Genomic DNA, 115,343 nt, shown 5'->3' with positions numbered 1-115,343 from the left:
TTCACGTGAGGTGAGGGAGGCGCCGTGTCCGTCGGTCCGACCCACGACGAACCACTTCCTCCGGGCGCTCTCGTCGGGCGTCACCGCATCGAGCGCCTCCTGCGCAGACGCGTCGCCGGCGCCGACTACCTGGCGACGGCCCCATATCCGGGGGCGCCCGCCGAGCGCGTGCTGCTCACCGTCGTGGACCGGGCCGCCTCGATCACTCCCGCGTACGGCAACTGGTTCCGGGATGCGATCGAAAAGGCTTCCGCGATGGCGCATCCCGGGATCGCGCGCATCACCGGACACGGCATCGTCGACGGACGCGCCTGGGTTGCGGTGGCTCCCGTGCCCGCCTCCGACGCCGCCCTGCTGATCCGGCGCCACCCCGACGGCATCGACATCGATCTGGCGGTGCGCGTCGTCACCGTCGTCGGCGAGGCGCTCGACGCGGCCCATCGCCGGCGCCTGGTCCACGGCAACGTCTCCCCCGCCGACATCCTGCTCAACGGCTCCGCAGACCCGACCGTCGCCGGGGCGTCGGTGCCCGGTGCCGTCACGCTCACCGGTTTCGGCCTCACCGCACCGATAGCGGGCGACGAGATGCCGCACCCGGCAGCCGATGTCGCCTCGTTGGGACGTACCCTCGTCGAAATGCTCACCGGCGCCGGGAGCGACGCGAGCGGGCCGAATGTGACCGGCACAAGCTCGGTCGCTCGGCACCGGGTGTCGGGTGCAGTGTCGCCGGCGTTCTACGCCGTGCTGGCACGGGCGCTCGACGCCGATTCAGAACACCGATACCGCACCTGCGCGGAATTCGTCCGAGCGGCCGAGCTCGCCCTGCACCTCACCCACTCCGACGGCGAACCGCCGACCGAGATCATCCCCGCCAGCCACCCTGAATCCGAGTATGAGTCCGCCGCAACCGATTCCGACACGACGGAGGTCGTGGACGCGGGGCCGGCCGCCGGCGTCCCGCGCGTGTTCCAGCCCGCCGGTCATCCGGATCGGCCGACCGAGGTCGTCACCGACCGGCCGCGGGGGGCCGGGCCGGTGAACCGGCCGCCGACACCCCCACCGTTGGCGCCCCCGCCGACGGCCTCCCCGTCGATGCGTCGACGACGGCTGATCGCGCCGTTCTTCGTCGCCACGGCGATCGTCGCGGTCGTCGTCGGAACGGTGATGCTGCTCGGCGCGCGCACCACACCGCCGCCGTGGCCGGCGGGCGTCGCCCCTATCGCCGCCGCCTTCCCGCAACTCCTGCCGGAGACGCCCGAGGCGCCGGGGTGGGGAGATGCCGACTGTGAGCCCGTCGTCCGCGACGGCATCGACGGGATCTCGTGCACCGACGTCGCGAACGTCGGATTCGTGGTGTGGCACACGCCGACATCACCATCACGCGCTGCCGTCACCACCGGCCTCAAGGGCTACCCCGGGAATGAGATCAGCTGGCGCAACGGTCCGGCGTCGGCGAGCCGGGACAGCGTCGTCGACGGTTGGGTCGTCACCAACTTCAGCGGGCCAGCGCATGCGCAGTACACGCTGGTGACGACGTGGCCCGGACACACCGGCCGCGACATCCTCGACGACTGGTGGCGCACGGCGCCCCTCGGCTGACGACCGTGACCGAGACGAAGGCCGACCCTTCGTGACGCAGGGAGCAGGGGGCGCGAACCGCCCGATGACGTCTGTCGTCAGCGCCCGCGCAGCCCGTCGATCCGGACGGCGACCTCCATCGCGGTCGAGGGACGGGAGCCGGCGAGGGCGAGACAGTTGGCGATGAGGGTGCGCTCGTCGCGGTCCAGGTTCTCCGAGAGGGCCGGCGGCGTCGACAGCGCCGCCCGGATCGCCAGCAGCGGCTGGGTGTCCGGCACCTCCCCGTACACCCCGTCGCCGGTGAGGGCACGGTGCAGACACGCCCCGAGCGACCAGATGTCGGTCGCCCGCGACGGCACATCGCCGGCCAACAATGCGGGGTCCATGTACTGCACCGCCCCGGGCTGGGCGAAGCTCGTGATGGGCTCGTCGGCCGCCAGCACCCGGGCCAGACCGAGATCGGAGATCTTGCCGCCGGTCTCGGTGACCATGATGCTCGACGGCGTGACGTTGGCGTGCGCGATACCGGCTTCGTGCAAGGCGTCCACGCCGCGCGCCGCGTCCGCGATCGCCGCCAGCTTCTCGTCTCGACTGAGCTCGCGCGCCGGACTACCCAGCGAGCCGAGCGGGAAATACTCCATCGCATACATGAACTGGCCCTGCAGCACGGCGTCGTAGAGCCCGGCGAGGTAGGGCGACACGACGGCGGCGAACGCCCGCAATTCGCGTACCCCGCGGCGGTAGGCGTCGTCGCTGCAGACGCCGCCGAAGACCTTCACCACGACGCGGTCGGTGGCCAGGCCCAGTCGCGCGGGGGGTACGGCGAGATAGAACGTGCCGTTGCCCCCCATGCCGAGCTTCTCGAGCACCGTGAAATCCGCCAGCTGCTGCGGGATCTCGACTTCTGGCATGTCAGTGCCTCTCCGATGATGAACCGATGTTCGGACTGGACCGGTCGTCGGCCGCCCTCGTGGGTGCGGATGGTGCGGCCGGAGACGGGTAGAGCATCGCGACGCGGTCGCCCAGCGATTCCTCGCTCGTCTCGGTGTTGTCGACGACGGTGACCGGAACGGGTACGGCCGGATCGCCTTCGTCCGATCCGGCCACGGTGAACGACACGGCGTTGTCGCGGTGTCGGCGGGGATCCTGCACCGACACCGAAACCCCCTGTTCGGCAACAGCGTTGAGGTCGGCCAGCCACCGACGCCGAGAGCCGGATGCGACGACGGTCAGCGACCGCGACCCGAAGAGCGCCAGACCCGCGGCCATCAACGCAGCGGTCCGCCCGCTGCGATCGTCCGCGGCGATACACGTGATGGTGCTACGACTCGGTGCCACGGTGTCATCGGCGGTCTCGTCGACGACGGCCACCGGAGCCGACCGCAGCGACTCCCCCAAGAGCCGGTCGCCACTGTCCACGAGGACGAGGTCGGCATTGGCGTTCTCCGACATGGCCTCGAGGTCGGCTGCGGGATCGGCGCTGAACCGGCACAGCACCGACACCGCACCGGCGCCGGTCAGCGACGAGCCCAGCTCGTTGAGGCGCTCGACGGCCGATGCGATCGCCGCGAAGTCCGGCACGACCGGAATCCCGACCTCGAGCGGGCGCACGGACCGGTCCGGGGCGGTGAGCAACCCGGCCAGGACGACGTCGAATCCGGTGGTGCAGTCCAGCATTCGCCGATGCCGCGCCCGCAGGTCGGCGGTCGTCCCGACGGGATCGCGCATCAGCACCAGAACCCGCGGGGCGGTGGCGGTGGCCAGGGCGCGACGTTCGGCGGCGGCGATGTCGTTGGCCACCACCTTGTCCGGATACACCACGCGCAGCAGGGGTTCGGTCAGGATCGTGGTCACGAGCGCCATCACCACGAGCATCGCGAACAGTTCGTCACTCAGCACACCGAGTTCGCGCCCCGCGGCCAGGATCACCAGCTCGGTGAGTCCCCGCGTGTTCATGAGCACCGCGATGGCCGCGCTCTGTCTGGTGGGGATGGCGCTCGCCCGCGCGCCCGCATAGGCGCCGAGGAACTTGCCCGCGATCGCGACGAGCAGGACCAGCAGCAGCTGCCCCATGCCCGCGACGCCGATCTGGGTGAGGTCGACGTTGAGGCCGGTGACGACGAAGAACATCGGCAGCAGGAGCAGCACGCTCGCCTGCTCGAGCCGTTCGAGGATCTCCCGGTGCAGCTGTTCGGCTCCCACCTTCGGCATCACCGCGCCGAACACGAAGGCGCCGAAGATCTGATGGATGCCGATGACGTCGGTGGCCGTCGCCGAGAGGAAGAGTCCGATCAGGATGACCGCCAGGATGTCCGGCGTGAGCCGGCCGGCGCTGTCGCGCCAGGCGATCAGCTTCGCCAGCAGTGGACGGACGACACCGAACATCACCGCGGCGTAGACGAGTGTGAGTCCGACGATCTTGGCGACCTCGAGCGGACTGCCGCCCTGGATGATGGCGATGATGAACGCCAGCAGCGTCCAGGCGAGGATGTCGTCGATGGCGGCCGCGGCCAGGCTGAACACCCCGGGAATCGTTCTCATCATCCCGCGGTCGGTGAGGATCCGCGCCAGCACCGGGAAGGCGGTGATGGACATCGCGACACCCATGAACAGCACCATCCCCAGCCGCTCGATCTCCATTCCCCCGACCATGTCGTGCGAGGGATAGAGCAGCAGGCCGAGGGCTGCGCCGAGGGCGAACGGCAGCGCGATCGAGAATGCCGAGATGCTGGCCGCCGCGCGTTCACGCCCTTTGGTCAGCCGCATGTCCAGTTCGAGGCCGACGATGAACATGAACAGCACGAGGCCGATCTGGGCCAGTGCTCCCAGCAGCGGCCGGACGTCGTCGGGGAAGAGCCACTGGTCGGGATTGCCGGGCAGGAGCCCGAGCAGGCTGGGACCCAACGCGATCCCGGCGGCGATCTCGCCCACCACGGCCGGCTGACGGCAGGCACGCGCGATCATCCCACCCACCCGGGCGGCGGCGATGACGATCGCGACGTCGAGCAGCAGGAAGGCGACCGTGTGTTTGTCCATGACCTCGGATCCGTTCTCAGATACGGGCGTGGTGTGACTCGAAGATGAAGTGGCGCCCGCCGATCCGGACATGCGACCCCGGCACCAGCACGTGGGCACGATGCGGGAGCAGCCGGGTCTCCCGGTTGCCGCTGCTCGGATCGGTGACGAAGGTGCCGTTCGCCGACCCGAGGTCGACCAGCTGCACCGTCCACTCCACCAGCCGGATCTCCACGTGGCGGCGCGAGAGCTGACCTGTCTCGTCCTGCACGCGAATCGGTTTGGGCGAACCCGCCGGTCCACCGCCGGCCGATCCCGGTTCCCGGCCGATCACCAGGTCCTCGTCGAGGAGGAAGGTGAACCCGTTGTCGAGCAGCAACCAGCCCAGCGGCGGCCGCTCCCCCTCGACGAGGAACGTCGTCAACTGGTCCATCCGGATTCCGCAGACCCCGCACAGCCACGACTGCGGATGGTTCAGATGGCCTCGCGAACAACGGATGCCGTGCACCATGGCCCGCGACGCCTCGATCTTGACGACCTCGGTCGCGGGTTTCTGATGCTCCTCCTTGGGCAGCGGCGCGCGCGGTTCGAGCGGTTCGGCGAACGGATTCGGCGCGGGAGCCGGCTCGACGCGAGGCCGGCCGCTCGGCGGGTTGGCGTCCCGCGGCGGCCGCTCAGGTGGGTGGGAAACGTTCGGGGACAACGGTTCCGACCCGAACGGACCGCCCAGCGGAGTCGAGGTGAACGGCAACGGATCGGGTGCCGGCAGGTCGGCACCACCATCGGCGCCGGGCGCCATCCGCTCGGTCGTGCCCATCGGGTCCGGCTCCGGCGGCAAGTCGTCGAAGGGCGACCGTTTCCGGATGGGCTCGGGCGCCGGGGGCTCCGGCGCCCCGGGTGCCGGCTTGTCGAGATCGTCCAGGGCCTCGGTCGGTGGACCCGCGTCCGGGTCGGGTCGGGACGGTTCGACGGCCGGTTCCGGCCGCGCCGCCGCCGGTTCCGGCCGCGCCGCCGCCGGTTCCGGCCGCGGTTGCGCCGGTCGCTCCGCCAGGGAGTGGAATTCGGTGCCGCGCAACCCCAGCGGGGTGTGCAGCAGCGCGCCCGCGGCAGGCACCGTGCCCTGGACCAGGTCGAAGCGCTCGTCACCGACCTCCGCGGGCTTCGTGCCGGCGAGGTAGAGCCCGAGACCCTCGAACGGCCACGGCACGGCGCGGTCATAGGAATCGCCCGCGGGCGGCTCGATCCGCTTGCCGTCGGTCTCCCCGTACACCCGGCCCGAGAGGAAGATCGCGATGCCGGCATTGTCGGGAGCCGCGAAGGCGATGTCGACCGGGTCGTCGGCGGTGGCCACCAGCTGAGCCAGCGCCCGTACCAGGTGCCGGCCCCGCCGCGGTGCCGAATCCGGCACGACCACCGCAGATTCGATGTCGAGCAGATCGGTGAGGAAGGACACGGGCACCGCGTCGTTCGTCAGGCACAGGAACGCCGGGGTACGGATCACGATCCCCGCACCGGGGATCAGCGTCACCGTCGGCGTGACGCTCGGGATGTCGCCCGGACCGGTCACAGGAACCGTCCTCCCTGGAATCGCCAGTGGGGGAAGACGGCGCGTAGTGGACCGTTGACCGCCACCCACACCAGCAACCAGGTGGTGACGAACTGGACGGTGAACACGACGGGCGACGGTTGCAGCGACTCCGGGATCAGTCCGGTGCCGTCGATCACGATCCACACCAGGATGCCCTCGTTGATCGCCGTGAGGAGCCCGAAAAGGGTCGGCCAGTCCTTCTCCCAGCGGAACTGCTGCAGGAAGTGGTACAGGAATTCCCACAGCACCCCGAGGACGATGACGGTGACGAGCACGGTGAAGGCGACCCGGTAGACGTCGAGGATCGACGGGTCCCCCGAGGAGATGAGCCACAGGAACGGGACGAGCACGATGGTCCACAGGCCGCCGAGGATGCCGAGCACCAGCACGCGGGTCTGGATTCGCCCCCACAGGGTGGGCAACATGTCAGTCGACTCCCTTGTTGTTCATCCAGCGCCACCACTGGGCGGTCGATCGCCAGGGCGTCAGTCGTCGACAGAACCCCTGGCGGGCAAGGTCGTCGACGATCTCGAGGGCGGCGATCTGCAGACCGAGGAAGGTGTCGACGCCGGGAAAGTAACCGCCGAGCGTCGCGCTGCCCGAGGCGTACAGCTTGCCGTTTCCGCTGCGCGTCCCCTTCAGCTCGAAGTCGCGTTCGACGTCCATGCGGCCGACCGGGTTGATGCCGGCGCCGGTGTGGTCCAGCAGATCACGCAGCAGGCGGTGCTCGCGGACGTCGGCTTCGAGTCCGGTGCAGTCGATCACGTAGTCGGCGTAGATCTCGAAGGTGCCGTCGGGCCGGTGGTCCTGCCGGATCGGTGCATGCGGGTCGACCCGCACGGTGGTCACCACCCCCTGCCCGCCCGCAGCCGGCAGCAGACTCTCCGCCTTGCCGACGGCGACGCGGTACCAGCCCTCGCGCCGCCCACGGGCCAACTGCTCCTGCCAGTCGTCGCGGACAGGGGTGTTCGTCCCGCCCATCTGCTTGTACGCCTCCGCGCGCTCGTGTCCCTCGAGCTTGCGCATGCGGGCCTTGAGCTGCCCGCCCCAGACCGACTTCGGATAGTTGAAGCCCTGGTAGGCCCAACCGTCTTTGCCCTTGCGCCGCATGAAGATGTGTGGGCCGTGGGGTTTGTCGTAGTACGTGCGGAAGAGGTGCACGATCTGCGTCTGGAGCCCGTACGCGTCGCGATCGTCGATGAGCCGCTGCAGGACCCGCGACGCGACGATCCCCGCACCGCGGATCACCACGGTGCCGGGTTTGCGTTGCAGCGACTGGTAGATGTGCTCGTGCGACTCGTAGGCGTTGACGACCTTGCTGGCGTCGCGGTAGGTCTCGCGGAACGCCTGGAGATCGGGCAGGAGCTTGATCCCCGGGTATCCGATCGCGACATGGACCCACTGGCTGCGGAAGGCCACCCGCTTGGTGGGCGAAGTCCCCTGCGGCGGTGTGAGAATCGTGAAGTAGCCACCGGCGGCGCGGCGTCGGATCATCCGGACCTGACCACGGTGCAGGCACTTGAGGTAGCCGATCCGTTCGCATTCCTTCTGCATCGACTCGAACGCCTGCCCGGCCCTCGGCGTGTAGAAGTTCGCGAAGACGGGCTCCACCAGCACATTCCACAGCGGCTTGAGCTTCTTGTCCGCCCATGCCTCCCGCACCGCGTACGACGGGAAACCCCAGATGTTGTCCGGGGTCGACGCCGAATCCGAACGCAGGCGCTCCGTGCGCGGGATCTGCGACACCCGGGTCAGGTACTCGTAGCTGTGCCAGGGCACGTCCTGGGGGCCGAGCACCGCGATCCGGTCGAGCGGCACCCCGCAGATGCGCAGATAGTCGACGGTCACGAATGACCCGATGCCCGAGCCGACCGTGACGAACGGGACGTCGACGATCGGGATGCCCGCGGCCTCGACCATCGCATCGGTCCAGATGTCGGTGTCGACCAGCCCCCGTGTCAGATCGCCGACGGCGCCCGCGGGCCCGGGAGCGCCTCGTCCGGGCGCCGGAACAGGCCCAGGGCCCGGCCGCGGCGCGGGGGGCGCCTGGCCGGGCATCGGTCCGGGACGAGGCGGAACGGGCGGTGGGGGTCCCGGGCGACGCGGGGCGGGCCCCGGTGGCCGCGGACCCGGTGCGCCCGGCAGGGGCCCGCCGGGGTCGGGGACGACACGCGTCGGACCGTGCGGCGGCTGGGTCACGACCGGACCCGGGTGCGTGGTACCGCCGGCAGGCCGCGTCGACCGACGCGGGCGGCATGCGTCGCGCCCCGAGAACGCCGGGACGCGTGCGGAACACGACGGGACATCGCTCCTCCAGGTGAGCAGACGCGGGCACGGATGGTGCGGTAACTCTAACCCGCGGCGATGCTCGCGACGGGGTTATATAACCCGAACGAATTACACCCGTCGCACCAGGTCAGCCCCTGAACTGCACGGAGTCGGGCAGGCCTGCCGGTGAACGCACCGGTGCATTGTGCCGGTATCGAACGTGACATCGAGTGTTGACAAATAGCGGCCCGTCGAAATACGCTCGAGTCATCCGCTGTGGTCTGTTTCACCGGCCGAGCCGCCCACCCCGAAGGATGCGACGATGACGAAAGCACTGACCCCGACCGACCGGGAGCACGAGGCCCCCGCCCGCTACGTGCCGCAGCACGACAAGTCCGGCAGCGACCACGATTACGACCAGGTCCTCGACGACCTGTCCGCGGCATCGGTCCATCGCAACTTCGACCCGTACGTCGACATCGACTGGGACGCGCCGGACATGGCGATCGTCGAGAACGATCCGCGGTGGATTCTGTCCTACGAGGTCGACCCGATCGGCCGCCACCCGTGGTACCAGCAGTTGCCGCAGGAGAAGCAGATCGAGATCGGCATGTGGCGCCAGGCCAATGTCGCCAAGGTCGGCCTACAGTTCGAGTCGGTCCTGATCCGCGGCCTGATGCAGTACAGCTTCAAACTCCCCAACGGTGCCCGCGAATTCCGCTACACCACGCACGAATCCAAGGAGGAGTGCAACCACACCCTGATGTTCCAGGAGTTCGTCAACCGAACCGGCATGGACGTTCCCGGGGCCAAGCTGGGCTATCGCCTCATCTCTCCTCTCGTTCCGCTGGTCTCGACGGTCTTCCCCAGCGTCTTCTTCTTCGGTGTGCTCGGCGGCGAGGAGCCGATCGACCACATCCAGAAGGACTTCCTGCGCACCCGCGCGAGCCTGCACCCGACGATGGCCGCGGTGATGCAGCTGCACGTCGCCGAGGAGGCACGCCACATCTCCTTCGCCCACCACCTGATCCGCGAGCAGGTGCCGCAGCGCGGACGCGTCCAGCGTTTCCTGTTGTCGCTGATGCTCCCGCTGACCATGCGCATCCTCTGCGGCGCCATCGTGGTGCCCCCGCGGAGCTTCGCCAAGCGGTTCGACGTGCCCGACGCGGTCATGAAGGACATCTTCTGGCGGTCGCCGGAGTCGAAGCGGTTCCTGCGCAACGTCTTCGGTGACGTCCGCATGCTCGGCGAGCAGAGCGGACTGATGAACCCGGTCTCGCGCCTGCTGTGGCGCGCGCTCGGCATCAGCGGCCGCCCGTCGCGGTTCCGCAGCGAGCCCACCTACACCGCGGCCTGAACCCGAACCCCGAACGCAGGTAGAACCCGAGACCATGCCCCACGTCGTCACCCAGGCGTGCTGCGGCGACGCGTCGTGCGTGTACGCATGTCCCGTCAACTGCATCCACCCCACGCCTGAAGAGCCCGATTTCGGCATCGCCGAGATGCTGTACATCGATCCCGCGACCTGCGTCGACTGCGGCGCATGTGTCAGTGCGTGCCCGGTCGGCGCCATCGTCCCGGGACATCGCCTGCCGGCTGGGCAGGAACGGTTCGTCGAGGTCAACGCGACCCAGTACCACGATCCGGCCGACGGAGCCGCGCGCTTCCCCGTCGACCCGGCCCGTCGGCTACCCCTCGCGCCCATCGATCGTCCGCGGCAGCTGGCCGTCGACACCTCGATCTCGATCGGCATCGTGGGTTCGGGCCCGTCGGCGATGTACGCGGCCGACGAGCTGCTGCGGCAGCCACAGGTCTCGGTCACCATGTACGAACGTCTCGACCGGCCGTTCGGGCTGGCACGGTTCGGCGTCGCGCCCGATCATCTGCACACCCGCAAGGTGATGGAGCTGTTCGACGACATCGCGCGCAACCCCCGACTGGAGATCCTGCTGAACACCGAGGTCGGGCGGGACCTCACCCTGGCCGACCTGCGCGCCCGTCACCAGGGCGTGATCTGGGCGGGCGGGGCACCCACCGACCGGCAACTCGCGCTGCCGGGTTTCGATCTCCCCGGAGTGTCCAGCGCGACATCCTTCGTGGGTTGGTACAACGGCCATCCCGACTTCGCCGACCTCGACGTCGATCTCGACACCGAGCGCGTCGTGGTCGTGGGCAACGGCAACGTCGCCCTCGACGTCGCACGCATCCTCGTCGCCGACCCGGGCACCCTCGCCGCCACCGACATCTCCCGTCCGGCACTGGCGAAGCTGCGGTCCTCATCGGTCCGCGAGGTGGTGGTGATGGGCCGCCGCGGACCCGCGCACGCGGCCTTCACCCTGCCCGAACTCATCGGACTGGTCGATTCGGGGGTCCCGGTCACCGTCGACGCCGCCGACCTCGAAGCGCTGCCCGCACCCGCCGACCTGGACACCACGACTCGTGCCAAGCTCGATCTCCTGGCCGAGTGCGCCGCCCGCCCCGAACCCGAGGGCCGTCGAATCCGATTGGCGTTCTTCGCCTCTCCGATGGAGGTGACCGCCGGTGCGGACGGCCGCGCGCGCACGTTGACCGCCGGCCGCAACCGTCCGGTCGTCGACGACTCCGGAGCCGCGGTCGGCATCGAACCCACCGGCGAGACGGTGGGGCTCGACACCGGGCTCGTCCTCACCTCGGTCGGTTACCGCGGTGTCGCGGTCCCGGGTCTCCCGTTCGACGACGCGGCCGGGATCATCCCGCACCTCGACGGCCGCGTGCTCGACGGGACCGAGCCCGTACCCGGGATGTATGTGACCGGTTGGATCAAGCGCGGTCCGTCGGGCTTCATCGGCACCAACAAGACCGACTCGGCGCAGACCGTCGCCTCATTGCTCGACGACCTCGAGTCGAACGCGACCGAGGCCTCGGCACCGCGTCGCCGTCGGTTGCTCGGCCGACGCCTCGGCGTCGCGTCGTCCGTCGCCGGCCTCGATTGACGGACTGCTGCGCTAGATTTCAGCCATGGGGCTCCCCGCGTACCAGCGCACCACCGTGCGCGCCGATCTGTCCGATCTACCCGCCGACGTCGCCGCCACGCTGCGCGACCATGCCGACTCGACACAGCTCACCGTCACCGACGACCTGCCGGCGTGGATCACCCGGAGCATCAACCCACCGTCGACCACGTTCTTCGGCAAGCTCTTCGGACGACGCAGCAACCCCGTCGACCCCGATTCCGAGCACCAGACGCTCATCGTGCTGCATCCGACCCACCTGATCGTCGTGGTGTCCGGGGCCGAACGTGGGGTGTCGGCGCTGTCGTGTCCGCTCGCCGCCGCGTCGATGTCGTCGACCCCGTATGTTCCGGAATCCGACGGATTCTCGGTGACCGGCTTTGCCGGTCATGAAGGACGTCCGGGCAGCTTCTACCTCGGAACGGGTGAGCCGACGGGCACGGAATGCCGGGAGGCCGTTCGCTCGGCCATCGTCGCCGCCAAGAATCCGTGAGGACCGCGGACCACACTGCGCCGCTCTCGCGACCCGCGCTGGGTCTCACACTCGCGCTGATCTCGTCGGCCTGTTTCGGCATCTCGGGGGTGCTCGCCCGGGCCATGATCGAGTCGGGATGGACGGCCGGTGCGACCGTCACCGTCCGCATCGCACTAGGCGGTCTGGTCCTGGCCATTCCCGGCTTCCTCGCCTTTCGCGACCGTCGGCAGCCGCTGCCCGAGCAGCCGGGCCGACGGTCCTGGACGGTGCTCGTCGCCTACGGACTCCTCGCGGTGGCCGGCTGTCAGCTGGCCTACTTCTATGCCGTGACCTACCTGCAGGTCGGCGTCGCGCTGCTCATCGAATACACCGCCCCGGTCGCCGTGCTGGTGTGGATGTGGCTGCGCCACGGTCAGCGTCCGGGTCGCGTCACCGTGCTCGGCGCGGCACTCGCGATCGGGGGACTCGCGCTCGTCCTCGACCTCACCGGCGACGTCCCGATCAGCGCGATCGGGGTGCTGTGGGCGCTCGCCGCGATGGTCGGGGCCGCCGCCTACTTCGTGATCTCCGCCGACGACCGCACGGGCTGGCCGCCCCTGAGCCTGGCCGCGGGTGGCCTGCTCATCGGCGCACTGGCCCTCGTCGTCGCGGGGCTGACCGGGATCCTGCCGATGACCATGACCACGGACCCGGTCGAGGTCGGTGCGCTCGAGGTGGCCTGGTGGATCCCGCTCGTGCTGCTGGGTGTGGTCTCGGCCGCCATGGCCTACGGCTTCGGCATCGCAGGCGGCCGGCTGCTCGGGGCCCGGGTGATGTCCTTCGTGGCGTTGTCCGAGGTGCTGTTCGCGGTGGTCTTCGCCTGGCTCGTGCTCGACGAACTGCCGGCACCGATTCAACTCGCCGGCGGCCTGCTCATCGTGCTCGGCGTCGTCTGCGTACGGCTCGGCGAAGCCGCCCCGGCGGTGTCACGTGACTGAGAATCATCGTGCGCGTTTGTGAATAATGTTGCGCACCTTGCACATCTGTCCACAGGTTCGACGTGTTGGCACGGAATGTGTCGCACGTCGCAACGGGCCGGGGTAATCTCGTACGCCATGTGGGGGGAGGAACCACGCGCGACGGGGATGTTCTCGAGGTTTGACTACATCGACGCCGCGCTCACGACTGCGGATCGGTTCACCGATCTCGTGCTCGGTGTCGGCGACCCCGACACCCGGCTCCCCGACACCCCCGCCTGGACGTTGACCGATTGTGTCGGCCATGTCGCGATGGCGCCGTCGCGCTTTCTCGAACTCGCGCGCGGCGAAGGTGAGTGGTGCTGTTCGGCGGTCGACGTACCCGACTTCAATGCCAAACAGATCGCCAACTTGCCGACGCGCGACGTGACAGTGCTCTGCCGACGATTGACCGACGACCTCCGCGAACTCGTCGACGAGGTGTCGCATTTCCACGCGCAGGTCCCGAAGATGCACTTCGACGGCGACCGCGTCATCCGGGCCGACGCCGCTCTCGGCCTGCTGATCGGCGAGTTCGTGGTGCACGCCCGCGACATCGCACGCGCTGTCGGGGCCCGCTGGTGGGTCGAACCGGACGTGGTGCTGATGATCATCCGGGCACGCCAACACATCCTGCCCAGTTGGGTCGATCCGCTGCACGCCGCCGGGCACTCCGGCACCTACGACATCCGGCTCCGCGGGTGCGGCGAACGGCACGTCTACGAATTCACCGACGGCGAGCTGCACATCGATCCGCCGGAGCCACGCCGGCCCGACGTCCACATCAGCGTGGACCCCGCGACCGCTCTCCTCGCCGGTTACGGTCGCCTGTCCCCGGGGTGGGTCGGCCTCACCGGGAAGGGCATCGCCTGGGGTGCCCGGCCGTGGCTCGCTCCTCGCCTCCAGCACAAATTCCTGCCCGCCTGAGCGGGCGCCGCGGCGCAGGGGCGCGGGTGACGACAGCACGCCGCGCTCCAGGAAAAACTCGCATGCGACATCATTCCGTTGACGCGACCTCGATCGAGGTCGCGCCGCCGGATTGATGTCGCATGCGACGTCAATGGTGTGCGGGCGGTGACACCCGCGCCGTGCTCGGCTCAGCGACCGGTCGGCGAGCCAGCGGGACGGCTCGCCCGGCGTCCCTGCCCGCGGGCGCCCGCCCGCTGCTGGTCGCCGCCGCGCGACTGCCCGGCGCCGCGTCCCTGGCCTCCGGTTCGTGCGTCCGACGAGCGCGAACCGCCCGCGCGCGAGTCGCTCCGAGCCGGACGGCCGCGGCCCTCGCCGCGAGTACCGCGCGAGTCACCGCCGGTGGCGTTCCGGCCGCCGCCGGTTCCGGCGCTCCGGCTCTCGCCACGAGCGCCGCCCTGGCCTCGACCACGACCGCCGCGTCGACTCCCCTGCGAGCGACCGCCCTGCGAACGACCGCCCTGCGGACGACCTCCCTGGGACCGGCCGCCCTGTGCACCGCCACCACGAGCGGCCTCGGCGGCTGCGCGTGCCGCCGCGGACACGCGGGGGGCGCGCTCGCCGACGAGCTCGTCGACGGCTGCCGACGATGCGTCGACAGCGATGGGTGTCACCTTGATCTTGGCCTTGCGCAGTAGTTGTGCGACCTCACGACGCTGCTCGTGCAGGCAGACGGTCACGACGTCGCCGGCCGACCCGGCGCGGGCGGTGCGGCCCGAGCGGTGCAGATACGCCTTGTGCTCGGCCGGCGGATCGACATGCACGACGAGTTCGATGCCGTCGACGTGCACGCCACGGGCGGCGACGTCGGTGGCGACGAGGACACGGACCTCACCCTCACCGAAGGCGGCCAGGTTGCGGTCGCGCTGAGCCTGACTGAGATTGCCGTGGAGGTCGACAGCGGGGATCCCGGCCTCGGTCAGCTTCTTGGCGAGCTTCTTGGCCTGGTGCTTGGTGCGCATGAACAGGATTCGACGACCGGTGCCGGAGGCCAACTCGGCCACGAGGTCCTGCTTGCCCGCCGAGGAGACCTCGAAGACATGATGGGTCATCGCGGCGACCGGCGACTCCGCCGAATCCACCGAATGTTGCACCGGATTGTCGAGGAAGCGCTTGGCGAGCTTGTCGACGCCGTTGTCCAGCGTGGCCGAGAACAGCATCCGCTGACCGTCGGCGGGGGTCGCGGCGAGGATCTTGGTCACGACGGGCAGGAAGCCGAGGTCGGCCATGTGGTCGGCCTCGTCGATCACGGTGATCTCGACTTCGTCGAGCCGGACGATGCCCTGACGCATCAGGTCCTCGAGACGTCCGGGGCACGCGACGACGATGTCGACTCCGCGCCGGAACGCCTGCTCCTGGCGGGTCTGTTTGACGCCGCCGAACACGGTGGTGACGGTGAGTCCCACGGAGGCGGCGAGCGGCTCGACGACCGCGGCGATCTGGGTCGCGAGTTCGCGGGTCGGCGCCAGGATCAGTCCCGTGGGTGCGCCCACGTAGCGCTTGACCTGCATCTCGGCCAGGCCGGCGACGAGCGGGATGGAGAAGGCGAGGGTCTTGCCCGAGCCGGTCTTGCCGCGGCCCAGGACGTCCTTGCCGTCGAGGGTGTCAGGGAGGGTGTCCTTCTGGATCGGGAAGGCGTCGGTCTTGCCCTGAGAGACGAGAACCTTGACGAGTTCGGTTGGGACACCGAGGGATTCGAACGACACACCGGGCGCCGACGCAGCAGCATCGGTGGAGGTGGCCGGGTTTTCGAGGACAGCAGTCATGTGGTGTGCAGGCTTCTTCCTGTGCTTGGCACGCGAACAGCACGACTGACGTGCAAGGGCGGTGCCGGTGGCGAACACGCGGGTGCGCGAGCTCGTTCGCCGTATGAAGTCAATGGCAGGTGGCCGACCGGTGTCGGAATGTCCGGACCTGCGAGAGAGGCGTTCTACGACGCTAGACGCGGCCTGTACGGGCGCATCACTTCTGGCAACAGTACGCGTCGGTGATCGATACCGCGAATCGCTGTGATGCACGTCGCGTTTCGCCCACACCGGCAGGGTCGTCGGAAATCCGACCGAAGACCGCCCAGGACAGTGCTCACGACGGCATGCGGTCGACGCCGCGCCTCTCGAGGGCGGTTTTCACCGGCGCTTCCCAGGCCTGTCCGGACTTGAAAGGTTTTGTCCCGCAACCTCAGAACGCCTCGCTGAGCATCACCGCGACGGTGCCCGGCTCGAGCGCGTCGAAGACGTGCTCGACATCACCGGGATACGAGATGTAGTCACCGGCCGACAGCACCTCGGTGGCATCGGTGGGCCCGAGACGCGCTCGGCCGCAACTGATCACGACATGCTCGACGATCCCGCGCGCATGCGGGGCGGAGACCCTGGGCTTACCCGGCTCGGCCCGGATCACGTACATGTCGCGCCGGGAACCCGGCGACGCGGTGGACAGCAGCGTGGCCGAGTAATCGGCGTCCGCGGCCGGGATCACCGGTCCCTCACCGAACCGGATGACCTCGACCGTGGGCGTAGGCGAATCCAGAAGCGCCGAGAACTGCACCCCCAGAGCCGTGGACAGGGCCCACAGCGTCTCCACACTGGGGTTCCCCTCCCCCGATTCGAGCTGGGACAGCGTCGACTTGCCGATACCGGCGCGCCGGGCGAGTTCGGTCAGCGACAGACCGGCTCGTGCGCGTTCTCGCTTCAATGACGCGGCGACGAGCTCTTTCGGATTCACCGAGCGCGCTTCGTTCATCAAACCGTCCGATCGTCCATCTTGACGAACACTCCTCCACTGTTCACTATGATAGTCATGCGTTCGGCTTGGAGAACACTCGACTCGGCAACCCTGCGCGCTGTCGTGGTGATGTCGCTGTCGGTGCTCGTGATCGGGACGTCGTACGGGGTCGCCGCGCACGGCGCGGGCCTCACTCTCTGGCAGATCGTCCTGATCGCCACTATCGTGCTCGCCGGATCGTCGGAGTTCGTCTTCGTCGGGATTCTCGCCGCGGGCGGGGTGCCGATCCTGGCCGCGCTGGCCGGCCTGCTGGTCAACACCCGGAACTTCGGATACGGCCTCGCCGTCGGAAAGCACCTGCGCGGCACGCCCGAGATCCTGCTCGGCTCCCACCTCATCAACGACGAGACGGCAGCCCTGGCGACGGCCGAGACCGATCCCCGGCGCGCACGCGCCGCGTTCCTGTTGTGCGGGCTGGGAGTTCTCATCTCCTGGCCCGTCGGCGCCGCCCTGGGTGCCGCCCTCGGGGGCGTGGTCGCCGACCCCGCGAGCCTCGGCCTCGACGCCGCCTTCCCCGCCCTTCTCGCCGCGCTGGCCATCCCCGCCCTTCGCGACGGCGCCACCTGGGCGGCGGTGACCGTCGGCGCGGCGGTGGCCGTCTCCTCGACGCCGTTCCTACCGGCCGGGTTGCCGATCATGGGTGCACTCGGCGGTTTCGCCGCCCTCGAGGTGGTCCGCCGCCTTCGGTCGGCATCCGCGGAGGCACCGGATCTGCCCCGCACGAGGACCGGCGCCGACGCCCGGAACGCCGAGCCGAATGACACGCTCGAGCACGACACCGTTCGGACATCGCGATGAGCGCCGGCGTCTCCCTGGCCATCGGGATCACACTCCTCGCAGTCGGCACCTACGCAATGCGCGCTGCCGGACCTGTTCTGCGGAAACGTATCTCGGTGTCCGCCGCGGCCGAGAAGCTGATGGATCGGGCCACCGTCGTCCTTCTCGTCGCGGTCGCCCTCACCGGCGCGTTCTTCGTCGACCACGAGCAGTGGGATATATTTCGCCGCGAACGTCCGTCCACGGCTGCCGACGAGATCGTTCGCTGGGCAACCCCGGTCAATTGTTTTCAGCGAACAGCTACGCAGGATACCGAACTCAACGGCACGCGCATCAGCGAGGGCCAACGCGTAGGCCTCTTCTATGGGTCAGCCAACTACGACAACACTGTCTTCCGAGATCCATTCACCTTCGACATCACACGAAACCCCAACCCGCATCTCGGGTTCGGAGGCAGTGGGGCGCACTACTGCATCGGCGCCAACCTCGCCAAGATGGAAATCGACATCATGATGAACGCCGTCGCGGACATCATCCCCGACCTCACCAAAACCGGCGAGCCGATTCGAGTCAGGTCCGGCTGGCTCAACGGCATCAAGGAGATGCCAGTTCGCTATCACTGATTCGTTCATCGATACTAGATTTCGAGCTGTTCATTGCAACGTCCTGATCATGGCAAGGCAATCTGTCGGCCACCATGCAATATCGATCTGCCACACCGTGGGTTCGACAAAACACTTCGGGTTCGTCGGTTGTCAGGCGAATAACACTCCATCAACCAAGAATTTACTTTCATCATGGCCTACTCAGTTCGCGAGGCCCATGTTTCTACCGTAATGTATTGACGGCAAGGCACTCATCCATCAAGAAATCGGGGTCACAGATGGCAAGCATCATTCAAGGCGCAATCACCGACGCGATCGTCGAACTCGTCACGGGCGCGATTGAATCAGGATCGGACGATACGGCAACGTAGCAGGTCGACTGCGACGGTCAGAGATCCGCGTCCGGGGTACCGCCCCGGGCGCGGATCTGTCTGCACCCTCGCCGAGCGACAATCGCGGAGGAACTACTGCGGACACGCGACGAGCACGTCGGTGTCGGGACCCTCGGTCACCCTCCACTGATTGTCGACGCTGTGGACCCGGTGGTGGCACCCCCCGTCCCGGGAATTGCCGAGCGTACTGACACGTTGCTCAGGCGTGGAAAACTCGTTCGCCCCCGCCTGTTACGTCGTCGACTGCCATCGCCGGGCCACCCACTGGGAGATGGTGACGCCTGCCGGGATATCTCCCGAGATGTCGGTGCCGCTGTGCGGCGATCACGCCGCCTCCCACTTCACTCCCTGCGCTTCCTGATCTCGGAACGAGGCCGGTCTGCTAGATGCGGAACGGCCCCGCCCGGGTTCCGGGCGGAGCCGTCTGAGCTGCCGTTTTCGGTGGAGCTATGGGGAATCGAACCCCAGACCTACTCGATGCGAACGAGTCGCGCTACCAACTGCGCCATAGCCCCTGGAGGTCTTGCGACCATCCGCGAGCTACTTTATCAGCCCGGGGTCGTCGACTCCCAAACGGCCGGCCCACCACTAGGCTGGGCGGGTGCCTCGGATGTCAGATCAACAGTTGGCCGGCGTTCTCGACAACGTGGTCGGGGTGATCAACCCCGTCCTCGACGCACTCGCCGAGCGGGACCCGCTCGGCCTGAAGGGCCACACCTTCCACGACGACGACCACCCCGACTCGCGCCTGCGGCAGGCCCAGCACGCCGCGTCGAAGCTGCTCGACGCCGCCGAATGGCCAGGTACCAAGGGCTGGTCCGAGCGGTCCATGCACAAGCGCGCCAGCTGGTGGGTGACCCGCATCGGCACCTTGAACACGGGCGCCGTGGCGTTCCCGGGGGTCTTCGGCGTGTGGGCGAAGCGGTTGCCGATCACCCCGTACCTCGGGTTCGCCAACCAGGCGATGGTGCTGGTCGCGATCGCCCGCGAGTACGAGGTCACCGATCGCAAACGACAGGTGCAGCTGCTCGCGTCGGTGCTCTGCAAACGTGATCTCACGAACCCGGATGTCACCGCCAAGTCCGGGAAGTCGCTGCCGTCCGAACCCGAGGAGCGGGAGAGGTCGCTCTTCGCCGCCATCTGGGATGCGGCGAAGCTGCTCCGTGCCGTCGACGACGAGTTCGACAAACGACCGCAGCCGATGGCGCCGTTCCGCATGCTCGCGTATGTCCCCGTCGTCGGGGCGCCCGCGACCTATCTCGGCGAGCGCATCGCGCTGTCGAAGGCGGCGAAAGCCGGTCAGGCGTGGCTGGATTCGCACGGCAAGCCGGCTGTGACGAAGTAGCCGGGAAACAGTTCAGCAGTAGGTCTCGCTGAGCGACACCTACTGCTGAACGGGTGTGGAGATCAGCCGACGCGGCGGTACTGCAGGTCTTCGCGGTCCATGCGGCGACGCTGGAACGGCGGAAGGTGGTCGAACACCGGGTCCTCGTCGTCGATCTCGAGAACCGTTGCGCCACCGGGCCGCCGAAGTCGCGGCGGCGGGGGTGCGGCGGCGAACTCCGGGACCGCGGCGGCTTGTCGACGACGCTCCTCCTCGGCACGCGCCGACCGCTTGGCGCGCGCAAGGCGCTGTGCCCGGATCTGCTGCTCGGTCTTCACCGCACGACGCAGGTACGCGAGGTAGCCCACCAGGAGCAGACCGAGCACGCCGGTGGCCACCCAACCGGGCGTCCCGACGACGAAGCCGGCCGCGATCGCCAGCAAGACCAGCACGAACAACCCCAGCGTGACGCGCTGACGCTCCCGGTACTTGAGCTCGCGTTCCTTCTCGGAGGAATAGACACTGCGTCCGGACCGTCGACTGCTCGACGAATGCGCCGCCGGGCGGCTGTCCTCGACCTCGTCGGGATCGGTTACATAGGCCTCGGCGTCGTCCGCCTCGTCCTCGTCGACCGACTCGGCTCGATCACTGCGCCGCGACGCGCGGGCGTAGTCGTCGTACTCGTCCTCGTCGAGTTCGTCTGTGGCGTCCTCGTATTCGGCGTCCTCGTATTCGGCGTCCTCGTCCTCGAGGTCGTCGTCGTACTCGCCGTCCTCGTATTCGCTGTCGACGTCCTCGAAGTCGTCGTCGTATTCGGCTTCCTCGGACGTGGTGTCCGACTCGTCGTCTGCGGTCTCGTCGCGTTCGACGTCGACCTCGATGTCGTCATCGGTTTCCGCGACGGCGTCGTTGTCACTCTCGCTGTGGCTGTCCACGGACTCGTCATCGGTGTCCCCGAGTGCGGTGTCGACCGAATCATCGTCGTCGTCCACGGATTCTGCCGTCGGCTTCTCGACCTTCGCACTGCCGGAACGACGCACTCGGGTCGAGGACTCACTCTTCGCGACGTCGGCGTCGTCCTCGGTGTCGACGTCGCTGTCGGCCTCGAGCGTCGCGGTGGCGCTGCGACGCGAGGACTTCCACGACGGATCGTGCGGATGACGGGCCGACGACCGGCGTCGACTTCCCGAGGCCGTCGCGGTGCGCGACCCACCGCGGTGCAGCAGTCGCGTCTTGCGCGCGGCGTCGGTCGACTTCAGGATCTGCGGACGTCCCTTGATGACCATCGGGACCAGCACGAAGAGCCAGACCGCGACGAGACAGACCCACAGTACGGAGTTGGGCATGCGACTCTCCCTTCATTCACTCTGGTCACACGAAGCCACTCCACAATCTAGGACGACGACAGGTCGGCCCCGGGTAGACGCGCCGTGTCACAGGCGAATCGGCGCGGGTTTCACACGCGCCTCTCAGCATCACCGTTGCCGTGGGGGTTCACTGCGCCCGAAACCGGGCGTCCACCGCGACGGCGATCTCGATGTCGTCGGTGCGCAGTTCCAGCGACGGTGAGGCCGGCGGACCGGCGGCGACCGCCATCGGCATGGCCCGTCGCCTCGCCGTCGGCACATTCGAGGCCAGGTCCGGATCGGACAGGAGCACCGGCGTCACCGGTCCCCGACCCACCGCATCGGAATAGGCCTGGGCCTTGAGAATCGCGTCCTCGACAGCGTCCCGACGCAACTCCCGCTCGCGTTCGCGCCGCGTCTGCTCGTGGAGATCCCAGTCGATGTCACCGACCTCGACGGCATCGACCGACGCCCAGAGGTCGATGAACTCTGACAACCCCTCGAAGTCGACGAACTCGGCTTCGATGCGAATGCGGGTGTTGTACACCAGTTCTCGACGCTCGCCTGTCTCCGAATACGGACGATAGGAATAGACCCGCACCGAGTCGGCCGTCCATCGGGTCACTGCCCCCGCCGACTCGAGTCCCGTCAGCGCACGGGTCAGATCGGTGTGCACCTCGACCGCGCGCGTGTAGACCGCCGGTTTGTCCGCACCCTCCACGCGCACCACGAGGTGGATGATTCCGCGCTCGGGCCGATACCGACCGCGTGCCTGGCCGCGGACCACGATCTCCAGTTCGTCACTGTGTTCGGTCATTCCGAGAGCCTATGCGTCGACTGAGGCGGGTTATCGTAAAAATCGGACATGAGGCACGGAGGGACGGCATGGTGCGGATGAAGAGACTCGTGGCGGTGGTTGCGACAGCACTGTCCGCGTGCGTGGTCGCCGGGTGCGGGTGGATCGCGGACGTCGTCTCGACGCGCGTCGACGCGGCCGACTACTTCACCGCCCCCACCGTCCGAGTGCTCGACGCAGCCCGACGAGACGATCAGACCGCGATCGAATCCCTGGTCGCCGCGGGCGCCGACCTCGACGAACTCGGCGGCGATCCGGAGACCGACCCGCGGCGCGTGGACATCACGCCACTGCAGTGGGCGGTGGAATTCGGGCCGCCGGCGGCCGTGGGTGCCCTGCTCCGCGCGGGCGCCGACCCGCATCTGCCAGGCGCCGGCAGCTACAACGCCGTCGCCTACAGCGTGCTGCTCGACCGTTTCGACGCCTTCCGCACCATCATCGAGTTCGACGAAGGGCTGGTCGGGGCGTCGGACCGGATCAGCGGCAACGTCGTGCACACCGCTGTCCGCCATCGTCGCGGGGACGCCTTGCGCCTGCTGATCGACCGCGGCGCCGACCTCAACTCGGTGCAACCGCTCGCCGGCCGAACGCCGCTGTTCACCTCGGCAGACGTGCTCAACATCGACCACTGCCTCGTCCTGTTGCGCGCGGGCGCCGATGGCGCGCACCGGGATCAGCGCGGTTCGACGTTCCTGCCCTCGCTGTACACGGCCGACGACTCCATCCGGACGAGTTCCTATCTCCGCACCCGAGCCGCGATCGAATCCGAGATGCGCGCGCGGGACTTCCCCATCGAGACCGGGCGCTGACGTAGGCGCTGAAGAAGCCGGCGACCGCATGGCGATTCGGGCTAGCGGTAGCCGTACTTGTCGAGCAATGCCGTGACCACGAGCCCCGCCCCTTCGGGCCCGGTCGGGGTGTCCGGCGAGGTGTCGGCCGAATACGCCACATCGAACGTGTGGCGGTCCAGGCGCACGATGTAGCGCGCCAGTCCCTCTGACTCATAGAAGATCTCGGCCCGTGTGCCGGCGAGAACCACGGTGTCGTTGAGGTGGTCGGGTTCGGTGGGACCCGACACCCAGTAGTACATACTCGGGTCCCGGTAGGCACCGATCTCCCAGGCGCACGTCGGTCGGGACACCGCGGCCCGCTGCAAAGGCATGTCCTGTACACCGAGTTCTTCCAGAACATTTCGAGGCACGTCGCAGGGGTCCGTGTCGCTGCCGGTCGCGACCTGCTCGGAGACCGGCACGCCGTTCACGGCGCGTCCGGTCTCGTGGATCGCGCACCCCGTGGCGAAGAACGCGGCCGCCACGGTCAGCGTGAGACGGCGCGAGCCGGTCGTGGTGATCACGCGGTGACCTCGACGCCCCGACTCACTGGAACGACGCCCGGCCCGCCCGGACCAGTGCCTCGGCGGCGCTGCCGACCACTTCCTCGGCCGTGAGCGCGAACAGCATGTGGTCGCGCCAGCGCTTGTTCACGTCCATATAGCGCAGCAGGAGACCCTCTTGCCGAAACCCGATGTTGGTCAACACCTTCCGCGATGCCTCGTTGGTCGGCTGCACCGTCGCGTCGAGCCGGTGCAGGCCCACCGGACCGAAGCAGTGGTCCACCCCGAGCGCCACCGCGGCGGTAGCGATGCCGTTGCCGGCGACGGCCGAGTCGACCCAGTAGCCGATCCACGCGGTCCGCACCGCGCCGCGCTGGATGTTGCCGACCGTCAGCTGCCCGACGTAGCGGCCGTCGAGTTCGATCACGAACGGGAGCAGCGCACCTCGTTTGGCCTCGGACTTCAGCACCGCGAACAGCGGCGGCCACGACCCCGGCTGATGGCGTTCGGCCCAGCTCCCGACACCCGTCGGTTCCCAGGGCAACAGGGCGTTCTGGTTGCGGATCCGCAACTCGCTCCACGTCTTGGCGTCGCGTACCTTGACGGGCCGCAGAGTGACCGTGCCGGTCCGGGTGCGCAGCGGCCCGAGAGTGGCCGGCCATCCCGGACTTCCCTGACTGCCGCTCAACCACCTGAACACGAGAAGAAGTTTATGCGCTGTCATAGTGCCGACGGCGTGAGACCTGGATCTCGCGCCGGGGTGGTGGCTTCGACTCGGCGCCTCGACCTCGACGCGCTCCTTCGTCGCTTGCTCGGCCCGGCGGCTGCGCTCGGTGCCGGCTCAACCAGCGGGGGTGAGCTCACCCGCGTTGCGCGAGGAAGGCCACTTCCACCTCGTCGCCCGTGCCCATCTCCTCGACATCGGGGTCGACCATGATCAGGCAGTTCGCCTCGGCGAGCTCGGCGAGCAGGTGCGACGACCCGGTCGGTGAGGCGCCGAGTACCTGCACCAGGTAGTCCCCCGACCGTTCGTCCCGCATCAGCTGCCCACGCAGGTAACCCTTGCGGCCGCGCACCGACGCGATCGGTCCGATAGTGCGCGCCTTGATGATCCGCCGCATCGGTTGTCGTTTGCCCAGCGCGATCCGGATGAGCGGCCGGACCATCACCTCGAAGGTCACCAGTGCACTCACCGGGTTGGCGGGGAGCAGGAACGTCGGCACCTCGTCGCGTCCGAGGCGCCCGAAGCCCTGGACCGACCCGGGGTGCATCGCCACGCGCACGATCTCCAGGTCGCCGAGGTCGGCGAGCGCGTCGGCGACGGCGGTCGATGCACTTCCCCCGACCGCGCCGCAGATCACCACGATCTCGGAGCGGATGAGCTGCGCCTCGACGACCTCCCGCATCCGCGACGCCTCGCGCTCGGCGATGCCGACGCGGTTCACGTCGGCGCCGGCGTCGCGGGCGGCCGCGGCCAGCGCATAGCTGTTGACGTCGTAGATCTGACCGGGTCCGGGTGTGCGGTCGATGTCGACGAGCTCACTGCCCACCGAGATGACCGACAGACGCGGACGCGGGTGCACCATCACGCGTGCCTGACCGACCGCGGCGAGCAGCCCGACCTGGGCCGGGCCGATGATCGAGCCCGCGCGGACCGCGACATCGCCCGGCTGCACGTCGTCGCCGACCCGCCGGACGTAGTTGCCGCTCTCGACGCCGTGTCCGATCTTGACCTTCTGGTCGCCACCGTCGGTCCAGCGCAACGGGACCACGGCGTCGGCGAGCGTCGGCATCGGGGCCCCGGTCTCGACGCGCACCGCCTGACGCGGTTGCAGCCGCGTCGGTGTCCGAGAGCCCGGCCCGACCTCGCCGACCACCGGCAGGGACACGATCATCGGTTCGCCCGGTTCGAGGTCGACGAGCTCGGCGCCGTTGGCGTCGAAGTCCTCCAGGTCTTCGGGTGCGAGCACCCCGGCCAGACCGACGTCGACCGCACGCACCGCGTAGCCGTCGATGGCCGCCTGGTCGAAGCCGGGCATCGGGTGCTCGGTGACGACCTCCTCGGCGCACATCAGGCCCTGCGCCTCGGAGATCGCGACGCGCACCGGACGCGGCGCCACTGCCGCCGCGGTCACCAGCGTCAGATGATCTTCGACAGACCGCATCTCACCGCTCTTCCCGTCTCAACCGGTCAGTGCACCGGGACCTGCGGCCGACAGCTCGCGGCACGTCGTGCACTCGATACAACACAGGAGAACGTTATCGAGCGCGCCCGCGGCAGCGTGCGAGGCGCGCGGATGCGACCGGTGATCGCCCGTGCGGAATCAGCTGTCGGCGAGACGCTTCTCGAGCCATTCGCGCAGATCGGGACCGTAGTCGTCGCGGTCGAGCGCGAAGTCGACGGCGGCCTTGAGATAGCCGCCGGGGTTGCCGAGATCGTGTCGGGTGCCGTGGTGGACGACGACGTGGACCGGCTCGCCCTCCTCGATGAGGAGCGCGATGGCGTCGGTGAGCTGCAGTTCGCCACCGGCGCCGGGTTCGATACGGCGCAGCGCGTCGAAGATCTTGCGGTCGAGGATGTAGCGACCCGCGGCGGCCAGATTCGACGGCGCATCCTGCGGTTCGGGCTTCTCGACCATGCCCTTGAGGCGCATGACGTTCGGGTTGTTGGCATCGGGAAGCGGCTCGACGTCGAAGACGCCGTAGGCGCTGATGCGCTCCTCGGGGACCTCGATGGCACACAGCACCGAGCCGCCCCGGCGCTGACGGGTGCGCGCCATGACCTCCAGGACACCTCCGGGCAGCACCAGATCGTCGGGCAGCAGAACCGCCACGGCGTCCTCGTCGTCGTCGAGGTAGCTCTCGACGCAACCGACCGCGTGCCCCAGGCCGAGCGGCTTCTCCTGCACGACCGACGCGACCTCGAGCAGGTTGGGCGCCTTGCGCACCTTGGCCAGCATCGACTCCTTGCCACGCGTGGCGAGGGTGTTCTCGAGCACGAGATCCTCGACGAAGTGGGCGACCACGCCGTCCTTGCCCGGAGAGGTGACGATCAGAAGACGATCGGCGCCGGCCGCCTTGGCCTCTTCGGCGACGAGCTCGATGCCGGGGGTGTCGACCACCGGCAGCAACTCCTTGGGCACCGTCTTGGTCGCCGGCAGGAACCTCGTGCCCAACCCGGCTGCCGGGACGACCGCGGTACGCGGGATCGGCGGAGTGTTGGGTACACCTTCGTACTCACTGAAACCAGCTTTATCCGTCGCACTCATGAATCCACCCTAGGACAGGTGCCGGTTCTCGGCCGGACAGACGGCGGTGACCGGGACCTCACCACGCTCGTTCCGACGGTCGGATACAGTGCGGGCGTCCCGGCTGTCCCGGCCGGGGTGCACATGCCACCGGTCTCGAGACGACGCGAAGGACGGTCGGGTCTTGACAACGCTGAAACAGCAACTGCGACAAGAGATCGAGGATCGGCGATCACGTCGGTCCGCCGACGAGCGGGACCGGTCCGCCGCCGCCCTCGCCGAATGGATGTACTCCTGCCCCTTCCGGCTCGAATACGACGTCACGGTCGCCGCGCATGTCCCCGTCGGCAACGAACCCGGCTCGAATTCGATGCTCGACGCGCTCGTCGACCGAGGCGTGTCGGTTCTGGTCCCGGTGGTCCCCGACGGCGATCCCGCACCGATGGACTGGGCGCCGTATACGGGGCCGGACTCGCTGGCTCCCGGACGCTGGGGACTTCTCCAACCGACCACCGACCGCGTCGGGGTGACCGCGATCCGCGCGGCGTCGGTGATCCTGGTCCCGGCGCTCGCGATCGACAAGAGCGGTGTGCGGCTCGGGCGCGGCGCCGGATACTACGACCGGACCCTGCACGGTTTGTCGGCCGACCTCGTCGGCGTGGTCTATGACGACGAGGTCGTCGACTCACTGCCGTCCGGTGACCACGATGTCCCGGTCGGTTGGACTCTCACGCCCGGAGACGGGTTCCGCCGACTCGGCTGACCCGGGGTACGGCGGAACCCGGGCGGTGTCGGGTGACACCGGCCCGGGTTCGGCAAATGACGTTGTCGTCGTGGGACGCCGGTCAGGCGGGAGTCGCGGCCTTGGTCTCGCTCTTGGTCGACGACACCGAGCTCGCGGAGTCCGACTTGGAGCTGCTCGACGAGCTGTCCGACGACGACGAGGAGCTCGACGACGACGAGCTGTCCGACGAGGGCGTCGAGGTGTCCGAGGACGACCCGGGACGCGAGTCCGTGCGGTAGAAACCGCTGCCCTTGAACACGATGCCGACCGAGTTGAACAGCTTGCGCAGGCGGCCAGCGCACTGCGGGCACTCGGTCAGCGAGTCGTCGGAGAAGGACTGGACGATGTCGAACTTGTTGTCGCACTCCGTGCAGGCATACGAGTAGGTGGGCACCGCGAAACCTCCGAATGTCAGTAAACGATGACCAGTGTAACCGACTTTGGCACTCCCTCATTCCGAGTGCTAAGACTTCTGCCGACGGGCGGCCCCCGCATCCGACCCTCGCCGCGCATGGACCCGCGGCGTCGTGCACAGTGTTCCCCAGCCGAAGCCAACGGTTCACCGCATGATGACCGGGAGCGACGCCCTGAGCGGCCGCCCGCACGACGCTGGAGTCCCATGACCGACTTCTTGAACGACCTCAACAGCATCATCTGGAGCAATCCACTGGTGTACCTCTGCCTCGGTGTCGGGGTCTATTTCTCCATCCGTTCGAGGTTCCTCCAGATCCGGCACGTACCGGAGATGATCCGGGTCATGCGTCACGGCGAGAGCTCGCCGGACGGGGTGTCGTCGTTTCAGGCGCTGATGATCTCGCTGGCCGGTCGGGTCGGTACCGGCAACATCGCCGGTGTGGCCACGGCGATCGCCTTCGGCGGTCCCGGCGCCCTGTTCTGGATGTGGGCGATGGCCTTCCTCGGGGCGTCGACGTCGTTCGTCGAGTGCACGCTCGGCCAGATCTACAAGACCCGCGATCCGCTGACCAACGAGTATCGCGGCGGTCCGGCGTACTACTTCAGCAAGGCGCTCGCCCACACCAAGGCGGCACCGTTCTTCAGGGTCTACGGTCTGATGTTCGCCGCGGTGACCGTCCTCGCCTGCGGCCTGCTGCTGCCGAGCGTCCAGTCCAACTCCATGGCCGTCGCGATGAGCCAGGCATGGGGCATCGCGGACTGGGCCGTCGCGGTCGGCGTCGTCATCGTGTTGGCGTTCGTCATCATCGGCGGGGTGAAGCGCATCGCCACCTTCGCGACCATCGTCGTGCCGTTCATGGCCGTCCTGTACATCCTGTTCGCGCTCGTCGTCGTCTTCACCAACGCCTCGCAGATCCCGGATGTCCTCCGGCTCATCTTCGCCAGCGCCTTCGGCATCGATTCCGTGTTCGGTTCGATCGTCGGCGCGGCCGTGATGTGGGGCGTCAAGCGCGGCATCTACTCCAACGAGGCCGGGCAGGGCACCGGACCGCACGCCGCCGCTGCCGCGGAGGTCTCGCATCCGGCCAAGCAGGGCTTCGTGCAGGCCTTCGCCGTCTACGTGGACACCCTGTTCGTCTGTTCGGCGACCGGTTTCCTCATCATCTCGACGGGCGCCTACCGCGTCTTCGAGGGCGAGAGTGCCGACGGTGCAGTGCTTTCCGACGGCGGGATGCTGACCGGCCCCGTCGAGGTCGGTCCGGCCTTCGTCCAGGTCGGCTTCGACAGCATGTGGAGCGGTGCCGGTTCGACGTTCGTGGCGATCTCCCTGGCGTTCTTCTGCCTCACGACGATCATCGCGTACTACTACATGGCCGAGACCAACCTGCGGTTCCTGATGGGCAAGTCCGCCACCCTCTACATCCGCCCCCTGCGCAGCACGCTGGGCGTCAACCTCACACTGCTGCTGCAGGCGCTGATCCTGGTGTCGGTGGCGATCGGCTGCGTCTCCACCGCAAGTGAGGCATGGACGCTCGGCGACATCGGCGTCGGACTCATGGCGTGGCTGAACATCGTGGGCATCCTGATCCTGCAGCAGCCCGCCTTCAAGGCGCTGCGCGACTACGAGAAGCAGAAGAAGCAGGGCAAGGACCCGATCTTCGATCCCGTCGCTCTCGGCATCGTCGGGGCGACGTTCTGGGAGTCCTACGGCCGCGCCGACGAACGCACCGACGAGGTCACGGTCGCGAAGTAGGACCGTCCCACACGAACCGCGGGCCTCGGACCGAGGCCCGCGGATTCATCCCCCGATGACGTCCTTGTCGATGTCGGGGATGTTGTCTCGGTTCATGTCGGGGTCGCGCGCCTGGCGGGCGTCCCACCGCAGCAGAATCGCGGCCAGGATCGCCGACGCGACGGACCCGGCGAGGATGGCCGCCTTCGCCGCGGCGGCATGGTCGTCGGAGCCGGCCTCGAAGCTCAGTTCGGCGATGAGCAGCGCCACGGTGAACCCGACACCGGTGAGCAGCCCGACCGGGAGCAGGTCGCGGAGGCCCACCGCGTCGGGGAGGCGTAGCGGTGTGAACCTGGTCATCAGCCACGTCGAACCCATCACGCCGACGACCTTGCCGAGGACGAGGCCGACGACGATCCCGATGGACACCGGCTGCACGATCGACCCTTCGCCGCCGACGACGCTCACCCCGGCCGCGGCGAATGCGAACACGGGCAGCGCGATCGCGGCGGAGTACGGGCGGACCGCGTCGTCGAGCCTCTCGGTGCGCGGCTGTTTCTCTCCGCGGATCGCAACGGCGGGCACCGTGAAGCCGAGCAGGACGCCGGCAACGGTCGCGTGCACACCGGACGCGTGCATCAGCCCCCAGGCCGCGATGGCGACCGGGATGAGCAGCGGCCACCAGCGCCACGCCCGTCGCACCAGCACAGCGAAGACGGCCACCGCGACGAGCGCGGCCGCCAGCATCACGAAATCGATCTGTTCGGTGTAGAAGGTCGCGATCACGATGATGCCGAGCAGATCGTCGACGACGGCAAGCGTGAGCAGAAACGTCCGGAGGGCCAGCGGCAGCCCGCGCCCGAAGATCGCGAGAACCGCAAGGGCGAACGCGATGTCGGTGGCCGTCGGGATCGCCCAGCCGCGCAGACCCTCAGGATCGCCGATCGCCACGATCACGACGTAGCAGAGAGCCGGGGTGACCATGCCGCCCACTGCGGCCGCAATCGGCACACCGGCGAGTTTGAGATCGCGGAGGCTTCCGGCGACGAACTCGTGTTTGAGTTCGACACCGACCACGAAGAAGAAGATCGCCAGCAGCCCGTCGGAGGCCCAGTGCGCGAGCGACAGGTGTAGATGGAGGGCCTCGGGCCCCACCTCGATGTGGAGCAGCGAGTCGTAGGCCTCCCGCCAGGGCGAGTTGGCCCAGAGCACCGCGACCGCCGCAGCCACGAGCAGCAACGCTCCACTCGTCGTGTCGAGGGCGGCCCATTTCCGCAGGCGGTCTGTCCGTCCGCTCGCCGGTGCCGGGCCGTCGGTGACATCGCCTGGTGTCTGGTCGGTCATCGCGCTCCTCTGGATCGAGTGGACAAGTCATCATCGCGCCACCCGCACGGGCGACGGCCGACCAGACTTCCCGGCACACCGGGGATCGATTCTCCTCCACCGCGTCGCGGCGCACCACCGCACCCCGTCCGCGGCACCGCTGTCCCCAGGGCCGGCCGTGCGGCCCGACTCTGTCCACAGGCGGGGCGGATGGCCGGCGGCCGTCGACCACCGACCTACCGTTCGCGACATGTCTCCGGCGTCGACGCACCGCTACCACGACTCCCTCGCTCCCCGGCTCCGCGACCGGCTGGGCGCCGCACTACGGCCTGGATGGACCCGCAGCCTCCTGGTCCGACGCGTCGTCGCGGCGGCGCTCGTCATCGCGGCTGTCGTCGTCGGGATGACCGGGACACGCGCCGACGGCGATGTCGAGGTCGTGGTGGCCGCACATGAACTGCGGCCGGGTCAGGTGGTCGACGTCGCTGATCTCCAGTCGCGGCGGATTGCGGGAGCCACGGTTCCCGGGGGCGCCCTGACACATGCCGGTCCGGCCATCGGAAAGACCGTGACCGGGCGGGTCCGCAGTGGCGAGATCATGACGGACACGCGCCTGCTGTCATCACGTCTACCCGCCGACCTGACCGGGGACGACGATGCCCGGCTCGTACCGATACGACTGTCGGACGAGGCCGTGACCGCGCTGCTGCGACCCGGCGACGTGGTCGACGTGTTGACCGACGAGGCGGAAGTGCTGGCCCGCCGCGCCGTCGTCGCACTCCATGCAGCCGAAACACAGTCCGGTGGCATCGCTCCCGGCGGGACCGCGGCCGCGCCGGTGCTGCTCGCGATGGACGCCACATCTGCTCATCGGGTCGCGGCGGCGGGACTCGACACAGCACTCGCAGTCGTCATGCACTGACGAATGGGCGGGTCATCGCACGACGACACAACCGGGCCAATCAACTCAAATGGATCGGTTCGTTCACGATCGTGGATAGGGTAGTACGAGCTCGCGCAGCGCATGTCGGATTTGCTCCGATCATGCGCAGAATCACCGGACAAGAGCAGGACATCACCGAAAAGAGGCCGTACACCGTGCTCAAGGGATTCAGGGATTTCATACTCAAGGGCAATGTCGTCGAGTTGGCGACAGCGGTCATCATCGGCGCCGCGTTCACCGCGATCGTCACCGCGTTCACCGAGGGCATCGTCCAGCCGATCATCAATTCGATCCCCGTCGGCTCCGACGCCGCGCAGGGACTCGGCTTCCAGATCACCGACAACCCATCGACATTCGTGGACCTCGGCAGTGTCATCACCGCGGTGATCAACTTCCTGATCATCGCCGCGGTGGTGTACTTCATCATCATCCTGCCGTACAACAAGCTGGCCGAGCTGGGCGGTTTCGGCAAGAAGGCGGAGGTCACCGAGATCGCCCTGCTGTCCGAGATCCGCGATCTGCTGGACCCCGACGGCACCTCGAAGGCCAAGGCGGAGGCCGAGAGTGATCTGCCGGCGCATCTCTCCGATCCGTCCGGTCCGGTCGGTGACTCCTACGGTCCGCCGTCGGGCTCCTTCGCCCCGTACGAAGCACCCGCCGGAGCCGGTACGACGCAACGCATCTCGACTCCGCCGGCACCACAGGGCCCGCCGTCGCACCCCACTCCCCCGCAATCGGTTCCCCCGCAGAACGTTCCGTCCCAGTCCGTCCCGCAGAATCGTCCTCCGCAGGGCCCGCCGCCGGGAAGCCCGTCGGGCCAGCCGTATCCGACGCCGCAGCCGGCACCCGGTAGCTACCCGCCGCCCGGGAACTACCCGGGCCCCGGCAACTACCCGCCTCCCGGCCCCGGAAGCGGTTATCCCGGTGAGCAATACCCGGGCGACTTCCCGGGTGAGGGCCCGGACGCGCCGGGGCGTCACTCGCGCTGACACGCGGGCCCCGTCTCCCAGGAAGCTGACAGCGGGAGCCATCCGAACCCGAAGGTCGGCCCCCTACTTTGGGATTCGTCGCCGGAACGTGCGACCGCACCGGACCTGAAAGACCGGTGCGACCGAACGAGAACAGGATGAACGAATGCCGAACAAGCCCGCACCGAACCGTCAGTCGCAGACCCAGAACCGGCGTCCGGCGCGTCCGCAGCAGCGCACCCAACCGCGTGCGCAGGCCCGCCCCAGGACGTTCCCGTGGTTCTTCGGTAGCTGAATCCTCACCGATCTCGAGCCCCTGTCGCACACCGCGACAGGGGCTCGATTCGTCTCGGCGTCACGCCGGCGGATCGACGCGCTGCACCCACACAGTCGGCCCGTCTGTCAGCGTGAACTGAGCCCGGACCTGCGCGTCCCACCGGCGGGCGTAGAGGGCCGACAGTCGTTCGTCACTCGTGCTGCACGTGACCGGCAGGCCTTCGCGCCGGCCACGCTCGATGACCGGGTCGACCAGCCCGGCGAGGGTGCCGCCTCGGCGATGACCCGGATGAACGAGCGCGAAGATCACCTTGATCGGATTCTCCGCGACCTGCGCCTCCTCCGACTTCCGCTGCAACTCGGTGAAGCGGTCAATGAAGCCGTCGATGACCTGCACCTGATGCTTGGTGCGCGCTTTCATGTCCTCGTCGATCCGCCCGGCCTCGTCACCGGGGGCCGAGACCGCGATCAGCGCAATGAGATCGCCCCGCCCGTCGAAGACTCCGTGCAGGCCTCGCAGGTACTCGACGAACAAGATTTCTCCGTACCAGCGGTACGCCTCGACGGGAGCGTCCGCGCCAATGAGCCAACGGTAGACGGGAACCTCGCGCAGCCCGTTTTCGAGCAGGTCGAGCGCGGACTCCTGATCCGATTCGACCAATTGCCGGGACGTCGTACCGCCTACCTCCACGCGTTGCGTCATCGGTTCATACCAGCACATTCACATCGCAGACGGCCAACCATCGCCTTGCGTCGCCCGCGTAGCTCCATCCTTCAAGTCGGATGAGTTCACCGAGAATTCAACCTTCTCTGGCCAGGACAGCCCTGGAGAGGTGCGGTATGGTCAGCCGCGTTGCCGTCTTCGGACGGAACGACCGTGCTACCCAATGAGATCGTCGACACTTATTAGGAGAATCGCATGTCTGACGCGATCAGCATTTCCTGGATCCGCCTCTACATCGAGGAATTGGTCACCGGTTCCGACGAGGGTGGCGGCTCGGACGGCACCGCTGAGTAGGTTCAAACGTTCCTCGGAAGACGTCTGCGCACTCAACATTGGTTGAGCGTCGATTCCGACGAGGTTGTTAGCCTGAGCATCACCTTCCACCGCGGCAACGACGGGCAGTAGTCCCCGTAGTTTCGCGCTCAAGATCCACCGCGACAAAGGAGAAATAATGGGACAGATTTACGGCGGAACAATCGCGGAAGCTATCGCAAGTTTGCTGACCGGGTCGGATGACGACTACGGCGATCCCGTCGAGGTCGACTAGCTTCCAACCCGCGGACGTTGAAACAACCAGATCGGTTGTTTGTAGTGCGATCTCCGTATTGAAAAGACTCTGCAGGAGCCGACATTCGTCGAACTCCCTGCAACACGACCTAAGGAGTACCCATGGCCACTGGAATCGAGATTAACCTCGGTGAACTCATTCGCGACCTGGACAGTCTTTCGGACGAGGCTTCGACCGAGAACTGATCGCCCGACACGCGGACCGCTCCCGGCCTGAGCTGGGGGCGGTTCGTTGTTTTCGGGGACGCAAGATATTATTCCCGGTCAGCGCACGAAGCATTGCGACGCGGTTCACCGAATGGCCACGGACTGTCGTCGGCCGCGTTGTCGAGTATCGTATTCTCTGCGTCGTGGCGCTCGTTCGAATGCGTTCGGCGCTCACGTTCCGCAGTTCATCTACGACGAAGGAGCTTTCATGGCCGACATCATCCAGGGCGCAATCACCGACGCTATCGTCGAACTGGTGACCGGTTCGATCGAATCGGGCTCCGAAGAAGCTCCCGTGTAGATCTCGATCGAAACAACCGCCCCGGACTTCGGTCCGGGGCTGTTGTGTGTGATGAGCCGGCCGTGGATAACCGCGTGTCGAACCATTCTTTATTGGTGTTTCGATATAGCGCAGGCGCAATTCCCGCCGAGGCGTCCGGCAAGGCTCCGCGAAGAACCGCCACATGTAGACTTCGGAACACTTCACGGCACGCACACGAAACCGATATCGGTGGGAGTTCCGCACCCACGGTAGGCCAGCGTCACGACGACCCGGAGTAGCCTCACCAGATGCCCGTCACCCGCTCGATGAGCAAGGATGAGGTACGCGCGTTGCTCGCGCTCCTGTTCGACGCGCTCCGGACAACCCGTTGGGCCTGCGCCGGTTTCGTCGTCTTCCAGCTCGCCTCGGTGTTCACCACGCTCGCCCAGCCCGCTCTCAACGCGGCGATCATCGACGACGGAATCCTGCGCGGTGACGTGGCGACCATCAAGCGCGTCGGGGTACTCATGGTCGTGGTGGCCGTGGTCAACCTGGTGGTGTCGATCGGTGCCACATTCCTGGCCTCCCATATCTCGGCGACCGCGGCGCGCGACCTCCGCACGCGTGTGCACGGTCGGATCAGCGCCTTCAGCGATCCGCAGGTCCACTCCATCGGCCTCTCGAGCCTGCTGACGCGCTCCACTGGCGATGTGGGCCAGATCCAGGGATTCCTCTTCATCAGCCTGACCGTCGTGGTGACCGCGCCGTTGATGCTGTTCGGCGCGCTGGTGTTGTCGCTGGCGCAGGGCTGGCGGATGGCGCCCGTGCTGGTGGTCGCCGGGGCGGTGCTGGTCGTCGTCGTCGCCGTCCTCGTCCGGCGTCTGGTGCCGTGGGCTGCGCAGTTGCAGCGTCGTCTCGACGTCGTGAACCGGGTGCTCCGCGAGCAGCTGCGTGGGATCGCGATCATCCGCACCTTTCGGCGAGAGGACCGGGAACGCGCCCGGTTCGCGGTGGAGAACGACGAACTCACCCACGTGGCCCTGCGCCTCGGCCGACTGCAGGTCCTGATGCTGCCGTTGGTCACCGTGGTCTCGAACCTCGCCGTGGTCGCGGTGACCGCACTGGGTGCGATCTTCGTCGACCGCGGTGAGATGCAGATCGGCCAGATCACCGCGACGGTCGGCTATCTCGCCCAGATCCTGCTGGCGGTGTCGCTGCTGACCATCATCGCCGGGGTCATCCCGCGTGCGGTGACCAGCGCCGGACGAATCACCGAGGTACTCGACACCGAGCCGCTCGACCCCGGCGACCCCGGTGACGGCCGGGCGCCCTCACCGCCCGCGATCGTCTTCGACGCGGTGTCGGTCGCCTATCCGGGCGCCGAGTCCCCCACCGTCGACCAGGTCTCCCTGTTCTGCGCACCCGGCACGGTGACCGGCGTCCTCGGTGGAACCGGAAGCGGCAAGTCGACGCTGCTGTCCCTACCCCTGCGGTTCGCCGACCCCACGTCGGGCGTGCTCCGATGGGATGCCGCCGACGTGACCGCTCTGGCGCCCGCCTGGGTTCGCGCACGCAGCGCCTTCGTGGGTCAGGGTGCGGAGCTCATCACCGGGACGGTCGCCGACAACCTCCGGATCGCCCGACCGACCGCCACCGACGACGAGCTGTGGGACGCCCTGGAGGTCGCCGCCGCGGCCGACTTCGTCTCGGCTCGCCCCGGCGCTCTCGACGCCACGGTGGCGCAGGACGGACGCAACTTCTCCGGTGGTCAGCGCCAACGGCTCGCACTCGCGCGTGCCGTGCTCCGCCGGCCCGCGCTGTACGTCCTCGACGACCCGTTCAGCGCTCTCGACGTCGACACCGAGGCCCAGATCATCGGACGGTTGCGCCGGACCGATCCGGATGCGACGGTCCTGATCGCCGCGCAGCGTGTGTCGTCGGTCCAGCACGCGGACGTCATCGCGGTGCTCGACGCGGGACGGATCGTCGGCCTCGGAACAGATTCGGAATTGCGGTCCCGCAGCGACATCTATCGGGAGATCGCCTACGCGCAGGCGGTGACCAATGCTTGACCAGAGATCGCAGGCGCCGGCGGTCGGGCCGAGGGGGAAGCAGGCGTCGGCAGACCGACCGACGGCTCGACGGCGCGATGGATCGCTGCGCTGGATCGTCCGGCAACTCGACCTGAGCAGAGGACGCGGGACGGCCATCTCCCTCTTCGCGATCCTCGCCGCGGTCGGCGGCGTCGTCGCGCCGATCCTGTTCGGTGCGGTCACCAACGTGATCGTCGACGGCACGGTCGGCGACGTGACGATGAACTGGGGACTGCTCTGGACGCTGCTGGCGATCCAGGTCGGGGTGTTCGTGGCGGCCGCGGTCTGCAGCCTCGCCCAGGGCCGGTTGCTGACCGTCGCCGTGCAGCGGTCGGTGGCCGGGTTGCGCGCACGCATTGAGGACAAGATCCACCGTCTTCCGTTGCGCTACTTCGAGAACACCACACGCGGCGTGTTGGTGAGCAAGCTGACCGCCCACACCGACAACGCCGCGACGGTGATCGCACCGGTGCTGGTGACCGTTCCGACGAATGCCTTGACGCTTGTCGTCGTCACCGCCGTGCTGTTCGTCATCTCCCCGGTGCTGGCTTGTGTCGCCCTGGTCGCAGCACCCGTGTCGGCGCTGGCCGCGGTCCTGCTCGCCCGCCGGGCACGACCGCACCTCGAGTCCCGCTGGACGACCACGGCCGCCCTCACGGGGCACATCGAAGAGGAACTCAGCGCGCGCCGGATGTTGCAGGCGTACAACGCCGAACCGACCGCCGCGCGCCGCTTCGACGACCTCAACGACAAACTCTTCTCCTCGGTCCGCTCTGCCCAGTGGATCGGCGGTTCCCTGCCCTCGGTCCTCACCGCGCTCAACGCCCTGGTGTTCCTCGTCCTGGCCGTCCTCGGCGGGATCATGGTGGTCGACGGCCATCTGAGTCTCGGCGCGGCCCAGGTCGTGGTCGTGTTCGCGCAACAGCTGACCAGTGCGGTCCGCGAGCTCGCCGGCTTCGTCACCAAGGTCCAGTCCGGAACGGTGTCGGCGAGCAAGGTCCGCGAGGTGCTCGAGGCCCCCGAGGACGCCGGCGCCGACACCGGCCAGCCGGTACCGGTCTCGTCCGGCCGGCACCAGCTCCCACCCGAGATCGTCTTCGACGACGTGGGCTTCGCCTACGAGGAGGACAACCCCGTTCTCGACTCGGTGAGCTTCCGGATGGCACCCGGCACGACCACCGCCGTGGTGGGGACCACCGGGTCGGGCAAGACCACGCTGACCAATCTCCTGCAGGCGTTCTACGCACCCAGCCGGGGCTCGATCACCATCGACGGCGTCGATCTCGTCGAACTCGGACCGCACCGGGCACGGGCGGACATGGCCGTCGTCACCCAGGAACCGTGGCTGTTCACCGGGACAGTCCGCGAGAACATCGCCTTCGGCATCGAGGACGGCCGTGCGGTCGATGCGGCTCTTACGGACAGCCACGTCGCGCAGATCGTCGCAGCACTCCCCGAGGGCATCGACACCGTGATCGGCCAGGAATCCGAAAACCTCAGCGCCGGCGAGAAACAGCTGGTCACCGTCGCGCGCGCGATTGCCGCGTCGCCCAAGATCCTCATTCTCGACGAGGCGACGAGCGCCGCCGACCCCCGCACCGAGTTGCTCGTTCAACGTGCCCTGCACCGACTACGCGCGGGGACCACCACCCTGCTCATCACCCACCGCATGGCGACCGCGGCGTTGGCCGACGAGATCGTCGTCCTCGACGATAGGGTGATTGCCGAGGCAGGGACCCACCAGGAGTTGCTCGCCGCGGGCGGGATCTACGCCCGACGGTGCGGACTCGCGCCGGCGGACGCCACGGCCGGCGACGACGCGAGTGTGAGCGGCAGCAGTCCCAGCGGTCCGGACGCGAGGTCGGACCCGTGACAGAAGGCAGGAGCCAGCGCGAGTCGGACCACCGGCCCGCCGTCTCCCGATCAGGAGGAAACGTGTACAGAGGTTTGCGCAGACTCGGGATGGCAGCGGCGGTCGCCCTCAGTGTCTCGCTCGTCGCTCCGATGACCGGCGGGGCGAGCGCCGCACCACGACTCGTCGACGCCGGATCGCCCGGGCGCGTGACCGACATCGTCGTGCATTCCGACGCCATGAACCGGGATGTCCCGCTGACGGTGATCAAGCCGGCCGACGAGTCCAAGCCGCGGGGCGTGCTCTACCTCCTCAACGGCGCCGGCGGGGGCGAGGATCGCGCCAACTGGCTGGAGAAGACCGACATCGTCGAGTTCACACGCAACAAGAACCTGTACGTGGTCATCCCGAACGCCGGCCAGTACAGCTATTACACCGACTGGCAGAAGCCCGATCCGGTTCTCGGCGTGCACAAGTGGTCGACCTTCCTGGGCAAGGAACTCCCCGCGGTCGTCGATGCCACCTACAACACCTCCGGCCGCAACGCCATCGGCGGGATCTCCTCGTCGGCGACGTCGGTGCTGAATCTCGCCATCGAGCATCCCGATCTCTATCAGGCCGTCGGCTCCTACAGCGGATGTCCGACGACGTCCGACCCGTTCGGTCAGGAGTACATCCGACTCGTCGTGGAGATCCGCGGGGACGGCGACGCCACCAACATGTGGGGTCCGTACGGCGGCTCCGGCTGGCGCGCCCACGATCCCGTGGTCAACGCCGCCAAGCTGCGTGGCCAGAAGCTCTACATCTCGAACGCCGGCGGTCTGCCCGGGCAGTACGACAATCCTCGCTACGTGAAGGACCTGGACACCCTGGCCGACCAGATCGTCGTGGGCGGAGTCATCGAGGGCGCCACCCTGGGCTGCACCGTCCAGCTCCTGAATCGTCTCGGGCAGTTGAACATTCCGGCGACGGTGGACCTTCCGCCGGCGGGAACCCATTCATGGCTGTACTGGCAGGACCAGCTGCACCGTTCGTGGTCGTTCTACGAGCGCGCCCTCGCCTGACCGCGGCGCCACCGGAGCCGCCTCGGCGAACCGTCCGTCGCGCAACTCGACTGTCCGGTCGGCGAGGTCGAGCACACGCGGATCATGGGTGATGAGGATAGTGGTCCGCAGTGACGCGACCCCGGCGAGTGGTTCGAGGATCCCGCTGACGGTCTCGTCGTCGAGGCCCGTGGTCGGTTCGTCGAGGACGAGTACCGGGCGGTTTCGAAGGATCGTGCGCGCCAGCGCAATTCGCTGCTGCTGACCACCGGACAGGTTCTCCCCACGTTCGACGACCTCGGCGTCGAGGCCGCCGTTCATCCGCGAGATGAATTCGGCGGCCCCTGCGGCCCGCGCGGCAGCTGCGATGTCCGCTCTGGTCGCCGTGGTGCAGCCGAAACGGATGTTGTCCGCGATCGTGCCACGCATCAACGCCGGCCGTTGATGCAGCACCGACAGGTGCTCTCTCAGGTCACTCACGTCGAGGTGGCGAATGTCGTTGCCGTTGAGTCGGATCGACCCCGCGTCAGGGTCGTACAGACGCAGCAGCAGACGGGTCAGGGTGCTCTTGCCGGCACCACTCGGACCCGTGACCGCCACTGTCTCACCCGCACGGATCTCCAGGTGGGCATCTTCGAGGACTCGGGACCCGTTGTCCGGGTACGCGAAGGACACCCCGGTCAACGACAGACCCACCGGGGCGGGCGAGACCGGACGACGGGCCGGAATCGGGTCGATGGCCACTGGTTCGGACGAAATCGACTCGGTTGCAATCGGTTCGGCGACACCAGCCGGCGCGTCGAGGACCTCGGCCACCCGTTCGGCGCTCGCGGTCGCGGACGTGACCTCGACGAGCAGACCGCCGAGTGCCTGGATCTGCGGGTAGAGGTACCCGAGATATCCGGTCAGGGCGATGAGCGTGCCCAGTTGCGCATCACCGCCGGCGATGAGCCACGCCCCGAACGCGATGACGACGATCATGCAGAGCACTTCGGCGACCGTGACCGCCTCGGCGAAGGCCGCCCCCGCCCGGGACTCCGACATCCGGGCCTCCCGCCATCGGCGGTTCTGCTCCAGGACCCGGGCTCGGTGGTGCGAGGTCTGGTTGTCGGCCTGCAACGCCACCATGTTGCCGATCCCCTCGGCGACCAGTGCACTGATCCGGCCGGCAGCCTGCCGCTCGCGCCGCGACGCACGTTTGACCACGGCGCCGAATCGACGGGCCGTCACCCAGAGCAGCGGCGCGAGAACGGCGGCGACGAGGGCCAATTGCCAGTTGGTCGCGAAGGCGGCGGCACCGTAGACGAGGAGGCTCACGGTGGCGACGACGCCGGAGACCACACCCGACGACACGAGACTGTCGACCGCCTCGACGTCGGCGGTGGTGCGCGACACCAGGTCGCCGTCACCGAACCGGTCCCGCGTGTGCGGTGCGAGCCGCTGGATGTGAGCGTACAGCTGACCTCGGAGACGCAGCAGCAGTGTCTCGGTCACGCCTGCGGTCAGGATCCCGCCCACATACGACGACACGGCGCCGACCAGCGAGACGGCCACCCAGATCATCATCGGGGTGGACAGCGCGCTCAGATCGCCGGTCACCAGCACGTCGTCGACGATGTGCGCGAAGAGCGCGACGGTGACCACCGTGGTGCCGACCTGCACGAGGTGGCAGATGACAGCCACCGCGAGACGCCATCGCAGTCCGACGACCATGGGCGCGAAACGGCGGACGGTCGCCGACACGGTGAGAGTCGCCGGACGGGACTCCGGCGTCGGGACGCGTGGCCCCACGTCGCACGCGCTCGGATCGTCAACCGGTCGCAGTTCGGTGGCGGTGGACATGTCGATGGCTCCTCACCGGCGGGACGAGATCCGCCGGCACCGAGACTACGACCGAGGACCGATGAGTTTCACTGCCAGACAGCCGAATACAGCAGACTCACAGCGACACCGAACCAACCCCACACCAACGACCGCGGGGCGGGAATCCGTTCGGATTCCCGCCCCGCGGCGTGGTGGAGGAGTCGATCAGCCGAGGCTGAACGGCTTGCCGTTCAGTGCCACGACACCCTTGACGGCATCGGTGCTGACGGTCACCTGGATGAAGGCGCGAGCCGCGGCGTAACCGGCGCAGCTCTCGACCTTGAACTGCTCCTGGCTGTAGACCACGCCACCCTTCTGTCCCTTGAAGGTGTAGGCGTTCACGTTGTAGCCCTTGTACGCGGTGTCATCACCGGAGGTCTCGTTGACCAGCCACTGGCGCTTGACCTCACCGGGGCCGAGCGAGAAGCCGCCGCCGACCTCTTCACCGTCGAGCCCGCCACCGACGGTGACGTTCGAGGGATCGGTGTAGTCCAGCCCACCGGAGACGCCCGGAACGCTGACCTCGCCACCGCCAAAGTTGACCTGGCAACCGACGTCGTAGCCGACCTTGATCGAGCCACCCTCGGCCTTGCCGCCGACGGTCACGCGGACCTTGCCCGACAGCCACACCTCACGGGTGGTGGGCACGTTGCTGATCGGACGCTGCACGTTGACGTACTCGTCGAACAGCTGGACGGTGACGGGGGTTCCGTCGACCAGGGTCTTGGTGATGGTGCCGCCCGCGAGCGGACCGGCGGTGGCGCCACCGGCGCCGAGGCTGGTGAGGCCCATCGCGACGGCACCGGCGAGACCGGCCGCCGCAACCACGCGACGCGTGATGTTCTTCTTCATGATTCCCCTTCGTGGAATATCGATCTGCTCAGGGCAGATAGTCAGGAAAAGCTGGTTATCTGCGCCCGGATCAACCGATGGTGAAGGGCTTGCCGTACAGGGTGGACTGGATGAGGGTGCCCTCGCCGCTCACCTTGCCGTCGTCGGTGCTGTAGCCCTTGGCACCGATGGTCTTGACGGCCGAACGAGCCGAAGCGTAGCCACCGCACTGGTTGAGGTTGAACGACAGCTGCGACAGCTGGACCGCGGCGACACCCTCGTCCGAGAAGTCCTTGTCGGTGATGTCGACGACCGCGACCTGGCCGGGCTTGAGCGGAAGGCCGAGCGAACCGGACAGGGTGGTGGCGGTGAGGCTGATCGCGCCGCTGAGGTCCAGCGTGATACCGCTGACGTCGACCTGGCAGCCGATGATGTACTTGACGGCCAGGTTGCCGCCGACGCCAGCCGACGCCTTGCCGGTGTAGGTGCCGGAGATCACGAAGCCACGCGACGCGGGGTTGTTCGCGACGGTGGGGATCGGGTAGGCGTTCTCACCGGTCCGCCAGGTCTGGATGGACTCGCCGTCGATGCCGGTGGCGTTCTTGTAACCGTTCGGCAGCGGCGCACCTGCCGCTTCGCCGACGCCCATGCCGGCCAGGCCCACGACCGCGGCCGAGGCGATCGCGACCGCGCCCGCGGCGCGGCGCAGCCCAAGCTTGCTGAACTTGCTCATTCGTTCCCTCTCACAGGATTCGGCTGTTACCCCGCGGAATGCACTCACACCCGCAAGTCATGACCCACGACGTTCGATGGGCTTCCACACAGTTACCACCAAGCCAGCTCTTATGCATGCCTTAGCTGTCGTTAAGAATCCATCGAATTCGTGGTCACTGCTGCGTTGTCACTCGCGACAGATCGCAGGACTCCCCCGGTCCCCGACTCTGGGGACCGCGCGTCGTCGAGCCGAACGTTATCGGAGCGGTCTCAACTCGGGCAACAGGAGGACTCGGCCGTGTCACGAAGAGGGCACGCACCAGCGTGAATCTCAGATTCGCCAACGATAGAACGGCGAAAGTTAACGACAGGAAAACACGCTGATGTGACTACGTACGTAAAGAGCGAAATCACCCGTGATGCGGCGGCCGCTGCGCCTCGTACCAATCCTTAGAGCGCCCTGTGTGATGTTCGTCACTCTCGTCTGAAGTCAGTTCAGGAAGGGTGTTTCCGAACACCGCGTCGAGACGACGACGCCGCGCAGCTCGGTGCTGCGCGGCGTCATCATCGCTGCTCATCGGCAATTTCCGGGGTTCTGAAGACTCTGTTCCCACCGGTCGGATATCCCATCGAAAGTGGCCCGTCACCCTGTTAACCAGGAGTTTTCTTTGTATTGCTGAACAGATTTCCGGGCCGCTCGGAGGCCTCGCGGAGCGACCGGGTCAGAACTCGCTGATCGACTCGATCACGTACTTGGCGAGGGGTGCGGCAGTTGCCATGCCGTCGCGCACCGCAGCCCGCGAGTTGGCCAGGTTCACCACGAGTGTCTGTCCGGAGATTCCAGCCAGCCCGCGCGAAAGTCCGCCGTCGGTGGCTCCCGCCGCCAGACCGGAGCTGCGGACGGCCTCTTCTATACCCCGCAGACGCCGATCCAGAAGGGGTTCGGTGGCCTCGGGCGTCACATCCCGGGCGCCGACGCCGACGCCGCCCACCGAGACCACGAGGTCCACTCCGCCGATCACCGCGGTGTTGAGCGCATTGCGGATCTCCACCTCGTCCCCGGAGACGACCACGGCGGCGTCGACGTGGAACCCCGCCTCGGCCAGCAGTTCGCTCACGAGCGGCCCGAGCAGACGCTGGTCCTCACCGTGGGCCGCCTCGTCGTCGACGACGACGACCAGCGCACGACCGATCTCTTCGCCCTGCGGGCGGTGAGCGGCCTGTTCGTGGCGCGCGACGAACTCCCGTGCCGCGGCGTCGGCCGCGACCACGTCGGCGGGGTCGACCGGACCCGGCCCGCCCGCGAGGCGGACGTCCAATGAGTTCTCGTCGAGATCGGTCTCGGCCGAGACGGCGGTGGTACCCGGGTTGCGCGGAGCAGCGTCGGACATGACAGGCCCTTTCTTGATAGGTGGGACCGTCGAAACGGTCGTTCGTGCTGCGCTGTGCCGGCGCCCGCGGTGGGCGCCGGAACAGCCTCCTCGATGCAGTTGTGGTGGTCGGTCAGCCGGCCGCGAGCGTGCCGAGCTTCACCTGGGCGGTCTTGGTGGCGCCGTTGTCCACATAGGTCACGGTGACCGTGTCGCCCGGTGCGTGCGACCGGACCGCGGCGACGAGGGCGTCCCCCGAGGAGATGACGCGGTCGTCGACCTTCGTGATGACCGCGTCCTCGGGGATGCCCGCGTTCGCAGCCGGACCGCCGGGCGTCACCGCGGTGACGACGGCCCCGGGTGCGTCGGACGCGCCGCTCGGCCGTACCGACACACCGATGTTGGCGTGGCTGGCCTTGCCGGTGGACTCGAGTTCCCTGGCCACCCGGATGGCCTGATCGATCGGGATCGCGAACCCGAGTCCGATGCTGCCACCGGCCTGTTGCTCACCCCCACCGAGGGTGGCGATCGCGGTGTTGATCCCGATCAGCGCGCCCCGGGCGTTCACCAGGGCACCGCCGGAGTTGCCCGGGTTGATCGCCGCGTCCGTCTGGACGGCGTCGATGACCGAGGTGGTGTTGGTCCCGGGGTCACGCGAGGTCAGCACGGGACGGTTGAGCGCGCTGATGATGCCGGTGGTGACGGTGCCCGCGAGTCCCAGCGGTGAACCGATCGCGATCACGTCCTGCCCGACGGCCAGGTTGTTCGAGTTGCCCACGGTGATCGGCGTGACGTCGTCGCGGTCGACCTTGATGACCGCGATGTCGGAGATCGGGTCGGCCCCCAGGACACGGGCCTCGGCCCGCGAACCGTCGGCGAAGTTGACCGCGACCCTCGACGCCGGGCCGTCGCCGCCGGCGCTGACGACGTGGTTGTTCGTCATGATGACGCCGTCCTCGCTGAGGACGACGCCCGAGCCGGAACCCATCGCCCCGCCGGACGCGACCTCGATGGAGACCACCGACGGGGTGACCCGGGCCGCGACCTCCTGCACGGAACCGGCCGGCGCGGCGACCGGCGTCGTGTTGTCGTTGCCGGGGTCGCCGCCCAGCGGACCGTTGCTGGTGCTGGAGCCGCCGTCGGAGTCGGCGAGGTTGTATCCGGCGACGCCACCCACGCCGCCCGCGACCAACGCCAGCACGAGTCCGGCCACCCCCAGCGCCACGAGGCGTCCGGCACCCTTCTTCTTGGTGGCGGGTGCGGCCGACGGGCCGTCCGGACCCTGGTTCCCGAAGCCGGGCTGGGAGCCGAACGGCGCCGGGCCCGACTGCCCGTACCCGGGACCCGGACCGAAGTTGCCCTGCGGCGGGAACGGACTCGTCCCGGGCCTGCCGTACGACGACGTCGGCGCGTTGGCGCCCGGGTAGCCCCCGGCGCCCTGGGCGGGGAACGAGCCGGACGGCGGACCGTAGGAACCGCCCTGCCCCGCCGCCTCGTTGCCGGACGCCGCGCGGTGACCCCCACCCGGCTGGCCCCCACCGTGCTGACCACCACCGTGTTGACCACCGCCGTGCTGACCGCCCCCGTAGGAGCCGTCACCGTGCGATCCGCCAGTCGTCATCTTCGTCTCTTCCTCGTCGGCCCGGCGATGCGCCGGTGCTGGTTGTCGTTGGCCGGGCCGGGACCGCAACACCTCGGCAGCGTCGTACCCGAACTGCGCCTTCGGTCAACCCTAATGGTGATCGATGACCAGGTCACACCGTCTGAGTACAAGCCTGTTCGCAGTCTCCGACAGCTGAGTCGCCGGCCCGGCGCCACCCGCTTCTCCTCTACTGACGAATCACCTGCGGGGATGGTTCCGCCGCAGTTGCCCGGCCCGGCAGGGTCATCCGGATCAGCGCTCCCCCGAGCGGCGACGTGTCGGCGACCACGGTGCCGCCGTGTCGTTCGACCACCTGACGCACGATTGCCAGTCCCAGACCCGATCCCGGCATCGACCGCGACTGCGTCGACCGATAGAACCGCTCGAAGACGAGACCTCGGTCCTCCTCGGGGATTCCGGGACCGGCATCGGCGACGTTGAGCTCCGCGGTCGACATCCCGATCTGGGTCAGGCCGACGCGCACCGTGCGGCCGGGAGGACTCCACTTCGCCGCGTTGTCGAGCACGTTCAGCACCGCGCGCGACAGTCCATGTGCCTCGCCGAACACGAACCACGGGGCGAGGTCGACCTCGAACTCGACGTCGTTGCGGCGGCGTCGAACTCGTTCGAGGGCCTGCTCCACGATCTCGGCGAGATCGACCTCCTCGTAGACCACTTCCGGCGCGTCCTCGCGGGCGAGGTCGACGAGATCGCCCACGAGCGTGGACAATTCCTCGATCTGCGCCATCACATCGGCACGGAGATCGACCATGTCCTCCTCCGGCACCGCCCGCGCCCCGGGACGACTCGCGGCGATCAGCAACTCCAGATTGGTCCGCAACGAGGTCAACGGGGTCCGCAGCTCGTGTCCGGCGTCGGCGACCAGACGTGCCTGCCGATCCCGGGACTCGTCGAGGGCGCGCAGCATCGCGTTGAAACTGACCGTGAGCTTGGCGAGTTCGTCGTTGCCGGTCACCGGGATGGGCGTCAGGTCGTTGGTCCGCGCGACCCGCTCCACGGCGCGGTTGAGACGCGAGACCGGCCGCAACCCGGCGCGCGCCACCGTCGTCCCGGCCAGGGCGGCGAGGGCGACCCCGCCGCAACCGACCACGAAGAGCACCCAGGCCAGACGCTTGAGCACCCGGTCGGTCTGGATGAGGCTCTGTGCGAGCACGAGGGTGTTGCCGTCGTCGAGTTTGCGGGTCAGGACACGCTGATTGCGCGTGGTGCGCAGGCTCTGCTGCGTGGAACCGGGCACGGACGGCGACCGGACGATGCCGCGCTCGACGTCGTCGAACGGCACCTGACCGATGAGATACGTCTCGCCGCTGGGGGTCACCAGCGCGATGGAGATGTTGGTGGAGAACACCGTTCCGGCCACCAGCTGCTCGGGTTGCGTACGCAGGACCCCCGCGCGGGCGAGCGCGGCCATCCCGTCGGCGCGACTCTCGAGCTGCTGGTCGACATCGTTGTACATCGCGCGATACACGACGAAATACGCGGCCGCGGCCATCAGACTCACCGAGACCAGCACGACGGTCGCCGACAGGATCGTCACGCGGGTACGCAGCGACACCGCGCGCATCAGCGGCATCGGCGCCCGCATCTCCTTCTCGTCCGACCCGACACCGGTGGTGTGCCCCGTGATCGCCCGGGTGAGGCGGTCGCGGAGGAGATCCCGGGTCTTCGGGTGTCGCGACGTCGAGTTCGACGACTTGCCGATCACTAGGGCGGCGTCTCCCGCAGGACGTACCCGACCCCGCGCACGGTGTGGATCAGTCGCGGTTCGCCGTCGGCCTCGGTCTTACGCCGGAGATAGCCGACGTACACCTCGAGCGCATTACCCGACGTCGGGAAGTCGTAGCCCCAGACCTCTTCGAGGATGCGGCTGCGCGACAACACCCGGCGCGGATTGGCCATGAGCATCTCGAGCAGGGCGAACTCGGTGCGCGTCAGACTGATCGAGCGCTCGCCGCGGGTGACATCGCGGGTGACGGGATCGAGCGACAGATCCGCGAACGTCAGGGTCTCCGAATCCGCGTCCTCGTCCGGCGAGGCACGGCGCAACAGCGCCCGCAACCGGGCGAGGAGTTCCTCGAGGGCGAACGGCTTGGGCAGGTAGTCGTCGGCTCCGGCGTCGAGCCCGGACACCCGCTCGGACACTGAGTCGCGTGCGGTCAGCACCAGGATGGGGAGGTCGTCACCGGCGGAGCGGAGTCGGCGGCACACCTCGAGGCCGTCGAGCCTGGGCATCATCACGTCGAGGATCGCCACGTCGGGCCGGTCGGCCAGGATCTTCTCGAGTGCCTCGATGCCGTCGCCCGCGGTCTCGACGCTGTAGCCGTTGAAGGTGAGCGACCGTCGCAACGACTCCCGGACGGCCCGATCGTCATCGACCACGAGGATGCGCATGGCTACAGTCTTATCCACCCCGGCTGAGATCCGGCTGAGCAACGCCGAAACCCACCCGTTCAAGTGACGGAGTCGGCGTTCACCTGCGGTTCCGGCGGCCTTTCACATCGGGGACCGAGTTCTGTGAGGTCAAGTTGATGGATGCGTAACGCCGGGCTTCGGGTCGCGAAACATCGACCTCCGACGCTGGAACCCGTGACCCTGTCTGCCCCGACTCGATCTGTCGTGTCCCGATCGGTGATGTCGCTGTGCGCCTATTGCGGTGTCGGTTGCGGCATGGAGATGAAGCTCGACGACGATTCCGACCGCGTCACCAAGACGATCGGCCGGCCCGATCATCCGACGAACTTCGGGCGACTGTGCACCAAGGGGTCCACCACCGCGGACATGCTCGCCGCCGGCGGGCGCCTGTCCACCGCGCTGGTCCGAGACGATCGGGGCGGCCAGCTCCGGCCCGCCGAACTCGACGCCGTCGTCACCGACGCCGCGCGACGCCTGCGCGACATCGTCGACGAGCACGGGCCCGACGCGGTGGCCCTGTATGTGTCGGGCCAGATGTCGCTGGAGGCGCAGTACCTGGCGAACAAACTGGCCAAGGGATTCCTGCGCACCAATCAGATCGAGTCGAACTCGCGACTGTGCATGGCGAGCGCCGGGACCGGATACAAACTGTCGCTCGGCTCCGACGGGCCGCCCGGGTCTTATCAGGACTTCGACCACGCCGACGTCTTCCTGGTCATCGGCGCCAACATGGCCGACTGTCACCCGATCCTGTTCCTGCGCATGATGGACCGGGTCAAGGCCGGGGCCAAGCTGATCGTCGTCGATCCTCGACGCACGGCGACGGCCGACAAGGCGGACCTGTTCCTGCAGATCCGGTCCGGGACCGACCTCGCCTTCCTCAACGGCCTGCTGCACCTGCTCATCGAGAACGGCCACACCGACACCGAGTTCATCGAGTCGTTCACCGACGGCTTCGACCAGATCCCCGACTTCGCCGCCCAGTACCCGCCGGATGTCGTCGAATCGATCACCGGGATCGCGGCGTCGGACCTGCGGGCCGCGGCCGAGCTCATCGGCAACGCAGCCAACTGGATGAGTTGCTGGACGATGGGCCTCAACCAGTCCACCCACGGGACCTGGAACACCAACGCGCTCATCAACCTCCACCTCGCCACCGGCGCGATCTGCCGGCTCGGCAGCGGACCGTTCTCACTGACCGGACAGCCGAACGCCATGGGCGGGCGCGAGATGGGTTACATGGGCCCGGGACTGCCCGGCCAGCGCGCTGTCGTGTCCGCGGCGGACCGTGAGTTCGTGGAAGGTGTCTGGGGTGTTCCGGCCGGGACCCTGCGCACCGACGTGGGCGGCGGCACCATCGACATGTTCCGTCGGATGGCCGACGGCGAGATCAAGGCGTGCTGGATCATCTGCACCAATCCCGTTGCCTCGGTGGCGAATCGCAAGACCGTCATCGAGGGACTCGAGCGCGCCGAGCTCGTGATCACCCAGGACACCTTCGTCGACACCGAGACCAACCAGTACGCCGACGTGGTGCTGCCCGCGACGCTGTGGTCGGAGTCGACCGGTGTGATGGTCAACTCCGAACGCAACCTCACCCTGTTCGAACCCGCGCTCGACGCCCCCGGACAGGCGATCCCGGACTGGCAGCTCATCGCGCGCATCGCCGCCGAGATGGGGTACGCCGACGCCTTCGACTATGCGAGCGCCGAGGAGGTGTTCGAGGAGATCAAACGGTTCGCGAACCCGAACACCGGTTACGACCTGCGCGGGGTTACCTACGACCGGCTCCGCCGCACTCCGATGCAATGGCCGTGCCCGCCGGCCGACGACAGCGAGCCCGATCCGGTGGACACCGGTGCCCGCAACCCGATCCGATATCTCAACGACGGTCGCAGTCAGACGCTCCACCGCCTCGACGACGGGTCGATACCGCGCCTCGCGTTCGCCACCCCCAGCCGCCGCGCCCAGTTCCTCGCCCGTCCCCACCTCGACCCGGCCGAGATGCCCGACGACGACTACCCCTTCTTGCTCAACACGGGCCGGTTGCCCCATCAGTGGCACACCATGACCAAGACCGGCCGGGTGGCCAAGCTCAACAAACTCAACCCGGAGCCCTTCGTCGAGATACATCCCGACGATGCCGACCGGTTGGGCGTCACCGCCGCGGACAAGGTCGAGGTGGCGTCCCGTCGCGGCCGGGCGGTGTTGCCCGCGCGGATCTCCGACCGCGTGCGACCCGGCAACTGCTTCGTACCGTTTCACTGGAACGACGTCTTCGGTGAACACCTGGCGATCAATGCCGTCACCTCCGACGCGGTGGATCCGTTGTCGCAGCAACCGGAGCTGAAAGTCTGTGCTGTGACCCTGATCCGGGTGCCCGGCTCGCGCGGTGACGTCGACGATGCGCCGGTCGTCGCCGCGGGCCCGACGAAACTGGCTGAGGCACTGGGAGTGACGGGCGTCGCACCGCCCGCCATGTCGCCGGCGGAGCGCCTGTACCTCGCCGGCCTCGTGGCCGGCGTGGGCGACTCGCCCGCGGGCAGTCCGGTCGTCCCGGCCGATGCGCCGCTGGGTGCCGAGCTCCGCATCTGGGTGTCGGGTGTTCTCGCCGGTCTGTACTCCCGCGCGGCCGCCGCACCCGATCCCGCTGTCCCCCGGTCCGACTCATCGTCGTCGGAACCGGACACCGACACGGTGACGGTGCTCTGGGCCTCGCAGATGGGCAACGCCGAGGAGCTCGCCGCAGAAGCAGCCGAGCGCGTCAAGGCCAGCGGCCTCCGGGTCGACGCCCGGTCGATGGACGATGTCGAGGTCGGCGAACTGAAGGGCACGGCCCTGTTCGTCACCTCGACCACCGGGGACGGCGATCCGCCGGACAACGGTACATCGTTCTGGGATGCGCTGAACTCCGACGACGCACCCGACCTGTCCGGCGTCGACTACGCGGTGCTGGCGCTCGGCGACTCCAACTACGACGACTTCTGCGGCCACGGACGCAAACTCGACACGCGCATCGGCGAACTGGGTGGCCGTCGCCTACTCGAGCGCGTCGACTGCGAACCCGACTTCGAGGAGACGGCGGGCGGCTGGCTGACCGAGGTCATCCGGGCGATCAGCATGTCGAACCGGGCACCCATCTCGGGGGTGACCGGCGACCGGGTGACCGTGGTCAGTGAACCGGCCGACTCCGCGGCGGCACCCTCGGTACGTTCCGCGCCGGCCTATTCGCGGAAGAAGCCGCTGCTCACCTCGCTCGTGCGGAACGTCAAGCTCAACTCCGAGGGGTCCGGTAAGGACGTGCGCAACCTCGGGTTCCACCTGCCCGCGGGCACGATGTCGTACCAGGCCGGGGACGCGCTGGGGGTCTGGCCGCGCAACGACCCAACGCTCGTCGAGGAGTTCCTCGACCGCACCGGCCTCGACGCCGACGCGTCGGTGACCGTGGGCGGCGATGAGGTCGCGTTGCACACCGCCCTGCGCGACCGCATCGAATTCGCGCGCGTGACACCGGATCTCGTCCGTTTCGTCGCCGACCGTACCGGTTCCGCCGACCTCAAGACGCTCATCGCACCCGGGAACAAACAGCAGTTCAACGACTGGGCATGGGGGCGACAGTCGGTCGATGTCCTGGCCGATCATCCCGTCAGCGCCGACGCCGCGGAGTGGATGCAGGTCCTCAAACCGATGGCCCCCCGGTCGTATTCGATCTCATCGAGTCCCCTGGAGAGTCCTGACGAGATCCAATTGACGGTGTCGGCCGTGCGCTACAACCTGTTCGGCACGCCGCGCGGTGGAGTCTGCTCGACCTTCCTGGCCGACCGCGCCGACGAGGAGATCGGCGTGTTCGTCACCTCCACGAGCCACTTCCGGCCGCCGGCCGATCCCGACACCCCGATGATCATGATCGGCCCCGGCACCGGCATCGCCCCGTTCCGCGGTTTCCTCCGCGAACGCGAGGCCCTGGGGCACACCGGGAAGAACTGGCTGTTCTTCGGCGAGCAGTACTCGGCGACCGACTTCTACTATCGCGACGAGTTGACGACCATGCTCGGCGACGGACTGCTCGCCCGCCTCGACGTCGCGTTCTCGCGCGATCAGGATCGCAAGATCTACGTCCAGGACCGGATGCGCGAACACGGTGAAGAGCTCTACCAGTGGCTGCACGACGGCGCTCACGTCTACGTGTGCGGCGACGCGACACGGATGGCCAAGGACGTCGACGCGACACTGAAAGGCATTGTCGCGCAGTACGGTCGCCGCTCCCCCGCGAGCGCGGAGTCGTACGTCAAGGCCCTCGCAGCCGACAAACGCTATGTGCGGGACGTGTACTGATTCCCCATGCTCCCTGAGGTGCGAGGAGCGTAAGCGACGAGCCACGAAGGGCACCGCAAGTCGGAGTACACAGGCGACGCGAGCTGCCGCGAACTCTCCACAGGCAGGGGTACATACGTTCCTCGGGCTGCCAGAATCTTCGACGATACTGCGATGGCATGGGTATACATCCTCGAGTGCGCGGACGGGAAGTACTACGTCGGAAGCACGCGAAACCTCGACAATCGGTTACGCCAACACAGCTCGGCGCAGGTTGGTTTCACTGCTCACCGCCAGCCGGTGAGGCTGGCGTGGTCGGTTGAACTGTCACTGGACGACGCCTACGCGATCGAGCGACGAATTCACGGCTGGTCTCGTGCGAAGAAGAAGGCACTGATCGACGGCGATATCGATCTACTGCGCGCCCGGGCAGGGCGCAGGGGCGGTCGACCACGCTGACATTGACACGAGGCTTTGTGAACAAACGTGCAGGAGGACTTCCAGTGCCGTCACCAGCCCTCCGTGGCTCGTAGCGATCGCTCCTCACAGATCAGGGTCTCCGGCCTGACGGCCGTCGTGGGCCACGAAAGACCACTCCTGGGCGCCTGAACCCATGTTCCTGAGGTGCGAGCGAAGCGAGCCACGAAGGGCTCCGCAACGCGTCTCACCAGGCCCTTCGTGGCTCGTCGCTATCGCTCCTCACACCTCAGGGAGCATTCGTTTGTCACTAACGCCCGCAGGAGCACCCAACCAGACGACGATGTCCCCGTCTCGGTCCTCGACGCGGTAGACGCCGATGGAGTCGATACCGTCCGAGGTGCATCGGCCATCGGCCAGTTCGAAGGCGTACTGGTGCAACGGACAGACGACCTTGCCCAGATCGAACTGGCCGTCGGCGAGCGGTCCCCCGCGGTGCGGGCAGACGGCGTCGGTGGCGCGCAAGGTCCCGTCGGTCAGGCGGAACACCGCGATCTGCCTGTCTTGCATCGCATATGCTCGACTCTCGCCGACCTGCAGGTCGTCCAGTTGCCCCACGACGACGCCGGCGTCCGCCGACACACTGGTCATCGGACCGGCACCCGGGGCAGCGGCAGCAGCGGAAGCGCCGAGGTGAACTGCGCGGGCGATTTGGGTTCGGCGCGGTCCAGCCAGGGATCGACGTAGGCCTCGACCGCGGCGTCGATCCCCTCCTGCAACCCGGCGACCAGTCCGTCACGGTCGTCGACGATGATCGCGCGGAGTTCCTCGATGCCGATGCGCGGTACGAACGCGTACGTCCGCTCCAGCCACTTGCCCTGCTCGCGGTAGTACTGGATGAAGATGCCGCACAACCGGATCACCTCGTCGGCCGAATCCACGGTGGCCAGCAGGTCGCCCTTGCGGATGTGCGCGCCCGCGGCGCCACCGACGTAAATCTCCCACTTGCCGTCACCGATCGCGACCACGCCGAAGTCCTTGCACAGGGCCTCGGCGCAGTTGCGCGGGCACCCGGTCACCGCGAGCTTGAGCTTCGCCGGTGACTCCAGACCCTGGTAGCGCGTCTCGATGTCGATGCCGAGCTGCGTCGAGTCGCCGAGACCGAAACGGCAATAGTCGGTGCCGACACAGGTTTTGACCGTCCGGAAGCTCTTGCCGTACGCGTACCCCGACGGCATGCCGAGATCTTCCCAGACCTTCGGCAGGTCTTCCTTCTTCACGCCGAGCAGATCGAGTCGCTGCCCACCGGTCGCCTTGATCATCGGGATCGAGTACTTCTCCGCGACGTCGGCGATCTTGCGCAACTGCTCGGGTGAGGTCACCCCGCCCTTCATCTGCGGCACCACCGAGAAGGTACCGTCACGCTGGATGTTCGCGTGCACTCGGTCATTGACGAACAGTGCACCGGGTTCGCGCTTCCACGCCGAACCCCAGATGATCCGTAACAGTGAGGCGAGCGGCATCTTCGCCGTCGCGTCCTCGCCGTCGGGTGCGAGTTTGTCGAACACCTCGCTGACCGACCGCAGGTCCTGCCGTCGGATGGCGTCTATCAGTTCGGGTTTCGTCAGCGGGATGGCCGGGACGTACCAATCGGCGGACGCGTCGGCGGTGAGCTCGTCCCCCGCTGCGAGTTCGACGATGTCGGCGACGAGCCCCTTGCAGGAACCACATCCCTTGCCGGCGCGGGTCTTCGCGCACACCTCGCCGACGCTCGTGCACCCCGACGCCACGCAGGCCACGATGTCGCCCTTGGTGACCCCGTTGCAGTTGCACACCTGCACGTCGTCGGCGAGCTCGGCCGCCCCGGTCTCGGCGCTGGGGGTGCCCAGGTCGAACAGCATCGAGATGCGTTCGTCGGGAAGCGGTACCTTGTCGTCGAAGGCCTGCGTGAGGAAGTTGACCTTCGAGATGTCGCCCAGCAGCATCGCTCCGATGAGCTTGTTGTCACGAACCACGACGCTCTTGTAGACGCCGTTGCGTGGTTCGTAGAACTGGACGAATTCGTCGTCCTCGCGTTCCGGTCCCTTGACCCCCATGGCCGCGACGTCGACACCGGCGACCTTCAGCTTCGTGGTCAGCCGTGAACCGTGGTATTCGGCAGCCGGATTCGCGCCGGTGAGGACGTCGGCGAGCACGACCGCCTGCTCCCACAGCGGCGCGACCAGACCGTACACCTCGCTGCGGTGCTGCGCGCACTCCCCGACCGCGTAGATGAAGGCCTCGTCCTCGCAACGCATCTGATCGTCGACGACGATGCCGCGCTCGACGACCAGACCGGCGCCGCGGGCGATCTCGACGTTGGGGCGGATGCCGGCCGTCACCACGATCATGTCGGCGGGCAGCGAATCCCCGTCGGTGAAACCGACTCCCGCGACGGTCCCGTCGTCGTTGCGCAACACCGCCGTCGTCCGCTTGCCGGTGTGGACACCGACCCCCAGCGCCTCGATCTGGTTGCGCAGCACCTTGCCGCCGCGCTCGTCGAGTTGCTGGTTCATCAGGTGCCCGGGCGAGTGCACGACGTCGACGGCCACACCCTGGGTTTGCAGTCCGTAGGCGGCTTCGAGTCCGAGCAACCCGCCGCCGATCACCACCGCGCGCACGTTGTCGCGCGACGCGGCCATCTGCAGCATGCCGTTCGTGTCCTCGATGGTGCGGAAGCCGAACACGCCGCGTGCGAGCCTGCCGTCGGACTCGCGGAGTCCGTCCATGTTGGGGAAGAACGTGTGAGACCCGGTCGCGATGATCAGCACGTCGAACTCGATGATCCGTCCGCTCGCGCAGGTCACCGTCTTGGCGAACCGGTCGATCGACTCGGCGCGATCACCGGAGTGGAGCGTGACGTCGTTCTCCCGGTACCACGCCATCGGGTTGAGCATCAGGTCGTCGTCGTCGGCCGCGGTCTCCCCGGCCAGTACATGGCTGAGCATGATCCGGTTGTAGTTTCCGTACGGCTCGTCGCCGATCATGGTGATGGCGAACTGTTCCCGGCCGCCGCGGGAGATGATCTCCTCCACGGTGCGCGCGCCGGCCATGCCGTTGCCGACCACGACCAGCCGACGCGTGGGAACCGGTGGCGTCAGGTGCTCGTCGCCCATCAGAAGATGACCATCCCGAAGTCGACGACGACCTCACCGCTCGCGCCCTCCGGCGCGGCGAGGAGGAGCTCCAGCGTGGTGTCGGGTTCCACGTCTTCGACGACCCGCAACGGCACGTTGACCGACGACCTCGCGCCCATCGGGAACATCCGCATCGGCGTGCCGTCGCGAACCAGGGTCACGCAGATGAGTTCGTCGGAGCTGTTGCCGCCGCGAAAGTACAACGGCTGAGCCGTCATCCCGGGCGGGACGACGAAGGTCAGCGACGCATCGATCGGCCCCGGCTTCGACAGGCCCGAGCCGGAGAACGCGTAGACACCCTGCAGGAATTGTGGAGTGCTCGACATTCCGCCACTATCCGCGAGGCGCATGAAATGCGACTTGCCTCGGTGTTACGGCGACGTTGTCTGGTTCTCACCGGCCCGGCCCGCCCGCGAGAGCGCCACCGAGCGCGCGGTTCCGCTACCGCGAACCCAGCGCACGCTCCCGGGCGAGTAAGAAGAACGGGATCGCGGTGGCGATGCCGACGCCGAAGGTCAGCACGACCGACGCCAGCCACCACGGCAGGATGCGCAGGCGGCGGGCCTCTGCGAGAGCCCACACATGGAAGCCGATGACGACGAACGTCAGGTCGACCATCGCGAACCGTCCGGGCGTCGTCTTCAGGATGTCCCCCACGAAGAAGTCCTTGACCGACCCCGGCCCGTTCTGTCGTACGTAGGGGATCGCGATGGCGTTCTGCGTGACCAGCGCGGACAGGAAGACGACGAACAACGATCGCTCTCGCCACTTCTGGTAGGAATCGGTGGTCATCAGGCCCTCCTCGACGTGTCGGAACCTCGATGGTGGCACGGCAGAGCGGCACCCCGGCCCGAAACCGGAGCGATGGCCGTCAGGTCCGACGCCACCCCGCGGCGCCCACCATCTCGGCGACCTGGGTGAACTTCACACGGGGCCGGCCCTGTTCGAGGCCGCGACGCCGTTCGCGACGGTCGATGGCCCGCATCCCGCGGTAGCCGATCACCGTCCGGACGCGTGTGCGCACCAACGCACCGAAGGCTCCGGGCTCGCGTTCGGTCCGCGGCAGCCGGCCCGCCGCGGCGTCGGCGATGAAGTCCTCGACGGTGCGCGTCGCGCACATCTTGTTGGCACCGATCCCGCCGCTGGGTCCGCGCTTGGCCCAGCCGAGCACATATCCGCCCGGCACGATCGCACCTGTCTCGTCGACGAGGCGGCCGTCGACGTTGCTGAAGACGCCGCGCGCGTCGTCGAAGGTGAGACCGGGGATCGGGGTGGAGCGATAGCCGATCGAGCGCACCACGAGATCGGTGGCGACGTGGTGACGCCCCTCCCCCGTGCGCACCGTGATCGACTCGACCTGCGAATCACCGGTGATCTCTTCCGGACTGCTGTGGAACAGGAACACGATCCGACGGCGCTTCGGGTCGGCGGGATGACGGAACCGGGCGAGATCGGCACCTTCGGCGTCCTCGATCACCTCGACCTCGACACCCGGGATCTCCGACAGCGCACGGTATTCGGCCGCCGTGTAAGCCGCGGACGCCTGGTCGCGACGGCCCAGCAGCACCACTTCGTGTACGTTCTGCTCGGCGAGCAGTTCGAGCGCACGGTCGGCGATGTCGGTGGTGGCCAACAAATCCGGCGGGGACACGAGGATTCGCGCAACATCGAGGGCCACGTTGCCCGTACCGACCACAACCGCACGACCCGTCGCCGGGTCGTCGGCGGTTCCGCGGCGCAGCGGTGGCCCGGCATCGACACCGGGCACGCCGTTGTACCAGGCGACCAGATCGGTGGCCGACGTCGAACCCGGAAGGTCCTCACCCGGAATTCCCAGGCGCCGTGACTCACTGGCACCGACCGCGTAGAACACCGCGTCGAAATGCTCGGCCAGTTCGGACGGGGTGATCTGGTCGGGCCCGTCCCCGATGGTGACGTTGGTCAGCATCGTGACGCGCGGGTCGCGGTAGAGCAGGTCGAATCCGCGGAGCACGCCCTTGGTGCCCGGGTGGTCCGGGGCGACACCGGCGCGCACCAGCCCACCGGGAGTGGGGAGTTTGTCGATGACGGTGACCTGCGCCTCGGTGCGGTCGAGCAGCGTGCGCAGGGCGTACCCGCCGGAGGGACCCGTCCCTACCAGCGCGACCCGAAGTCCCGCAGGCAGTTTCGGCACCTTGGGATAGGTGATCGACGACGCGGAGTCGTCACCGATGGGCGCCCAGCCCGAGCGAACCTCCGGGTTGGTCTTGTAGTAGTCCGCGTTGATGTCGATGAAGACCTTGTCCCGGGTGCCGAGCTTGTCCGCCGGGTAGATGGCGTCGACGGGACAGGCATCGGCGCATGCGCCGCAATCGATACACGCCTCGGGGTCGATGTGCAGGATGTCGGAGCTGCCGAAGCCGCGCTCCTCCGGTGTCGGATGGATGCAGTTGACCGGGCACACGGCGACGCATGCTGCGTCACTGCAACACGATTGGGTGATGACGAACATCAGAGCATGTGCGCTTTCCGGTAGTACCGCATGGCGGGCTTGGTCAACAGTCCGACCTCGTCGAGGAATTCCATGAGGTGCGCGCAGCTGCTGCGGATCATCGAGTGGAAGTGCGAGTTGGTGCGCATCTCCCGAACCGCGCGGTCGACGTCGAGCCCGGCGTCGGCAAAGGCCTTGGGCTGCACCAGACTCGTCACGATGAAGTAGGCGCCGACGGCGACCGCGAACGCACTGAACTGGCGGCGCGCCCAGCTGACGCCCTCCAGGGAGTCACGCACCTCTTCGCGCGCGAACTTCATGTGGCGCGATTCCTCCAGCACATGGATCTCGTTGACCGTGCGGATGAAGTCGAGCACGCGGTCGTCGCGCATGCAGCCGCGCTGGAAGACGTCCAGGACCTCCTCGGCGACCAGGATGCCGGCGTAGGCGACCTCGTTCTTCGCGGTCTGCATGAAGATCTTGCCGAGGCGCGAGACCTTCTTCGACGGATGGTAGGAGGCGCCGACCATCTTTTCCGACGCCTTGGCGAACATCAACGAGTGTCGGCACTCGTCGGCGACCTCGGTGAGCGCGAACTGGAATTCCGAACCGTGGTAGTCGCCGAGGTACTGGTCGCGGATGACCATCTCCTGCAGGATCATCTCGAACCAGATCCCGATGTTCATGATCGAGGCGAACTCGTGGCGCGTCACCGAGATCCGCTGTTCCTCGGTGAGCTCGTCCCAGTACGCGGTCCCGTACAGCGACGACCATTCCGGACTGCACCCGTACTTGGTGGGGTCCATCGGCTTCGACCAGTCGATCTCGGTCATCGCGTTGCGCGACAGCCGGGCGGCCGACGCCAACAGCCGTGCCGAGACCTCCTCGGTGCCCTGGTCCCGGAGACTGATGACATTCTCGGATCGTTCCATCGCGGCGGTCATGGAGAACTCACTTCCCGGTCGTCGTCGATCGTGACAATGATCGATGTAATGACAATGCGTGTTGTCAAGATAGCACCGCCGTGTGACCGAGTAAACGAATCGACGAATATACTCACCGGTAAGTTCAGCGCCGAGGATCGTCCTCGCAGGTCAGCGGCGTCGAAGCCGTCCGTTCAGTTGCAAGGAGTCCTCCATGCCCTCCATCTTCATCACCGGCGGCGCTGCCGGAATCGGTCTCGCCACCGCGGAGCGTTTCGGCCGCGACGGGTGGACAGTCGGCGTCTACGACGTCGATGCCGACGCGCTGGCGAAGGTGAAGGCCGACCATCCCGACTTCATCACCGGCACCCTCGACGTCCGCGAGCCGGAGCAGTGGGCCGAAGCTCTCGCCGAGTTCACCTCGTACACCGGCGGCACACTCGACGTCCTCGACAACAATGCCGGCATCCTCCACGAGGGCCAGATCGACCACATCACGCCAGACCAGATCAAGCGGCAGATCGACATCGACGCCCTCGGCGTCGCGCTCGGCGCCCAGGCCGCATACCCGTACCTGAAGAAGACGCCGGGCGCGCACCTGGTGAACATCGGATCGGCGTCGGCGATCTACGGCCAGCCCGGCATCGCGGTCTACTCGGCGACCAAGTTCTTCGTCGCGGGCCTGACCGAGGCGCTCGAACTGGAATGGGAGCACGACGACATCCGCGTCGTCAGCATCTGGCCCCCGTGGGCGAAGACCGCCCTCGCCACCGGCGGCGCCAAGTCGACGAAGACCCTGGGCATCCGGATCACTCCCGAACAGGTCGCCGAGAAGATCTGGGAGTCGGTGCACCCGACCCGTCAGGACAAACTGCTGCACCGCACCAGCTACTCCGTCGGCGCGCAGACCCTGTTCCTGCAGAACGCCGCCAAGTTCATCCCGAACTTCCTGAACCGGGCAGTCAACAAGTACATCGCGCAGTAACCCCACCACCCGCAAACCCACCCCTTTTGCGTGAACCCACCACTCTCGAACCAGGTGGGTCTACGGAGAAGGGGTGGGTTTGTCGGAAGGTGGGTCCGGACGGCGCATTCGTGCGTCTGATTCGTATGGACCTACCCACCGACCCGCATGGCCTGATTCTCCGCAAAGAAACCGCCGGCACCCACATCAGTGATGAACAGTTGCAGCACATGGTCGGCAACAAGACCCTCGTGCGGCTCTGGCCGGGCGCGTTGGCCGACTTCACCGCGGTCAGCGAACTCCAGGCAGTCGAGAAGCACCGCTTGACCGTCATTGCTGCGGCAAGGGCTGGACGACCCGGTCGGATCTTCAGTCACACTTCGTCAGCTGCCATGCACAGGCTGCCGATGCTGTGGCCCGACCTGTCGCAGGTCCATGTGACGTCGCCGAAAGTCGGAAAACGGGCCAAGCACATCGTCAGACATCAGGCCACCGTCAAGCCGCAGGACATCGACGTCATCGACGGGGTCACGGTGACATCCATCGAGCGCACGGCATGTGATGTCGCCCGACTGGGAACCAACCGGCAGGCCCTCGCGGTGCTCGACGCCGCGCTTCGACGTGACGCCGATCCGGACCGAATGAGACAGATCCTCGACTCGTGCCGAGGATTCAAGGGGGTCGAGATGCTCCGCCGCGCGCTGGCACACGCGAACGCATCGTCGGAGAGCATCGGCGAATCCCTCAGTCGCGCAGTCATGCTCGAGTTCCCCGACCTGCCGATACCACGACAGCAGGTCAAGATCTTCGACGACCACGGCGTGTTCATCGCTCGCGTCGACTTCCTGCTGGCGAACAGGGTGATAGGCGAATTCGACGGCATGATCAAGTACAGCGGCGGCCTCGGCGACGAGCCCGCGTGGCAGACGGTGGTCGAAGAGAAGGCGCGTGAGGACCGGCTGCGCGCGCAGGGGTACACCGTCGTGCGGTGGACATGGCCGGACCTCGCCGACAAGGCGCGCTTCTACGCGCAGATCAAGAAAGCACTTCGACTCGGCGGCGTCGAGTGATCCGTAAACCCACCCCTTTTCCGTAGATCCACCGCGCTCGGACCGGGTGGGTTCACGGAGAAAGGGTGGGTTTGCGGCAAGGTCAGCGTCGTGCGGTCGGGAGCCGCAGCGCGAACCGAAGGCTCACCAGGCGCAGCGCGGTCGCGAGGACAGATCCGACGACGAGCCAGATCCAGTGCGCCACCGAGGTGTACGTCGCGCCGATCGCGACGATGGCGGCACCGAGTACCGCGGGTACGGCGTAGAGGTCGGCGGGTGTGAGGAGGAGCGGGATCTCGTTCGAGATCATGTCGCGGAGCACGCCGCCACCCACCGCGGTGAGGAGCCCGACGGTCGTCGCGGCGAACGGGCTCGCCCCGACGTCGAGGGCGATGCTCGCACCCGTGGCCGCGAAGAGCCCCATCCCGAATGCGTCGAGCACGAGTATCGACCGGTGCAGTGCCGTGAAGGCGGGATGGAAGAAGAAGACGACGAGGCCGGCGACAGTTGCGGTGACGATGGGACCCCACCCGCTGATCGACGCGGGCGGGGTGATCCCCAGCAGGACGTCGCGCAATACGCCGCCGCCGACCCCGGTGAGCACGCCGACGGTGATGATCCCCCACATGTCGAAGTCCTTGCGGACCCCGAGCATCGCCCCCGACGCCGCGAACACCGCGATACCCGCGAAGTTGAGCACGTCGAACACCACGAGATCACCTCAATATCCAGGGACAGGCCAGTCGGTCAGCACGCGAATGACCGCCCCGGGCGAGCCAGGGGCGGTCATCGGTATGACAGTGCGGCGCCGGTACGGCGACCGAACGAGGCTAGCGACGATCCAGGTCGATGAGACCGGCGCGAGCCGCCTTGACCAGGCGACGCGGAATCCGCACGGGGACGCCGTTCACCTTCTCTTCTTGCAGTGCGGGGTTTTCCGCCTTCCACTGCGAACGACGGCTACGGGTGTTCGCCCGCGACATCCGGCGCTTCGGTACAGCCATGGTTGAGCCCTTCTCCTACTGTGGTCTGCGTGGCCGGTGGTGACGCCTGGCATCACTGGATCGGCCCCATCAGTGCACCCCTCGACCCGGCGCGGCCGCGGCACACAACCCGACCAGACTACCTGGCGAGGACGCCCGATTCCAAAATGGCCGATCCGCACGCGCCCGGGGTCGCCTACTTCAGAGGTAGCCCCACGGCGATCGGAGGTCGGTCAACGCGATGGCCACCCAGTATGCAACCCACACGACGATGATGAACGCCCCGATGATGACCGCGGTGAGCGCCACCCCATCACCGGTCTGCCTGCCACCCGACGCCGCGATCTGTCTCCGCGCGACGATGCCGAGCACCAGCCCGACGATGCCGCCGACCCCGACGCACAGGAGACCCAGCAGTGAGGCCGCCAGGGCGGCCACGGCCAGTTTGTTGGTCGACGGGCCATCGGCGTCGACGGGCCGGCCGCCTGCGGGGCGGGAGTCGGCGGAGGCCGATTCCGCGGATCGGGCATCACCGAGCGTGGCGAACGGTTGCCCGGACCGACCCTGGGGCGGACCCTGCGGAGGCTGACCGTACCCCGGCGGGGGTCCATATCCCGGCCGGCCGGGTCCGGGTTGCCCCTGACCCGGCGGTCCGTAACCCTGCGGCTGTCCGTATCCCTGCTGTCCGTATCCCTGCTGTCCGTATCCCTGCTGCTGACCGAAGCCCGGCCGGGGAGGTGGTGGGGCTTGTCCCGGTGGCGGTCCCGCCGGGGACCGCGTCGAGATCACGCGCGTGGCGTCGTAACCGGACGGGGCCGGGCCACCCGGACCCGGGTCCCCGGGGCCACTGGGCGCGGGTGGCGGCGGAACCGGCTGTGCAGCGGACGGATTCGACGGTCCACCGGTGCGGATGACCCGGGTGACACCGTCGGCCGGACTGTGCGACTCGGGAATCTCCGTGTCATCCGGTCCGGTCCCGGGTGTCGAGGTCACCGGCACCGAGTCCGGCACCTCGTCGGGGACCGCCGCCTTCTGGGTCGGTTCCCACGGCGACGGGTCGGTTGCCGAGGTGTCCGAAGGTGGGCCGGACGGTGGGGATTGCGGTGCCTGGGCCGGATCCGTCGGATCGCTACCCCCGGTCGGAGTGGTCATCGGATGCCTTTCACAAGCTGTGCCGCAGCGGGACAACGCGGGGAGATGCGTGCACGACCAACCGGCCGTGCATCACGCACAGCTTAGTGAGAAAGGGCTCCGAACTGGGCCGGAGTCGATGAACACGACCCCGGATCGGCCCGAAATTCGTTCAGTAGTAGTAGGTGGAGGAGCTCGTGTCGCCGGCGACGATCAGGACGATGAACAGAACGGTCCACACCACGCCACCGACGATGGCGAGCGCGCCGGTGATGATCCCCGCCAGGCCCATCCCCGAACCACTCTGCGTGCCACCGGACTGTTCGATGTCACGTCGCGCCATGAACCCCAGCACGACGGCCGCGATGCCGACCGGTATCGACAGGAAGAACGAGAAGAACAAGCAGGCGATCAGCGAGACGACGCCGACGATGCCACAGATCAAGGCCGCGATCGCCTTGCCGTTGGTCTTCTGCGGCGGCGCGTATCCGTAACCGCCGCCGTAGGGTGCCGCGCCGTAGGGGTTCTGCGACCCGTACGCGCCGCCGTACGCCGGCGCCTGGTAGGGATCGTTGACCTGACCGTAGGACCCACCCGGCGGCTGTGCGTAGGGATCCTGGCTCGGCGTCCCGTAGCCCTGGTTGCCGGCCGGCGATCCGTACGGACTCTGGCCGTACTGCTCCTGACCATACGGGTTCTGCCCGTAGACGTTCTGGCCGTAGGGGTCCGACGACGGACCCGGCTGGTAGGTCTGGCCGTACTCGGTCGGCGCGTACTCGGGTGCGGCACCCTGGCCCTGGTCACCCTTGGAGAGGTTGGGACCCGAGTTGCCCGAGGACCCCGAGCTCGGCACCGTACCCCAGTCGTCCTGGCCCTGGCCCGAGCCCTGTCCCGGTGGATAACTCACGCACAACCCCCATGTAGATCCGACACGATGTGTTCACCAGCCTAACGATTAGACTCAACCGGTGTCTGGCGTCATCTCCGGCTTCACGGTGATCTTCATTGTAGTCGGGGTGGGATATCTCCTCGGGCGCACGCGTGTCATCGGCGACCACGCCCACGAAGTCCTTTCCCGCCTGGTGTTCTTCGTCTTCACACCGGCGCTGCTGTTCCACTCCATGGTCACCTCCGATCTGTCGGTTGTCTTCTCGTCGACGCTGGTGATCGCGGGCGGCAGCGCGTTTCTGATCGGTGCGCTGTACGTCGTCGTCGCCAAACTGTGGTTTCGACGCGCGGTTCCCGAACTCGTGATCGGCGGCCTGTCGTCGTCGTATGTCAACAGCGTCAATCTGGGTCTTCCGATCGCGATCTTCGTTCTCGACGACGCGTCGTTCATCGCGCCGCTGCTGCTGTTCCAGATCCTGATCTACTCACCGATCGCGTTGCTCGCGCTGGATCTCACCGCGCTGGACCGGGATTCGGGAAGATCGCTGCTGCGGGACTCGCTCGTCGCGCCGATCACCAATCCGATCGTCGTCGGCGGACTCGCCGGTCTGTCGGTCTCGCTGATCGGCTGGAGCCCGCCCGCGGCCGTGATGTCCCCGGTGAAGATGCTCGGTGACGCCTCCGTGCCGGCGGCGCTGCTGGCATTCGGCCTGTCGCTCACCGGCGTCGCGGTGTTCAAGAAGGGTGCGAGCCCCCGCCGCGACATCGCACTGGCAAGCGTGCTGAAGATGATCGTCATGCCGCTGGCCGTCTACGCCATCGCCCGTTGGGGATTCGGGCAGACCGGTGAGGCGTTGTTCGCGCAGGTGATCATCGCGGCGTTGCCGACCGCGCAGAATGTCCTGGTGTACGCGACCCGTTACCGGCGCGGCCAGATCCTCGCCCGGGACACGGCACTGATCACGACGCTCACGTCGATACCCACCATCATGATCATCGCCCTGCTGCTCGCCTGAACTTCCTCAGTCGTCGGGCTCCTCCCGGGGCACGTACTTGACGTCGACGCCGCCCATCAGCGCCAGTCCGGTCACCCGTACCACTGGCGCGCCGGGCCGGGACGCCTTTCGCGACCGGCCGCTGAATCCGCCCATGATGCCCAGTCCCCCGATCTCGACGGTCACTCCGTCGGGCATCTTGATCTCGACCCCGCCCATGATCGCCACGCACTGGACCGTCAGCACCGGCGCGGTGAACTCCACCTCGCGAAGGTCCAGTTCGACCCCGCCCATGATGGCGGTGGCGGTGAGTTGATCGGCGACCACCGCCGTCCCGGACAGCTCGCTCCCGGACATGATGGCCAACCGGTGGCGGACGGCCGTGTCCGCGCTGCCGCCCGTCACCCGCGGGCCCGGAGACAGGCTGGCCGCAGGCATCGCGACGCCGAGTTGTGCCACCGGGAGGTCGTCGGTCAGGGCGTCGAGGTCACCAAAGGTCTTCGCGAGGACCGCTTTTCCGGCCCGCTCCTCGTACTCGACCGGGGACAGGCTGCCGTGCGCCATGGCGGCGGAGAGGATCTCGTGGACCAGTTCGCGGTCCGCATCCGCGGCGCGGAGTCGGGCACGCCGGTCGTCGGGCATCGGTGAATCGCCGGGTTGGGTCACGTCTGGAAACCCTAGTTGCCCGAGTCCGGCACGACCACCCTGATCTTTCCCCGGAGACGACCCCGAGGAGTCGTCGGGCCGGTACCTCGCATCGACGACCCCTCTGGCCAACTGCCCGACGAAAGACCCGGCCGAGCGGCATAATTCAACGAGTCCGGGCGGGACGGCCGACCGGCGTACATCGGAGGCGAAGATGAGCCAGCCCTACGATCCCGGGCAGCCCGGCGACGGCCGACCGGGACCGACGCCCTCGGGTTACCAGTCGCCGTACGGCCAATCGCATCCCCAGCAGCCGCCCTACCCGGACAGCGGGTACGCGCCGTCGGGCGGCTTCGGACAACCCGCCGCGTATGGCGGGTATCCACCGCCCCCTCCCCCGCGCAAGGACCGCGCCGGGATGCGACGGTGGGGCAAGATCCTGACCCTGCTCGGTGTGCTGATCCTGGTCCTGTCGGTCACCGTCGGGGTGGTCATGGCGATCGCCGGTATCGGGAACGTGGCCGACAAGGCGTTCGAGGTCAACCCCACCGCCGAGCAGTACTACGACGCCGGTGACGAGTTCCAGTTGTTCAGCAGCAGCAGCACGAACGGCGTACCCGCCTGCGAGATCACCGGTCCCGCTGCGCTGGCGTCGGGTACGAACTCGACGACCGAGTTCACCTTCGACGGTTCCGGGGTCGAATCGTTCGATTCGTTCGAGGTCGTGGAATCCGGCACCTACTCGTTCCAGTGCGATTCGCCGGCCGTCGTCGCATCCATCGACGCGTCCGGCATCCTCCGCGGCGTCGGCGGCGTGCTGCTGGCCGTTGTCGGCGGCGGTTTCGGCGGCCTGCTCGCACTGGTGGGCATCGTGCTCTGGATCATCGCCGGCCGAAAGCCGAAGACCGTCTGACATTCTCGCGCCGACACATTCGCGCCGACGTCGCCGCGGCGCTCATCGACGGGGCGTCGATCAGCCGCGCCGACGCCCCTTCCGGGTCCGCAGATAGTCGCCGACCACGGCGGCACCGAGACCGTCGACGTCCGGCGCCACCACGCGTCCGCCGATCCGGCGGGCGATCTGATCCATGAAGTGGGCCAGCCCGGGATCCTCGCCGAGACGGAAGAACGTGACCTGGGCGCCGATTCGCGCGACATGGTCGAGTTCCCGAACCGTCAGCGCGATGGTCTGCGGGTGCGGCGGATAGAAGAAGAACGGTTCCCCACTCGGATCGAGATGCGCGGTCGGCTCTCCGTCGGTGACCACCAGGACCACCGGCTGCGCATTCGGGAACCGCCGGAGGTGCCGCTGGGCGAGCAACAGTGCGTGATGCAGGTTGGTCCCCTGCTCCATCCGCGGTTGCAGACCGGTGAGCTCGGCGATGTCGATCGACCGCGCGTATCTTCCGAACGCGATGAGGTGGAGTTCGTCGCTGCGGAAGCGCGTGGAGATCAGATGATTCAGGGCGATCGCGGTGCGCTTCATCGGCGTCCACCGGCCCTCCATCTCCATCGAGAAGGACGTGTCCACGAGCAGGACCACCGCTGCCTGCGTACGGCTCTCGGTCTCCGAGACCTCGACGTCGCGGACGTCGATACGCACTCCCGATCGCGCCATCTCCGACGTCGCGAGCGACGGTTCGTGTGTCTCGGACACGGTGCGCAGCACCGCATTCGACACGGTCCGGGTGACGTCCCAGGGGTCGGTGTCGCCGAATTCCCACTCCCGGGAAGCGCCGGTAGGCTCGCCGAGCAGTCCGGTCTGGCGGGTCTGGCGATCGCCCCGGCGGCCCGACAGCTGCTCGGCGATGTCGCGGAAGATCGACTGACCGAGCTGGCGCATCGCTTTCGGACTCAGCCGGAGCTGACCGTCTGCGGTGCGGTCGAAGAAGCCTTGCTCGGACAGCGCCTTCTCGAGCTCGGCCAGCATTCTCGCGTCGACCGCCGCGTCGTCGCCGAGCTGCCGGGCGAGCGCGTCGAGATCGATGTCGTCCATCTGCGCGCCGGCATACTGCTGTGACAGCTGCTCGGAGAGCGCCTCGAGTTCGGAGATGTCGCGTAGTGCCGCGGCCCCCTCGCCCAGTCCCATCGGCTGGTCGCCGGAGAACGACTGCGCGTCGTCCCAGTCCAGACCCGGTCGAGCCGCCCGGAGCTGCGAATCCATCTGCGCCAGTTGGTTCATGAGGTCCGGCGACCCGAACGCCTGCTGCGCCAGCTGGTCGAGCTCGGCGCGCTGCTCAGGGGTCAGCGAGTTGTAGAACTGTTGGGCCGCGGCCGCGCGCTGGGCGAGGGAATCGATGAGTTCCTCGGTGTTGCGCGGGTTCTCCGGGAAGAACTCACCGTGCTTGGCCATGAACTCGTCGAATGCCTCGGTGGTGTCCTCGCCCCGGTTGTGCGCGGCGAGGAGCTCGTTGAGGTCGCCGAGCATCTCCGAGATCCGTTGCCGATCCTGCTCGTTCGCCCCCTCGAGCGCTTCCTTCATGCCGGCGAAGCGCTGGTCGAGCAACTCCCGGCCGAGCAGGTCCTTGATCTTGTCGTAGTCCTCACGCGCCTGCGGACTGCGCCAGTTGTACTCCGACAGCTCTTCGACGGCCTGGGCGGTCGACGGCGGCAGACTTCCGATCTGCATCTCGGCGAAGCGGGCGTCGTCGTCGAGATCGCGGGCGAGTTGCTTGCGCTCCTCGAGTACCGCACGGTCGAGGAGTTCACGGATCTCGGCGAAGGTGCCGTCGAGGTTGCGCTTCTTCAGCAGTTCCTGCCGGCGACGGTTGATCTGCTCGCGCAACTTGTCGAGTCCGCGCATGTTCGGTGTCCCGCGACGCAGCATCTCTCGGAGCGCCCGCTGCGGCGACGCGCCGGCCATGACATCGTCGCCGATCGTCTCCAACGCCTCGCGCAGATCGACCGGCGGCGCGAGCGGATCGGGTCCGCCGCTGTACCGCTGGTAGCGCGAACGGTGGAAGCTCTTGCGCGCCATGTGTTCTCCTCGTTTGTCGCGAACCCTTCGTGGCTCGTCGCTAACGCTCCTCGCACCTCAGGGAGCAAAGGCGGTTCCTGCACTCTCGCTCTCGCAGCGAGCCCCTGCCCCCTGAGGTGCGAGCGAAGCGAGCCACGAAGGGTCACCCGTAGATGGTCTGCCCGGTCTCGTCGGCCTCCTTGCCGATCCGACGGGCGAGGAAGAGTCCCTCGAGCGCGAGCTCGACCGCACTGGCACGCTCCCCGTCCGAGTCCGCTTCGAGGCGCTCGGCGATCTGGTCGAGAACGCCGGACGTGGTGTCCGGCGACGGGATGGAACCCAGCAGGTCGTCGGCACGCACCCGGTCGCCGGTGACCACCGGCTCGCCGTTCTCGAGGGCGGCGACGAGCGGCGCCATGTCGACGCCGCCGAGGTGGGCACGCACCGCGTCGGCGATGGACTTGCGCATCAGGTGCTCGAGGATCTCGAGTTCCCGGCCCTCTTCGCCGGACTCGAACTCGATCTTGCCGCGCAGCACCTCGATCACCGACTCGAGATCGACCACGCGTGCCACCGCCTGGTCCTCGCCCGTCACCGTCGCCCGGTGAAGCGCCGCGGCCGCAACGGTTTCGGCACCGGCGATGGAGAAGCGGGCGGAGACTCCCGATCGCTGGTCGATCGACGGGTGGTCACGGGCGTAGCGGGTGAACCGCGCCAGGATCTCGGTGATGAAGGTCGGGACACTGGCGGTCAGATCCGCCTCCTGCTCGATCACCGACACCTCGTCGTCGAGCTCGAGCGGGTAGTGCGTCCGGATCTCGGCGCCGAAGCGGTCCTTGAGCGGGGTGATGATCCGGCCGCGGTTGGTGTAGTCCTCGGGGTTGGCACTGGCCATCACCAGGACGTCGAGCGGCAGTCGCAGGGTGTACCCGCGGACCTGGATGTCGCGCTCCTCCATCACGTTCAGCATCGACACCTGGATGCGCTCGGCGAGGTCGGGCAGCTCGTTGATGGCCACGATGCCGCGGTGCGAGCGCGGGATGAGCCCGAAGTGGATCGTCTCCGGGTCGCCGAGGCTGCGACCCTCGGCGACCTTCATCGGGTCGATGTCACCGACGAGGTCGGCCACGGAGGTGTCCGGCGTGGCCAGCTTCTCGCTGTAGCGCTGCGAACGGTGACGCCACTCGATCGGCAGATCGTCGAGCAGGTTGGCGGCCTTCCGAATCGACCCGGGGGTGATGGGTTCGTAGGGATGCTCGGCCAGCTCGGAACCCGCGATGACCGGCGTCCACTCGTCGAGGAGCCCGACGAGGGTGCGCAGGATGCGGGTCTTGCCCTGGCCGCGCTCGCCGAGCATGACGACGTCGTGGCCGGCGATCAGGGCCCGTTCCAACTGCGGGATGACCGTCGCCTCGAAGCCCACGATGCCCGGCCAGGGGTCGCGCCCCTCGCGGAGTGCGGACAGGAGGTTGTTGCGGATCTCGTCGCGCACACTGCGCTGCACGTGACCGCTGGCACGCAGTTCACCCAGGGTTCGGGGTGACGGATGCCGGGTTTCGGTCGACTGGGAGCCATGCGTGGTGAAGTTGTCGTCTGGCACCTCATCGAGGCTACTCCGCGTTGTCGAGCGCGTGCTCGTCATCGCTCCTCGTCGCCGGCGTCCACCGCGGGTCCCGGCCGATGAATCCCATGAGGCGACTCACCGGGTCGACATCGGCGTCCACCTCGACCTTCGGACCGTACTGACCCGAACTGCGGAGGATGTCGTCGATGGACGCCATGCCCTCGAGCAGTTGTCCGGCGAATCCGGGGTCGAGGTCGGGGGTGACGCCCTGGGATCGGGCGAGATCCCACGTGTGCATGTACACGTCGGCGGTGTAGAACCGGTCGATTGCCTCGACGAGTCGATGCTCGCCCGCCATCGGGTGGGTGAACGTGTCCTCGGCGGTCGGTCCGTCGAGGAGTGCCTGCACCGAGGCGGCGTGCTGTGACCACGCCCCGGCCGGGTCGTCGGCGACAGCGGGTCCCGCGGGCAGGGCCACCCCACCGGCGGCGAGGAAGCCGGTGAACCAGTCGACGAGGTGGGCCACGACGTCGCGTGCCACCCACCCGTCGACCGGCGTCGGCACCTCCCAGTCGCGGACGTCGGCGATGGCCTCCGCGAAGTCGGAGGCCACCTCTCGGTGACGCGACGATGCATCCAGTTCCGGCAGGGTCACGCCGGACACGATCAGATCTCGCCCTCGGTGAGCATGCGGTCGAGTGCGGCGTATCCCTCGTTCACGCCGACCTCCATGCCCGAGGCGAGCCAACCGTCGCGCGCTTCGAAGCTGTCGCACAGCGATTGGGCGTGGAGCCGCGTCGTGCCGTCGCCCAGATCCTCGAACCACAGGGTCTCCAGCGACACCGCATCGGGCATGCCGAGGAAGGTGAACGTCTGCACGATCTTGTCTTCGCCCACGGTGTGGAAGCACCCGCGGAATCCGAACTCCTGCCCCTCGTGGGTGGAGACATAGCTCCAGCTGCCGCCGTCGCGGACGTCCCACTCGATGACCCGGCTGCTGATCGCGTCCGGCCCGACCCACCGGACGAAGAGTTCGGGGTCGGTGTGGGCCTTCATCAGCTGCGCGGGCGTCCCGCGGAAGTCGCGGGTGATCCGGATCAGCGGCACCTCCTGATCGGCTTCGATGGCGGCCTCGGGATAGCGGGTCTGGGTTGCGGTCATGACACCTTTCCTTCCTTGTGGAGTGGTTGTTCGACCTCGGGGTCCGACACCGTCGGATGCTGGGCCTCGGGGCCGTCGTTCATCTCGGCGAGCAACGCGTCGAGGCGCTGGTAGCGCTCCTCCGCCCGCTTCCGGTACCGCTCGATCCATTTGGTCATGAGGTCGAACACCTCTGCTTCCAGATGGACCGGACGGGTTTGGGCCTCCCGGGTTCGGGTCACCAGGCCGGCGTCCTGCAGCACCTTCAGGTGCTTCGAGACGGCCTGGATGCTGACGTCGTACGGTTCGGCGAGTTGGCTGACCGTCGCATCCGAGACCGCCAGCCGCGCAACCATGTCGCGCCGCGTCGGGTCCGCGAGTGCGGCGAACACCTTGGACAACTCGTCTGCCATCCGACCTCCTCAACCGTTTGGTTGAATACGATGGTGCGCCGGATCGTCGACCTTGTCAACCCCTCGGTTGAATAAGCTGGTCCCGGCTCGTGTACGACGCACTGAGTGGCATACGAGAACTCCCACCGCCGGCCGGGTGGCCGATGGTGGGAGTTCGGGATCGTCGGGACGTCGCGGTCAGGCAGGTCCGATGGGCGCCTCGCCGCGCAGGGTGATCCGGTGCATCACCCGGCGGGCGTCGCCGTAGTCGCGGTTCGCGTAGTGCAGCGTGTTCCGGTTGTCCCAGAGGACGAGATCGCCGAGACGCCAACGGTGCCGGACGATGTGTTCGGGCTTGGTGAGGTGTGCGTAGAGCAGGTCCAGGATGCCGCGGCTCTCCGCCTCGGAGACGCCGTCGATGTGCGACGTGAAACCGGGATTGACGAACAACGACTTCCGGCCCGTCTCGGGATGGATGCGCACCACCGGATGGGTGACCGGCACCAGCTCGGTGACCTCCTCACCGTCCCAGGTGTTGCCGCGGCCGTTGCGTCGTTGCTTGAGGTAGTAACCGAATTCGCGGTTGCCGTCGTGTACCGCGCTGAGTCCGTCGATCATCCGCCGAACCGGTTCCGACAGCGACTGGTACGCGAGCTCGGCGTCCGCCCAGTTGGTGTCACCGCCGTTGCGCGGCAACACAACCGGACGCAGGATCGAGCCCATCGGCGGACGCGGCATGAAGGTGACATCGGTGTGCCACACGTCGGCGAAGCCGTTGTCGGCGCTGTCGAGCGAGTAGACCTCGCCGGGGACGTCGCCGCTGTTCCACACCGGATGCCCGAAGGTCAGGTCTCCCAGCCGGTTTCCGAACCGGATGTGCGCCTCGTCGTCGAGGTGCTGATCGCGCAGGACGATGACCTTGTAGTCGATCAGCGCCCGGCGCAACGCGGACACCTGTGCGTCGGTGGCGGATGCGACATCGACGCCGCGGATCTCGGCACCGAAACTCGGGCCGAACTCGTCGATGTCGAATTCGACTCCGCCGGAGATGGTTCCGGCGTCAGGACGGTGCGTGGTGGCGACGGGGTGAGAGGTGGTGGTCATGAGGATTGTTCTCCAGGTCGATGAAGGCGGGGGTCGGAGCGGGGTGCGCCGGCGGCGAACCGTGGTGCGATCCGTCCGCCCAGTTCATCGAGTGGAGGGTGCCCTGGTGTGCGCTGATCGAGCCGAACGCGCCTCGCGCATTTCCGCTGGTTGAGCCGGCGAGGAGCGGAGCCGCCGGGCCGAGCAAGCGACGAAGGAGCGCGTCGAGGTCGACGAGCCGAGTCGAAGCCACTGCTGTGGCGGACGACGCTGGAACGGAGGACACCCCCACTTTCTAACCGGACGCCGCGCCACCGCACAGGGTTGAGCCCACGCTGAGGAAAAGGCCCGGCCGCTCATGCGACCGCGGCATCCTTCACCTCAGCATCTTTCACGGCGGCCTCCTTCACCGCGGCACCGATCTCGGCGCGCAGGGCGGCGTATTCGGGTGAACCGCGTAGTTCGTCGGGTTCGACGCCGGTGTGCGGCAACGTCGAGGTGAGGTCCAGTGCGACCTGTCCCGGTCGTTTGGTGAGCACGATGATCCGACTTCCCAGGAACGCTGCCTCGTCGGCGCTGTGGGTGACGAAGACGTTGGTGCGTCCGCTGTCCGCGCTCACCGCCCGCACATCCTCCTGCAACCGTTCCCGCGTGAGGGCGTCCAGCGCCGCGAACGGCTCGTCGAGCAGCAGCAACGGCGTATCGGCCGCCAGCGCACGGGCGATGGCCACCCGCTGCTGTTGCCCGCCGGAGATCTCCCAGATGCGCCGGCCGGCGGTGTCGTCCAGACCGACGCGTTCGAGGAGTTCGGCGCGGCGTGCCACCCGTTCGGATTTGGGGACCTTCGCGTACTTGAGCGCGAGATCGACGTTGCCGCCCACCGTCTTCCACGGGAACAGGCGCGGTTGCTGGAAGACGACCCCGGAGGTCACCCCGGGCACCGGGGCGCCTCCCGACACCTCCACCCTCCCCACCGTCGCGGGTTCGAACCCGGCGATGAGTCGCAGGAGGGTGGACTTGCCGCATCCGGACGCACCCACCAGCACCAGGAACTCGCCCGGCGGGACGTCCAGGTCGACCGGGCCGACCGCGGTCACGGCGTCCGCACCTGTCCCGTACCTCTGGGACACGTTGTGCAGACGGATCGAGCCGCGTCGCCCCTCGGGTCGGTCCGGCGGACTACTGCTGTTCGAGGACACCCGGCAATCCCTCTGTGTAGATGGCCTCGCGGAAGGTCTCGATCGGCGGTGCGGCCGGGATCTGCTGCTGCTCGGCGAGGAACACCGCCGCGCTGTGTAGGTTCTCGGAGAGATTGCCCGGGTTGCCCTGGGTACCGAGCCACGTCGGACTGGTCAGCTCCGCGACGGTGAGGAAGGTGCCCTGCTTCAACTGGTTGGCCGCATCCTCCGGGGTCGTGCCCAGCTGTGCGGCGACGGCGTCGGCAGCGGCCTGCGGGTCGTCCTTGATGAGGGTGAGTGCGCGGGCCTGGACCTGCCGCCAGGTGTTCACGACCTCCGGGTTCGCCGTCGCGAATTCACTGGAGACCACACCGAGGTCGAGCGTGGGCTTGCCCGCGGTGGCCAACTGCCGGCTGGCGATGAGAGTCGTTCCGTCCTGGCGCAATTCGTCGAGCGTGGGCAGCCAGGTGTAGACCGCGTCGACGTCGCCGCGCTGCCAGGCCGCCAGCGAGGCCTGCGGCTGCAGATCGATCAGGTTCACGTCCTTCGGGTTCACGCCGGCCTGGTCCAACGCGGCGAGCAGGCTGTAATGGGCGGTGGACGCGAACGCTGTCGCGACCCGCTTGCCCTTGAGATCGGCGACTGTCTCGATGCCGGTTCCGTTGCGCGCGACAAGGGCCTCGTTGTCGCCGGCGACGTCGAGCACGAAGGCCACCTGGTACGGGATGTTCAGCGGCGCGGACAGTCCACGGGCCACCGGGCTGGAGCCGATGGCGGCGAAGTCGACCTCCTTGGCGACGAACGCGGTGTTGATGTCGGCACCGGAGTCGAACTTGGTCCACTTGATGTTGTAGTCCGGCAGCGCTTCTTCGAGCCACCCGTTGTTCTTGACGATCAGGTCGCCGCTCGGGAACGACTGGTAGGCGAGCCGGATCGTCGGCTTGCTGCCGTCCCCGGAGTTGTCGACCGAGCAACCGGCGAGCACCAACGCCACTGCGGCGATCATCCCGAGCACCGCACCGAAGCGCGACCGGCGCAGCCGGTACGAACCGGACCCCTTGCGTGTGATTGTCATGTCTTTCAGGCCTTTCCGCGCCACGGCACCACTCGGTGCTCGACTGTTCGTAGGAGCCCGTCGATGATCAGTCCGGACAGACCGATGGCGATGATGCCGACCAGGACGACGGGGGTGTTGTTGTAGTTGCTGGCGTCCTTGACCACGCCACCGATTCCGGGGATGCCGTTGAACAGCTCGGCCGCGACCACGGAGGAATACGCGATGCCGACCGAAAGCCTTACGCCGGTGAAGGTCTCGGGCAGCGCCGACGGTACGACGACGTCGCGGATCACCTCGGACCGCGAGGCCCCGAGCGCGCGCGCCGCCTCGATGAGACTCACCGGCGCGGCACTGACGGCGGCGGTGGTCGCCACCGCCGCGGGCGGTAGCGCGGCCAATGCCAGCAGCGTGATCTTCGGCGCTTCGTCGATGCCGAGCCAGATGACCAACAGGAAGAAGTAGGCCAGCGGCGGTAGAGCGCGCAGGAACGTGAGCCACGGTTCGAGCAGGCGTCGGAACCACCCCACCGTTCCCATCGCCAGACCGAGCAGCACGCCGAGGATCACGCCGATCGCCACACCTGCGAAGACCCGGCGCAGCGTCATGTATAGGTGTTCCCACCAGTAATAGTCGGCATAGCCGCGGACTCCGTCGTGCGTCGTGGACATGTCGACAAAGGCCTGCCACACGGTGCCCAGGCGCGGCACGAAGGTCTCACTCCAGATCCCGCTGACGGCGACGACCTGCCACACGGCGGCGAACAGCACCACCGAGAGCAACGGGAGTCCCACCCGGGTCAACAGCGATCGCGCGCGAGACGAACCGCCGGGCGACGTGCGCTCCGCCCCACCACCCGCTTCGTCCGGGGTGATGTCCACAAACAAGGTCACCGTGCATGTCTAGACATCGCGAACCCCGGCGACCAGAGTTTTCCTCTCCGAGAGGAAAACTCCTGTCGGATGCATACGGATCCGGCGCGATGTGCATGTGGCGTGGGGTTTCGCTGGTCGCGTCCGTGTGGAAGTTGCCTAGAACACGAACTGCGCGGCCACCTCGGCGACACCGGCCAGCGCGGACTGGACGCGAGCGTGTAGCGCGACTCCGGCGGCTGTCCATCCGGGTTCGTCGTCGAGGTCGGCGTCGTGTGGACGCGCGTTCCACACGTCGTTCCACTCGGTGAGCTCCGCTGCCAGCTCGGGGTCGAGGCCCAGGCGCAATGGGTCGGCGGGGTAGTTCTCGGTGAAGTTCTCCCAGAGTGGTCCGGCGCCCCACTCGGGGAACATGCGGATGAGCCGCAGGCCGTCGGGAAGCACCACCGGTCGTGACTCTGCGGAGCGGGAGGCAAGATATCGCAGTTGCATCTCGGCTCGCCCTGCCCGCTCGACCCGTGTTCGAGCGGGCTCCCGATAGTCGTACCCCGACAGCCACACCAATCGCTCATGGTCGGCTCGATCGTCGACGACGACAGCGAGCGACCACAACTTGCCCTGATCGGTGAAGAAGTAATCGGCGTCCGAGATCACCGTCGTCACATCACATCCGGAGTAGTCGAGGACCTCCGCGCGGTGGCCGGCCCCGTCGTACTCGAAACCGAAGAGTCTCAACGGTGTCTCGTCACCGGCGTCATCGCCACCCGACCGCGCTGTGTTGCTGTTCGTCATCTCTTCACACCCCCGATCGGTGAGCATCTCTCACACATCCAGCCGCCCTAAGCGACAAACCCTTGCGACCGAGGTGCACGACAAGACGCCTGCGCGTCCGAGGTGCGGGAAGCGTACGCATGCTTCCTGATCCGAAAGAACCGCAAACCCCTGGTCCCTGAGGTGCGAGGAGCGCAAGCCGCCGGGCCGAGCAAGCGACGAAGGAGCGCGTCGAGGTCGACGAGCCACGAAGGGCCCTGATGAGGCACCTTGCGAGCCCTTCGTGGCAGTGAGAATGGGTGTGGGTGGTTGACCGGGTTTGGGTCTGACTTACTTCGTGGCTGACGGTGCTGTCATGGGCGAGATGTGTCGGCCCAGAACTTCGGTCGATCACCTGCACCAAGTGACCTTGAGGGCCGGGGCGGGTGTGACCTGATTAGGACCCTGTCTGGCTGGTAGGCCGTGACTCTTCACTGTCCTGTCCACCCGCCCCGGTGAGGTCATCCCACACCGCAGTGAAGGAGACACCGCCAGAATGGCTGAGACAGCAGTGACCACGCAAGTGGTCGTACTCGGAGTCGACACCCATCAACAGACCCATCACGCCGCGATCGTCGCCACCGACGGCCGCCCGCTGGCCGATCGCGAGTTCCCGACCACCACCGCCGGCTACACCCAGTTGTGGCAGTGGGCGTGTGGCTTCGGCCGCGTCGAGGATGCCGCGGTGGAATCGAGCCCCTCCTATGGGGCCGGGTTGACCCGCATGCTCACCGCTGAAGGGGTGCGAGTGATCGAGGTCAACACCCCCGATCTGCCGCGCCGCTACGCCCACGGTAAGACCGATCAACTCGATGCCTACGCCGCGGCGATGGCCGTCATCACCGGCCGCGCCACCGCGGTGGCCAAAGACACCCGCGGCGCGGTCGAATCTGTTCGGATGCTCACCGTGGCAAGGGCTTCGGCCGTCGCAGAGGCCACCCGGATCGGTAACCAGATCCGTGACCTGTGTACCACCGCACCAGCCGAGCACGCCGATCAAGCGCGCCAGGCCCGCACCATCGCCAAGCGGGCAGCATTCATCACAGACTTGCCGGTACCAGCCGAGAAAGCTGGTCTGTCCGCGCCGGCCGCGGCGTTCGTGCGCGCGGCGCGGTCGCTGCTCGACCGACACCGACTCGCCCAACAACAAGCCCGGTCCTTGGCCCGCGAACTCACACGACTGCTGAGCAAGCTGGTACCCACCCTGCTCTCGCGCCCGCAGATCGGGCCGATCACCGCCGCCCGCCTGGTGATCACCGCCGGTGACAACGTCGAGCGGATGGGCACCGAGGCACGGTTCGCCAAACTCGTCGGCGCCGCCCCGTTACCGGCATCCTCAGGCAAAACCAGCCGCCACCGACTCAACCGGGGCGGGGACCGGCAAGCCAACAGCGCTCTGCACATGATCGCGGTCGGACGCATGAAATCCCACGCCCCCACCCGCGCCTACGTCGAACGCCGCTCCGCCGAACACAAAACGAAGAAAGACATCCTCCGCTGCCTCAAGCGATACATCGCCCGCGAAGTGTTCCGCGACCTCACCACCGACCTCGGAGCACTTGACAAGCTATAGGACCCTCTCGCTTCGCTCGCACCTCAGCATGCAGAAGTCTGGACGCTCACGAGTGTTTTTCGTAGTCCACAACGGCCGCCAGGCCGTACCTACTGAGGTGCAAGAAACGAACCCTCCCCCGCTCCCCGAGACGGGAGAAGCGCAAGCACCGACCCCCTCCGTCCCCCGAGGCGCGACGAGCGCAAGCGACGAGCCTCGAAGGGGTCTACACCCCAGGCCGAACTCAAAACCGCTCGCAATCAGGCCGATCGAACGTGAACCGAAATGCGGGACGAGTGTGACTGGAGTACACCTTGTCAACAATCCACGCCCACCCAACGCGAATCGACGCACAGACGACGAAATATGCTGCACAGTCGATGAATTCGTGGTTCTCGGCCTGTGGAATTTTCTCGAAATCGAACGAATGTTCCTGTACCTTGGAGTCATGCCAGAGCTCGCCACTCTCCTCGATCAGCTCATCGAAACCACACCACCCGCCGATGACCCCACGGGCAGAGCGACGTTCGACGCCCTCGAGACGCTGCGTTTGATCCGCAACACCGTCGACCACCAGATCGTCACCCACACAGCGCAACTCGACGACCTCCGTGTCGCCCAGAAAGCGGGCAGCACCACCAAGAAACTGCTGATCGAGTCAGGCCATGCCCCGGTCGCCGCTCTTCGCACCATGCGGAGTGTCGATGCCCTGCCGACGTTGCCGGCCCTGGCGAGTCACGCGGCCGACGGGCGGCTGTCCAGCGAGATCGTCGACGCCATCGTCCGAGGCATGCACCAGATCGACAAGCGTTGTGGTGAGGCGCTTTCCGACGACAAGCGCTCACGGTATGAGCTCGAACTCATCGCCCAAGCACTGTCCGGTGCGACGCCGCCGCAAGTACTCAAGCATGCCCGAGCCATCGTCAACACTCTGGCGGACGCCTCCGACACCAGCGTACCGGCCGCCGACGACCCATCGCTGAACGCGGTCAACGCCCACACCACCGACGACGGCCGCGTCGAAATCCGGGCCGACCTCACCCAGATCGTCGGCGAGAAGTTCCTGGCCATGATCGACGAACGATCGTGTCCACGGCCCGAACCCGACGGAGCCGAAGATCGACGAACCGCCGAGCAGCGCCGTGCCGACGCTTTCGAACTGATCCTCGACCAAGCAGCGATCGGCGCGACCATCGACACCGTCGGAAGCCCACGCACGCAACTGATGCTGACCATCCCCGCCACCGGAGAACTCGCAACGCTGCCGTGGACCGGGACGGTCAGCCATGCCACCGCGAAACAGGTCTCCTGCGACGGATCCCTGATCGAGATCGTCCTCGACAGTGAGGGCGTACCGCTGCAGATGGGCCACACCCGTCGGTTGTATCCGGCACACCTCCGCAAAGCAATCATCGTCCGCGACGCCTGCTGTATCAAATGTGGTGCACCACCGTCATATACCCAGGTCCACCACATCCAGCCATGGGCCGACGGTGGACCCACCGACCTCGACAACGGCTGTTTGCTGTGTCAGCGCTGCCATACGCAAGTCCACCACCACGGCTGGGACATCGTGATGGGTTTCGACCGTCATCCCTGGCTTGTCCCACCCGCGACCATCGATCCGCGGCGCCGACCACTACCCGCCTACAACCGACGCACCATGCGACTCGACGACGCCGCCTGACCGCTGCCGCCACAGACCACCAGACTTTCGCGTAGCAGCCTCGCTCCCGGCGCCCGCCCGGGACCGCATCCGTCCCTTGACAACTCCACAGCGACACTGCAGTCGGCTCCGTTCCTGGTCGGATCGTGGACCGGGAACGGGGCCGTACTGTGAAACCCTCGCCGCTACCCCGCCCTTGCACCTGGACCACATGCGGGCTGACGGCCGCCGTGAACTGCCGAATGGGCTGCCGCCCCGTCAGTGGGCCGCGATACTTCCGACTGCGGCAAATCGATGTCCGGTAGCGCACCCTGTTGGGCAGCTTCACCTGCAGGCCGAAGTTGCTCTTAGACAACTGCGCCCAATGGAAAGACCGGCATCGCTGTATGCCCGTGCCCCCGACATTGAAGCGCTCCTTCGGCCGAACGTGCGCTACTGACAACATACGCAACCGATCCGAGGAAGCGTGGCTGCCCCACCCCCGGCCGCAAGGCTCAACCGAGGAGCGCAGTCGACCTCGACCGGCGGGACTGTCTCGCATACCTGCCCCGACTTGTGACCGACAGACTTCAACTCGACTCCCAGACCTCGATCGAAGTCTGCCGGTCGAGTTGAAGCTTGCCGGTCGCCGGACCCTTCGTGGCTCGTCGCTGCGCTCCTCGCACCTCAGGGAGCAGGGGCTGACGCGCCCTCCGCAAGCTCCGGACGCACCTCAGGGAGCAGGGGCTGACGCGCCCTCCGCAAGCTCCGGACGCACCTCAGGGAGCAGGGGCTGACGCGCCCTCCGCAAGCTCCGGACGCACCTCAGGGAGCAGGGGCTGCCGCGGGCACACCGACGACAACCGCCTGCTCATCACGCCGACGTCAGCTGACCGCGAGCCACGCCGCGAGTCCGAGCCCGCACACCCCGACCACGATCCGGAGCGGCCCGGGCGGCAGCCGTTTCACGACAGGCGGGCCGCACCACCCGCCGGCAAGACAGCCGACGGCCATGGCGAGCGCCGCCCACCAGTCGACGGGACCCCAGATCATGAAGCCGATGGCGGCGATCGTGTTGGCGATGCCGAGGAACAACGACTTGGACAACGCTGCGCGCCACAATGGTTCGCTGGTCACCACGAGCATGAGCGCGAGAATCATGATGCCGGCGCCCGCCCCGAAGTACCCGCCGTACACCGAGATCAGCGTCAGGCCCAGGATGAACACCCAGGGACGCTCGGCGTGCGAGGTGGCCCACCGCCGCAGAACCGGTTGCGCCAACAGGGCGATCGCGGCGATCGCCACCAGGAACGGCACGACGGCCTCGAACGCCTCGGCCGGCGTCGACAACAACAGCACCGCCCCGACCGTGCCGCCGATGAGCGCGGCGATCGCGCCGATGGTCAGCCGCCTGCGGTCACCGTCGAGGAGGGAGCGTCCCGACTGTGCGGTACTGCCCACCCCGACGGCGACCAGCGCGACCGTGTTCGTGACATTGGCCGCGATCGGACTGAGTCCGACGGCGAGCAGTGCGGGATAGCTGACGATCGACGCCAGCCCGGTGATGTAGCCGATCAGGCCGGCGCCGAAACCGGCGACGACCAGTAGAGCGAGCTCAGTGAGCGAAATGACGCGCCCCGGTGAGGTAGAGCGTCACGCCCGCCTCGTCGGCCGCCTCGATCACCTCGTTGTCGCGAATCGAACCGCCCGGCTGCGCAACGGCTTTCACCCCGGCCGACAGCAGTACCTGCAGTCCGTCCGGAAAGGGGAAGAACGCGTCCGACGCCCCGACGCTCCCCGCTGCACGGTCACCGGCGCGTTGCACGGCCAGGTGCGCGGAGTCGACGCGATTGACCTGGCCCATGCCGACGCCGACCGACGCACCGTCGGACGCCAGCAGGATGGCGTTGGACTTGACCGAACGGCACGCACGCCAGGCGAACTCGAGGTCGGCAAGGGTCTGGTTGTCGGCCGGCGGACCCGCCACGAGGTTCCAGTTGGCCGGATTGTCGCCGTCGGCGTCGAGGACGTCGCGCTGCTGCATCAGCAGTCCGCCCGACACCGGCTTCGTCTCGATCCCGGTCGCCGCCGGCGGGGTGGCCACCAGGACGCGGATGTTCTTCTTACGGGTCAGCACCGAGAGCGCACCGTCGGCGAAGCCGGGCGCGACGATCACCTCGGTGAAGATCTCGGCGACCTGCTCGGCCATCGCCACGGTGATCTCACGATTCGCCGCGATCACGCCGCCGTAGGCGCTGACCGGATCGCACGCGTGCGCCTTGCGATGCGCCTCCGCGATGTCGGCGCCGATGGCGATGCCACACGGGTTGGCGTGCTTGATGATCGCGACCGCCGGGGCATCGAAGTCGTAGGCGGCGCGCCACGCGGCATCGGCGTCGGTGTAGTTGTTGTAACTCATCTCCTTGCCGTGGAGCTGCTCGGCGGTCGCAACCCCGCCGGCCCCGGCGTTACCGACATACAGTGCGGCCGGCTGGTGCGGGTTCTCGCCGTAACGCAGCACCGCGGAGCGGGTCCAGGTCGCACCGGCCCACGCCGGGAACTGCGACTCGTCCTCGGGCGCAACCACACTCGACATCCACGACGCGACCGCGACGTCATAGTCCGCGGTGTGCCGGAAAGCCTTTGCCGCAAGCTTCTTCCGGTCGACGAGCGAGAACCCGTCGGCCGTGAGGGCCTCGGTCACCAGCGAGTAGTCATCGGGATCGACCACGACGGCGACCGACGGGTGGTTCTTCGCGGCCCCACGCACCATCGACGGGCCGCCGATGTCGATTTGCTCGATGCACTCGTCCGGAGTCGCACCGGACGCCACCGTCTCGGTGAACGGATAGAGATTGACGACGACGAGATCGAATGCGGCGACGCCCAGTTCGTCGAGCTGAGCCACATGATCGGACTTACGGGTATCGGCGAGGATGCCCGCGTGCACCTTGGGGTGCAGGGTCTTGACGCGGCCGTCGAGGCACTCGGGGAAGCCCGTCAGCGTGGACACCTCCACGACCGGCACGCCCGCGCCGGCGATGGTCTTCGCGGTGGACCCGGTGGACACGATCTCCACTCCGGCCGCGTGTAGTGCCGTCGCGAGGTCGGCGAGACCGCTCTTGTCGTAGACACTCACCAGCGCGCGCCGAATCGGTCGACGAGAGCTGTCAGAGCTGGGTGCGTTCACGGGATGCGGGCCTTTCGTCCATCGATGACTACTCCTCGGGTGACCAGTGCGGTCACCACGTCGGCGAGCAACACACGCTCAACCGTCTTGATGCGTTCGTGCAGGGTGTCGACCGTGTCGTCGTCGTCGACGGTGACCACTCGTTGCGCGAGGATCGGGCCGGTGTCGACGCCTTCGTCGACCAGATGCACCGTCGCGCCCGTGACCTTGACGCCGTAGTCGAGCGCCTCGACGACACCGTGGGCGCCCGGGAACGCGGGTAGCAGCGCTGGATGACTGTTGACGACGCGACCGCCGAACCGGCCGAGAAAAGCCGGGCCGAGGATCTTCATGAAACCGGCGGTCACCACCCACTCCGGCTCGATCGCGGCGACCTCGTCGGTCAGCGCACGATCCCACGTCGCACGGTCGGCGTGGTCGGCGACACGGCAGGTGATGAGCGGGATGTCGTGGCGCTGCGCGACCTCTTGCGCCCGGCACGAGCGGTCGACCACGATCGCCGCGACACGGAACGGGGCATCCTCGTCACCGGCGCGCGCGATCAGCGATTCCAGCAGCGAACCGGTGCCCGACGCCATCACCACCAGCGGGGTGCGACCAGGTGCCGTCGGGGATGTCACGTCGTCGAGACTAATCGCCGCACGTTGGGCCGCCCGCGCCGGGTGGCGCCGCCGGGGCACGCCCGGGAAGCGCGCTGTCAGCGTTGCCGTGAGGCCCCGTGCGAACCGGGATGGAGGTCGTGATCCACGTCGACGGCGAGATCCGCCACGTCGAGATCGTCGTCGTACACGCGGTTCTTCGCCGGCGCGCGCCCGGATGCGGTGTCGAGATCGGAGTCGTCCGGGTCCGACGCGGCGACGTTCTCCGCGTCGTCGTCCGCGAGGTCAGCGTCCCCGAATTCACCGTCGTCGAACTCACCGTCGTCGTAGTCCGAGTCCTCGTACTCGCCGTCCTCGAATTCGCCGTCCTCGACCTCTGAGTACTCGGCGTACTCGTCGTCCTCGTCCAGATCGGTGACGATGACGTATTCGTCCTCGTAACCGAGGTCGAGTGGATCCTCGAAGTACTCCTCGCCGACAGCGAGACGTGCCGCTCGGGTCGACGGCAGGAAGGCGTAGACGAGCACGATGAGCAGGCCGACGACCGCGATCCAACCCAGTGTGAAGACCCCGGCCGCCGACACCGTCACGACGACCTCGCCGAACTCCCCCAGCGTTCCACCCGCCGAGACGGTGAGAACGGCGACCACCGAAGCCGCGACCGCCGCGGCGACACCCACCGAACGCACGTGGGCCATGGGATCGAGGTCGCGGCATCGCCAGCCGACGAACGCGGCGACACCGGCCGGCACGAGCAGTCCGACGAATCCCCATGCCCCGGCACCCGGCCCGTCGGGAAGGACCGCGAGAACCGGGACGGGCGGGACGGCGTCACCGCGGACCGTGAACAGGTCGACCGTCGTCGCACCGATCTGGACGTCGGAACCCACGAGCACCGCCATCGCGGCGACCATCACGTTCGGGAGGTAGAGCATCGACAGCAGGGTGAGTCCCAGGAACCCGTCGAAGTCGTAACCGGTTTCGATCAGTTCACCGATCTGCCCGTGCCTCATCAACATTCGCAGACACACCAGCACGGCTCCGGCCACCAGTAGCAGCAGCGCCGCCACCAGCCCGTACCGGAAACCGCGACGATCGGCGTGGGTCACGCCCCCGCGGACGGCGAAGTCGCGTCGTCGGCTCCACACGACACCGGCGACCGCCGCACCGCCGTGTACGCCGAGGGTGTAGAGGAACGCGAGCAGTGCGTTGGGCGTCTGTACCGGCAGGACCGACCCGCCGTCCATGACGACCGCCAGGGACATCGCGGTGATGAGAACGGGGCCGATCACCGCCGAGAACACGACGGCGCCGAGGTCGAACAGGTCGTGCCGATCGCGTTCGTTCGAGTTCGTGCCACCGGCGACGGCCCGGGCCGTCAGCCAGGCAGTGCCGGCGGCGACCGCCAGCGTCGGCAACAGCGGCAGCACACCTACGGTGACCCCGCTGATCGTGACCGGCATCTGGTGGACGGCCAGCCAGCCCGAGGCGATCGCACTCGGCAGTCCGGTCAGGCCGCTGCCGGCCAGCAGCAGCACCGAGAGCATCACGACGATCAGCGTCACCAGTGCTATCGCGGGAACGGTGAACGCGACAACCGCGAGCTGCCGGGCCGAGCCCTCGGCCGCCGTGCGCTGCGCACGACGTGATCGCCGCAGGTTACGCAGCTGCGACGCCAGATTGTCCGTGGTCGGGTCCGACTTGAGGGAGGGCATCGTCATGAGCCTGACACGGTCCCGGCCGACGCCGTCGTAGACGCGCCGAGCGGCCTGCGAAAGGGAGTCAGCTCACCGCTGGACCGTCCGCACGACGACAGTGCCCCGCCGACCGATGGTCGACGGGGCACTGTGGGGGTTCTGTCAGTTGCCGCTGCCGGTGGGCGGCTCCGGCTTCTGGAAGACCGTGGTCGAGTGGTCTCCGGCCGGGGTGTCGGTGCCCGAGGGGCCAGCGGATCCACCGGGCGCGGCCGGGGATGCGCCCGAGGCGCCGGCCGCGTACTGGCCGGGACGGTAGTCCCCGTAGCCCGACTCGCCGTGACCGGAGGCCGATGCCGACGATTCGCTCGCACCGCCGGAGTAACCGCTCTGACCGGCGGTCGACGCGCCCGACGACTGCGAGTAGGCCGACGGGTCGTAGTTCGCCGACGACTGCTGGCCGTACTGAGCCTGCGCGCTGCCGGTGCCGTAGGCGGTGGTCTGCGCCTCACCGTAGCCACCGGTCTGCTGGTGAGCGCCGGTGTCGGACTGCGCGGCCGACGAGCCGGGGGCTACCGCGGCGGTCGCCGAGCCCACCGCGGGCGCCACCTTGATGACGCCGGCGTCGACGAGCAACCACACGACTGCGAGAACCGCGGACAGGAGGGTGAAGATCAGCAGCACGATCGCCCCGGCACCGTTGTCGTCGATGTTGAGGAACTGGAACAGCGTGATCAGGAACGAGGTGATCGCCAGCGACGCCACGATCGGCGCCGCAGGCACCTTGATGCCCGGGATCAGCGAGATGAGCGCCAGGATCCCGGCAACGCTGATCAGCGTGTACGGCGCGTTGTACTGGGTCTGGAACAGCTTGAGCGCGAAGTCATAGGTCTCGGCGGCGGACAGGAACCCGCTGAAGAGGACGATGAGGCCGAAGGCGCCGATCGCGGCGGCGAGGAGAACCGGGGTGATGGCCGGCAGTCCCTGACTCGGCGCCTTGGTCGGCTGCGGGGAATACCCATACTGGCCGTAGCCCTGCTGGCCCTGCTGGTCCTGGCCGTATCCGGGTTGGCCGTACCCCTGCTGGCCGTATCCCTGCTGGCCATATCCCTGCGCGGGGCTCTGGCCGTAGCCCGGTTGCCCCTGGCCGTAGGACTGTCCGCTCTGACCGTACTGCTGGCCCCCGTACTGCTGGGCCTGACCGTACTGATCGGAACCGGGCGCGGGGCCCGCCTGCGGACCCGTGTTGTGCGCGCCGGACTGGGGATATCCGGATTGATTGCCGTACTGGCCGTAGGACTGGCCGGACTCGGGCTGCTGCTGCCCGTAGCCGCCGGGTGGGTAGGTCATGACGATCTCCTGGTCGGGTCGGTCGGTCAGGATCAGCGGGTCGCGTCGAGGTGACGGCGTCCGGCCGTCGCCCCCCACGAGCGCAGAACTGTCGACCACGCTAGTACACATACCAGCCGGGTCCCATGACCCTTGCACATCGGGGTCGCCCCGCCGGGCCACGAATCCCGCTCACCAGCGATGCGCGCGCCCTTGCTCGGCGTACCAGTTGATCAGCGCGTAGTCGTCGACCGCCTTGGGGTCGATGTTGACCTCGGAACGGCCCGCCAGAATCGCGGTGACCGGAACCTCGAGCTTCTTTCCGGTCCGGGTGTGTGGAATCCCGGGGGCCTCGATGACCTCGTCGGGCACATGGCGTTTGGAGAGGCGGTCGCGGACCGCGCCCGCGATCCGGCCGATCAGCGCGTCGTCGAGCGTCGCGCCGGGGACCAGGGTGACGAACAGCGGCATCCAGTAGGCGCCGTCCGGTCCGTCGACACCGAGCACGAAGGCCTCGGCGATCTCGTCGAGCGCTTCGACGACCTCGTAGATGTCGGCCGATCCCATCCGGATCCCGTGGCGGTTCAACGTCGCGTCGCTGCGGCCGTGGATCACGAGCGACCCACGTTCGGTCACCGTCACCCAGTCGCCGTGCCGCCAGACCGGTTTCTCCGGATTCGACGCACCGCCCTCCCATTCGTGGGCGAAATAAGCCGCGCGGTAGCGCGCACCGTCGGGATCGTCCCAGAAGCTCACGGGCATCGACGGCATCGGCGCGGTGACGACGAGTTCACCCACCTCCCCCACCAGCGGGCGGGCGTCGGGCGACCAACTCTCCAGTGCCACACCGAGGTAGCGCACCGACAGCTCCCCCGGGACGACCGGTACACCGGTGGAGCCGCCGGCGAACGCGGACACGATGTCGGTGCCGCCGCTGATCGACGAGATGGGCAGTCCGGACCCGACGTGGTCGTCGACCCAGGTGAAAAGATCTGCGGCGAGCGATGATCCGGTACTCCCGAGAGTGCGCAACCGACCGAGGTCGTGCCGGCGGCCCGGTTCCAGACCCGCCTTCCGCGAGGCCTGCAGCTGACCGGGACTCGTGCCGAAGTAGGTGACGTGCTCGTCGTCGACGACCTGCCACAGGCGGTCGGCGTCGGGGTACAGGGGCGAACCGCTGTAACAGACGATCCGCGAACCGCAGAGAAGTCCGGCGACCTGATAGTTCCACATCATCCAGCTGAGCGCGGTCTGCCAGAAGAACACGTCGTCTGCGGACAGATCGCCGTGCAGGGCACCGGCTTTCAGGTGCTCCAGCAGGACTCCCCCGTGTCCGTGCACGATGCCTTTGGGGCGTCCGGTGGTGCCGGAACTGAACAGCACCCAGAGCGGATGATCGAAGGGCACCTTGACGGGGTGGAAGTCGCCGGGGTCGCGGGTGACGGCGTCGGCATAGTCGAGGGCCGACGAAGACTCCTCGGTCGCGCCGATCGTGATGTGCGCGACCAGGTCCGGCAGTAGCCCGGCGAGCTCGGCGCTGTCGGCGCGCTTGTCGACGACATTGCCGTTGTAGCGATATCCGGCGGCGGTGAACAGGACCTTGGGTGCGAGTTGGCCGAGTCGGCCGGCTGCCCCCTGCGGGGCATAGTCCTGGCCACATCCGGACCAGATCGCGCCCAGGGATGCGGTGGCCAGGAAGGCAATGACGGCCTCGGGGATGTCGGGGAGGTAGGCGGCCACCACGTCCCCCGACCCCACTCCGCGCGCACGCAGGGTCGCGGCCAGGCCCGCGACCTGCGCCGGCAGTTCCGCCCACGCGATCTCGGAACGGTCACCGGCCTCGTCGATGCCCACGATCGCGGCGCCGGGCAGGGCGGCGTGCCGCAGGATCTGATCGACGTAGTTCAGCCGGATCCCGGGGAACCAGACCGCACCGGGCATCCGGTCGTCGGCGAGCACCGCCTCGTCCCCGGGCCCGAGCGGTTCCGCGGCGAGGGCGTCGAGGTCGAAGAATTCCCAGACGGCACGCCAGAACCGGGACGGGTGTTCCACCGACCACGCCCACAGATCGCCGTAATCGTCTGTGTCGGTCTCGAACCGCCCGGTCTCGAAACGCTCGGCGACGAAGCGGCCGAACCGGTCCATCTGGGTGCTCGTGACCCGCTCCGCAGTCCTCGACGTGCTCATCGCAACTGCTCGAGGATCGAGACCGCCTCGTCGCGCATCGCCACCTTGCGGACCTTCCCGGTGACGGTCATCGGGAACTCCTCGACCACATGGACGTACCGCGGGATCTTGTGTCGAGCGATCTTGCCGGTCGCGAACTCGCGCAGGTCGTCGGCGGTGAATTCGGTTGCGGTGTCGCGCAACCGGACCCAGGCCATCAGCTCCTCGCCGTATTTCACGTCGGGCACCCCGATCACCTGGGCGTCGAGAATGTCGGGATGGGTGTAGAGGAACTCCTCGATCTCGCGCGGGTAGATGTTCTCCCCGCCGCGGATCACCATGTCCTTGATGCGCCCGGTGATCCGGACATAACCGTTCTCGTCCATGTCGGCGAGGTCGCCGGTGTGCATCCAGCCGTCGGCGTCGATGGCCTCGGCCGTCTTCTCCGGGTCGTTCCAGTATCCGGTCATCACCGAGTAACCGCGCGTACACAACTCGCCCGTCTCGCCGCGCGCCGAGGTCTCCCCGGTTCCGGGATCGACGACCTTGATCTCCAGGTGCGGGCCGACCCGCCCGACGGTGGTCACACGCAACTCGAGGGGATCGTCGACCCGCGTCTGCGTCGACACCGGCGACGTCTCGGTCATGCCGTAACAGATCGACACCTCACGCATGTGCATGCGGTCGACGACCTGCCGCATGACGTACTCGGGGCACGGCGACCCCGCCATGATGCCGGTGCGCAGGCTCGACAGGTCGATGTCGAGCCCGTCGTCGAGCAGGCCGAGTTCGGCGATGAACATGGTGGGCACGCCGTAGAGGCTGGTGCAGCGGTACTCCGCGACCGCCTCGAGGGTGGCCCGCGGGTCGAAGGCCGGCGCCGGAATCACCATCGCCGCACCGTGACTCGTCGCCGCAAGGTTACCCATCACCATGCCGAAGCAGTGGTAGAAGGGCACGGGGAGACAGATCCGGTCGTCGGCGGTGTAGTTCAGCAGTTCGCCGACGAGATACCCGTTGTTCCCGATGTTCCGGTGCGACAGCGTCGCACCCTTCGGGAAACCCGTTGTACCCGAGGTGTACTGGATGTTGATCGGGTCGTCGGGTGAGAGCGACGCAGCGATCTCGTCGACGCGTGTGAGCTCGTCGGCGCTCGGCTCGACACACAGCGCATCCCAGCCGGGGGATTCGAACAGGACCACTTCGCGCAGCTCCGGGCACTGTGGCCGGGCCTGGTCGAGCATCGTCGAATAGGCCGAGTCCTTGAAACTCTCGGCGGCCAGGACGACGCTCGTCCCGGACTGCTGCAGCGCGTACTCGATCTCGTTCTGCCGGTACGCGGGATTGAGATTGACCAGCACGGCGCCGATCTCGGCCGCGGCGTACTGGGTCAACACCCATTCGAACCGGTTCGGCGACCACAGCCCGACACGGTCGCCGACCGACACGCCGAGTCGTAGCAGTCCGGCCGCGAGCGCGCGTACGTCACGGTGGAACTCGGTGTATCGCCATTCCCGCCGTGCGGCGGCGTCGATCAACGCGGTTCGCTCGCCGTGGTCCGCGACGGTTCGGGCCAGGGTGGCTCCGATGGTCTCGGTGAGCAGTGCCGGTGTCTCCTCACCGCGCGTGTGTGCAGGCTTCGGGTGCGCCTCGGTGCTCATGTTCTCGCTCCGGTCTGTTCTCGGGGGGTGGATGCCCGGATGGTCGGGGGCTTCGTCAGTTCTCGGGGGCGGGATCGGTACGCGTACCGCTCACACGGGACAGGACGACCTCCGCCTGGCGCAGGACCGGCCCGTCGATCATCTGACCGTCGAGGCTGAATACCCCGCCCGCGTGTTCGGCCGCACCGTCGAGGACCTTGCGCGCCCACTCGACCGCCTCGTCCGACGGGCGGTAACCGTTCCGGATGTGATCGACCTGGGACGGATGGATGCACGCGGTCGCGGTGTAACCCAGGGCCACCGCGTCGCGGACCTCGGCGACGAGTCCGTCGACGTCGGAGATGTCGAGGTGCACCGAGTCGACGGCGAACTTCCCGTACGCGGCGGCCGCGATGCGGACCATCGACCGGACCCAACTCGCGACGTCCCGGTACTCACCCGGCCGGGCTTCACCCGGACCGAACCGGCTCGACGTGCCGCCGAGGCCCGCGACGAGATCCTCTGCCCCCCACATCAGTCCGATGCAGTTGGAGGTGGCGGCGATGTCGCGGGCGCGGGTCGCGCCGAGCGGCGTCTCGATCAGTGCGATCGTCTGGAACGCGGTGTCCAGGATCGAGGACACGTCCTCGGCCTTGGCCTGCATCACCACCCGGTAGTTCGTCTCCGAGACGGCGGCGAGATCGCGCCGGTAGTCGCCGGTACCGGCCGGGTTGATCCGCACGATGGTGCGGTCCGGATCGACCGGATTGGCGACGAGAGCCTCCCGGGCTGCGGCGCGGTTCGTCGGCGACACCGCGTCCTCGAGGTCGAGGATGACGACGTCGGCCCGGTCGAGGGCCTTCTGGTATCGCTCGGGACGGTCCGCCGGGCAGAACAACATCGCCGGCCCGGGCGGCAGCCACGCGTTGGTGAGCTGCCCCGACAGTCCGGAACCCGCGACCGGGCCGCCGGGTGGGTCCTCGAAGAACATCGTCGTCACTCCGTCCGTTGCCTGCGCACCAGCGTTGCTCGTGCGGCGCGGGCGACGACCTCGCCGTGCTGGTTGCGTCCGATGTGGGTCAAGTTCACCACGCCCTCACCCGGACGCGACCGCGATTCGCGTTTACCGGTGCACTCGGTCTCCGCGTACAGGGTGTCGCCGGCGAACAACGGCGCCGGGAAGGCGACCTCGCTGAAGCCCAGGTTCGCCACCAGGGTGCCCTGGGTGAGTTGGGAGACCGACAATCCCACGATCGTCGACAGGGTGAACATGGAGTTGATCAGGCGTTGCCCGCCGAAACCCGGCTGCTCGGCCGACCAGGCGGCGTCGAGGTGGAGCGCCTGCGTGTTCATGGTCAGCGTCGTGAACAGCACGTTGTCGGCCTCGGTGACAGTGCGTCCGGGCCGATGTTCGTAGATGGTGCCCTCCTCGAACTCCTCGAACCACAACCCGCGCTGTACGATTCGACGCCCGCCGGTGGTGTCGCTCATGCGAACCCCAGCTCGCGCGCGATCAGCATGAGCTGCACCTCGGTCGTGCCCTCACCGATCTCGAGGATCTTCGAATCGCGGTAGTGCCGGGCGACGGGATATTCGTTCATGAAGCCGTACCCGCCGTGGATCTGCGTGGCCATCCGGGCGTTGTCCATCGCCGCCTCACTGGCGATCATCTTGGCGATCGACGCCTCCTTCTTGAAGGGCTTGCCCGCCAACATCTTCGCCGCCGCGTCGTAGTAGGCGGTCCGTGCGACGTGGGCGCGCGCCTCCATCCGGGCGATCGCGAAGGACACCGACTGGTACTCACCGATCGCCTTGCCGAAGGATTGTCGCTCCTTGGCGTACTTCACGCTCTCGTCGACGCACCCCTGGGCGACGCCGGTGGCGAGGGCTGCGATGGCGATCCGCCCCTCGTCGAGGATGGACAGGAAGTTGGCGTATCCGCGGCCGCGGACACCGAGCAGGTTCTCCTTGGGAACGCGTACGTCGGTGAAGGTCAGCGGATGGGTATCCGAGGCATTCCACCCGACCTTGTTGTACGCCGGCTCGGCGGTGAAACCCGGCGTGCCGGACGGCACGATGATCGTGGAGATCTCCTTCTTGCCGTTCTCCTTCACCCCGGTCACCGCGGTCACCGTCACCAGTGAGGTGATGTCGGTCCCCGAGTTGGTGATGAACTGCTTGCCGCCGTTGATGATCCACGAGTCACCGTCGTCCCGGGCCGTGGTCGCGGTGGCCCCGGCATCCGAACCCGCCCCGGGTTCGGTCAACCCGAAGCCGGCGAGCGCCGTGCCCGCGGTGAGTTCGGGGAGGTACTGCTCTTTCTGCTCCTCGCTGCCGAATCGATAGATGGGCATGGCGCCCAGACTCACCCCGGCCTCGAGGGTGATGGCGACGGACTGGTCGACCTTGCCGAGTTCCTCCAGCGCGAGCGACAGGGCGAAGTAGTCGCCGCCCATGCCGCCGTACTTCTCGTCGAAGGGAAGCCCGAACAGTCCCATCTTGCCCATCTGGGCGACGACGTCATACGGAAAGCTGTGCTCGGCATCGTGTTTCGCGGCCACCGGCGCCACCACGGTCTGCGCGAAGTCGCGGACCGTCGCGATGAGGTCGGTGTACTCCTGGGTGAGTTCCATGTGAGTCCTTCTACTGGGAGTCGACAGTTGATTCGGGTGCGGTGACGACGGCGAGGATCTGTCCCGCGTCGACCTTGTCCCCCACCTTCACGGAGATGTCGACGGTGCCGTCCACCGGCGCGGTGAGTGCATGTTCCATCTTCATCGCCTCGACGACGACGATCGACTGGCCGGCGGAGACGTCGGCCCCGATCTCGGCGGCGACGGCGACCACGGTGCCCGGCATCGGGCTGGTGATCTCGCCGGCGTGCTCGTCGGCGGCCTCGTCGAGCAGGGGCTTCGCGAGTTCGAGGACCCAGGTGCCCGACGGCCCTCCCACCCACCAGCTCTCTCCGACGCGAACACTCGACCACGACTGCGTCACCCCGTCGACGACCAGGCGGTCCGAACCGCGCCCGTCACCGGGTTGCGCCGGCTGGTAGACCACGTGCCCGGTCCACGACGCCTCGGCGTCGTCGTCGAAGGTGACGGTGGCGGTTCCCGAGACGGACCATTCGTCGGCGGCATCGACCTGGATGGCCACCGTCGAATGTCGTCCGCCGGCGACGAGGCGGGTGCGGACCGGAGCGGATCGACCGACCCGCCATCCGACCGCCGAGGACCAGATGTCGTCGGCATCGCGAGCGCCGATCCGCGCCAGACCCACGAGCACCTGTGCCTCGGGAATGGGCTCCGGCGCAGCGTAATCGGTGACGAGGCGGTCCAACAGTTCGGTGTCGAGGTCGGCGTCCACGACCGCCTGCTGACGCAGGACGAAGCGGCAGAAGTCGATGTTGGTGACCACGCCCAGCACGCGCGTGTGGGCCAATGCCTGGTCGAGACGTTCGAGCGCCTCCTCCCGGTCGGCACCGTAGGCGATGATCTTCGCGAGCATCGGGTCGTAGTCACTGCCGACGCGCAATCCGTCGAGCATGGCCGAGTCGACGCGGATGCCGCCACCGGCCGAGGTGTCGGGATGGACGAGATGCTCGATCGTCCCGCCGGTCGGCAGGAAACCGCGGGCCGGGTCCTCGGCGTACACGCGTGCCTCGATCGCGTGGCCGCTGAGGGTGATCGTGTCCTGCGTCAGACCCAGGACTTCTCCGCGGGCGACGCGGATCTGTTGTTCCACGAGGTCGACTCCGGTGACGAGCTCGGTCACCGGGTGCTCGACCTGCAGGCGGGTGTTCATCTCCATGAAGAAGAACTCGTCGGGCCGGTGCGCCGACACGATGAACTCGACCGTGCCCGCCCCGGTGTAGCCGACACTGCGCGCGGCATCGCACGCGGCCTCACCGATGCGAGCACGGGTCTCGGCGTCGAGCAGCGCCGACGGTGCCTCCTCGATCACCTTCTGGTGCCGCCGCTGCAATGAGCACTCGCGCTCGCCGAGGTGGATGACGTTCCCGTGCTGATCCGCGAGGACCTGCACCTCGATGTGGCGCGGGGTGTCGACGAAATGCTCGAGGAACAGCGCGTCGTCGCCGAACGCGGCGGCGGCCTCGCGGCGGGCCCGCTCCAGCGCGGCCGGCAGCTCCGACGCCTCGGCCACGCGATGCATCCCCTTGCCACCGCCACCCGCACTGGGCTTGATGAGAACCGGGAACCCGATGTCGGGTGCCGCGGCGATGAGGTCGTCGTCGGTCAGGCCGGGGCGCGACAGACCCGGCACCACCGGCACGTCGCGAGCGGTGACGGCGGCCCGGGCCGTGATCTTGTCTCCCATCGTCGCGATCGCCTCCGCGGGCGGCCCGATGAAGACGATGCCCGCCTCCGCCAGAGCGGCCGCGAACTTCTGGTTCTCCGAGAGGAATCCGTAGCCCGGGTGGACGGCGTCGGCACCGGTCTTGCGTGCCGCGTCGACCACTTTTGCGATGTCGAGGTAGCTCTGGGCGGCGGCGGCCGGGCCGATGTGCACGGCGACGTCGGCCTCCCGGACGTGGCGCGCCTGCGCGTCGGCGTCAGAATAGACTGCGATACTGCGGATTCCCATGTGGCGCAGGGTGTCGATCACCCGGCAGGCGATCTCACCACGGTTGGCCACCAGGACACTGCGGATGGGTCTGGCGCCGGGAGCGCAGCGAGCGGGCCGAATGGGTCTGGTACTCACGGTCGTGGTCCTCGGGGTCGGCGGGACGGGGCGGTGGACATCGGGTTCGGACTCGGCGACGTCGGCATCGGCGGTCACATCCGGAAGACGCCGTAGCGCGGATCGGCGAGCGGTGCGTAGCGGGCGGTCTCGAGGGCCAGGCCGAGCAGTGTCCGGGTCTGTGCCGGGTCGACGATGCCGTCGTCCCACAGCCGCGCCGTCGAGTAGTAGGCGTCCGACTGTTGTTCGAACTGTTCGCGGATCGGGGCCTTGAACGCTTCCTCGTCCTCGGTGGACCATTCCGCGCCGGATCGCTCGATCTGGTTGCGTCGCACCGTTCCGAGGGTGTCGGCGGCCTGCGGTCCGCCCATGACCGAGATGCGGGCGTTGGGCCACATCCAGAGGAATCTGGGCGAGTAGGCGCGTCCGCACATCGAGTAGTTGCCCGCTCCGAAGGAGCCGCCGACCATGACGGTGAACTTGGGCACGCGTGCGCACGCCACGGCGTTGACCATCTTGGCCCCGTTCTTGGCGATGCCGCCCTGCTCGTAGGCCTTGCCGACCATGAAGCCGGTGATGTTCTGCAGGAACAGCAACGGGATGCGGCGCTGGTCGCACAGTTCGATGAAATGAGCTCCCTTCAGCGCGGATTCGCTGAACAGGACACCGTTGTTGGCGACGATCCCCACCGGGTGACCGTGCAGGTGCGCGAACGCCGTCACCAGACTGGTGCCGTAGTTCGCCTTGAACTCGTTGTATTCTCCTCCGTCGCACAGGATTTCGATGACCGATCGGACGTCGTACGGAGTTCGCGGGTCGGTGGGCACCACGTCGTAGATGTCGGTCTGCGGCCGCACCGGCTCGCGGACCGGGATCGTCTCCCACTGTGGCGCCTCGCGGGGCCCGAGGGTCGCGACGATCTCGCGGACCTTGGCGAGCGCCTGCTGGTCGTTGTCGACGAGGTGGTCGGTGACACCGGAGACCGATGAGTGCATCGCACCACCGCCCAGGTCCTCGGCGGAGACATCTTCTCCGGTCGCCGCCTTCACCAGTGGCGGGCCCGCGAGGAAGATGGTGCCCTGATTGCGCACGATCACCGTCTCGTCGCTCATCGCCGGGACGTAGGCCCCGCCGGCGGTCGACGACCCGAGCACCGCGGCGATCTGCGGGATGCCGGCGGCGCTCATGGTCGCCTGATTGAAGAAGATCCGTCCGAAGTGATCCCGGTCGGGGAACACCTCGTCCTGCTGGAGCAGCATCGCGCCGCCCGAGTCGACGAGGTAGATGCACGGGAGCCGGTTGGCCGCCGCGATCTCCTGCGCACGCAGATGCTTCTTGACCGTGACCGGGTAGTACGTGCCGCCGGAGACCGTGGCGTCGTTGGCGACGATCATGCACTCTCGACCCGCGACGCGCCCCACGCCGGCGATGACCCCGGCGGCGGGCACCTTGCCGCCGTACATCCCGAAGGCCGCGAGCGGGGCCACCTCGATGAACGGCGACCCGACGTCGAGCAGCCCGTCGACCCGGTCCCGCGGAAGCAACTTTCCGCGAGCGACGTGGCGATCACGAGCCTTCGCGCCGCCGCCGGCGGACACCTCTCGCAGGCGTTCGTCGAGCAGGTCGAGATTGCGCTGGTGTGCGGCCCGGAAGCCGTCGATCGTGCTGGTCACCGTCGACCCTTCAGTTAGTGGCTATTAACTGAAAGTGATCGTACGCGATGAAGTGGCCCATGTCACGCCCCGGTTCATCCACCGCGTCGACATGACCTACGTGACGCGCATCACGTCTTCTCGTACTGTTGTGGCAGGCCCACCACCCCCGGGCCGACACAACCGATGCGCCGACACCCCGGAACCCCGGACCGGCCACCGCACATAGAAGGCCAGGTGACCCCATGACCCTCGCAGACGACCGCGCTCGCTCCGAGCACGTCCCGACCCCCGGCACGCCGCCCGAGACGGCAGCCACCGGGTTCTCGCTCGACGACCGCTACACCCGCGAGTCCGGCGACATCTACCTCACCGGCATCCAGGCCCTGGTACGCATGGTCCGCGACCGCGCTCGCGTCGACCGCCGTTCCGGCCTCCGGACGGCCTCGTTCATCTCCGGCTACGAGGGCTCTCCCCTCGCCGGTTACGATCTCGAACTCGCCCGACGGCACGAGCATCTCGCCCCGTACGACGTCATCCACCGGCCCGGTCTCAACGAAGAGCTCGCCGCGACCTCGGTGATGGGTTCGCAGCTCGCCGCACAGGTCATCGGCGGTGCCGAATTGACGCCGTCCGCGGACGGGCTCCCCCGCGACGGCGTCGTCGGATACTGGTACGGCAAGGCGCCCGGTCTCGATCGCGCGACGGACGCCCTGCGGCACGCGAATCTGATCGGAACCCATTCCACCGGTGGCGCGGTCGCGCTGGTCGGTGACGACCCGGGCGCGAAATCCTCGACGGTCCCGTGCGCATCGGAGATGGCGCTGGCCGACCTCTACATCCCGATCCTCTATCCGGCCGATTCCCAAGACATCTTGGATCTCGGTGTCCATGCGGCGCTCATGAGCCGCACCAGCGGGGTCTGGACCTCGCTCAAGATCTCCGCGCACGTCGCGGACGGCGCGTCGACCGCACGCGTCGACCCGGACCGCATAGTGCCCGTCTACGGCGACCTCGGGACGAGCCCCCACGTGCCCAGCGGGCGCCTACTCGGCGCCCACCTCATGGAACTCGAACAGAATCAGCTGACCACCCGGCTCCCGCGTGCGCAGGAGTACGCACGGCTCAACGGCCTCAACCGGATCGTGGTCTCGAGTCCCGACGACCGCATCGGCATCGTCGCCGCGGGAAAGACCTACCTCGATCTCCGGGAAGCACTGCGTCTGATGCGGATCGACGACGAGGATCTGCGCCGGCTCGGAATCCGCATCCTCAAGCTCGGCATGGTCTACCCGATCGAGCGAGAGATCCTGAATCGCTTCATGTTCGACACCGCCACCGGTGATCTCGACGAGGTCATCGTGGTCGAGGAGAAGCGCGACTTCATCGAGACGATGATGCGCGACATCCTGTTCCGCCACCCGCGGGCCCCGCGCATCGTGGGGAAGGTGCACGAAGACGGATCGACCTTGTTCTCCCGCTTCGGCGAACTCGACGTCGACGCGGTGACCCGAGGACTCGCCGACCGTCTCGCCCGCCACGGGGTCGACGCCGCGCGGATCTGGCTCGACCGCAAAGCCGCTCGCCGCACCCGCATCGAACTCCCGTTGGCGGTGCGCACCCCGTACTTCTGCTCCGGCTGCCCCCACAACAGTTCGACGAAGGTCGCCGAGAACACCCTGGTCGGCGCCGGCATCGGTTGTCACGCGATGGTGTTGCTGATGGATCCCCGGCAGGTCGGCGACATCGCCGGGGTCACCCAGATGGGCGGCGAGGGCGCGCAATGGATGGGCATGGCCCCGTTTGTGTCCGCGGACCACTTCGTGCAGAACATCGGCGACGGAACCTTCTCGCACTCGGGGTCGCTGGCGTTGCGGGCGGCCGTGGCGTCGGGCGCGAACATCACCTACAAGCTGCTCTACAACGGCACCGTCGCGATGACCGGCGGACAGGACCCGGTGGGCGGGATGACCCTGCCGCGGTTGACGTCACTGCTGCTCGACGAAGGTGTCAGCCGGGTCGTGGTCACCTCCGACGACCCGAAACATGTTCGTACGCTGGGACTCCCCGACACCGTCGAGGTCCGCCACCGCGATGACCTGCTCGAGGTACAGACCGAACTCGCGGGCGTCGCGGGCGTCACGGTGCTCGTGCACGATCAGCATTGCGCCGCCGAGAAGCGCCGCAAGCGCAAGCGCGGCGCCATGCCCACCCCCACTCGTCGCGTCGTGATCAACGAACGCATCTGCGAGGGGTGCGGCGACTGCGGCGAGAAGTCGAACTGCCTCTCGGTGCACCCGGTCCAGACCGAGTTCGGACGCAAGACGCGCATCGACCAGAGTTCGTGCAACCTCGACCTCTCCTGTCTCAAGGGCGACTGCCCGTCGTTCGTCACGGTCACCCCGGGCACCGACCGCATCCGCACGCGCGCAGCCGATCTGGCGGACACCGTGTTGCCGATGCCCGCGGTCCCCGCCATCCGCGACACCTTCTCCCTGCGCATCACGGGTATCGGCGGTACCGGCGTGGTGACCGTGTCCCAGGTCCTGGCCACCGCTGCCGTCCTCGACGGCCACTCGGCCCGGACCGTCGACATGACCGGGCTCGCGCAGAAGGGCGGCGCCGTGGTCAGCGACATCAAGGTGGCCCCGTATCCGCTGGAGCAGGCGGCGAAGGTGGCGTCCGAGGACTGCGACCTGTACCTCGTGTGCGATCCGCTGGTCGGCACCGACCCGGTCAACCTCAAGGTCACCGCTCCCGAGAAGACGGTCGCGATCGTCTCGACCACCCAGGTGCCGACCGGGTTGATGGTCATCGACACCTCGGTCGGGTTCCCGGCGGACTCCGCCGTCCACTCCGCGGTCGACTCCCGGGTCGCGCGGACCGTGTACCTCGATTCGGGAGCGGTGTCGACAGCCTTGTTCGGCGACGAGCAGTACGCCAACATGTTGATGGTCGGTGCTGCGTATCAAGCCGGGGCGCTGGCCATCTCGGCGGAATCCATCGAGCGGGCGATCGAGCTCAACGGCGTGGCCGTGGACGCGAACGTCCAGGCGTTCCGGCGCGGCCGGCAGGTCGTGTCCGATCCCGACTCCGTGTCTCGCACCATCGACGGACTGCACGGTCGCGGGGTCGCCGAGATCGAACCGAGCCGCCACGCCCTCGCGGTGGTCAGCGCGCTCGGGGATATCGACGCCGACCTCCGGCGCACCATCGCGATCCGGTACGACGAGCTGACCGCCCACTCCGACGAGAGATACGCGCGAACCTACCTCGACACGGTCGACCGCGTACGACGCGTCGCATCGGACGCCTCGCTCACCGCCGCCGTCGCCCGGAACCTGTTCAAGCTGATGGCCTACAAGGACGAGTACGAGGTCGCCCGGCTCACGCAGGACCCGGCGTTCGCCGCGCGCATCGCCGACGAATTCGGCGCCGACGCCGAGGTCGCGGTACGCCTCCACCCACCGACCCTACGGAGTATGGGGATGCGCGAGAAGCTGGCGCTGGGATCGTGGGCCGACACCCCGCTGAGCGCGCTCGCGAAGATGAAGCGCCTCCGGGGGACCCGCCTGGACCCGTTCGGCCGCAGCGAGATCCGTCGCACCGAACGTGCGTTGATCGTCGAGTACCGGGAGCTCGTCGACGCCGCGCTCGATGCGCTCGCGAGTGGGCGCATCGGCGCGGACCAGGTACCCGCGGTCGTCGACCTCGCGGAACTACCGGACATGGTCCGGGGTTACGAGGGGATCAAGATGGCCAACGTCGCGCGCTACCGGGAAGCAGTCGCACGGCAGCGGGAGGTGCTGGGGATCTAGGGCTGAGCACCGGTCCGTGATTCGAAACACCTGGTTACAACTGCTCCCCAATCCGAAAGAACGACCTGCCCCTGCTCCCTGAGGAGCGCCCGGAGCTTGCGGAGGGCGCGTCACGAAGGGTCTTCACAACCCGGCTCACCATGACCCTTCGTGACGCTCGCAAGCTCGCTCCTCAGGGAGCGGTTAGAAGCGCTTCGCTCACACCTCAGGGAGCAGTTAGAAGCGCTTCGCTCACACCTCTAGGCAGATAGGAGCGCTTCGCTCACACCTCTAGGCAGATAGGAGCGCTTCGCTCACACCGGCCGGCCTCAGCGTGCCCGCCGAAGACGCGCCACAGCGGTCTGGCCATCGTCGCCCGCGACGACCTCGCACTCGTAGTGCGCTCTGGTCGGCGGGGCGACCCCGACCAGGTCGTACTGGGCGGTGTTCATCTCGATCAGCAACTCGCCACCGACGGCGAGCCATCTCCGGGCGTCGGCGATCAAGGCCGTGATGTGGTCGAGGCCGTCCCGGCCGCCGAGCAGCGCGCCGCGCGGTTCGTGATCCCGCGCCTCCGGCGCCAGCAGTCCGAGCGCAGACTCGGGCACGTAGGGAGGTACTGCGGCGATCACGTCCAGACGGCCGCGTAGTGCTGCCGGTAGCGGGACGAGCCCGGCACCGAGGTGAATCCCGGTCCCGCCCGGCAGGTTTCGGCGCGCGAAGCCGAGGGCGGTGTCGTCAGCATCGACGACATGCAGTTCGACGCCGGGCACCGCGGCCGCAACACTCGCGGCGATGGGTGCGACGCCGCAGAACGCCTCGAGTACGGTCGGCGACCGGCACGCATCTGCTGCGGCGATCGCGGTGCGCGCCAACAACAGGGAACGCTGCCGCGGCACGAAGACGCCCGTGCCCACGGACAACCGCAACTCGCCGAACTGCACCCAGCCCACCAGATGCTCAATCGGCACGCCGGCCACGCGTCGGGCACAGAGCGCGTCGAGTTCGGTTGCGTTGGTGGTGTGTTCGCGAAGCACCGCGGCTTCTTCGTCGGCGAAGACACATCCCGCACGACGTAGGAGGCCGACGATCGGATCGTCGGGGCCGTCATCCCCGGTTGGGCGCGTCATCCTTCTTCAGACCGTACAAGAAGGCCGCCGCGATGAGCAGCGTCACCTGCAGGAATCCCAGGATCAGTCCGACGATCGCACCGGCGCCGAGGTCGAGGAACGGCGGCGTGATCAGTGCCGCGGCGAACAGGGCCAGCCACGCGGCGACTCCGACGACCGCGAGGAACGGCAGCGCCTTGCGATAGCTCGGAACCAGCACGAACGTCGCCGCGATGCCGACGACCCCGAGCAGGATGAAGAACTTGCCGGGGTTCAGGACGATCTCGTAGGAGAAGTACGCGGGTATGCCGCCCTGCCCTTCCTCGAAATCCGTTCCCCAACGGTTGAGTTCCTCCTCGGCACCGACCCCGACCGAGATCCACCCGAGGAAGCCCATGAAGTACGTGACCACCCCCGCGACCGCGGAGGCCAGCGCGAAGATCACCGACAGGTCCGCACGTGGTCCGCGTGCCGGCTGTCCCCAGCCGGGACCGGGAGGCGGGTACTGCGCGCCGGGGTTCCACTGCTGAGGAGGAAGACTCCCGGTGCCCGGGTGCTGGACGTGGGCCGTCTGATCCTGGTTGTCGGCGAAGCCCCCGGTCTGCGGTGGGCCCTGCGGAACGCCTGACCACTGACCGCCGGGGTGCTGGGGTTCGCCTGGATTCACGATCCGCTCCTCCTCGCTGCTGCGGGACTCGGCCCGCCGCCCTTTCGGACTGTTCTGCGCCCGCCGTCCGGCGCGCGATCATGCGCAAGACTAAGCCCTTCCCGGCCTCGTGAGCACCGGCCGGCGCAGTTTTCATTCGACCGGGTCACCCACCCCGCGCGCCGACGTCGGACACGCTGCATCTCGTCCGCACGCGCGAACGCGTAGAGTTCGGGATCGATGTCCGCGACGCATGAACCGCGCGAGGACGAATCGGAGATCACGAATCGTCCGCCGACGCGCCGAACCCAGGCCAAGGCGGCCCGTCGTGCCGAATTGCTGTCCGCCGCCGCCCACCAGATGGCCGAACGCGGATTCGCCGGCGTGCGACTGGAGGACATCGGCCGAGCCGTCGGGGTGAGCGGCCCGGCCATGTACCGCCACTTCTCCTCCAAGACCGAGCTTCTCGACGAGATGCTCATCGACATCAGTCAGCGACTGCACGACGGCGGCAGCGAGGTCGCCGACCGCGGCGGCTCACCGTCGGAAACCCTGGTGGCGCTCATCGGCTTTCACATCGACGTCCTCGTCACCCGTCCCGACCTCATCACGGTGCAGGATCGGGACCTGCCGTCGATGACCCCGGACGCCAATCACCGGGTCCGGCTGCTGCAGCGCCGCTATGTGGAACGGTGGGTGGACGTGCTCCTCGCGGTGGTCGACGAGAACGGGGGCACACTCGACCGCGAGGAAGCCCGCGTGCGCGTTCACGCGATGTTCGGGTTGCTCAACTCGTCGCCTCGCCTGCCCGCGTTCGACCAGCACGGACTGCGCCGCCTCCTCACCGCGATGGCGCTGGCGGCACTCCGGTGTGAGGTGCCGGATCAGTCGTGACCCGGCACCCCGCCCTCACCAGCCGTCGATGTGGAGGACCGAGTCGAGAGGTTTGCGCGGCGCGGGCTTGAAATCGGTGCCCTTGCTGTAGGCCACCGGCAGCAACACGCCCTGATGGATGTTGGCCGGGATGCCGAGGAGCTCGGCCACCTCTTTCTCGTAGTTCAGGTGGAGGGTCGTCCACGCCGATCCGAGGCCGCGAGCACGCAACGCCAACTGCAGGCTCCAGGCACCCGGCAGCAGCGAACCCCAGACACCGGCCTGGTTACCCGCCGGCAGGTCGCCACCGGTGTAGATGGCGCCGATGACAAGCACCGGGACCTGACCCATCGTGTCGGCGAGGTACTGGGCACTGGAGGCGACGCGCTTGCCGGTCTCATCCCGCGGGGCCTGGCCCGAGTAGTACTTGGCGAACGACTGCGCGTAATAGTCCGCGACCTTCTGCTTCAGCTCGGGATCGGTGAGCACGATCCAGTGCCAGGTCTGGCTGTTGCTGCCGGTCGGTGCCTGCAACGCGACCTCGAGCGCCTCCTTGACCACGTCGAGCGGCACGGGACGCTCGAAGTCGAGACGCTTGCGCACCGAGCGGGTGGTGGTGAGGAGTTGGTCAGGGTCCAGGGGCAGTAGATCGGTCATCCCTCCATCCTGCACAAAACCATGTCCGTGCACCACGTCGGCCCCGCTGCGCCGGGACCGTCGGCGGGTGCGCCGTCAGGGCGACTCCGGCGGCATCACACCGGCCTGCTCCAGGTACTCCACCAACCTGTTCGTGACCTTCGCCCGACGGACCTCGGCCGGTGTGAAGTACGCCGCGTCCGCGGCGTCGTCACCTGGACGTAGTTCCCCGGAACGGATCTCGGCACGGAAGTCGTGGACCTCGTACACCCGTCCGTCGCCGACCGGGATCTCGAGTTGGATGGCCAATTCGCCGACCGTCACCCGCAAGCCGGTTTCCTCTTCGACCTCGCGGACCACCGCCTGCTCCAGCGACTCCCCGGGCTCCACCCGGCCGCCGGGGAGGCTCCAGTGCCCGGCCGACGGCTCGTTCCGCCTCAGGATCAACAGGATCCGTCCTGACTCGTCGGTGATGAGCGCCCCGACGGCGACGGTGCGCGCGCTCATCGCGCGTCTTTCGACGGCACGCGTGTTCGTGCCTCGTCGTCCGGAACCGGCGATCCCGCGAGATACCGGCCGATCCAGTCGCGGATCGCCGACAGCGCTTCGTCGTCCGATCCGGCGTCGACGACGTGGTCGATCATGCCCTGCGCGGCCATGCGCCCGGCGAGAATGCCCTGCCGCGAGGCCATCTCACCGGCATGGTCGAGATCACGGTGCACGATGAGACTCGCTCCCTCGGGCGGCAACGGCGAGAGCCAGGCGTCGGCGCGCGCGACCCGGACGTCGGCGGGGAACAGCGCGAGCGCGGCGCCGCCCGCACCCTGCCCGAGGAGGACCGAGACGGTCGGCACGCGCACACTGAGCAATTCGACTGTGCAGCGCGCTATCTGCGCCGCGAGGCCACCCTCCTCGGCGACGACCGACAGTTCCGCGCCCGGGGTGTCGATCACGGTGACCACCGGGAGTCCGAGGTCGCCGGCCGCCATGATCGCCCGCCGCGCCTCGCGCAGATGTCGCGGCCCCGGGAGGTCCCCCGCCGCCTGTGACGTCCGGTCGTAGCCGACGACCAACGCGACCCGACCGTCGAAGTCGCTGAGCGAGAAGCGCAGTGGCCCGGCATCCGACAGTGGCGCCGAATCCCCGCCGGCCAGGAACTCGACCAGGCCCGCGCGTCCGGCCTCGCGGGTGGCGAGCACACAGGCCCAGGTGTCCTCCGGCTCCCCCGACTGCGTGCGCTGCGGACGTACCGTCACCGAGTCGTCCGACGACGGCCGGTCACGCGCGTCGAGCAGTCGCAGCACCGCGGCGAGGCGGGCCGGCAGATCGACGGGATCGACCACGTCGTCGACAACCGTTGTGCGGACCAGATTCTCCGCGGTCTGGACATCGGCCGGAAAGGGCTCCCCGTACAGGCCTTCGTAGACGCGCGGCCCGAGAAAACCGATGAGCGCTCCGGGTTCCGCCCAGGTGATGTGGCCGAGCGAACCCCACGACGCGAACACGCCACCCGTGGTCGGATGACGCAGGTACACCAGGTAGGGCAGGCCGGCGGCCTTGTGGTCGGTCACGGCACCCGTGATGGCGACCATCTGCAGGAACGCCGCGGTTCCCTCCTGCATCCGGGTGCCTCCGGAGGCGGGAAACGCCAGCAGCGGAAGTCGTTCGCGTGTCGCGCGTCGGACCGCTGCGACGATCCGGGCCCCCGCATCGCGCCCGATCGACCCGCCGAGAAACTCGAACTCCCCCAGCACGATCGCCACTCGCCGGCCGCCGATCGCGCCGGCGCCGGTGGTGACCGATTCGTCCGAACCGCTCTTTCGGCGTGCCCGGTCGAGCTCGATGGCATAGGTGTCGTCCGCACCATCGGACGTCGTGGCCGGCTCACCGACCGGCGCATCCCACGATTCCCACATATCGTCGTCGACGATCATCACGCGCAGGTCTGTCGCCGTCAGCCGTGCCCGCTCACCCATGCCTCACACCGTATCCCGCCGCGGCCGGGCGGCTCCGGCCTGACGTCGACACCCTCCGCGACGCCCCGACGGGATGATATCCGTCGGCGCCCGGTGTCATACTCTCGTCAGCCCGACACCCGTTCCGTACCACCGACCGATCTCTTCCGGGGGCCCGCATGTCCGACACCTTCCGCATCACCCGATCCACCATCGTCGACGCACCGCCCACTGCGGTGCTGCCGTACCTGGTCGACTTCCACCAGTGGGTGCACTGGTCGCCGTGGGAGGGCGTCGACCCCGACATGACGCGCGACTACTCCGGTGCGGAATCCGGTGTCGGCGCGAAGTACGCGTGGTCGGGCAACAAGAAGGCCGGACGCGGCGCCATGGAGATCACGCGCGTCGACGAGCCGCGCGAGGTCGAGGTGCACCTTGCCTTCGAGAAGCCGATGAAGGCCACCAACACCGTCACCTTCGAACTCGCGCCGGAGGGACAGGCGACGCGGGTGTCCTGGACGATGGTCGGCGCACAGACGTTGTTCAGCCGCGTGGCAGGGTTCTTCGGCATCTTCGACAAGATGCTGGGCAAGGACTTCGAGAAGGGACTGGCTCAGCTCAAGGCGGTCAGCGAGAGTAGATGACCCGGGTGCGCAGGAGGACGTCGGCCACCGACCGCCGACGCCGGTCGACGACCACCCACACCAGACCGATCGCGAAGAACGTACAGAGCAGGGCGCGCAGCACTGCGATGGTCGGCCGAATCCGGGCACCCTCTGAATTGACCACCCGCAGGCCCATCACGACCGACCCGAGTGTGCGTCCGGAGACCTCCCAGCACGTCGCGAGGTAGAGCACCGCCACCAGCACGAAGCCGGTCGTGGTGAAGACCAGATCGACCTCCGGCAACGAGAATTCGCTGACCGAGAGCACGAACTTCATCAGGGACAGGCCCGCATAGGCGGCACCGAGGATCGTCCACACGACGAGGAGGTCGAGGAACGAGGCGACACCCCGGCTCACGATGCCCGCGTTCTTGTCCCGGTCCTGCACCGCATGGGCCTTGTGCACGGGCGGCAGACCGGGCGTCGTCGGGGACGAGTTCTGCAGCAGCTCTGTCGGTTTCGGTTCCGCGGTCATCGTGGCCCCTCCTCATCGGGAGCTGCCTCGATGGCCGCGGCACCGCGGCGACGCAAGAATCGGTTGACCGCGTTGGCCACCGCGTCGTCGGCACGTTCGCTGGTGCTGCGCACGTCGGTCATCACATCGGCGGTCACCGAGGTGCTCGCCTCCCGGATGATGTCGGGGAGGTCGACACCGTCGATGATCTCCTCGGCGAGTCCGATCAGGTCGACGCGCCCGAGGATGGCGTCGATGTCGATCCGGGCCGCGATCGCGTCGATGTCGATCCGGGTGGCGACGGAGTCGAGATCGACCTTGCCGATCACCCTGTCGAGGTCCACCAGATCGATCGCCGCCATCAGATCCACCTGTGCGACAGCCCGATCGAGATCGACCGTGGTGATCACCTCGTCGATGTCGATGAGTGCGAGGACCTCGCTGATGAGTCGTTTCAGGTCGACGTGGGTGAGGACGAGGTCGGTGAGGTCGACCTCCTCGACCAATGCGTCGACGACCTCCCGGATGACGACTCCCAGAACGGCTCGCGTCGTCGAGACCACCACGGTGACAGCGGTGTCGGCGGCCTCGGCCAGCCGCGCACGGACGGACCCGACGACCCCGCCCGCGAGGGGTAGACGTTCCGCGACGTCGGCCACCACCCCGGCGAACCGCATCGACTCCCCTGCCAGCTGGGAGATCGCGCCGCGTCGCGCCGGGGAGTTCACCGACGAATTATCGCACGCGCCGATCCGGTCGGTCGGCCCACGAAAAAACCCGAGCGGGCAGACCCGCTCGGGTTCTTCGGTTCTCGTGACTTCTTACAGTGCCTCGTAGAGCTCCCGCGCCAGCGCGGCGGTCTCGGACGGCGTCTTGCCGACCTTGACGCCCGCAGCCTCGAGGGCTTCCTTCTTGCCCTGCGCGGTGCCCGCACCGCCGGAGACGATGGCGCCGGCATGGCCCATGGTCTTGCCCTCGGGGGCGGTGAAGCCCGCGACGTAGCCGACGACGGGCTTGGTCACGTTGGCCTTGATGTACTCGCCGGCCTTCTCCTCGGCGTCGCCGCCGATCTCACCGATCATCACGATCAGCTTGGTCTCGGGATCCTTCTCGAACGCCTCGATGGCGTCGATGTGGGTGGTGCCGATGACCGGGTCGCCGCCGATGCCGATGGCGGTCGAGAAGCCGAGATCGCGCAGCTCGTACATCATCTGGTAGGTCAGGGTGCCCGACTTGGAGACCAGACCGATCGGCCCCTTGCCGGTGATGTTGTTCGGCGTGATGCCCACCAGCGCCTCACCCGGGGTGATGATGCCGGGGCAGTTGGGGCCGATGATGCGGGTCTTCTCGCCCTTCTCCACGTTGTAGGCCCACGCGTAGGCGGAGTCCTGCACCGGGATGCCCTCGGTGATGACCACGAGCAGCGGGATCTCCGCGTCGATGGCCTCGATGATGGCGTCCTTGGAGAACTTCGGCGGCACGAAGGCGATCGAGGTGTCGGCCCCGGTCTCCTTCATGGCCTCGGCGACCGATGCGAACACCGGCAGCTCGACGTTGTTGCCGTCGGCGTCGACGTGCGACACGGTGGTGCCGGCCTTGCGCGCGTTGACACCGCCGACGATGTTGGTGCCGGCCTTGAGCATCAGAGCGGTGTGCTTGGTGCCCTCACCGCCGGTGATGCCCTGGACGATGACCTTGTTGTCTTTGTTCAGAAAGATCGACATATTCCGTGGCTCCCTTACTTGCTCGCCAGCTCGGCGGCCTTGTCGGCGCCCGAGTCCATGGTTTCGGCGAGCGTGACCAACGGGTGGTTCGCATCGGCCAGGATCTTGCGGCCTTCGTCGACCTTGTTGCCGTCGAGGCGGACGACCAGCGGCTTGTTGGCGTCGGACCCCAGCTTCTCGAGAGCACCGACGATGCCGTTGGCGACGGCGTCACATGCGGTGATGCCACCGAAGACGTTGACGAAGACGCTCTTGACCTGCTCGTCGCCGAGGATGACGTCGAGGCCGGCAGCCATGACCTCGGCCGAGGCGCCGCCGCCGATGTCGAGGAAGTTCGCGGGCTTCACGTTGTTGTGCTTCTCACCGGCGTAGGCGACCACGTCGAGGGTCGACATGACCAGTCCCGCGCCGTTGCCGATGATGCCCACCTCGCCGTCGAGCTTGACGTAGTTGAGGTCGTTCTCCTTGGCCTTGAGCTCCAGGGGATCGGTGGCGTCGCGATCCTCGAACTCCTCGTGGCCGGGCTGACGGAAGTCGGCGTTGGCATCGAGGGTGACCTTGCCGTCGAGGGCGAGGATCCGATCGTCCGGGGTGCGGACGAGCGGGTTGACCTCGACCAGGGTGGCATCTTCCTTGACGAAGACCTCCCAGAGCTTCGCGATGGTGACCGCTGCGGCGTCGAGCACCTCGGCAGGCAGATGGCCCTGCTCGGCGATCGAGCGCGCGGTTTCCAGATCGACACCCTTCACGGCGTCGACGGCGACCCGCGCGAGGCGCTCGGGCTTGGTCGCCGCGACCTCTTCGATCTCCATGCCACCCTCGACCGAGCACATGGCCAGGTAGGAGCGGTTGGTGCGATCGAGCAGGAAGGAGATGTAGTACTCCTCCGCGATGTCGCTGGCCTCGGCGACCAGCAGCTTCTTGACGACGTGGCCCTTGATGTCGAGGCCAAGGATGTTGGAAGCGTGGGACTGCGCGTCGTCCGGGGTCGCGGCGTACTTGACGCCGCCTGCCTTGCCACGCCCGCCGGTCTTGACCTGCGCCTTGATCATCACGGGCTTGCCGATTTCCTCGGCGATCGCCCGCGCATCGGCGGCATCATCGGTCACCCGACCGGGTGTGGTGGGAACCCCGTGCTTGGCGAACAGTTCCTTCGCCTGGTATTCGAAGAGATCCATTCAGCTCACCATCTCGTAGATTTGCCCGCGCAAGGGTGTAATGCGGGCCATATCGGACTTTAAACCTGTCGGGAATCGCCACCCCGCGCGCACCCTGCGCTTGTGCGACAGATCACTCGCTCGGTCGGTTCTCACAGTATTGACGTCGTGACGTGAGGTCCGCAGCGTCGGTCCGACCCCATGAACTGCGACGACCGCAGAATCCATCGGCGCGCGGTCTTCACAGGTTGAATTTGCTGTAGTGAACAGAAAATCCGGCAATTTCCATACTTGGCGACCAGCCATGTGACTCAGCTCACAATATGCCGGTTTGTCGCTTTCTACGGTTGGACTTGCCGCAATCATTTCGTTACCGTCGGCTCTCAGCGGTGGTCACAGAAGGATTACGGACGGTGACTTCGATCCGCCGGCGACGAGATGCGGTAGCGAAGAGATGAGGTGGACGATTTGGCGGGACTCGGTGTCTCACGCGGATCGGGCCGCGTCCGATCGGGCGGGTTGATCGATGACGTCACAGCGGAAGAGATGACCACGATCATCCCCATTGTCGACACCGACGATGCGGCCGGGTACGACCTCACCGACTACGAGTTCGACTTCGCAGACTCCGACACCTCCACTCGCGAGCACTCCGACGCCGGCTGGACGCCGTCGTCGTGGCAGGGCTACTACCGTCCCACCCGTTCGGAGATCACTCAGGACATCCTGATCCCCGAGCACGAGTTCGATCAGTACGAGCACGACGAGCCGTTCGACGTCGAGGGCGCCGAGCTTGACATCTTCGACGGAGGCGAACTCCGTTCGCTCGACGACGACGATCTCGACGACGACACCGAGCATCGCCCCTTCCGGACGAATCCGGCCGGACAACGGGTCCGGCGTGGCGGCAAGCACCGCATCGCGGCGCCGCCGAACGCCCTCAAGGGCGGACGCGCAGCTCTCATCGCCATGGCCGCCGGCGCGGCCGTCGCCGCGGTCGCTCAGGTCGGCACGAGCGACGAGGCGCCTGCACCCGTGAACGCCGCGGCCGTCAACGACGCCACCGCCCCGGGCGCCGCACCCGCGGAGCTGGGCCCCGGCGTCGCTGCTGCGACCGCACAGACCGACCAGATGAACGTCTTCACCAATCAGCTGGGTGTGGGCGCCAAGATGGCGGCGGACCAGGATCGTCGCGAGGCCCTGGCCCGGCGCCCGCTCTTCACCTCGCCGATCCCGCTCGGCAGCTACGACTTCACCTCCGCCTTCGCGATGCGCTGGGGCACCATGCACGGCGGCATCGACATGGCCGCTCCCCTCGGCACCCCGATCCACGCCGCCACCGACGGTGTCGTGATCAAGGCCGAGCCCGCGTCGGGATACGGCCACTGGGTTCAGATCCAGGCCGCCGACGGCACGGTCACCATGTACGGCCACATGGCCTCCTCGGGCGTCCTGGTCACCGAAGGCCAGCGCGTCACCGCCGGCGACGTCATCGCCCTGGTGGGCAACGAGGGCTTTTCGTTCGGCCCGCACCTGCACTTCGAGGTGTGGAAGAACGGCAACACCAAGATCGACCCTGTGCCCTGGCTCGCAGCCAAGGGCGTGAAGCTCTCCGGTTACACCGGCTAGCAGAAGGGCCCCACAGGTCGCGTCGAGCCACGAGGGGTTGGCGACGCGGTCTCACCAGGACCCTTCGTGACGGCCTCCGCAAGCTCCGGCCTCCTCAGGGAGCAGTGGTTGGGCCCGCTCCGAGCACAACGAGTTCTTTCGTAGTCCACGATGGCCGTCAGGCGCGGTTGCTGAGGGGCGAGCTCGCGCGCGTCACGAAGGGCATTCGCAGTCTCGGTTGCCAGGACCCTTCGTGACGCGCCCTCCGCAAGCTCCGGGCGCTCCTCAGGGAGCAGTGGGGGTCACTTCTTCCGGATCAGGGAGCGGGGCGTGCGCTCCTTGCGGACCCAGCCCTAGAGCTTGTCCCCGGGAATCCCGCCCGCGGTGAGAAGTGTGACGCGTCCCGCGCTGCCGCCGTAGTCGATGGTGACGCGTTCGGTGGCGCCGCTGCCCTCCTTGGCCACGACCTTGCCCATGCCGTACTTCGGATGGTTGTGTCGGTCGCCGATGTCGAGCTGAACCTGCTTGTTGCGTCCGCGGGCCGGATCCGACGAGTACGACGAGCGGCCACGGCCCATCGACGAACCACCCGAACCGGAGAATGCCCCGTCGCGGCCGAACACGCCGCCCGACGATCCGCCGAAGCCGCGCATGGAGCGCTTGGGTTCGGTTCGGCGCCAGTCGACGAGGTGTTGCGGGATCTCTTGCAGGAAACGGGATTCCGGGTTCGACACCGGTTGCCCCCAGGAGGCGCGGGTGACCGACCGGGTGAGGTACAGACGCTGCTTGGCGCGGGTGATCCCGACGTAGGCCAGGCGCCGCTCCTCGCTCAGCTCGGCCGGGTCGCCGAGCGCGCGCATGTGCGGGAAATGACCGTCCTCCCAACCGGTGACGAAGACGACCGGGAACTCGAGGCCCTTGGCGGTGTGCAGGGTCATCATCGTGACCACGCCCTCGCCCTCATCCGGCACCTGGTCGGCGTCTGCGACGAGTGAGACCCGCTCGAGAAACGCTGCGAGCGAACCGGGTTCGGGCTCGCCCTCGCGGTCCACCTCGACCTCGGGGTCGTCGGCATCGGCGTCGACCTGCGCGGCGTCGGCACTGAATTCCCGTGCCACGGCGACGAGTTCGTTGATGTTGTCGAGGCGTGCGCCGTCCTGTGGATCGTTGGACGCCTCGAGTTCGGCGCGGTAGCCGGTGCGCTCGACGATCGCGTCGACGAGTTCGCCGATGTCGGCCGACTCCTCTGTGGCGTCGAGGAAGGCCACATCCGCGTCCTCCGAGCCGGCCTCGCCGAAGTGGGTCAGGAAGTCCGACCGGAGCCCTTCGATGAGTTCGACGAACCCGCCGATCTGCTTGACCGCCCGCGTGTTGAGCAATGCGACCTTGCCCTCGGCAGCGTCCATCAGCGACTCGTAGAAGCTCCGTCCGGTGTTCTCCGAATGCACGGCGACGCAGGCTTCCGCGCGATCGCCGATACCGCGCCGAGGCGTGTTGAGAATCCGGCGCAGGCTGACCGAGTCGTCGGGGTTGGCGACCACCCGCAGGTAGGCCACCACATCCCGCACTTCTTTGCGCTCGTAGAACTTGGTGCCGCCGACGACCTTGTACGGAATCCCGTGCCGGACGAACACCTCCTCGATCGCACGCGAACCGGTGTTGGTGCGGTAGAACACCGCGATGTCGGAGTATTTGTGACTCGACGACCCGCCGATCGAGTAGTCGGTGAGTTCCTCGATCTCCTTGGCGATGAACGTCGACTCGTCGCGGTCGGAGTCGGCGACGTAGCCGACGATGAGTTCGCCGTCACCGGAGTCGGTCCACAACTTCTTCTCGCGCCGGTTGGAGTTGCGCGCGATGACGGCGTTGGCCGCCGACAGGATCGTTTGCGTCGACCGGTAGTTCTGTTCGAGCAGAACGGTTTCGGCGGACGGGAAGTCGCGTTCGAACTCCTCGATGTTGCGGATGGTGGCACCGCGGAAGGCGTAGATGGACTGGTCGGCGTCGCCGACGACGCACAGCTCCGAGGGCTCCAGACCACTCGCGGTGGTCTGCTCCCCCACCAGTTCGCGGATGAGCACGTACTGCGCGTGGTTGGTGTCCTGGTACTCGTCGACGAGAACGTGACGGAATCGGCGCCGGTAATACTCCGCGACCTGCGGATGCCGATGCAGCAGCGCGACGGTCTCCCCGATCAGATCGTCGAAGTCGAAGGCGTTTGCGGCGCGCAGACGGCGCTGGTACTCGGCGTAGATCTGCGCGATCGTCGTCGACGTCGGGTCGTCCTCGGGCGCCGCGGCCAGCGCCTCGTCGGGCGAGATGAGTTCGTTCTTGAAGTTCGACACGGCCACCGAAACGCCGCGCGGGCTGAACTTCTTGGGGTCGAGGTCGAGGTCACGGATGACCATGCCGAACAACCGCTTCGAGTCGTCGGCGTCGTAGATGGAGAAGTTGGAGTTCATCTTCTCCAGCAACCCCGACTGCGCCCGGAGGATGCGCACGCATGTGGAGTGGAAGGTCGAGACCCACATGTAGGCGGCGCGGGGGCCGACGAGGTCGATGACCCGCTCGCGCATCTCCGCGGCGGCCTTGTTGGTGAAGGTGATGGCCAGGATCTGCCCGGGCGTGACGTCCCGCGCGGCGAGCAGGTAGGCGATCCGGCGGGTCAGCACCGCCGTCTTGCCCGAGCCCGCGCCCGCCACGATCAGCAACGGCGCGCCGGCGTGGAGCACCGCGGCGCGCTGTTGCGGGTTGAGACCGTCGAGCAGGCGCGCGACCCGGTCGTCGGCGGCCGCACCCGAGGGAGCGGCGCCCGCGCGACCGGCGAGAAGAGGGGCAGAAGAAGAGCTGTTCATCGGTTGTCCAGGTTACCCGCCACCGCCGACAGACCCCCGTCGGCCGGTTCGGTCGACCCCGGCACGTGGTCGACCGAACAGCCGACCGGCCCCGTGGGTTGAGGCCCCGAT

General features: G+C 67.9%; 94 protein-coding genes, 1 tRNA gene and 1 pseudogene. 29 read left to right on the top strand and 67 right to left on the bottom strand.

Going from position 1 to position 115,343, the window contains the following annotated elements; translation table 11 throughout:
• Positions 1–24 precede the first annotated feature (24 nt).
• On the top strand, positions 25–1,599 hold the full coding sequence (locus tag Q9R39_RS10230) for a serine/threonine protein kinase (protein ID WP_311277436.1): 1,575 nt from the start codon (positions 25–27) through the stop codon (positions 1,597–1,599).
• 77 nt (positions 1,600–1,676) lie between these two features.
• Here Q9R39_RS10230 and Q9R39_RS10225 read toward each other — a convergent pair whose 3' ends face one another.
• Genes Q9R39_RS10225 through Q9R39_RS10205 form a run of 5 tightly spaced genes read right to left on the bottom strand, consistent with a single transcriptional unit; the run spans position 1,677 to position 8,239 of the window.
• Positions 1,677–2,489: a protein kinase domain-containing protein gene (locus tag Q9R39_RS10225; protein ID WP_078112162.1), complete on the bottom strand. Its 813-nt coding sequence runs from the start codon at positions 2,487–2,489 to the stop codon at positions 1,677–1,679.
• 1 nt (position 2,490) lies between these two features.
• Positions 2,491–4,614: a cation:proton antiporter gene (locus Q9R39_RS10220; protein WP_311277435.1), complete on the bottom strand. Its 2,124-nt coding sequence runs from the start codon at positions 4,612–4,614 to the stop codon at positions 2,491–2,493.
• Between the two features lie 16 nt (positions 4,615–4,630).
• On the bottom strand, positions 4,631–6,160 hold the full coding sequence (locus Q9R39_RS10215; RefSeq protein WP_311277434.1) for an FHA domain-containing protein: 1,530 nt from the start codon (positions 6,158–6,160) through the stop codon (positions 4,631–4,633).
• Positions 6,157–6,606, bottom strand: coding sequence for a hypothetical protein (locus tag Q9R39_RS10210; protein ID WP_058251470.1), 450 nt, complete (start codon positions 6,604–6,606; stop codon positions 6,157–6,159). The genes Q9R39_RS10215 and Q9R39_RS10210 overlap by 4 nt, the downstream gene beginning before the upstream one ends.
• Position 6,607: 1 nt before the next feature.
• The gene (locus Q9R39_RS10205) at positions 6,608–8,239 is read right to left on the bottom strand and encodes a hypothetical protein (protein ID WP_396275652.1); all 1,632 of its coding nucleotides are present in this window, start codon (positions 8,237–8,239) and stop codon (positions 6,608–6,610) included.
• A gap of 532 nt (positions 8,240–8,771) precedes the next feature.
• Here Q9R39_RS10205 and Q9R39_RS10200 point away from each other — a divergent pair.
• The 5 genes from Q9R39_RS10200 (at position 8,772) to Q9R39_RS10180 (ending at position 13,836) form a co-directional block, all read left to right on the top strand.
• Positions 8,772–9,806 (top strand): diiron oxygenase, encoded by a 1,035-nt coding sequence (locus Q9R39_RS10200; RefSeq protein WP_311277433.1) that lies wholly within the window; start codon positions 8,772–8,774, stop codon positions 9,804–9,806.
• Positions 9,807–9,840: 34 nt separating this feature from the next.
• Positions 9,841–11,421 (top strand): 4Fe-4S binding protein, encoded by a 1,581-nt coding sequence (locus Q9R39_RS10195; protein ID WP_058251472.1) that lies wholly within the window; start codon positions 9,841–9,843, stop codon positions 11,419–11,421.
• Between the two features lie 25 nt (positions 11,422–11,446).
• The gene (locus Q9R39_RS10190) at positions 11,447–11,932 is read left to right on the top strand and encodes a hypothetical protein (protein WP_058251473.1); all 486 of its coding nucleotides are present in this window, start codon (positions 11,447–11,449) and stop codon (positions 11,930–11,932) included.
• The gene (locus tag Q9R39_RS10185) at positions 11,929–12,891 is read left to right on the top strand and encodes a DMT family transporter (protein ID WP_175404314.1); all 963 of its coding nucleotides are present in this window, start codon (positions 11,929–11,931) and stop codon (positions 12,889–12,891) included. Before Q9R39_RS10190 ends, Q9R39_RS10185 begins: the two co-directional genes overlap by 4 nt.
• A 117-nt stretch (positions 12,892–13,008) precedes the next feature.
• A complete protein-coding gene (locus Q9R39_RS10180; protein ID WP_265965681.1) occupies positions 13,009–13,836 on the top strand; it encodes a maleylpyruvate isomerase N-terminal domain-containing protein in 828 nt (275 codons plus the stop codon).
• Positions 13,837–14,006: 170 nt separating this feature from the next.
• Here Q9R39_RS10180 and Q9R39_RS10175 read toward each other — a convergent pair whose 3' ends face one another.
• The gene (locus tag Q9R39_RS10175) at positions 14,007–15,641 is read right to left on the bottom strand and encodes a DEAD/DEAH box helicase (protein ID WP_205333072.1); all 1,635 of its coding nucleotides are present in this window, start codon (positions 15,639–15,641) and stop codon (positions 14,007–14,009) included.
• Positions 15,642–16,053: 412 nt separating this feature from the next.
• Positions 16,054–16,617 carry a helix-turn-helix domain-containing protein gene (locus Q9R39_RS10170; protein WP_058251475.1) on the bottom strand — a complete coding sequence of 188 codons (564 nt, stop codon included), beginning with the start codon at positions 16,615–16,617 and terminating at the stop codon, positions 16,054–16,056.
• A 57-nt stretch (positions 16,618–16,674) separates the two neighbouring features.
• On the opposite strand from Q9R39_RS10170, the gene Q9R39_RS10165 reads away from it, so the two are divergent.
• A complete protein-coding gene (locus tag Q9R39_RS10165; protein ID WP_078112171.1) occupies positions 16,675–17,457 on the top strand; it encodes an AzlC family ABC transporter permease in 783 nt (260 codons plus the stop codon).
• A 173-nt stretch (positions 17,458–17,630) separates the two neighbouring features.
• Positions 17,631–18,059: pseudogene (locus Q9R39_RS10160) on the top strand (cytochrome P450); the annotation flags it as partial.
• Between the two features lie 816 nt (positions 18,060–18,875).
• Here the strand turns inward: Q9R39_RS10160 and Q9R39_RS10155 are convergent.
• Positions 18,876–18,948, bottom strand: a tRNA-Ala gene (locus Q9R39_RS10155).
• An 86-nt stretch (positions 18,949–19,034) separates the two neighbouring features.
• On the opposite strand from Q9R39_RS10155, the gene Q9R39_RS10150 reads away from it, so the two are divergent.
• Positions 19,035–19,778, top strand: a complete 744-nt coding sequence (locus Q9R39_RS10150; protein WP_311277432.1) for a hypothetical protein — start codon at positions 19,035–19,037, stop codon at positions 19,776–19,778.
• 62 nt (positions 19,779–19,840) lie between these two features.
• Here the strand turns inward: Q9R39_RS10150 and glpR are convergent, their stop codons facing one another.
• Positions 19,841–21,103 carry a gephyrin-like molybdotransferase receptor GlpR gene (glpR, locus tag Q9R39_RS10145; RefSeq protein ID WP_311277431.1) on the bottom strand — a complete coding sequence of 421 codons (1,263 nt, stop codon included), beginning with the start codon at positions 21,101–21,103 and terminating at the stop codon, positions 19,841–19,843.
• A 148-nt stretch (positions 21,104–21,251) separates the two neighbouring features.
• Positions 21,252–21,920, bottom strand: coding sequence for an SIMPL domain-containing protein (locus Q9R39_RS10140; protein WP_058251480.1), 669 nt, complete (start codon positions 21,918–21,920; stop codon positions 21,252–21,254).
• A 77-nt stretch (positions 21,921–21,997) separates the two neighbouring features.
• On the opposite strand from Q9R39_RS10140, the gene Q9R39_RS10135 reads away from it, so the two are divergent.
• A complete protein-coding gene (locus Q9R39_RS10135) occupies positions 21,998–22,768 on the top strand; it encodes an ankyrin repeat domain-containing protein (protein ID WP_205333070.1) in 771 nt (256 codons plus the stop codon).
• Positions 22,769–22,809: 41 nt separating this feature from the next.
• On the opposite strand, the gene Q9R39_RS10130 is transcribed toward Q9R39_RS10135, so the two are convergent.
• The 4 genes from Q9R39_RS10130 to Q9R39_RS10115 all read right to left on the bottom strand — a co-directional run bounded on the left by Q9R39_RS10130 (position 22,810) and on the right by Q9R39_RS10115 (position 26,561).
• Positions 22,810–23,313 carry a hypothetical protein gene (locus Q9R39_RS10130; RefSeq protein WP_205333069.1) on the bottom strand — a complete coding sequence of 168 codons (504 nt, stop codon included), beginning with the start codon at positions 23,311–23,313 and terminating at the stop codon, positions 22,810–22,812.
• 22 nt (positions 23,314–23,335) lie between these two features.
• The gene (locus Q9R39_RS10125; RefSeq protein WP_311277430.1) at positions 23,336–23,992 is read right to left on the bottom strand and encodes a GNAT family protein; all 657 of its coding nucleotides are present in this window, start codon (positions 23,990–23,992) and stop codon (positions 23,336–23,338) included.
• 160 nt (positions 23,993–24,152) lie between these two features.
• The gene (glp, locus tag Q9R39_RS10120; protein ID WP_058251484.1) at positions 24,153–25,457 is read right to left on the bottom strand and encodes a gephyrin-like molybdotransferase Glp; all 1,305 of its coding nucleotides are present in this window, start codon (positions 25,455–25,457) and stop codon (positions 24,153–24,155) included.
• Between the two features lie 159 nt (positions 25,458–25,616).
• Positions 25,617–26,561 (bottom strand): UTP--glucose-1-phosphate uridylyltransferase, encoded by a 945-nt coding sequence (locus tag Q9R39_RS10115; protein WP_065630200.1) that lies wholly within the window; start codon positions 26,559–26,561, stop codon positions 25,617–25,619.
• Positions 26,562–26,724: 163 nt separating this feature from the next.
• Between Q9R39_RS10115 and Q9R39_RS10110 the strand changes: the two genes are divergently transcribed.
• Complete coding sequence (locus Q9R39_RS10110; protein ID WP_311277429.1) at positions 26,725–27,303, top strand: 5-formyltetrahydrofolate cyclo-ligase; 579 nt, start codon at positions 26,725–26,727, stop codon at positions 27,301–27,303.
• An 82-nt stretch (positions 27,304–27,385) separates the two neighbouring features.
• Here the strand turns inward: Q9R39_RS10110 and Q9R39_RS10105 are convergent, their stop codons facing one another.
• Positions 27,386–27,718: an FmdB family zinc ribbon protein gene (locus Q9R39_RS10105; protein ID WP_311277428.1), complete on the bottom strand. Its 333-nt coding sequence runs from the start codon at positions 27,716–27,718 to the stop codon at positions 27,386–27,388.
• A gap of 225 nt (positions 27,719–27,943) precedes the next feature.
• Here Q9R39_RS10105 and Q9R39_RS10100 point away from each other — a divergent pair, with 225 nt between their 5' ends.
• Positions 27,944–29,491: an alanine/glycine:cation symporter family protein gene (locus tag Q9R39_RS10100; protein WP_311277427.1), complete on the top strand. Its 1,548-nt coding sequence runs from the start codon at positions 27,944–27,946 to the stop codon at positions 29,489–29,491.
• 45 nt (positions 29,492–29,536) lie between these two features.
• Here the strand turns inward: Q9R39_RS10100 and nhaA are convergent, their stop codons facing one another.
• Positions 29,537–30,814, bottom strand: coding sequence for a Na+/H+ antiporter NhaA (gene nhaA / locus Q9R39_RS10095; protein WP_311277426.1), 1,278 nt, complete (start codon positions 30,812–30,814; stop codon positions 29,537–29,539).
• A 229-nt stretch (positions 30,815–31,043) separates the two neighbouring features.
• Here nhaA and Q9R39_RS10090 point away from each other — a divergent pair, with 229 nt between their 5' ends.
• Both Q9R39_RS10090 and mscL read left to right on the top strand, forming a co-directional pair.
• A complete protein-coding gene (locus Q9R39_RS10090) occupies positions 31,044–31,715 on the top strand; it encodes an SAF domain-containing protein (RefSeq protein WP_058251490.1) in 672 nt (223 codons plus the stop codon).
• A 176-nt stretch (positions 31,716–31,891) separates the two neighbouring features.
• Complete coding sequence (mscL, locus tag Q9R39_RS10085) at positions 31,892–32,725, top strand: large conductance mechanosensitive channel protein MscL (RefSeq protein WP_311277446.1); 834 nt, start codon at positions 31,892–31,894, stop codon at positions 32,723–32,725.
• Between the two features lie 334 nt (positions 32,726–33,059).
• Here the strand turns inward: mscL and Q9R39_RS10080 are convergent, their stop codons facing one another.
• Positions 33,060–33,683 carry a hypothetical protein gene (locus Q9R39_RS10080; protein WP_311277425.1) on the bottom strand — a complete coding sequence of 208 codons (624 nt, stop codon included), beginning with the start codon at positions 33,681–33,683 and terminating at the stop codon, positions 33,060–33,062.
• Positions 33,684–35,048: 1,365 nt separating this feature from the next.
• On the opposite strand from Q9R39_RS10080, the gene Q9R39_RS10075 reads away from it, so the two are divergent.
• From Q9R39_RS10075 to Q9R39_RS10065, 3 genes are all read left to right on the top strand, one after another.
• The gene (locus tag Q9R39_RS10075) at positions 35,049–36,812 is read left to right on the top strand and encodes an ABC transporter ATP-binding protein (RefSeq protein WP_311277424.1); all 1,764 of its coding nucleotides are present in this window, start codon (positions 35,049–35,051) and stop codon (positions 36,810–36,812) included.
• The gene (locus tag Q9R39_RS10070; RefSeq protein ID WP_058251493.1) at positions 36,805–38,706 is read left to right on the top strand and encodes an ABC transporter ATP-binding protein; all 1,902 of its coding nucleotides are present in this window, start codon (positions 36,805–36,807) and stop codon (positions 38,704–38,706) included. Before Q9R39_RS10075 ends, Q9R39_RS10070 begins: the two co-directional genes overlap by 8 nt.
• An 89-nt stretch (positions 38,707–38,795) precedes the next feature.
• Positions 38,796–39,749: an alpha/beta hydrolase family protein gene (locus tag Q9R39_RS10065; protein ID WP_249145010.1), complete on the top strand. Its 954-nt coding sequence runs from the start codon at positions 38,796–38,798 to the stop codon at positions 39,747–39,749.
• Here Q9R39_RS10065 and Q9R39_RS10060 read toward each other — a convergent pair.
• The 7 genes from Q9R39_RS10060 to Q9R39_RS10030 all read right to left on the bottom strand — a co-directional run bounded on the left by Q9R39_RS10060 (position 39,684) and on the right by Q9R39_RS10030 (position 48,560).
• The gene (locus Q9R39_RS10060; RefSeq protein WP_058251495.1) at positions 39,684–41,570 is read right to left on the bottom strand and encodes an ABC transporter ATP-binding protein; all 1,887 of its coding nucleotides are present in this window, start codon (positions 41,568–41,570) and stop codon (positions 39,684–39,686) included. The two genes, Q9R39_RS10065 and Q9R39_RS10060, sit on opposite strands and share 66 nt — an antisense overlap.
• A gap of 186 nt (positions 41,571–41,756) precedes the next feature.
• On the bottom strand, positions 41,757–42,443 hold the full coding sequence (locus Q9R39_RS10055) for an MspA family porin (protein ID WP_058251496.1): 687 nt from the start codon (positions 42,441–42,443) through the stop codon (positions 41,757–41,759).
• Between the two features lie 70 nt (positions 42,444–42,513).
• On the bottom strand, positions 42,514–43,155 hold the full coding sequence (locus tag Q9R39_RS10050; RefSeq protein ID WP_058251497.1) for an MspA family porin: 642 nt from the start codon (positions 43,153–43,155) through the stop codon (positions 42,514–42,516).
• A gap of 703 nt (positions 43,156–43,858) precedes the next feature.
• The gene (locus Q9R39_RS10045; protein WP_058251498.1) at positions 43,859–44,527 is read right to left on the bottom strand and encodes a molybdenum cofactor biosynthesis protein B; all 669 of its coding nucleotides are present in this window, start codon (positions 44,525–44,527) and stop codon (positions 43,859–43,861) included.
• A gap of 112 nt (positions 44,528–44,639) precedes the next feature.
• Entirely contained in the window at positions 44,640–46,127 is a 1,488-nt protein-coding gene (locus Q9R39_RS10040) for a trypsin-like peptidase domain-containing protein (RefSeq protein ID WP_311277423.1), read from the bottom strand.
• Between the two features lie 208 nt (positions 46,128–46,335).
• Complete coding sequence (locus Q9R39_RS10035; protein WP_078112187.1) at positions 46,336–47,874, bottom strand: HAMP domain-containing sensor histidine kinase; 1,539 nt, start codon at positions 47,872–47,874, stop codon at positions 46,336–46,338.
• Entirely contained in the window at positions 47,874–48,560 is a 687-nt protein-coding gene (locus tag Q9R39_RS10030; protein ID WP_058251501.1) for a response regulator transcription factor, read from the bottom strand. Before Q9R39_RS10030 ends, Q9R39_RS10035 begins: the two co-directional genes overlap by 1 nt.
• Positions 48,561–48,800: 240 nt before the next feature.
• Between Q9R39_RS10030 and Q9R39_RS10025 the strand changes: the two genes are divergently transcribed.
• Together Q9R39_RS10025 and Q9R39_RS10020 are read left to right on the top strand one after the other, a co-directional pair.
• The gene (locus Q9R39_RS10025) at positions 48,801–52,916 is read left to right on the top strand and encodes a bifunctional nitrate reductase/sulfite reductase flavoprotein subunit alpha (protein ID WP_311277445.1); all 4,116 of its coding nucleotides are present in this window, start codon (positions 48,801–48,803) and stop codon (positions 52,914–52,916) included.
• Between the two features lie 153 nt (positions 52,917–53,069).
• Positions 53,070–53,354: a GIY-YIG nuclease family protein gene (locus Q9R39_RS10020; RefSeq protein ID WP_058251503.1), complete on the top strand. Its 285-nt coding sequence runs from the start codon at positions 53,070–53,072 to the stop codon at positions 53,352–53,354.
• 240 nt (positions 53,355–53,594) lie between these two features.
• On the opposite strand, the gene Q9R39_RS10015 is transcribed toward Q9R39_RS10020, so the two are convergent.
• The 6 genes from Q9R39_RS10015 to Q9R39_RS09990 form a co-directional block, all read right to left on the bottom strand.
• Positions 53,595–53,963 carry a Rieske (2Fe-2S) protein gene (locus Q9R39_RS10015; protein ID WP_058251504.1) on the bottom strand — a complete coding sequence of 123 codons (369 nt, stop codon included), beginning with the start codon at positions 53,961–53,963 and terminating at the stop codon, positions 53,595–53,597.
• Positions 53,960–56,467 carry a nitrite reductase large subunit NirB gene (gene nirB / locus Q9R39_RS10010; RefSeq protein WP_311277422.1) on the bottom strand — a complete coding sequence of 836 codons (2,508 nt, stop codon included), beginning with the start codon at positions 56,465–56,467 and terminating at the stop codon, positions 53,960–53,962. Before nirB ends, Q9R39_RS10015 begins: the two co-directional genes overlap by 4 nt.
• Positions 56,467–56,814: a molybdopterin oxidoreductase gene (locus tag Q9R39_RS10005; protein WP_211540833.1), complete on the bottom strand. Its 348-nt coding sequence runs from the start codon at positions 56,812–56,814 to the stop codon at positions 56,467–56,469. Before Q9R39_RS10005 ends, nirB begins: the two co-directional genes overlap by 1 nt.
• 115 nt (positions 56,815–56,929) lie before the next feature.
• Positions 56,930–57,280, bottom strand: coding sequence for a DUF2834 domain-containing protein (locus Q9R39_RS10000; RefSeq protein ID WP_311277421.1), 351 nt, complete (start codon positions 57,278–57,280; stop codon positions 56,930–56,932).
• A 79-nt stretch (positions 57,281–57,359) separates the two neighbouring features.
• Positions 57,360–58,979: an FAD-dependent oxidoreductase gene (locus Q9R39_RS09995; RefSeq protein WP_211540831.1), complete on the bottom strand. Its 1,620-nt coding sequence runs from the start codon at positions 58,977–58,979 to the stop codon at positions 57,360–57,362.
• Positions 58,979–59,902 carry a diiron oxygenase gene (locus Q9R39_RS09990; protein ID WP_065630222.1) on the bottom strand — a complete coding sequence of 308 codons (924 nt, stop codon included), beginning with the start codon at positions 59,900–59,902 and terminating at the stop codon, positions 58,979–58,981. Before Q9R39_RS09990 ends, Q9R39_RS09995 begins: the two co-directional genes overlap by 1 nt.
• Before the next feature lie 193 nt (positions 59,903–60,095).
• Here Q9R39_RS09990 and Q9R39_RS09985 point away from each other — a divergent pair, with 193 nt between their 5' ends.
• Both Q9R39_RS09985 and Q9R39_RS09980 read left to right on the top strand, forming a co-directional pair.
• The gene (locus Q9R39_RS09985) at positions 60,096–60,866 is read left to right on the top strand and encodes an SDR family oxidoreductase (protein WP_058251508.1); all 771 of its coding nucleotides are present in this window, start codon (positions 60,096–60,098) and stop codon (positions 60,864–60,866) included.
• A gap of 125 nt (positions 60,867–60,991) precedes the next feature.
• Complete coding sequence (locus Q9R39_RS09980; RefSeq protein ID WP_058251509.1) at positions 60,992–61,915, top strand: hypothetical protein; 924 nt, start codon at positions 60,992–60,994, stop codon at positions 61,913–61,915.
• A gap of 82 nt (positions 61,916–61,997) precedes the next feature.
• Here Q9R39_RS09980 and Q9R39_RS09975 read toward each other — a convergent pair whose 3' ends face one another.
• The 4 genes from Q9R39_RS09975 to Q9R39_RS09960 form a co-directional block, all read right to left on the bottom strand.
• Positions 61,998–62,606: a TRIC cation channel family protein gene (locus tag Q9R39_RS09975; RefSeq protein WP_311277420.1), complete on the bottom strand. Its 609-nt coding sequence runs from the start codon at positions 62,604–62,606 to the stop codon at positions 61,998–62,000.
• Positions 62,607–62,724: 118 nt separating this feature from the next.
• On the bottom strand, positions 62,725–62,898 hold the full coding sequence (rpmF, locus tag Q9R39_RS09970) for a 50S ribosomal protein L32 (protein WP_004020060.1): 174 nt from the start codon (positions 62,896–62,898) through the stop codon (positions 62,725–62,727).
• Between the two features lie 180 nt (positions 62,899–63,078).
• On the bottom strand, positions 63,079–64,029 hold the full coding sequence (locus tag Q9R39_RS09965; RefSeq protein WP_311277419.1) for a DUF4190 domain-containing protein: 951 nt from the start codon (positions 64,027–64,029) through the stop codon (positions 63,079–63,081).
• A gap of 151 nt (positions 64,030–64,180) precedes the next feature.
• A complete protein-coding gene (locus tag Q9R39_RS09960; protein ID WP_058251511.1) occupies positions 64,181–64,915 on the bottom strand; it encodes a DUF4190 domain-containing protein in 735 nt (244 codons plus the stop codon).
• A 61-nt stretch (positions 64,916–64,976) separates the two neighbouring features.
• Here Q9R39_RS09960 and Q9R39_RS09955 point away from each other — a divergent pair, with 61 nt between their 5' ends.
• The gene (locus Q9R39_RS09955) at positions 64,977–65,912 is read left to right on the top strand and encodes an AEC family transporter (RefSeq protein ID WP_058251512.1); all 936 of its coding nucleotides are present in this window, start codon (positions 64,977–64,979) and stop codon (positions 65,910–65,912) included.
• Between the two features lie 6 nt (positions 65,913–65,918).
• Here Q9R39_RS09955 and Q9R39_RS09950 read toward each other — a convergent pair whose 3' ends face one another.
• Positions 65,919–66,557: a DUF1707 domain-containing protein gene (locus Q9R39_RS09950; RefSeq protein WP_175404315.1), complete on the bottom strand. Its 639-nt coding sequence runs from the start codon at positions 66,555–66,557 to the stop codon at positions 65,919–65,921.
• Positions 66,558–66,750: 193 nt separating this feature from the next.
• Between Q9R39_RS09950 and Q9R39_RS09945 the strand changes: the two genes are divergently transcribed.
• A complete protein-coding gene (locus Q9R39_RS09945; protein ID WP_058251513.1) occupies positions 66,751–67,449 on the top strand; it encodes a hypothetical protein in 699 nt (232 codons plus the stop codon).
• Positions 67,450–67,509: 60 nt separating this feature from the next.
• Here Q9R39_RS09945 and Q9R39_RS09940 read toward each other — a convergent pair whose 3' ends face one another.
• From Q9R39_RS09940 to Q9R39_RS09895, 10 genes are all read right to left on the bottom strand, one after another.
• The gene (locus Q9R39_RS09940; RefSeq protein ID WP_311277418.1) at positions 67,510–69,513 is read right to left on the bottom strand and encodes a VWA domain-containing protein; all 2,004 of its coding nucleotides are present in this window, start codon (positions 69,511–69,513) and stop codon (positions 67,510–67,512) included.
• A 142-nt stretch (positions 69,514–69,655) separates the two neighbouring features.
• The gene (locus Q9R39_RS09935; protein ID WP_058251515.1) at positions 69,656–71,134 is read right to left on the bottom strand and encodes a sigma 54-interacting transcriptional regulator; all 1,479 of its coding nucleotides are present in this window, start codon (positions 71,132–71,134) and stop codon (positions 69,656–69,658) included.
• Positions 71,103–71,711 carry a TIGR03086 family protein gene (locus tag Q9R39_RS09930; RefSeq protein ID WP_311277417.1) on the bottom strand — a complete coding sequence of 203 codons (609 nt, stop codon included), beginning with the start codon at positions 71,709–71,711 and terminating at the stop codon, positions 71,103–71,105. The genes Q9R39_RS09935 and Q9R39_RS09930 overlap by 32 nt, the downstream gene beginning before the upstream one ends.
• A gap of 11 nt (positions 71,712–71,722) precedes the next feature.
• A complete protein-coding gene (locus Q9R39_RS09925) occupies positions 71,723–72,217 on the bottom strand; it encodes an SRPBCC domain-containing protein (RefSeq protein WP_058251516.1) in 495 nt (164 codons plus the stop codon).
• Positions 72,214–72,609, bottom strand: a complete 396-nt coding sequence (locus Q9R39_RS09920) for a helix-turn-helix transcriptional regulator (protein WP_058251517.1) — start codon at positions 72,607–72,609, stop codon at positions 72,214–72,216. Before Q9R39_RS09920 ends, Q9R39_RS09925 begins: the two co-directional genes overlap by 4 nt.
• A 177-nt stretch (positions 72,610–72,786) precedes the next feature.
• A complete protein-coding gene (locus Q9R39_RS09915; protein WP_058251518.1) occupies positions 72,787–73,692 on the bottom strand; it encodes a TauD/TfdA family dioxygenase in 906 nt (301 codons plus the stop codon).
• A 335-nt stretch (positions 73,693–74,027) separates the two neighbouring features.
• A complete protein-coding gene (locus Q9R39_RS09910; RefSeq protein ID WP_277244458.1) occupies positions 74,028–74,870 on the bottom strand; it encodes an ABC transporter ATP-binding protein in 843 nt (280 codons plus the stop codon).
• Positions 74,851–75,924 carry an ABC transporter substrate-binding protein gene (locus tag Q9R39_RS09905; protein WP_091344334.1) on the bottom strand — a complete coding sequence of 358 codons (1,074 nt, stop codon included), beginning with the start codon at positions 75,922–75,924 and terminating at the stop codon, positions 74,851–74,853. Before Q9R39_RS09905 ends, Q9R39_RS09910 begins: the two co-directional genes overlap by 20 nt.
• A 5-nt stretch (positions 75,925–75,929) precedes the next feature.
• Positions 75,930–76,796 (bottom strand): ABC transporter permease, encoded by an 867-nt coding sequence (locus Q9R39_RS09900; protein ID WP_058251521.1) that lies wholly within the window; start codon positions 76,794–76,796, stop codon positions 75,930–75,932.
• Positions 76,797–76,934: 138 nt separating this feature from the next.
• A complete protein-coding gene (locus Q9R39_RS09895; RefSeq protein ID WP_311277416.1) occupies positions 76,935–77,567 on the bottom strand; it encodes a hypothetical protein in 633 nt (210 codons plus the stop codon).
• Positions 77,568–78,081: 514 nt separating this feature from the next.
• Here Q9R39_RS09895 and Q9R39_RS09890 point away from each other — a divergent pair.
• Both Q9R39_RS09890 and Q9R39_RS09885 read left to right on the top strand, forming a co-directional pair.
• Positions 78,082–79,158, top strand: a complete 1,077-nt coding sequence (locus Q9R39_RS09890; RefSeq protein ID WP_311277415.1) for an IS110 family transposase — start codon at positions 78,082–78,084, stop codon at positions 79,156–79,158.
• A gap of 406 nt (positions 79,159–79,564) precedes the next feature.
• The gene (locus Q9R39_RS09885) at positions 79,565–80,824 is read left to right on the top strand and encodes an HNH endonuclease signature motif containing protein (RefSeq protein ID WP_247451728.1); all 1,260 of its coding nucleotides are present in this window, start codon (positions 79,565–79,567) and stop codon (positions 80,822–80,824) included.
• A gap of 843 nt (positions 80,825–81,667) precedes the next feature.
• On the opposite strand, the gene Q9R39_RS09880 is transcribed toward Q9R39_RS09885, so the two are convergent.
• The 12 genes from Q9R39_RS09880 to Q9R39_RS09825 form a co-directional block, all read right to left on the bottom strand.
• On the bottom strand, positions 81,668–82,411 hold the full coding sequence (locus tag Q9R39_RS09880) for a sulfite exporter TauE/SafE family protein (RefSeq protein ID WP_082652915.1): 744 nt from the start codon (positions 82,409–82,411) through the stop codon (positions 81,668–81,670).
• Positions 82,398–83,972 (bottom strand): bifunctional phosphoribosylaminoimidazolecarboxamide formyltransferase/IMP cyclohydrolase, encoded by a 1,575-nt coding sequence (purH, locus tag Q9R39_RS09875; protein WP_058251525.1) that lies wholly within the window; start codon positions 83,970–83,972, stop codon positions 82,398–82,400. The genes Q9R39_RS09880 and purH overlap by 14 nt, the downstream gene beginning before the upstream one ends.
• Complete coding sequence (gene purN / locus Q9R39_RS09870; RefSeq protein WP_058251526.1) at positions 83,969–84,592, bottom strand: phosphoribosylglycinamide formyltransferase; 624 nt, start codon at positions 84,590–84,592, stop codon at positions 83,969–83,971. The genes purH and purN overlap by 4 nt, the downstream gene beginning before the upstream one ends.
• Before the next feature lie 77 nt (positions 84,593–84,669).
• Positions 84,670–86,286 carry a DUF6350 family protein gene (locus Q9R39_RS09865; protein ID WP_247451725.1) on the bottom strand — a complete coding sequence of 539 codons (1,617 nt, stop codon included), beginning with the start codon at positions 86,284–86,286 and terminating at the stop codon, positions 84,670–84,672.
• A gap of 144 nt (positions 86,287–86,430) precedes the next feature.
• Entirely contained in the window at positions 86,431–87,615 is a 1,185-nt protein-coding gene (locus Q9R39_RS09860; RefSeq protein WP_247452068.1) for a DUF5336 domain-containing protein, read from the bottom strand.
• Positions 87,616–87,786: 171 nt separating this feature from the next.
• A complete protein-coding gene (locus Q9R39_RS09855; protein WP_396275654.1) occupies positions 87,787–89,739 on the bottom strand; it encodes an acetoacetate--CoA ligase in 1,953 nt (650 codons plus the stop codon).
• Between the two features lie 38 nt (positions 89,740–89,777).
• Complete coding sequence (locus tag Q9R39_RS09850; protein WP_058251529.1) at positions 89,778–91,421, bottom strand: AMP-binding protein; 1,644 nt, start codon at positions 91,419–91,421, stop codon at positions 89,778–89,780.
• Positions 91,422–91,476: 55 nt separating this feature from the next.
• Positions 91,477–92,391 (bottom strand): CoA ester lyase, encoded by a 915-nt coding sequence (locus Q9R39_RS09845; RefSeq protein ID WP_058251675.1) that lies wholly within the window; start codon positions 92,389–92,391, stop codon positions 91,477–91,479.
• Between the two features lie 5 nt (positions 92,392–92,396).
• Entirely contained in the window at positions 92,397–92,891 is a 495-nt protein-coding gene (locus Q9R39_RS09840; protein WP_065631769.1) for a MaoC family dehydratase, read from the bottom strand.
• Positions 92,888–94,033 (bottom strand): acyl-CoA dehydrogenase family protein, encoded by a 1,146-nt coding sequence (locus Q9R39_RS09835; protein WP_058251531.1) that lies wholly within the window; start codon positions 94,031–94,033, stop codon positions 92,888–92,890. Before Q9R39_RS09835 ends, Q9R39_RS09840 begins: the two co-directional genes overlap by 4 nt.
• Before the next feature lie 10 nt (positions 94,034–94,043).
• The gene (locus Q9R39_RS09830; RefSeq protein WP_311277414.1) at positions 94,044–96,122 is read right to left on the bottom strand and encodes a biotin carboxylase N-terminal domain-containing protein; all 2,079 of its coding nucleotides are present in this window, start codon (positions 96,120–96,122) and stop codon (positions 94,044–94,046) included.
• A 74-nt stretch (positions 96,123–96,196) separates the two neighbouring features.
• The gene (locus Q9R39_RS09825; RefSeq protein WP_211540111.1) at positions 96,197–97,774 is read right to left on the bottom strand and encodes a carboxyl transferase domain-containing protein; all 1,578 of its coding nucleotides are present in this window, start codon (positions 97,772–97,774) and stop codon (positions 96,197–96,199) included.
• A gap of 224 nt (positions 97,775–97,998) precedes the next feature.
• Here Q9R39_RS09825 and Q9R39_RS09820 point away from each other — a divergent pair, with 224 nt between their 5' ends.
• On the top strand, positions 97,999–101,571 hold the full coding sequence (locus Q9R39_RS09820; protein WP_211540109.1) for an indolepyruvate ferredoxin oxidoreductase family protein: 3,573 nt from the start codon (positions 97,999–98,001) through the stop codon (positions 101,569–101,571).
• 308 nt (positions 101,572–101,879) lie between these two features.
• On the opposite strand, the gene Q9R39_RS09815 is transcribed toward Q9R39_RS09820, so the two are convergent.
• A complete protein-coding gene (locus Q9R39_RS09815; RefSeq protein ID WP_211540107.1) occupies positions 101,880–102,680 on the bottom strand; it encodes an SAM-dependent methyltransferase in 801 nt (266 codons plus the stop codon).
• Entirely contained in the window at positions 102,658–103,326 is a 669-nt protein-coding gene (locus tag Q9R39_RS09810; protein WP_068969947.1) for a DUF5336 domain-containing protein, read from the bottom strand. Before Q9R39_RS09810 ends, Q9R39_RS09815 begins: the two co-directional genes overlap by 23 nt.
• Positions 103,327–103,545: 219 nt before the next feature.
• On the opposite strand from Q9R39_RS09810, the gene Q9R39_RS09805 reads away from it, so the two are divergent.
• Entirely contained in the window at positions 103,546–104,199 is a 654-nt protein-coding gene (locus tag Q9R39_RS09805) for a TetR/AcrR family transcriptional regulator (protein WP_211540105.1), read from the top strand.
• Between the two features lie 15 nt (positions 104,200–104,214).
• On the opposite strand, the gene Q9R39_RS09800 is transcribed toward Q9R39_RS09805, so the two are convergent.
• The 3 genes from Q9R39_RS09800 to Q9R39_RS09790 all read right to left on the bottom strand — a co-directional run bounded on the left by Q9R39_RS09800 (position 104,215) and on the right by Q9R39_RS09790 (position 106,790).
• Positions 104,215–104,835, bottom strand: coding sequence for a nitroreductase family protein (locus tag Q9R39_RS09800; RefSeq protein ID WP_068969949.1), 621 nt, complete (start codon positions 104,833–104,835; stop codon positions 104,215–104,217).
• 75 nt (positions 104,836–104,910) lie between these two features.
• Complete coding sequence (locus tag Q9R39_RS09795; RefSeq protein WP_211540104.1) at positions 104,911–105,321, bottom strand: NUDIX hydrolase; 411 nt, start codon at positions 105,319–105,321, stop codon at positions 104,911–104,913.
• Positions 105,318–106,790: a carboxyl transferase domain-containing protein gene (locus Q9R39_RS09790; protein WP_211540103.1), complete on the bottom strand. Its 1,473-nt coding sequence runs from the start codon at positions 106,788–106,790 to the stop codon at positions 105,318–105,320. The genes Q9R39_RS09795 and Q9R39_RS09790 overlap by 4 nt, the downstream gene beginning before the upstream one ends.
• Before the next feature lie 158 nt (positions 106,791–106,948).
• Between Q9R39_RS09790 and Q9R39_RS09785 the strand changes: the two genes are divergently transcribed.
• Positions 106,949–107,413: an SRPBCC family protein gene (locus Q9R39_RS09785; protein ID WP_211540102.1), complete on the top strand. Its 465-nt coding sequence runs from the start codon at positions 106,949–106,951 to the stop codon at positions 107,411–107,413.
• On the opposite strand, the gene Q9R39_RS09780 is transcribed toward Q9R39_RS09785, so the two are convergent.
• The 4 genes from Q9R39_RS09780 to sucC form a co-directional block, all read right to left on the bottom strand.
• Positions 107,397–107,909: an RDD family protein gene (locus tag Q9R39_RS09780; protein WP_249146034.1), complete on the bottom strand. Its 513-nt coding sequence runs from the start codon at positions 107,907–107,909 to the stop codon at positions 107,397–107,399. The two genes, Q9R39_RS09785 and Q9R39_RS09780, sit on opposite strands and share 17 nt — an antisense overlap.
• Positions 107,906–108,616: a hypothetical protein gene (locus Q9R39_RS09775; RefSeq protein ID WP_223258814.1), complete on the bottom strand. Its 711-nt coding sequence runs from the start codon at positions 108,614–108,616 to the stop codon at positions 107,906–107,908. The genes Q9R39_RS09780 and Q9R39_RS09775 overlap by 4 nt, the downstream gene beginning before the upstream one ends.
• A gap of 93 nt (positions 108,617–108,709) precedes the next feature.
• Positions 108,710–109,612: a succinate--CoA ligase subunit alpha gene (gene sucD / locus Q9R39_RS09770; RefSeq protein WP_058251543.1), complete on the bottom strand. Its 903-nt coding sequence runs from the start codon at positions 109,610–109,612 to the stop codon at positions 108,710–108,712.
• A gap of 14 nt (positions 109,613–109,626) precedes the next feature.
• Positions 109,627–110,790, bottom strand: coding sequence for an ADP-forming succinate--CoA ligase subunit beta (gene sucC / locus Q9R39_RS09765; RefSeq protein ID WP_211540101.1), 1,164 nt, complete (start codon positions 110,788–110,790; stop codon positions 109,627–109,629).
• A gap of 438 nt (positions 110,791–111,228) precedes the next feature.
• Between sucC and Q9R39_RS09760 the strand changes: the two genes are divergently transcribed.
• Entirely contained in the window at positions 111,229–112,398 is a 1,170-nt protein-coding gene (locus Q9R39_RS09760) for a M23 family metallopeptidase (RefSeq protein ID WP_211540100.1), read from the top strand.
• 332 nt (positions 112,399–112,730) lie between these two features.
• On the opposite strand, the gene Q9R39_RS09755 is transcribed toward Q9R39_RS09760, so the two are convergent.
• Positions 112,731–115,232 carry a UvrD-helicase domain-containing protein gene (locus Q9R39_RS09755; protein WP_058251545.1) on the bottom strand — a complete coding sequence of 834 codons (2,502 nt, stop codon included), beginning with the start codon at positions 115,230–115,232 and terminating at the stop codon, positions 112,731–112,733.
• Positions 115,233–115,343: the final 111 nt, after the last annotated feature.

Source organism: Gordonia sp. AC31, assembly GCF_031844505.1.
Taxonomy (GTDB): Bacteria; Actinomycetota; Actinomycetes; order Mycobacteriales; family Mycobacteriaceae; genus Gordonia; species Gordonia hongkongensis.
Note: the sequence above shows the minus strand (reverse complement) of the source record. Positions and strands in the feature narration are given on the sequence as shown.

Coding starts and splice junctions, on each gene's coding strand:
- Q9R39_RS10225 (WP_078112162.1), bottom strand. CDS start 2,489: ATGCCAGAAGTCGAGATCCCGCAGCAGCTGGCGGATTTCACGGTGCTC.
- Q9R39_RS10220 (WP_311277435.1), bottom strand. CDS start 4,614: ATGGACAAACACACGGTCGCCTTCCTGCTGCTCGACGTCGCGATCGTC.
- Q9R39_RS10210 (WP_058251470.1), bottom strand. CDS start 6,606: ATGTTGCCCACCCTGTGGGGGCGAATCCAGACCCGCGTGCTGGTGCTC.
- Q9R39_RS10205 (WP_396275652.1), bottom strand. CDS start 8,239: ATGCCCGGCCAGGCGCCCCCCGCGCCGCGGCCGGGCCCTGGGCCTGTT.
- Q9R39_RS10200 (WP_311277433.1), top strand. CDS start 8,772: ATGACGAAAGCACTGACCCCGACCGACCGGGAGCACGAGGCCCCCGCC.
- Q9R39_RS10195 (WP_058251472.1), top strand. CDS start 9,841: ATGCCCCACGTCGTCACCCAGGCGTGCTGCGGCGACGCGTCGTGCGTG.
- Q9R39_RS10190 (WP_058251473.1), top strand. CDS start 11,447: ATGGGGCTCCCCGCGTACCAGCGCACCACCGTGCGCGCCGATCTGTCC.
- Q9R39_RS10180 (WP_265965681.1), top strand. CDS start 13,009: ATGTGGGGGGAGGAACCACGCGCGACGGGGATGTTCTCGAGGTTTGAC.
- Q9R39_RS10175 (WP_205333072.1), bottom strand. CDS start 15,641: ATGACTGCTGTCCTCGAAAACCCGGCCACCTCCACCGATGCTGCTGCG.
- Q9R39_RS10170 (WP_058251475.1), bottom strand. CDS start 16,617: ATGAACGAAGCGCGCTCGGTGAATCCGAAAGAGCTCGTCGCCGCGTCA.
- Q9R39_RS10165 (WP_078112171.1), top strand. CDS start 16,675: ATGCGTTCGGCTTGGAGAACACTCGACTCGGCAACCCTGCGCGCTGTC.
- glpR (WP_311277431.1), bottom strand. CDS start 21,103: ATGCCCAACTCCGTACTGTGGGTCTGTCTCGTCGCGGTCTGGCTCTTC.
- Q9R39_RS10140 (WP_058251480.1), bottom strand. CDS start 21,920: ATGACCGAACACAGTGACGAACTGGAGATCGTGGTCCGCGGCCAGGCA.
- Q9R39_RS10135 (WP_205333070.1), top strand. CDS start 21,998: ATGAAGAGACTCGTGGCGGTGGTTGCGACAGCACTGTCCGCGTGCGTG.
- glp (WP_058251484.1), bottom strand. CDS start 25,457: ATGCGGTCTGTCGAAGATCATCTGACGCTGGTGACCGCGGCGGCAGTG.
- Q9R39_RS10115 (WP_065630200.1), bottom strand. CDS start 26,561: ATGAGTGCGACGGATAAAGCTGGTTTCAGTGAGTACGAAGGTGTACCC.
- Q9R39_RS10100 (WP_311277427.1), top strand. CDS start 27,944: ATGACCGACTTCTTGAACGACCTCAACAGCATCATCTGGAGCAATCCA.
- nhaA (WP_311277426.1), bottom strand. CDS start 30,814: ATGACCGACCAGACACCAGGCGATGTCACCGACGGCCCGGCACCGGCG.
- Q9R39_RS10090 (WP_058251490.1), top strand. CDS start 31,044: ATGTCTCCGGCGTCGACGCACCGCTACCACGACTCCCTCGCTCCCCGG.
- Q9R39_RS10080 (WP_311277425.1), bottom strand. CDS start 33,683: ATGACGCAACGCGTGGAGGTAGGCGGTACGACGTCCCGGCAATTGGTC.
- Q9R39_RS10075 (WP_311277424.1), top strand. CDS start 35,049: ATGCCCGTCACCCGCTCGATGAGCAAGGATGAGGTACGCGCGTTGCTC.
- Q9R39_RS10070 (WP_058251493.1), top strand. CDS start 36,805: ATGCTTGACCAGAGATCGCAGGCGCCGGCGGTCGGGCCGAGGGGGAAG.
- Q9R39_RS10065 (WP_249145010.1), top strand. CDS start 38,796: ATGGCAGCGGCGGTCGCCCTCAGTGTCTCGCTCGTCGCTCCGATGACC.
- Q9R39_RS10060 (WP_058251495.1), bottom strand. CDS start 41,570: ATGTCCACCGCCACCGAACTGCGACCGGTTGACGATCCGAGCGCGTGC.
- Q9R39_RS10055 (WP_058251496.1), bottom strand. CDS start 42,443: ATGAAGAAGAACATCACGCGTCGCGTGGTTGCGGCGGCCGGTCTCGCC.
- Q9R39_RS10050 (WP_058251497.1), bottom strand. CDS start 43,155: ATGAGCAAGTTCAGCAAGCTTGGGCTGCGCCGCGCCGCGGGCGCGGTC.
- Q9R39_RS10045 (WP_058251498.1), bottom strand. CDS start 44,527: ATGTCCGACGCTGCTCCGCGCAACCCGGGTACCACCGCCGTCTCGGCC.
- Q9R39_RS10040 (WP_311277423.1), bottom strand. CDS start 46,127: ATGACGACTGGCGGATCGCACGGTGACGGCTCCTACGGGGGCGGTCAG.
- Q9R39_RS10030 (WP_058251501.1), bottom strand. CDS start 48,560: ATGCGCATCCTCGTGGTCGATGACGATCGGGCCGTCCGGGAGTCGTTG.
- Q9R39_RS10025 (WP_311277445.1), top strand. CDS start 48,801: ATGTCGCTGTGCGCCTATTGCGGTGTCGGTTGCGGCATGGAGATGAAG.
- Q9R39_RS10020 (WP_058251503.1), top strand. CDS start 53,070: ATGGCATGGGTATACATCCTCGAGTGCGCGGACGGGAAGTACTACGTC.
- Q9R39_RS10015 (WP_058251504.1), bottom strand. CDS start 53,963: ATGACCAGTGTGTCGGCGGACGCCGGCGTCGTCGTGGGGCAACTGGAC.
- nirB (WP_311277422.1), bottom strand. CDS start 56,467: ATGGGCGACGAGCACCTGACGCCACCGGTTCCCACGCGTCGGCTGGTC.
- Q9R39_RS10005 (WP_211540833.1), bottom strand. CDS start 56,814: ATGTCGAGCACTCCACAATTCCTGCAGGGTGTCTACGCGTTCTCCGGC.
- Q9R39_RS10000 (WP_311277421.1), bottom strand. CDS start 57,280: ATGACCACCGATTCCTACCAGAAGTGGCGAGAGCGATCGTTGTTCGTC.
- Q9R39_RS09995 (WP_211540831.1), bottom strand. CDS start 58,979: ATGTTCGTCATCACCCAATCGTGTTGCAGTGACGCAGCATGCGTCGCC.
- Q9R39_RS09990 (WP_065630222.1), bottom strand. CDS start 59,902: ATGACCGCCGCGATGGAACGATCCGAGAATGTCATCAGTCTCCGGGAC.
- Q9R39_RS09985 (WP_058251508.1), top strand. CDS start 60,096: ATGCCCTCCATCTTCATCACCGGCGGCGCTGCCGGAATCGGTCTCGCC.
- Q9R39_RS09980 (WP_058251509.1), top strand. CDS start 60,992: ATGGACCTACCCACCGACCCGCATGGCCTGATTCTCCGCAAAGAAACC.
- rpmF (WP_004020060.1), bottom strand. CDS start 62,898: ATGGCTGTACCGAAGCGCCGGATGTCGCGGGCGAACACCCGTAGCCGT.
- Q9R39_RS09965 (WP_311277419.1), bottom strand. CDS start 64,029: ATGACCACTCCGACCGGGGGTAGCGATCCGACGGATCCGGCCCAGGCA.
- Q9R39_RS09945 (WP_058251513.1), top strand. CDS start 66,751: ATGAGCCAGCCCTACGATCCCGGGCAGCCCGGCGACGGCCGACCGGGA.
- Q9R39_RS09940 (WP_311277418.1), bottom strand. CDS start 69,513: ATGGCGCGCAAGAGCTTCCACCGTTCGCGCTACCAGCGGTACAGCGGC.
- Q9R39_RS09935 (WP_058251515.1), bottom strand. CDS start 71,134: ATGACGAGCACGCGCTCGACAACGCGGAGTAGCCTCGATGAGGTGCCA.
- Q9R39_RS09925 (WP_058251516.1), bottom strand. CDS start 72,217: ATGACCGCAACCCAGACCCGCTATCCCGAGGCCGCCATCGAAGCCGAT.
- Q9R39_RS09920 (WP_058251517.1), bottom strand. CDS start 72,609: ATGGCAGACGAGTTGTCCAAGGTGTTCGCCGCACTCGCGGACCCGACG.
- Q9R39_RS09915 (WP_058251518.1), bottom strand. CDS start 73,692: ATGACCACCACCTCTCACCCCGTCGCCACCACGCACCGTCCTGACGCC.
- Q9R39_RS09905 (WP_091344334.1), bottom strand. CDS start 75,924: ATGACAATCACACGCAAGGGGTCCGGTTCGTACCGGCTGCGCCGGTCG.
- Q9R39_RS09895 (WP_311277416.1), bottom strand. CDS start 77,567: ATGACGAACAGCAACACAGCGCGGTCGGGTGGCGATGACGCCGGTGAC.
- Q9R39_RS09890 (WP_311277415.1), top strand. CDS start 78,082: ATGGCTGAGACAGCAGTGACCACGCAAGTGGTCGTACTCGGAGTCGAC.
- Q9R39_RS09885 (WP_247451728.1), top strand. CDS start 79,565: ATGTTCCTGTACCTTGGAGTCATGCCAGAGCTCGCCACTCTCCTCGAT.
- Q9R39_RS09865 (WP_247451725.1), bottom strand. CDS start 86,286: ATGCCCTCCCTCAAGTCGGACCCGACCACGGACAATCTGGCGTCGCAG.
- Q9R39_RS09860 (WP_247452068.1), bottom strand. CDS start 87,615: ATGACCTACCCACCCGGCGGCTACGGGCAGCAGCAGCCCGAGTCCGGC.
- Q9R39_RS09855 (WP_396275654.1), bottom strand. CDS start 89,739: ATGGACCGGTTCGGCCGCTTCGTCGCCGAGCGTTTCGAGACCGGGCGG.
- Q9R39_RS09850 (WP_058251529.1), bottom strand. CDS start 91,421: ATGAGCACCGAGGCGCACCCGAAGCCTGCACACACGCGCGGTGAGGAG.
- Q9R39_RS09845 (WP_058251675.1), bottom strand. CDS start 92,391: ATGTTCTTCGAGGACCCACCCGGCGGCCCGGTCGCGGGTTCCGGACTG.
- Q9R39_RS09840 (WP_065631769.1), bottom strand. CDS start 92,891: ATGAGCGACACCACCGGCGGGCGTCGAATCGTACAGCGCGGGTTGTGG.
- Q9R39_RS09835 (WP_058251531.1), bottom strand. CDS start 94,033: ATGGAACTCACCCAGGAGTACACCGACCTCATCGCGACGGTCCGCGAC.
- Q9R39_RS09820 (WP_211540109.1), top strand. CDS start 97,999: ATGACCCTCGCAGACGACCGCGCTCGCTCCGAGCACGTCCCGACCCCC.
- Q9R39_RS09815 (WP_211540107.1), bottom strand. CDS start 102,680: ATGACGCGCCCAACCGGGGATGACGGCCCCGACGATCCGATCGTCGGC.
- Q9R39_RS09805 (WP_211540105.1), top strand. CDS start 103,546: ATGTCCGCGACGCATGAACCGCGCGAGGACGAATCGGAGATCACGAAT.
- Q9R39_RS09800 (WP_068969949.1), bottom strand. CDS start 104,835: ATGACCGATCTACTGCCCCTGGACCCTGACCAACTCCTCACCACCACC.
- Q9R39_RS09795 (WP_211540104.1), bottom strand. CDS start 105,321: ATGAGCGCGCGCACCGTCGCCGTCGGGGCGCTCATCACCGACGAGTCA.
- Q9R39_RS09790 (WP_211540103.1), bottom strand. CDS start 106,790: ATGGGTGAGCGGGCACGGCTGACGGCGACAGACCTGCGCGTGATGATC.
- Q9R39_RS09785 (WP_211540102.1), top strand. CDS start 106,949: ATGTCCGACACCTTCCGCATCACCCGATCCACCATCGTCGACGCACCG.
- Q9R39_RS09780 (WP_249146034.1), bottom strand. CDS start 107,909: ATGACCGCGGAACCGAAACCGACAGAGCTGCTGCAGAACTCGTCCCCG.
- sucD (WP_058251543.1), bottom strand. CDS start 109,612: ATGTCGATCTTTCTGAACAAAGACAACAAGGTCATCGTCCAGGGCATC.
- sucC (WP_211540101.1), bottom strand. CDS start 110,790: ATGGATCTCTTCGAATACCAGGCGAAGGAACTGTTCGCCAAGCACGGG.
- Q9R39_RS09755 (WP_058251545.1), bottom strand. CDS start 115,232: ATGAACAGCTCTTCTTCTGCCCCTCTTCTCGCCGGTCGCGCGGGCGCC.